Origin of the sequence: Streptomyces sp. NPDC057486 (assembly GCF_042802415.1) — a bacterium.
In the GTDB taxonomy this organism is placed as follows: Bacteria; Actinomycetota; Actinomycetes; order Streptomycetales; family Streptomycetaceae; genus Streptomyces; species Streptomyces yanii.
Genome location: NZ_JBHVEE010000007.1, coordinates 1 through 114,377 on the forward strand (window position 1 = coordinate 1; position 114,377 = coordinate 114,377).

At 70.3% G+C, this 114,377-nt stretch carries 101 protein-coding genes and 4 pseudogenes (1 of these 105 running past the window's edge); 69 read left to right on the forward strand and 36 right to left on the reverse strand.

Annotation, left to right across the window (positions count from 1 at the left end; all coding sequences use genetic code 11):
• Positions 1-54 precede the first annotated feature (54 nt).
• From ACFU6I_RS05520 to ACFU6I_RS05530, 3 genes are all read right to left on the reverse strand, one after another.
• Positions 55-1,269: a branched-chain amino acid ABC transporter substrate-binding protein gene (locus ACFU6I_RS05520; RefSeq protein ID WP_384362211.1), complete on the reverse strand. Its 1,215-nt coding sequence runs from the start codon at positions 1,267-1,269 to the stop codon at positions 55-57.
• Between the two features lie 634 nt (positions 1,270-1,903).
• The gene (locus ACFU6I_RS05525) at positions 1,904-2,374 is read right to left on the reverse strand and encodes a PaaI family thioesterase (RefSeq protein WP_384361930.1); all 471 of its coding nucleotides are present in this window, start codon (positions 2,372-2,374) and stop codon (positions 1,904-1,906) included.
• 177 nt (positions 2,375-2,551) lie between these two features.
• The gene (locus tag ACFU6I_RS05530; RefSeq protein ID WP_384361933.1) at positions 2,552-4,828 is read right to left on the reverse strand and encodes an FdhF/YdeP family oxidoreductase; all 2,277 of its coding nucleotides are present in this window, start codon (positions 4,826-4,828) and stop codon (positions 2,552-2,554) included.
• Positions 4,829-4,985: 157 nt separating this feature from the next.
• On the opposite strand from ACFU6I_RS05530, the gene polA reads away from it, so the two are divergent.
• Positions 4,986-7,697, forward strand: a complete 2,712-nt coding sequence (polA, locus tag ACFU6I_RS05535) for a DNA polymerase I (RefSeq protein ID WP_384361936.1) — start codon at positions 4,986-4,988, stop codon at positions 7,695-7,697.
• A 34-nt stretch (positions 7,698-7,731) separates the two neighbouring features.
• Here the strand turns inward: polA and ACFU6I_RS05540 are convergent, their stop codons facing one another.
• Positions 7,732-8,601: a DUF4184 family protein gene (locus ACFU6I_RS05540; RefSeq protein WP_384361939.1), complete on the reverse strand. Its 870-nt coding sequence runs from the start codon at positions 8,599-8,601 to the stop codon at positions 7,732-7,734.
• Positions 8,602-8,811: 210 nt separating this feature from the next.
• Between ACFU6I_RS05540 and ACFU6I_RS05545 the strand changes: the two genes are divergently transcribed.
• The 3 genes from ACFU6I_RS05545 to ACFU6I_RS05555 all read left to right on the forward strand — a co-directional run bounded on the left by ACFU6I_RS05545 (position 8,812) and on the right by ACFU6I_RS05555 (position 11,991).
• Positions 8,812-10,485 (forward strand): lytic murein transglycosylase, encoded by a 1,674-nt coding sequence (locus ACFU6I_RS05545; protein WP_384361942.1) that lies wholly within the window; start codon positions 8,812-8,814, stop codon positions 10,483-10,485.
• Positions 10,486-10,829: 344 nt separating this feature from the next.
• Positions 10,830-10,967 carry an SPW_0924 family protein gene (locus tag ACFU6I_RS05550; protein WP_266986840.1) on the forward strand — a complete coding sequence of 46 codons (138 nt, stop codon included), beginning with the start codon at positions 10,830-10,832 and terminating at the stop codon, positions 10,965-10,967.
• Positions 10,968-10,980: 13 nt separating this feature from the next.
• On the forward strand, positions 10,981-11,991 hold the full coding sequence (locus tag ACFU6I_RS05555; RefSeq protein ID WP_384361945.1) for a DUF3068 domain-containing protein: 1,011 nt from the start codon (positions 10,981-10,983) through the stop codon (positions 11,989-11,991).
• On the opposite strand, the gene hrpB is transcribed toward ACFU6I_RS05555, so the two are convergent.
• Positions 11,978-14,476, reverse strand: a complete 2,499-nt coding sequence (gene hrpB, locus ACFU6I_RS05560) for an ATP-dependent helicase HrpB (protein ID WP_384361948.1) — start codon at positions 14,474-14,476, stop codon at positions 11,978-11,980. The two genes, ACFU6I_RS05555 and hrpB, sit on opposite strands and share 14 nt — an antisense overlap.
• A 37-nt stretch (positions 14,477-14,513) precedes the next feature.
• Positions 14,514-15,326: a class I SAM-dependent methyltransferase gene (locus ACFU6I_RS05565; protein WP_384361951.1), complete on the reverse strand. Its 813-nt coding sequence runs from the start codon at positions 15,324-15,326 to the stop codon at positions 14,514-14,516.
• Positions 15,327-15,723: 397 nt separating this feature from the next.
• On the opposite strand from ACFU6I_RS05565, the gene rpsA reads away from it, so the two are divergent.
• The 5 genes from rpsA (at position 15,724) to ACFU6I_RS05590 (ending at position 21,552) form a co-directional block, all read left to right on the forward strand.
• A complete protein-coding gene (gene rpsA / locus ACFU6I_RS05570; RefSeq protein ID WP_030919647.1) occupies positions 15,724-17,235 on the forward strand; it encodes a 30S ribosomal protein S1 in 1,512 nt (503 codons plus the stop codon).
• 632 nt (positions 17,236-17,867) lie between these two features.
• Positions 17,868-19,391 (forward strand): flavin monoamine oxidase family protein, encoded by a 1,524-nt coding sequence (locus tag ACFU6I_RS05575; protein WP_384362214.1) that lies wholly within the window; start codon positions 17,868-17,870, stop codon positions 19,389-19,391.
• 83 nt (positions 19,392-19,474) lie between these two features.
• Entirely contained in the window at positions 19,475-20,413 is a 939-nt protein-coding gene (locus ACFU6I_RS05580) for a PAC2 family protein (RefSeq protein WP_266986850.1), read from the forward strand.
• 64 nt (positions 20,414-20,477) lie between these two features.
• Entirely contained in the window at positions 20,478-21,092 is a 615-nt protein-coding gene (gene coaE, locus ACFU6I_RS05585; RefSeq protein WP_384361954.1) for a dephospho-CoA kinase, read from the forward strand.
• Between the two features lie 91 nt (positions 21,093-21,183).
• A complete protein-coding gene (locus ACFU6I_RS05590; protein WP_266986854.1) occupies positions 21,184-21,552 on the forward strand; it encodes a tetratricopeptide repeat protein in 369 nt (122 codons plus the stop codon).
• Between the two features lie 195 nt (positions 21,553-21,747).
• On the opposite strand, the gene ACFU6I_RS05595 is transcribed toward ACFU6I_RS05590, so the two are convergent.
• Positions 21,748-22,026 (reverse strand): DUF6343 family protein, encoded by a 279-nt coding sequence (locus ACFU6I_RS05595; RefSeq protein WP_326792199.1) that lies wholly within the window; start codon positions 22,024-22,026, stop codon positions 21,748-21,750.
• Positions 22,027-22,105: 79 nt separating this feature from the next.
• Between ACFU6I_RS05595 and ACFU6I_RS05600 the strand changes: the two genes are divergently transcribed.
• From ACFU6I_RS05600 to ACFU6I_RS05610, 3 genes are all read left to right on the forward strand, one after another.
• Positions 22,106-23,224, forward strand: coding sequence for an ADP-ribosylglycohydrolase family protein (locus tag ACFU6I_RS05600; protein WP_384361957.1), 1,119 nt, complete (start codon positions 22,106-22,108; stop codon positions 23,222-23,224).
• Positions 23,225-23,306: 82 nt separating this feature from the next.
• A complete protein-coding gene (locus ACFU6I_RS05605) occupies positions 23,307-24,002 on the forward strand; it encodes a class I SAM-dependent methyltransferase (protein WP_384361960.1) in 696 nt (231 codons plus the stop codon).
• A 125-nt stretch (positions 24,003-24,127) separates the two neighbouring features.
• Positions 24,128-24,571 carry a DoxX family protein gene (locus ACFU6I_RS05610; protein ID WP_384361963.1) on the forward strand — a complete coding sequence of 148 codons (444 nt, stop codon included), beginning with the start codon at positions 24,128-24,130 and terminating at the stop codon, positions 24,569-24,571.
• A gap of 109 nt (positions 24,572-24,680) precedes the next feature.
• Here the strand turns inward: ACFU6I_RS05610 and ACFU6I_RS05615 are convergent, their stop codons facing one another.
• Positions 24,681-25,025, reverse strand: a complete 345-nt coding sequence (locus ACFU6I_RS05615) for a hypothetical protein (RefSeq protein WP_345514703.1) — start codon at positions 25,023-25,025, stop codon at positions 24,681-24,683.
• Between the two features lie 205 nt (positions 25,026-25,230).
• Between ACFU6I_RS05615 and ACFU6I_RS05620 the strand changes: the two genes are divergently transcribed.
• From ACFU6I_RS05620 to ACFU6I_RS05630, 3 genes are all read left to right on the forward strand, one after another.
• Positions 25,231-26,160 (forward strand): slipin family protein, encoded by a 930-nt coding sequence (locus ACFU6I_RS05620; RefSeq protein WP_384361966.1) that lies wholly within the window; start codon positions 25,231-25,233, stop codon positions 26,158-26,160.
• A 97-nt stretch (positions 26,161-26,257) separates the two neighbouring features.
• Positions 26,258-29,179, forward strand: a complete 2,922-nt coding sequence (locus ACFU6I_RS05625; protein ID WP_384361969.1) for a DEAD/DEAH box helicase — start codon at positions 26,258-26,260, stop codon at positions 29,177-29,179.
• Entirely contained in the window at positions 29,176-30,468 is a 1,293-nt protein-coding gene (locus tag ACFU6I_RS05630) for an SWIM zinc finger family protein (protein WP_384361972.1), read from the forward strand. The genes ACFU6I_RS05625 and ACFU6I_RS05630 overlap by 4 nt, the downstream gene beginning before the upstream one ends.
• Positions 30,469-30,691: 223 nt before the next feature.
• On the opposite strand, the gene ACFU6I_RS05635 is transcribed toward ACFU6I_RS05630, so the two are convergent.
• Complete coding sequence (locus ACFU6I_RS05635) at positions 30,692-31,150, reverse strand: DUF3574 domain-containing protein (RefSeq protein ID WP_384362217.1); 459 nt, start codon at positions 31,148-31,150, stop codon at positions 30,692-30,694.
• A gap of 305 nt (positions 31,151-31,455) precedes the next feature.
• Here ACFU6I_RS05635 and ACFU6I_RS05640 point away from each other — a divergent pair, with 305 nt between their 5' ends.
• Positions 31,456-32,187, forward strand: a complete 732-nt coding sequence (locus tag ACFU6I_RS05640; RefSeq protein ID WP_266986876.1) for a hypothetical protein — start codon at positions 31,456-31,458, stop codon at positions 32,185-32,187.
• 32 nt (positions 32,188-32,219) lie between these two features.
• A pseudogene (locus tag ACFU6I_RS05645) lies at positions 32,220-32,305 on the forward strand.
• Positions 32,306-32,585: 280 nt separating this feature from the next.
• Here the strand turns inward: ACFU6I_RS05645 and ACFU6I_RS05650 are convergent.
• Together ACFU6I_RS05650 and ACFU6I_RS05655 are read right to left on the reverse strand one after the other, a co-directional pair.
• A complete protein-coding gene (locus tag ACFU6I_RS05650) occupies positions 32,586-33,239 on the reverse strand; it encodes a peptidase (RefSeq protein ID WP_384361974.1) in 654 nt (217 codons plus the stop codon).
• Entirely contained in the window at positions 33,236-34,447 is a 1,212-nt protein-coding gene (locus ACFU6I_RS05655) for a pyridoxal phosphate-dependent aminotransferase (protein WP_384361976.1), read from the reverse strand. The genes ACFU6I_RS05650 and ACFU6I_RS05655 overlap by 4 nt, the downstream gene beginning before the upstream one ends.
• 85 nt (positions 34,448-34,532) lie before the next feature.
• On the opposite strand from ACFU6I_RS05655, the gene ACFU6I_RS05660 reads away from it, so the two are divergent.
• The 3 genes from ACFU6I_RS05660 to ACFU6I_RS05670 all read left to right on the forward strand — a co-directional run bounded on the left by ACFU6I_RS05660 (position 34,533) and on the right by ACFU6I_RS05670 (position 36,830).
• The gene (locus ACFU6I_RS05660; protein WP_384361979.1) at positions 34,533-35,210 is read left to right on the forward strand and encodes a winged helix-turn-helix transcriptional regulator; all 678 of its coding nucleotides are present in this window, start codon (positions 34,533-34,535) and stop codon (positions 35,208-35,210) included.
• Positions 35,211-35,346: 136 nt separating this feature from the next.
• Complete coding sequence (locus tag ACFU6I_RS05665) at positions 35,347-35,880, forward strand: cupin domain-containing protein (protein ID WP_384361981.1); 534 nt, start codon at positions 35,347-35,349, stop codon at positions 35,878-35,880.
• 302 nt (positions 35,881-36,182) lie between these two features.
• Positions 36,183-36,830, forward strand: a complete 648-nt coding sequence (locus ACFU6I_RS05670; RefSeq protein ID WP_384361983.1) for a uridine kinase — start codon at positions 36,183-36,185, stop codon at positions 36,828-36,830.
• A gap of 1 nt (position 36,831) precedes the next feature.
• Here ACFU6I_RS05670 and ACFU6I_RS05675 read toward each other — a convergent pair whose 3' ends face one another.
• Positions 36,832-37,728: a carbohydrate kinase family protein gene (locus ACFU6I_RS05675; protein WP_384361986.1), complete on the reverse strand. Its 897-nt coding sequence runs from the start codon at positions 37,726-37,728 to the stop codon at positions 36,832-36,834.
• Positions 37,725-38,705 carry a pseudouridine-5'-phosphate glycosidase gene (locus ACFU6I_RS05680; RefSeq protein WP_384361989.1) on the reverse strand — a complete coding sequence of 327 codons (981 nt, stop codon included), beginning with the start codon at positions 38,703-38,705 and terminating at the stop codon, positions 37,725-37,727. The genes ACFU6I_RS05675 and ACFU6I_RS05680 overlap by 4 nt, the downstream gene beginning before the upstream one ends.
• A 239-nt stretch (positions 38,706-38,944) precedes the next feature.
• Between ACFU6I_RS05680 and ACFU6I_RS05685 the strand changes: the two genes are divergently transcribed.
• Positions 38,945-39,307, forward strand: coding sequence for a cupin domain-containing protein (locus tag ACFU6I_RS05685; RefSeq protein ID WP_384361992.1), 363 nt, complete (start codon positions 38,945-38,947; stop codon positions 39,305-39,307).
• 63 nt (positions 39,308-39,370) lie between these two features.
• Here the strand turns inward: ACFU6I_RS05685 and ACFU6I_RS05690 are convergent, their stop codons facing one another.
• The 3 genes from ACFU6I_RS05690 to ACFU6I_RS05700 all read right to left on the reverse strand — a co-directional run bounded on the left by ACFU6I_RS05690 (position 39,371) and on the right by ACFU6I_RS05700 (position 42,318).
• The gene (locus ACFU6I_RS05690; RefSeq protein ID WP_384361995.1) at positions 39,371-40,678 is read right to left on the reverse strand and encodes an MFS transporter; all 1,308 of its coding nucleotides are present in this window, start codon (positions 40,676-40,678) and stop codon (positions 39,371-39,373) included.
• A gap of 69 nt (positions 40,679-40,747) precedes the next feature.
• Positions 40,748-41,317, reverse strand: coding sequence for a methylated-DNA--[protein]-cysteine S-methyltransferase (locus ACFU6I_RS05695; RefSeq protein WP_384361998.1), 570 nt, complete (start codon positions 41,315-41,317; stop codon positions 40,748-40,750).
• Between the two features lie 56 nt (positions 41,318-41,373).
• Positions 41,374-42,318: a glycerophosphodiester phosphodiesterase gene (locus ACFU6I_RS05700; RefSeq protein ID WP_384362000.1), complete on the reverse strand. Its 945-nt coding sequence runs from the start codon at positions 42,316-42,318 to the stop codon at positions 41,374-41,376.
• Positions 42,319-42,531: 213 nt separating this feature from the next.
• On the opposite strand from ACFU6I_RS05700, the gene ACFU6I_RS05705 reads away from it, so the two are divergent.
• From ACFU6I_RS05705 to ACFU6I_RS05725, 5 genes are all read left to right on the forward strand, one after another.
• The gene (locus tag ACFU6I_RS05705) at positions 42,532-43,419 is read left to right on the forward strand and encodes an MHYT domain-containing protein (protein WP_384362002.1); all 888 of its coding nucleotides are present in this window, start codon (positions 42,532-42,534) and stop codon (positions 43,417-43,419) included.
• A gap of 39 nt (positions 43,420-43,458) precedes the next feature.
• A complete protein-coding gene (uvrB, locus tag ACFU6I_RS05710) occupies positions 43,459-45,615 on the forward strand; it encodes an excinuclease ABC subunit UvrB (protein ID WP_384362004.1) in 2,157 nt (718 codons plus the stop codon).
• 128 nt (positions 45,616-45,743) lie between these two features.
• Positions 45,744-46,322, forward strand: a complete 579-nt coding sequence (locus tag ACFU6I_RS05715) for a TerD family protein (RefSeq protein WP_030919738.1) — start codon at positions 45,744-45,746, stop codon at positions 46,320-46,322.
• A 147-nt stretch (positions 46,323-46,469) separates the two neighbouring features.
• Positions 46,470-48,461 carry a TerD family protein gene (locus ACFU6I_RS05720; protein WP_384362007.1) on the forward strand — a complete coding sequence of 664 codons (1,992 nt, stop codon included), beginning with the start codon at positions 46,470-46,472 and terminating at the stop codon, positions 48,459-48,461.
• A gap of 244 nt (positions 48,462-48,705) precedes the next feature.
• A complete protein-coding gene (locus ACFU6I_RS05725; RefSeq protein ID WP_384362009.1) occupies positions 48,706-49,698 on the forward strand; it encodes a TerC family protein in 993 nt (330 codons plus the stop codon).
• Between the two features lie 47 nt (positions 49,699-49,745).
• Here ACFU6I_RS05725 and ACFU6I_RS05730 read toward each other — a convergent pair whose 3' ends face one another.
• Entirely contained in the window at positions 49,746-50,402 is a 657-nt protein-coding gene (locus ACFU6I_RS05730) for an MBL fold metallo-hydrolase (protein ID WP_384362012.1), read from the reverse strand.
• 10 nt (positions 50,403-50,412) lie between these two features.
• Positions 50,413-51,102 (reverse strand): maleylpyruvate isomerase family mycothiol-dependent enzyme, encoded by a 690-nt coding sequence (locus ACFU6I_RS05735; RefSeq protein ID WP_384362015.1) that lies wholly within the window; start codon positions 51,100-51,102, stop codon positions 50,413-50,415.
• A 176-nt stretch (positions 51,103-51,278) separates the two neighbouring features.
• On the opposite strand from ACFU6I_RS05735, the gene uvrA reads away from it, so the two are divergent.
• The gene (gene uvrA, locus ACFU6I_RS05740; protein WP_384362018.1) at positions 51,279-54,314 is read left to right on the forward strand and encodes an excinuclease ABC subunit UvrA; all 3,036 of its coding nucleotides are present in this window, start codon (positions 51,279-51,281) and stop codon (positions 54,312-54,314) included.
• A gap of 431 nt (positions 54,315-54,745) precedes the next feature.
• Complete coding sequence (locus tag ACFU6I_RS05745; protein ID WP_345514728.1) at positions 54,746-55,174, forward strand: Rieske (2Fe-2S) protein; 429 nt, start codon at positions 54,746-54,748, stop codon at positions 55,172-55,174.
• 45 nt (positions 55,175-55,219) lie between these two features.
• Here ACFU6I_RS05745 and ACFU6I_RS05750 read toward each other — a convergent pair.
• Positions 55,220-55,603, reverse strand: a pseudogene (locus ACFU6I_RS05750) (hypothetical protein); the annotation flags it as partial.
• A 735-nt stretch (positions 55,604-56,338) separates the two neighbouring features.
• Here ACFU6I_RS05750 and uvrC point away from each other — a divergent pair.
• The 12 genes from uvrC to ACFU6I_RS05810 all read left to right on the forward strand — a co-directional run bounded on the left by uvrC (position 56,339) and on the right by ACFU6I_RS05810 (position 69,455).
• Positions 56,339-58,369 (forward strand): excinuclease ABC subunit UvrC, encoded by a 2,031-nt coding sequence (uvrC, locus tag ACFU6I_RS05755; RefSeq protein WP_384362021.1) that lies wholly within the window; start codon positions 56,339-56,341, stop codon positions 58,367-58,369.
• Positions 58,366-59,361, forward strand: a complete 996-nt coding sequence (gene rapZ / locus ACFU6I_RS05760) for an RNase adapter RapZ (protein WP_384362025.1) — start codon at positions 58,366-58,368, stop codon at positions 59,359-59,361. The genes uvrC and rapZ overlap by 4 nt, the downstream gene beginning before the upstream one ends.
• Entirely contained in the window at positions 59,358-60,395 is a 1,038-nt protein-coding gene (yvcK, locus tag ACFU6I_RS05765) for a uridine diphosphate-N-acetylglucosamine-binding protein YvcK (RefSeq protein ID WP_345514731.1), read from the forward strand. The genes rapZ and yvcK overlap by 4 nt, the downstream gene beginning before the upstream one ends.
• Complete coding sequence (gene whiA / locus ACFU6I_RS05770) at positions 60,386-61,375, forward strand: DNA-binding protein WhiA (protein ID WP_030919772.1); 990 nt, start codon at positions 60,386-60,388, stop codon at positions 61,373-61,375. The genes yvcK and whiA overlap by 10 nt, the downstream gene beginning before the upstream one ends.
• Before the next feature lie 262 nt (positions 61,376-61,637).
• Positions 61,638-62,642: a type I glyceraldehyde-3-phosphate dehydrogenase gene (gene gap, locus ACFU6I_RS05775; RefSeq protein ID WP_384362028.1), complete on the forward strand. Its 1,005-nt coding sequence runs from the start codon at positions 61,638-61,640 to the stop codon at positions 62,640-62,642.
• Positions 62,643-62,750: 108 nt separating this feature from the next.
• Positions 62,751-63,962 (forward strand): phosphoglycerate kinase, encoded by a 1,212-nt coding sequence (locus ACFU6I_RS05780; protein ID WP_384362031.1) that lies wholly within the window; start codon positions 62,751-62,753, stop codon positions 63,960-63,962.
• A gap of 6 nt (positions 63,963-63,968) precedes the next feature.
• Positions 63,969-64,745, forward strand: coding sequence for a triose-phosphate isomerase (gene tpiA, locus ACFU6I_RS05785; RefSeq protein WP_345514734.1), 777 nt, complete (start codon positions 63,969-63,971; stop codon positions 64,743-64,745).
• 123 nt (positions 64,746-64,868) lie between these two features.
• The gene (gene secG, locus ACFU6I_RS05790; protein WP_345514735.1) at positions 64,869-65,105 is read left to right on the forward strand and encodes a preprotein translocase subunit SecG; all 237 of its coding nucleotides are present in this window, start codon (positions 64,869-64,871) and stop codon (positions 65,103-65,105) included.
• 109 nt (positions 65,106-65,214) lie between these two features.
• Positions 65,215-65,550: an RNA polymerase-binding protein RbpA gene (locus ACFU6I_RS05795; RefSeq protein WP_078839979.1), complete on the forward strand. Its 336-nt coding sequence runs from the start codon at positions 65,215-65,217 to the stop codon at positions 65,548-65,550.
• 155 nt (positions 65,551-65,705) lie between these two features.
• Positions 65,706-67,358, forward strand: coding sequence for a glucose-6-phosphate isomerase (gene pgi / locus ACFU6I_RS05800; RefSeq protein WP_384362034.1), 1,653 nt, complete (start codon positions 65,706-65,708; stop codon positions 67,356-67,358).
• Between the two features lie 4 nt (positions 67,359-67,362).
• On the forward strand, positions 67,363-67,866 hold the full coding sequence (locus ACFU6I_RS05805) for a PH domain-containing protein (protein ID WP_384362037.1): 504 nt from the start codon (positions 67,363-67,365) through the stop codon (positions 67,864-67,866).
• Positions 67,867-67,916: 50 nt separating this feature from the next.
• On the forward strand, positions 67,917-69,455 hold the full coding sequence (locus ACFU6I_RS05810) for a PH domain-containing protein (protein ID WP_384362220.1): 1,539 nt from the start codon (positions 67,917-67,919) through the stop codon (positions 69,453-69,455).
• 313 nt (positions 69,456-69,768) lie between these two features.
• Here ACFU6I_RS05810 and pgl read toward each other — a convergent pair whose 3' ends face one another.
• From pgl to tkt, 5 genes are read right to left on the reverse strand one after another with little or no spacing between them, the layout of a single operon-like run.
• On the reverse strand, positions 69,769-70,551 hold the full coding sequence (gene pgl, locus ACFU6I_RS05815) for a 6-phosphogluconolactonase (RefSeq protein WP_384362040.1): 783 nt from the start codon (positions 70,549-70,551) through the stop codon (positions 69,769-69,771).
• On the reverse strand, positions 70,548-71,570 hold the full coding sequence (gene opcA, locus ACFU6I_RS05820; RefSeq protein WP_384362043.1) for a glucose-6-phosphate dehydrogenase assembly protein OpcA: 1,023 nt from the start codon (positions 71,568-71,570) through the stop codon (positions 70,548-70,550). Before opcA ends, pgl begins: the two co-directional genes overlap by 4 nt.
• Complete coding sequence (zwf, locus tag ACFU6I_RS05825; protein WP_384362046.1) at positions 71,567-73,099, reverse strand: glucose-6-phosphate dehydrogenase; 1,533 nt, start codon at positions 73,097-73,099, stop codon at positions 71,567-71,569. Before zwf ends, opcA begins: the two co-directional genes overlap by 4 nt.
• Before the next feature lie 5 nt (positions 73,100-73,104).
• Entirely contained in the window at positions 73,105-74,223 is a 1,119-nt protein-coding gene (gene tal, locus ACFU6I_RS05830; RefSeq protein ID WP_384362049.1) for a transaldolase, read from the reverse strand.
• 34 nt (positions 74,224-74,257) lie between these two features.
• Complete coding sequence (gene tkt, locus ACFU6I_RS05835; protein ID WP_384362052.1) at positions 74,258-76,360, reverse strand: transketolase; 2,103 nt, start codon at positions 76,358-76,360, stop codon at positions 74,258-74,260.
• A gap of 344 nt (positions 76,361-76,704) precedes the next feature.
• Here tkt and ACFU6I_RS05840 point away from each other — a divergent pair, with 344 nt between their 5' ends.
• The 3 genes and pseudogenes from ACFU6I_RS05840 to ACFU6I_RS05850 all read left to right on the forward strand — a co-directional run.
• Positions 76,705-77,658 carry a heme o synthase gene (locus ACFU6I_RS05840; protein ID WP_384362055.1) on the forward strand — a complete coding sequence of 318 codons (954 nt, stop codon included), beginning with the start codon at positions 76,705-76,707 and terminating at the stop codon, positions 77,656-77,658.
• Positions 77,659-77,752: 94 nt separating this feature from the next.
• Entirely contained in the window at positions 77,753-78,112 is a 360-nt protein-coding gene (locus tag ACFU6I_RS05845; RefSeq protein ID WP_384362058.1) for a hypothetical protein, read from the forward strand.
• A gap of 15 nt (positions 78,113-78,127) precedes the next feature.
• A pseudogene (locus tag ACFU6I_RS05850) lies at positions 78,128-78,634 on the forward strand (amidohydrolase family protein); the annotation flags it as partial.
• A gap of 6 nt (positions 78,635-78,640) precedes the next feature.
• On the opposite strand, the gene ACFU6I_RS05855 reads toward ACFU6I_RS05850, so the two are convergent.
• The 3 genes from ACFU6I_RS05855 to ACFU6I_RS05865 form a co-directional block, all read right to left on the reverse strand.
• Positions 78,641-79,654 (reverse strand): heme A synthase, encoded by a 1,014-nt coding sequence (locus tag ACFU6I_RS05855; RefSeq protein WP_384362061.1) that lies wholly within the window; start codon positions 79,652-79,654, stop codon positions 78,641-78,643.
• 76 nt (positions 79,655-79,730) lie between these two features.
• The gene (locus tag ACFU6I_RS05860) at positions 79,731-80,498 is read right to left on the reverse strand and encodes an ABC transporter permease (protein WP_384362064.1); all 768 of its coding nucleotides are present in this window, start codon (positions 80,496-80,498) and stop codon (positions 79,731-79,733) included.
• A complete protein-coding gene (locus ACFU6I_RS05865; RefSeq protein WP_384362066.1) occupies positions 80,495-81,421 on the reverse strand; it encodes an ABC transporter ATP-binding protein in 927 nt (308 codons plus the stop codon). The genes ACFU6I_RS05860 and ACFU6I_RS05865 overlap by 4 nt, the downstream gene beginning before the upstream one ends.
• 136 nt (positions 81,422-81,557) lie before the next feature.
• Here ACFU6I_RS05865 and ACFU6I_RS05870 point away from each other — a divergent pair, with 136 nt between their 5' ends.
• The 10 genes and pseudogenes from ACFU6I_RS05870 to ACFU6I_RS05915 all read left to right on the forward strand — a co-directional run bounded on the left by ACFU6I_RS05870 (position 81,558) and on the right by ACFU6I_RS05915 (position 88,889).
• Positions 81,558-82,298 carry a helix-turn-helix transcriptional regulator gene (locus tag ACFU6I_RS05870; RefSeq protein WP_384362069.1) on the forward strand — a complete coding sequence of 247 codons (741 nt, stop codon included), beginning with the start codon at positions 81,558-81,560 and terminating at the stop codon, positions 82,296-82,298.
• Positions 82,295-83,716 (forward strand): Fe-S cluster assembly protein SufB, encoded by a 1,422-nt coding sequence (sufB, locus tag ACFU6I_RS05875; RefSeq protein WP_384362072.1) that lies wholly within the window; start codon positions 82,295-82,297, stop codon positions 83,714-83,716. The genes ACFU6I_RS05870 and sufB overlap by 4 nt, the downstream gene beginning before the upstream one ends.
• Before the next feature lie 58 nt (positions 83,717-83,774).
• Positions 83,775-84,956, forward strand: a complete 1,182-nt coding sequence (gene sufD / locus ACFU6I_RS05880) for a Fe-S cluster assembly protein SufD (protein ID WP_384362075.1) — start codon at positions 83,775-83,777, stop codon at positions 84,954-84,956.
• Positions 84,956-85,273 (forward strand): bifunctional 3-phenylpropionate/cinnamic acid dioxygenase ferredoxin subunit, encoded by a 318-nt coding sequence (locus ACFU6I_RS05885; RefSeq protein WP_030919832.1) that lies wholly within the window; start codon positions 84,956-84,958, stop codon positions 85,271-85,273. The genes sufD and ACFU6I_RS05885 overlap by 1 nt, the downstream gene beginning before the upstream one ends.
• Positions 85,274-85,280: 7 nt before the next feature.
• Complete coding sequence (gene sufC / locus ACFU6I_RS05890; protein ID WP_345514757.1) at positions 85,281-86,045, forward strand: Fe-S cluster assembly ATPase SufC; 765 nt, start codon at positions 85,281-85,283, stop codon at positions 86,043-86,045.
• Positions 86,042-87,298: a cysteine desulfurase gene (locus ACFU6I_RS05895; protein ID WP_345514758.1), complete on the forward strand. Its 1,257-nt coding sequence runs from the start codon at positions 86,042-86,044 to the stop codon at positions 87,296-87,298. The genes sufC and ACFU6I_RS05895 overlap by 4 nt, the downstream gene beginning before the upstream one ends.
• A 10-nt stretch (positions 87,299-87,308) precedes the next feature.
• A complete protein-coding gene (sufU, locus tag ACFU6I_RS05900; protein ID WP_323135909.1) occupies positions 87,309-87,764 on the forward strand; it encodes a Fe-S cluster assembly sulfur transfer protein SufU in 456 nt (151 codons plus the stop codon).
• Positions 87,761-88,099 carry a metal-sulfur cluster assembly factor gene (locus ACFU6I_RS05905; protein ID WP_266986967.1) on the forward strand — a complete coding sequence of 113 codons (339 nt, stop codon included), beginning with the start codon at positions 87,761-87,763 and terminating at the stop codon, positions 88,097-88,099. Before sufU ends, ACFU6I_RS05905 begins: the two co-directional genes overlap by 4 nt.
• A gap of 69 nt (positions 88,100-88,168) precedes the next feature.
• Positions 88,169-88,477, forward strand: a pseudogene (locus tag ACFU6I_RS05910) (hypothetical protein); the annotation flags it as partial.
• A 46-nt stretch (positions 88,478-88,523) separates the two neighbouring features.
• On the forward strand, positions 88,524-88,889 hold the full coding sequence (locus ACFU6I_RS05915) for a VOC family protein (RefSeq protein ID WP_384034112.1): 366 nt from the start codon (positions 88,524-88,526) through the stop codon (positions 88,887-88,889).
• A 16-nt stretch (positions 88,890-88,905) separates the two neighbouring features.
• On the opposite strand, the gene ACFU6I_RS05920 is transcribed toward ACFU6I_RS05915, so the two are convergent.
• Positions 88,906-89,928, reverse strand: a complete 1,023-nt coding sequence (locus ACFU6I_RS05920; protein WP_384362078.1) for a hypothetical protein — start codon at positions 89,926-89,928, stop codon at positions 88,906-88,908.
• Positions 89,929-90,155: 227 nt separating this feature from the next.
• On the opposite strand from ACFU6I_RS05920, the gene ACFU6I_RS05925 reads away from it, so the two are divergent.
• Entirely contained in the window at positions 90,156-90,476 is a 321-nt protein-coding gene (locus tag ACFU6I_RS05925) for a multidrug efflux SMR transporter (protein ID WP_345514763.1), read from the forward strand.
• Positions 90,476-91,012, forward strand: coding sequence for a TetR/AcrR family transcriptional regulator (locus ACFU6I_RS05930; RefSeq protein ID WP_384362081.1), 537 nt, complete (start codon positions 90,476-90,478; stop codon positions 91,010-91,012). The genes ACFU6I_RS05925 and ACFU6I_RS05930 overlap by 1 nt, the downstream gene beginning before the upstream one ends.
• A 65-nt stretch (positions 91,013-91,077) precedes the next feature.
• On the opposite strand, the gene ACFU6I_RS05935 is transcribed toward ACFU6I_RS05930, so the two are convergent.
• On the reverse strand, positions 91,078-91,947 hold the full coding sequence (locus ACFU6I_RS05935) for a winged helix-turn-helix transcriptional regulator (protein ID WP_384362084.1): 870 nt from the start codon (positions 91,945-91,947) through the stop codon (positions 91,078-91,080).
• Between the two features lie 118 nt (positions 91,948-92,065).
• Between ACFU6I_RS05935 and ACFU6I_RS05940 the strand changes: the two genes are divergently transcribed.
• Positions 92,066-93,301 carry an MFS transporter gene (locus ACFU6I_RS05940; protein WP_384362087.1) on the forward strand — a complete coding sequence of 412 codons (1,236 nt, stop codon included), beginning with the start codon at positions 92,066-92,068 and terminating at the stop codon, positions 93,299-93,301.
• Positions 93,302-93,390: 89 nt separating this feature from the next.
• Entirely contained in the window at positions 93,391-94,377 is a 987-nt protein-coding gene (gene dapD, locus ACFU6I_RS05945; RefSeq protein WP_384362089.1) for a 2,3,4,5-tetrahydropyridine-2,6-dicarboxylate N-succinyltransferase, read from the forward strand.
• A 216-nt stretch (positions 94,378-94,593) separates the two neighbouring features.
• Here dapD and dapA read toward each other — a convergent pair whose 3' ends face one another.
• Complete coding sequence (dapA, locus tag ACFU6I_RS05950) at positions 94,594-95,526, reverse strand: 4-hydroxy-tetrahydrodipicolinate synthase (protein ID WP_384362092.1); 933 nt, start codon at positions 95,524-95,526, stop codon at positions 94,594-94,596.
• 155 nt (positions 95,527-95,681) lie between these two features.
• Here dapA and ACFU6I_RS05955 point away from each other — a divergent pair, with 155 nt between their 5' ends.
• The gene (locus ACFU6I_RS05955; RefSeq protein WP_384362095.1) at positions 95,682-96,383 is read left to right on the forward strand and encodes a DUF4232 domain-containing protein; all 702 of its coding nucleotides are present in this window, start codon (positions 95,682-95,684) and stop codon (positions 96,381-96,383) included.
• A 15-nt stretch (positions 96,384-96,398) separates the two neighbouring features.
• Here ACFU6I_RS05955 and ACFU6I_RS05960 read toward each other — a convergent pair whose 3' ends face one another.
• Both ACFU6I_RS05960 and ACFU6I_RS05965 read right to left on the reverse strand, forming a co-directional pair.
• Positions 96,399-96,842 carry a GNAT family N-acetyltransferase gene (locus tag ACFU6I_RS05960; RefSeq protein ID WP_384362223.1) on the reverse strand — a complete coding sequence of 148 codons (444 nt, stop codon included), beginning with the start codon at positions 96,840-96,842 and terminating at the stop codon, positions 96,399-96,401.
• A gap of 188 nt (positions 96,843-97,030) precedes the next feature.
• Positions 97,031-97,450: a hypothetical protein gene (locus ACFU6I_RS05965; RefSeq protein ID WP_384362098.1), complete on the reverse strand. Its 420-nt coding sequence runs from the start codon at positions 97,448-97,450 to the stop codon at positions 97,031-97,033.
• 171 nt (positions 97,451-97,621) lie between these two features.
• Here ACFU6I_RS05965 and sigJ point away from each other — a divergent pair, with 171 nt between their 5' ends.
• From sigJ to ACFU6I_RS05990, 5 genes are all read left to right on the forward strand, one after another.
• On the forward strand, positions 97,622-98,575 hold the full coding sequence (gene sigJ, locus ACFU6I_RS05970) for an RNA polymerase sigma factor SigJ (RefSeq protein WP_384362101.1): 954 nt from the start codon (positions 97,622-97,624) through the stop codon (positions 98,573-98,575).
• 327 nt (positions 98,576-98,902) lie between these two features.
• A complete protein-coding gene (locus ACFU6I_RS05975; protein WP_384362104.1) occupies positions 98,903-100,360 on the forward strand; it encodes a hypothetical protein in 1,458 nt (485 codons plus the stop codon).
• 172 nt (positions 100,361-100,532) lie between these two features.
• On the forward strand, positions 100,533-101,987 hold the full coding sequence (locus ACFU6I_RS05980) for an alkaline phosphatase PhoX (protein ID WP_384362107.1): 1,455 nt from the start codon (positions 100,533-100,535) through the stop codon (positions 101,985-101,987).
• A 492-nt stretch (positions 101,988-102,479) separates the two neighbouring features.
• Positions 102,480-104,060, forward strand: a complete 1,581-nt coding sequence (locus ACFU6I_RS05985) for a TROVE domain-containing protein (RefSeq protein ID WP_384362110.1) — start codon at positions 102,480-102,482, stop codon at positions 104,058-104,060.
• 78 nt (positions 104,061-104,138) lie between these two features.
• The gene (locus ACFU6I_RS05990) at positions 104,139-104,369 is read left to right on the forward strand and encodes a hypothetical protein (RefSeq protein WP_384362113.1); all 231 of its coding nucleotides are present in this window, start codon (positions 104,139-104,141) and stop codon (positions 104,367-104,369) included.
• A 109-nt stretch (positions 104,370-104,478) separates the two neighbouring features.
• Here ACFU6I_RS05990 and ACFU6I_RS05995 read toward each other — a convergent pair whose 3' ends face one another.
• The 3 genes from ACFU6I_RS05995 to ACFU6I_RS06005 all read right to left on the reverse strand — a co-directional run bounded on the left by ACFU6I_RS05995 (position 104,479) and on the right by ACFU6I_RS06005 (position 106,960).
• Positions 104,479-105,684 (reverse strand): TerD family protein, encoded by a 1,206-nt coding sequence (locus ACFU6I_RS05995; RefSeq protein ID WP_384362116.1) that lies wholly within the window; start codon positions 105,682-105,684, stop codon positions 104,479-104,481.
• Between the two features lie 36 nt (positions 105,685-105,720).
• On the reverse strand, positions 105,721-105,951 hold the full coding sequence (locus ACFU6I_RS06000) for a hypothetical protein (protein ID WP_384362119.1): 231 nt from the start codon (positions 105,949-105,951) through the stop codon (positions 105,721-105,723).
• A 199-nt stretch (positions 105,952-106,150) separates the two neighbouring features.
• A complete protein-coding gene (locus tag ACFU6I_RS06005) occupies positions 106,151-106,960 on the reverse strand; it encodes an NAD-dependent epimerase/dehydratase family protein (protein WP_384362122.1) in 810 nt (269 codons plus the stop codon).
• Positions 106,961-107,224: 264 nt separating this feature from the next.
• Here ACFU6I_RS06005 and ACFU6I_RS06010 point away from each other — a divergent pair, with 264 nt between their 5' ends.
• Entirely contained in the window at positions 107,225-108,199 is a 975-nt protein-coding gene (locus ACFU6I_RS06010; RefSeq protein WP_384362125.1) for a 5-dehydro-4-deoxyglucarate dehydratase, read from the forward strand.
• Positions 108,196-109,374 carry a hypothetical protein gene (locus ACFU6I_RS06015; RefSeq protein WP_384362128.1) on the forward strand — a complete coding sequence of 393 codons (1,179 nt, stop codon included), beginning with the start codon at positions 108,196-108,198 and terminating at the stop codon, positions 109,372-109,374. Before ACFU6I_RS06010 ends, ACFU6I_RS06015 begins: the two co-directional genes overlap by 4 nt.
• A 44-nt stretch (positions 109,375-109,418) precedes the next feature.
• Here the strand turns inward: ACFU6I_RS06015 and ACFU6I_RS06020 are convergent, their stop codons facing one another.
• Positions 109,419-110,627: an MFS transporter gene (locus ACFU6I_RS06020; RefSeq protein ID WP_384362131.1), complete on the reverse strand. Its 1,209-nt coding sequence runs from the start codon at positions 110,625-110,627 to the stop codon at positions 109,419-109,421.
• A 220-nt stretch (positions 110,628-110,847) separates the two neighbouring features.
• On the opposite strand from ACFU6I_RS06020, the gene ACFU6I_RS06025 reads away from it, so the two are divergent.
• The 4 genes from ACFU6I_RS06025 to ACFU6I_RS06040 form a co-directional block, all read left to right on the forward strand.
• Positions 110,848-111,507, forward strand: a complete 660-nt coding sequence (locus ACFU6I_RS06025) for a GntR family transcriptional regulator (RefSeq protein ID WP_384362134.1) — start codon at positions 110,848-110,850, stop codon at positions 111,505-111,507.
• Between the two features lie 32 nt (positions 111,508-111,539).
• Entirely contained in the window at positions 111,540-112,442 is a 903-nt protein-coding gene (locus ACFU6I_RS06030) for a dihydrodipicolinate synthase family protein (protein WP_384362137.1), read from the forward strand.
• On the forward strand, positions 112,439-114,175 hold the full coding sequence (araD, locus tag ACFU6I_RS06035) for an L-arabinonate dehydratase (RefSeq protein WP_384362226.1): 1,737 nt from the start codon (positions 112,439-112,441) through the stop codon (positions 114,173-114,175). The genes ACFU6I_RS06030 and araD overlap by 4 nt, the downstream gene beginning before the upstream one ends.
• Positions 114,176-114,305: 130 nt before the next feature.
• Positions 114,306-114,377 carry the 5' end (the start) of a carbohydrate ABC transporter permease gene (locus ACFU6I_RS06040; RefSeq protein ID WP_384362140.1) on the forward strand. It continues 858 nt past the right edge of the window, so only the first 72 of its 930 coding nucleotides appear in the window; it begins with the start codon at positions 114,306-114,308; its stop codon lies beyond the right edge, outside the window.

The following is a 114,377-nucleotide window of genomic DNA, read 5'->3' on the forward strand; positions in this document are numbered from 1 at the left end:
CGCTGGTAGCGCTCCCGCGCGGTCTGGTTTTCTGTTCTGACCGGGAGGGCCTGGTCAGTCCTTCTTGTAGGCCTCGCTGAGCTTGGAGACCCACTTGCCGCCGTCGACCTGGTAGGCGGTCATCATGGTGTTGGTGGTGTCGCCGAACTCGTCGAAGGAGACGGGGCCGGTGACGCCGTCGAAGCTGACCTTGCCGACGGCCTCGAGGACCTTGGCGCGGGCGTCGTCGGGGAGCTTGCCGTCGTTGGCGGCGGCGACGGCCTTGACGGCCTCGATGATGGCCCAGGTGGCGTCGTAGGTGCCGCCGCCGTAGGCCTCGTAGGCGTCCTTGTAGCCGGCCGCCTTGTAGTCCTCGATGAACTTCTTGGCGGAGTCGAGTTCCTCGACGGGCTTGCCGACGGAGGTGGCGATGTCGCCCTGGGCCTTCTTGTTGAGCTTGATGAAGTCGGCGCTGTACATGCCGTCGCCGCCCATGAGGGGGATCTGGACGCTGTCCTTGAGCTGCTGGCTCAGGGGAGCGCCGGCGGGGTACTCACCGCCGTAGTAGACGGCCTTGGCGCCGGACTTCTTGACCTTGGTGACGACGGCGTTGAAGTCGCGGTCGTCGGGGTTGACGTGGTCGGAACCGGCGATCTTGCCGCCGAGTTCGGTGAACGTCGTCTTGAAGGAGGCTGCGAGACCGGCGCCGTAGGGCTTCTGGTCGTCGATCAGGTAGACCTGCTTGATCTTCGCGTTGTTGAAGAGGTACTTCGCCGCGAAGGCGCCCTGGATCTGGTCCGTGGTGGCGGTGCGGAAGTAGGTCTTGTAGGGGCGCTTCTTGTCGCCGGTCTTCCAGTTGTCGCCCTGGGTCAGCTCGGTGCCCGTGTTGGCGGGGGAGATCTGGGTGAGGCCGGCGTCGTTGAGCGGCTTCTGCATCGACTGGGAGACGCCGGAGTTCAGGGGGCCGACAACGCCGAGGACCTTCTTGTTGTCGATGAACTTCTGGGCGTTCTGCCCTCCGACGGAGGGCTGGGCCTGGTCGTCGAGCGGCTGGAGCTCGAACTTGACTCCGGGGACGGTCTTGTTCTTGTTCGCGAGGCTGACGGCGAGGTCGGCGGAGTTCTTGATGCCGAGGCCGAGGGCGGAGAGGTCCCCGGTCAGGGGGGCGTCCAGGCCGATGACGACGGTCTGGTTGTCGCCGCCGCCGCTGCTGTTCTTGCTGTCGTCGCGCGACCCGCAGGCGGTGAGCGTCAGTGCTCCGGTGGTGAGCACTGTGGTGAGGATGAGCAAAGAACGGTGTCGCACGAAAAGTCCTTTCCCTGGCGCGGCCTCCTCTGCTTGAGGTGCCGTGTCGTTCGCCGGGCCGTACTGGGTTGGTACAGGGCCGTGCTGCAGACGCGCCCGGCGGCGCGGTGACTGGCCGTGACTCTAGGCGCAGGTGGCGGAGTCGGGGATGGGTCGGCAGAGGATGTGACTGTCTTGTTATGCCGTTGAGGAAGGCTTGAGGTGGCTGTGGCGACATGTACGGCTTTTTGCTGGACGGTGAAGTGACCGCATTCTGAGAACGCGCAGCTCTGCTAAGGGGCTTGAAGCGATCTTGGTGCTGTCGCGCGATCGGGGGCATGAGGGCGCGACGGGGCGCCCGGTGTCTGCGGGGCCGGGTGCTGTGTACGGCCCGGTGGCGCTCCGGTATTGCGCGCTTGTTACGCAGTGTTACATCGAGGGGTGTGTGGTCCACGCCCTGTGGTGTCGGGGGGCTCTGCGTGGCTGCCGAGTGGGTCACACAAGGGGTTGCGGGGTCAAGGGTGTTGGGTGTGGAGGTTGTTCAACGGTCTTGTGTGGACGGGTTGTTGTGGGTGGATATGACTCTGCCCGGCCGGATTTGCGGTCCGGTCGGGCAGAGGTGTGTTCCGGTGTCGGCGTGTCAGGCGGTGGCTGCCTCGGGGGCGTCGCGGAGCAGACAGGTGAGGCGGGCGGTGCAGACCCTCTTGTCCTGTTCGTCGGTGATGACGATCTCGTAGGTGGCGGTGGAGCGGCCGCGGTGTACGGGGGTGGCGGTGCCGGTGACGAGTCCGCTCCGTACCCCTCGGTGATGGGTGCAGTTCAGGTCGACGCCGACGGCGAGCTTGGTGGCGCCGCCGTGGAGCATGGTGCCGACGGAGCCGAGGGTTTCGGCGAGGACGGCGGAGGCGCCGCCGTGCAGGAGTCCGTAGGGCTGGGTGTTGCCTTCGACGGGCATGGTGCCGACGACGCGGTCCGCGGATGCTTCGACGATCCGGATGCCCATGCGTTCGCCGAGGTGCCCGGCGGAGAAGAGTGCGGGCAGGTCGACGCCCAGGGCGGCGTACTCGTCGATGATCTCCTGGGGGAACTTGGGTGCGGTGTGCTCGCCCATGGGGTCCGGCTCCGATCGTCTGCGGTGGTTCGTCGTTCTCTCGCTGTGTGCATCGTTCTTATCAGACGACTGAGCGAACGCTTAGTGGGTTGGGTGTGCGGATTCTCTCGGGACGTTCTGCTCCCGGACGTCCCGCTCCCGGACGTCCCGCCCCCGGACGTCCCGCTCCCGGACGTTCTACCCCTTGACGTTCTCGAAGCGGACGACGACGGACTTGCTCGCAGGGGTGTTGCTGGTGTCGGCGGTGGAGTCGAGGGGGACCAGCACATTGGTCTCGGGGTAGTAGGCGGCGGCGCAGCCCCGGGCGGTGGGGTAGAGGACGATGCGGAAGCCGGCGGCGCGGCGCTCGACGCCGTCCTTCCATTCGCTGACGAGGTCGGTGTGGGCGCCGTCGGTGAGGCCGAGGGTGCGGGCGTCGTCGGGGTTGACCATGACGATGCGGCGGCCGCCCTTGATGCCGCGGTAGCGGTCGTCGAGGCCGTAGATCGTGGTGTTGTACTGGTCGTGGGAGCGCAGGGTCTGCAACAGCAGTCTGCCTTCGGGGAGTTCGGGGTACTCGACGGGTGCCGCGGTGAAGTTGGCCCTGCCGGTGGCGGTGGGGAAGCGGCGGGAGTCGCGCGGGGCGTGCGGGAGGGTGAATCCGCCGGGTCGGGCGACGCGGGCGTTGAAGTTCTCGAAGCCGGGGACGACGCGGGAGATGCGGTCGCGGATCGTCGCGTAGTCCTTCTCGAACTCTTCCCAGGGGGTGGTGGATCCGGGGCCGAGGACGGCGCGGGCGAGGCGGGCGACGATGGCGGGTTCGGAGAGCAGGTGGGGGCTTGCGGGGGCGAGGTTGCCGCGGGAGGCGTGGACCATGCTCATGGAGTCCTCGACGGTGACGAACTGCTTGCCGCTTGCCTGGACGTCCTTGTCGGTGCGGCCGAGGGTGGGCAGGATCAGGGCTCGGGTGCCGGTGACGGCGTGCGAACGGTTGAGCTTGGTCGATACGTGGACGGTGAGGCGGGCGCGGCGCATGGCGGCCTCGGTCACGGTGGTGTCGGGGGTGGCCGCGACGAAGTTGCCGCCCATGGCGAAGAAGATCTTGGCGTCGCCGTCGCGGAGGGCCTGGATGGAGCGGACGACGTCGTAGCCGTGGTGGCGTGGTGAGGTGATGCCGAATTCCTTGTCGAGGGCGTCGAGGAATTCGGGGGCGGGGCGTTCGAAGATCCCCATGGTGCGGTCGCCCTGGACGTTGGAGTGGCCGCGGACGGGGCAGACGCCGGCGCCGGGCCGCCCGATGTTGCCGCGGAGCAGGAGGAAGTTGACGACTTCGCGGATGGTGGGGACGGAGTGTTTGTGCTGGGTGAGGCCCATGGCCCAGCAGACGATGGTGCGCTTCGAGGCGAGGATCATGCTGAGGGCCTGCTCGATGGTGGCGCGGTCGAGCCCGGTGGCGGTGAGGGTCTCGTCCCAGTCGGCGGCGCGGGCGGCGGCGGCGAATTCCTCGTATCCATGGGTGTGTTCGCGTACGAAGGCGTCGTCGACGGCACCTTCGGTCTCCAGGATCATCTTGTTGAGGAGCCGGAAGAGGGCCTGGTCGCCGCCGATGCGGATCTGCAGGAAGAGGTCGTTGAGGGCGGTGCCCCTGATCATTCCCTGGGGTGTCTGCGGGTTCTTGAACCGTTCCAGGCCGGCTTCGGGCAGCGGGTTCACCGAGATGATCCTGGCGCCTGCGGATTTGGCCTTCTCCAGGGCGGAGAGCATCCGGGGATGGTTGGTGCCGGGGTTCTGTCCGGCGACGATGATCAGGTCGGCCTGGTGGAGGTCCTCGAGGAAGACGCTGCCCTTGCCGATGCCGATGGTCTCCGTGAGGGCGGAGCCGGAGGACTCGTGGCACATGTTGGAGCAGTCCGGCAGGTTGTTGGTGCCGAATTCGCGGGCGAACAGCTGCAGCAGGAACGCGGCTTCGTTGCTGGTGCGGCCCGAGGTGTAGAAGAGCGCCTCGTCGGGGGAGTCGAGGGCGCGCAGTTCCCCGGCGATGATCTCGAAGGCGTGCTCCCAGGTCACTTCCTCGTAACGGTCGGCGCCTTCGGGCAGGTACATCGGCTGGGTGATGCGGCCCTGCTGGCCGAGCCAGTAGCCGCTGCGGGTGGCCAGGTCGGCCACGGGGTGGGCGGCGAAGAAGTCGGGGGTGACGCGGCGCAGGGTGGCTTCTTCGGCGACGGCCTTGGCACCGTTCTCGCAGAACTCGGCGGTGTGCCGTTTGTCGCCCTCGGGCCAGGCGCAGCCGGGGCAGTCGAAGCCGTCCTTCTGGTTGACCTTGAGGAGGGTCCGGGCGGCGCGGCGGACGCCCATCTGTTGTTGGGCGATGCGCAGGCTGTGGGCGACGGCGGGCAGTCCGGCGGCGGCGTGCTGGGCCGGTTCGACGTGCGGTGCGTCCTGGACCGGGTCACCGGTGGGCGGCTTGGTGGCCATGTCTGCTCCCCTTTGAGCCGGCGGCGAACCTGCGCGGTGCCGCTGCATGCGTTCCTGTGGTTGTTCCTGCCGTCGATCGTGTCACGCGGCGCCGGGCGTGTGCCGGGCGAGTGGTCTGCGGTCCGGATTGTCGGTGGTCCGTGGCAGGATCGGGGACGTGGCTGAGACGGCATCGAAGAAGACGGCAGACAACCGACCGCGCCTGCTCCTGATGGACGGGCACTCCCTGGCGTACCGGGCGTTCTTTGCGCTGCCTGCGGAGAATTTCACGACGGGAGCGGGGCAGCCGACGAACGCGGTGTACGGCTTCGCGTCGATGCTGGCGAACACGCTGCGCGACGAGGCGCCCACGCATTTCGCGGTGGCCTTCGATGTCTCGCGCAAGACGTGGCGGTCGCAGGAGTTCCCGGAGTACAAGGCGACCCGTTCGAAGACGCCGGACGAGTTCAAGGGGCAGGTCGAGCTGATCGGCGAGCTGCTGGACGCGATGCGTGCCGATCGTTTCGCTGTCGACGGTTTCGAGGCGGACGATGTGATCGCCACGCTGGCGACGCAGGCCGAGGCGGCCGGCTTCGAGGTGCTGATCGTCACCGGTGACCGGGATTCGTTCCAGCTGATCACGGACAACGTCACGGTGCTGTACCCGACGAAGGGTGTCTCGGAGCTGACGCGGTTCACTCCGGAGAAGGTCGAGGAGAAGTACGGGCTGACGCCGCAGCAGTACCCGGACTTCGCGGCGCTGCGTGGGGACCCGTCGGACAATCTGCCGGGAATTCCGGGCGTCGGGGAGAAGACGGCGGCGAAGTGGATCAACCAGTTCGGTTCGTTCGACGACCTCGTCGCGCGCGCCGACGAGGTCAAGGGGAAGGCCGGGCAGAATTTCCGGGACCATCTGGAGTCGGTGAAGCTGAACCGCCGGCTGACCGAGATGGTCCGCGACGTGGAGCTGCCGAAGACTCCGCAGGACCTGGAGCGTGCGCCGTACGACCGCTCGGCGGTCACGGGTGTGCTCGATGTTCTGGAGATCCGTAACCCGAGCCTGCGCGAGCGGCTGCTCGCCGTGGACCCGGGGGCCGCGGAGGCCGAGGCCCCGGCGCCGGCCGCGGGTATCGAGCTGGACGGTGCGGTGCTGGGTGCGGGCGAGCTCGCGCCGTGGCTGGCCGAGCACGGCGGGCAGCCGCTCGGTGTCGCCACGGTCGACACCTGGGCGCTGGGCACCGGCAGTGTGACGGAGGTCGCACTGGCCGCCGGTGGCGGGGCGGCGGCGTGGTTCGACCCGGCGCGGCTCGACGAGGCGGACGAGCGGGCGTTCGCCGCGTGGATCGCGGACGCCGGGCAGCCGAAGGTCATGCACAACGCGAAGAGTGCGATGCGGGTCTTCCCCGAGCACGGCTGGCAGGTCGACGGCGTCGCGATGGACACGGCGCTGGCCGCGTATCTGGTCAAGCCCGGCCGCCGTTCCTTCGCGCTGGACGCCCTGTCGGTGGAGTATCTGGGCCGGGAGCTGACCCCCGCGGCGGCGTCCGACGGGCAGCTGGCGTTCGGTGCGGACGACCAGGCGGAGGCCGAGGCGCTGATGGCGCAGGCCCGTGCGGTCCTGGATCTGGGCGAGGCGTTCACCGTGCGGCTGCAGGAGGTCGGCGCCGCCGAGCTGCTGCATGACATGGAGCTGCCGACGTCCGCGCTGCTGGCCCGCCTGGAGCGGTACGGCATCGCAGCGGACCGGGAGCATCTGGAAGGCATGGAGCAGCAGTTCGCCGGCGCGGTGCAGCAGGCGGTGAAGGAGGCGCACGCCGCGGTGGGCCGGGAGTTCAACCTCGGGTCGCCCAAGCAGCTTCAGGAGGTTCTCTTCGGTGAGCTGGGGCTGCCGAAGACGAAGAAGACGAAGACGGGTTACACGACGGACGCGGATGCGCTGGCGTGGCTGGCGGTGCAGACGGAGCACGAGCTGCCGATCATCATGCTGCGCCATCGCGAGCAGGCGAAGCTGCGGGTCACGGTCGAGGGTCTGGTCAAGACGATCGCGGCGGACGGTCGTATCCACACCACGTTCAACCAGACGGTCGCGGCGACCGGCCGGCTGTCGTCGACCGACCCCAATCTGCAGAACATTCCGGTCCGGACGGACGAGGGCCGGGCGATCCGCCGTGGTTTCGTCGTCGGCGACGGGTTCGAGACGCTGATGACGGCCGACTACAGCCAGATCGAACTGCGCGTGATGGCCCACCTGTCGGAGGACGCGGGGCTGATCGAGGCGTTCACGTCCGGTGAGGACCTGCACACGACGGTCGCTTCGCAGGTCTTCGGTGTCGACAAGTCCGCGGTGGACGCGGAGATGCGCCGCAAGATCAAGGCGATGAGTTACGGGCTCGCGTACGGCCTGTCCGCGTTCGGTCTGTCGCAGCAGCTGAACATCGAGGCGGGCGAGGCGCGCGGTCTGATGGACACGTACTTCGAGCGGTTCGGCGGGGTACGTGACTATCTGCACCGGGTGGTGGAGGAGGCGCGGTCCACCGGTTACACGGAGACGGTGTTCGGGCGCCGCCGCTACCTCCCGGACCTGAACAGCGACAACCGGCAGCGCCGTGAGATGGCCGAGCGGATGGCGCTGAACGCACCGATCCAGGGCACGGCGGCGGACATCGTCAAGGTCGCCATGCTCCAGGTCGACCGGGCGCTGACGAAGGCGCGGCTGAAGTCCCGGATGCTGCTCCAGGTCCATGACGAAATCGTGCTGGAGATCGCCAAGGGCGAGCGGCAGCAGGTGGAGGAGATCCTGCGCCACGAGATGTCGACGGCGGTGCAGTTGCGTGCCCCGCTGGATGTGTCGGTCGGCGTGGGTGCGGACTGGGAGTCCGCCGCGCACTGACGTGGGCGGGGCGGTCCCGGCGGTGGTACGGGGCTCAGTCGCCGGGCGGTCTCGACACCAGGCCCGTCCGGCGGCCGGGCCTCCCGGTCCCGGTCGGCGGCCGGTCCTGCTTCCGTTCCCGGAGCCGTATCCACGCCGCGTACAGCACCAGTCCGACGGCGAGCCCTGCTCCGGCGCCGAAGCAGGCGGTGGGGATGATGTCCAGTGGTGTGTCGATGTGCCCGAAGTACGCGTACCAGCGGGCGCACCGGTGGACGATGCCGAGCAGCACGCAGAGGCTCAGCAGGGCGCCCGCGTACCACCGGTCCCGGCGGTCGAGAACGGGTACGGACCGCGGGGCGGGCCGGGTCCCGGCCCGCCGCAGCCCCGACACGGTGAACCAGCCGAGGACGGTCAGAGCCAGGGCCGAACTGCCGTACTGCACCAGCTGGAACACCGGGAATCCGCCGGCGCTCTCACTGAGTACCGGTATCAGCCGGGTGCCCCACCGGTCGTGATGGGTGAACGCGTCCCACACCACATGGCTGCCGGCCCCGAGGACCGCCGACAGGACGAACCAGGCACCTTCCCGCGCGTCCCGGGGCCCCTGCCGCTCTCCCCGTACGAAGGTGTGCACGCGCCCCTGCCAGGGCTGCGGGAGCAGTGCCACCAATGGTTCGCGCAGCAGCAGCCACAGCGCCACGAGCGCCGCCGTGATGAGCACGTCCACCGTGAACACACCCCACACGGCATGGGTGACCTCCCCGAACTCCATCGCACCGGGGATCGCCGTGTCCGCGTAGTACGTCATGTCGGGGGCGAACGAACCGGCGACCAGCGCCGAGGCGAGGAGCGGCCCGCGCCCGGTGCCGTTCCGGCGGATCACCGGGAGGACGGCGGCGGCATGGCTCAGGGTGAACGGCATGGCGGCAAGTATGCGCGAGTGCGCCGGACGAGGATCCGGTGCTTGTCCGATGCACAGTCGACGCCCCCTGTACAACTTCCGGTCTGCAACGTGAAATACCGGTGAGAAGCGGTCAGGTCCCTGTGTTCGAGCGGCACAAGTTGCCGTAGGGTCGCCTGAGTCCTCGCGCTGGGGAGCGCGGGCAGCCGTCGACGGGGAGGGACCAGACGTATGGCAGCGCAATTCGGCCGCCGACTGCGCCGAGGGGCGACCACCACTGCGGTGGCCGCAGTTGCTGTGGCGGCGCTCGCCGCCTCGCAGGGCCCCGGCGCAGTACTCGCATCGGACGGCGGCGGCGCCGGTGGTGACCAGTCGGCCGCCGGTTCCACACCGTCCGACGACTCCCCGGCCACCGGCAATTCGCCGTACTACACCGACCTGCCTCCGCTGGTCAGCCCCAACAAGCCCGGTACGTCGACGAATCTGCCGATCACCGGCAGCGCGCAATCGGGCATACCGGCTTCGGTTCTGGGCGCGTACAAGAAGGCCGAGCGGTCCCTGGCGGACACCGACGCGGCCTGTCGGCTGCCGTGGCAGCTCCTCGCCGCGATCGGGAAGGTCGAGTCCGGCCAGGCCCGCGGCGGCCGGGTCGACGCGAACGGCACCACGTTCTCCCCGATTCTCGGCCCGGTCCTCAACGGTCAGGGCTTCGCCATGATCAAGGACACCGACAACGGGGCGTACGACGGGGATTCGACGCACGACCGTGCGGTGGGCCCGATGCAGTTCATCCCGTCGACGTGGGCGACGTGGGGTCAGGACGGCAACGGCGACGGCCGCAAGGACCCCAACAACATCTACGACGCGGCGCTCGCCGCCGGGCACTATCTCTGCGCCGGCTCGCGCGACCTGACGGTGGCGGCCGACCTCGACCGGGCGGTCCTCAGCTACAACCACTCGAACGAATACCTCCGTACGGTCCGTTCCTGGTTCGACTACTACAAGCGCGGCACGCACGAGGTCCCCGACGGCAGCGGCGCCGTCCCGCCGCCCCTCGACGGTGGTACGGATCCGAGCAGGAACCCCGTCACCTCGCCGTCGCCGACCCCGCCGGCGAGTCCGAAGCCGAAGCCGGACCCGAAGCCGGACCCGAAGCCTTCGAAGCCGGGCGGCGGTTCGACGAGCCCCAAGCCGACTCCCGAGCCGACACCGGCACAGACTCTCGGCGCCGTGGAGAACGCGGGCACCGGCAAGCTGACCGCCACCGCGGGCGACGCGTTCGCAGAGCGGATCAAGGTGCGGGCGAAGAACAAATCGGGCGGCCCGCTCGCCAAGGTGTCCATCACCTTCACCATCGCCGGTGACACCGACACCCGCTTCGAGGGCGGGAAGAGCGCGGTCACCCTGGCCACCGGCGCCGACGGCACGGTGACGGCTCCGGTGCTGCAGGCGGGCGAGAAGACGGGCCGGTTCACGGTCCGGGCCATCGCCACCGGACGTTCGCTGCCGGCTGTCGCGTACACCGCGACCGTGACGGCCCGGCAGGCCGACGCGATCGCCAGGACCGACGACAAGGCACTGACCGCCGCCCCCGGCGCCGAGTTCGCCGACACCGTCGCGGTCAAGGCCACGTACCGGGGTGCGGTCGCGTCCGGTGTCGCCGTCACCGCGACGATGATCACCGACGGGGACGCGCCGGTGGAGAACGACAAGGGCCCGTACTTCAAGGACGCGGACGGCAACACCGTCCGCACCCTGACGGACCTGAAGACCGGCGCCGACGGCACGCTGACGCTCCCGAAGATCTACGCCGACGACACCACGGGCACGTACAGGCTCCGCCTGACCACCGAGGGCGGCGCCACCGTCGTCATCGAGCTCGACGTCGAGGCGCCCGCCGCCTGACGACGGCCCCGGAGCCGTACCGCGCCCTCAAGCAGCCCCTGTGCCACCACCCGGCACAGGGGCTGCTTCAGGCGTGCCGTCGGAAGTCCCGCCTGCCCCGCGACGCCTGGCACGCACGCTCGCTGCGTTGCCGGGCGTCGCGAGCCGGCGCCCATTTTGTGAGCTCCTCCAAGTATGTCCAGTACGAGGACGACCCTCCGCCCTGCGATGCACGCACCCCGGCCCCGCTCCCTCACCCACCCCCGATTGCCGGTCGGTTCTGCGTGTTCTCATCTCGCGTCTCCATTGCTACGGTGCCCCAACCCTGACGCCCAGTCAGATCTGCGCTCTCCGGGAGGCCGAGCATGCGTGCCGTCATCGCCGCCGCCATCGGGCTGGCCGCGGCCCTCGCTCTCGTGTTCACGGTCACCGCGATCGGCGCACCACCCGGCGAGACCTCACCCAAACCCCTGCTGACCACCGTCCCCGGACCCAAGAAGTAGGAGGGAGGACGCCATGCGCCGCCGAGCCGGACTCGTACTCCTGGCCTTCGCCGTCTTCTTCGCCGCTCTGTCGCCACTGCTGCGCTGGTACGCCTTCCCGAGGCTGGCGAAGGTCCCGCCGAGCCAGTACCAGGAGGTGGTTCTGGAGGCGAAGCCCGCCACGCTCCTCGACTACAACGACGGCATGAAGGTCAAGCAGGTCCCCAAGGTCACCATCGTGCAGACCCTCAAGGGCAATGTGGAGGAGTCCGAGAAGATCGAGCGCAGCGCCGGCCGCGACGTCGTCGTCTGGGACGCCCTCAGCTACGTGGTCGACCCGAACGGTGCGATGGTCTCGCAGATCCCCGAGCGCTACATCTTCGACGCGCACAGCCAGGCCCCCGTCCATGCCACCGGCGAGAGTGTCGACGGCGACCCCGTCGAGCGCGAGGGCATCGAGTTCAAATGGCCGTTCCTCACCGAGAGGCGCGACTACGAGTACTTCGACGCCCAGACCCGTACCAGTTCGCCGATCCACTACAGGGGCACCCGGACGTTCCGCGGCATGGACGTGTACTACTTCGAGCAGACGATCCCGTGGACCGAGGTCCCGATGCCGAAGAAGATGCCGATCGCGGGCGTGACCGCCGCGCAGGTCGCCAAGACGGGCATGACGCGCTGGTACACCACCAAGCGGATGTTCTGGGTCGACCCGGTCACCGGCGCGCCCGTCAACGGCGAGGAGATCCACAAGGAGGAGCTGCGCAACGCGAAGGCGATGGGCATGTCCGAGGACACGGTCACCGCGTTCGCCGGACACGTGAAGATGCGCGAGGACTACATCGAGTCCACCGTCGCGCTGGTCACGTCCCAGCGTGTGCTGATCCTGCTGCTCACCTCGTACCTGCCTCGGGGATTCCTGGTCCTTGCCGCCGGGCTGCTGGCGCTCGCGCTGTGGCTGGAGGCACGTTCCCGGCGGCCGGGCGGCCGGGAGCCGGAGGCGGCGACCGCACCCGCCCCGGATCCGGCGCCTACTCCCGCCTGAGCCGCGCCGAGGTGTACCGGGTCGCCGCGACCGTCGTCGGGTCCTCCGGCCACGGATGCTTCGGATAGCGGCCGCGCAGCTCCGCCCGCACCGCCCGGTATCCGTCCTGCCAGAACGACGCCAGATCGGCGGTGACCGCCGCCGGGCGGCCCGCGGGGGAGAGCAGGTGCACGAGAACCGGCACCCCGGCCACCTTCGGTGTCTCGGTGAGACCGAACAACTCCTGGAGCTTCACCGCGAGTACGGGCTGCGCCCCGCCGTACTCGACCCGGATCCGGGACCCGCTGGGCACCTCGATCCGCTCGGGTGCCAGCTCGTCCAGCCGGGCCGCCTCGCCCGTCGCCCACGGCAGGAGCCGCCGCAACGCCTGCCCGGCGTCGATGCGGGCCAGGTCGGAGCGGCGGCGGGCCCGTGACAACTCGGGCTCCAGCCATTCCTCGGTACGCGACAGCAGCGCATCGTCCGACACATCGGGCCACGGGAGCCCCAGCTCCCGGTGCAGGAAGGTGAGCCGCTCACGCAGCTGCCCGGTCTCCCGGGTCCAGCGCAGCAGACCGAGTCCCTCGCGCCGCAGCCCGTCGACGAGCGCTGCCCGCACCAGCGCGGGGTCCGGCTGCTTCAGCCCCCGCACGGACAGTTCGACAGCGCCGAGGCGTTCCACGGAGCGGGCCACCACGTCCTGGCCGTCCCACCGGACCTCCTCGCCGGCGAACCGCAGATGCCCGGCGGCCAGCCGCGCCGTGTCCTCGTCGATGACGGCTGCGAGCCGCACCCGTGCGGACGCCGCGTGCGCCGGCCGGTCAGCGACCGCGACGGCCAGCCAGGGTGCGCTGCGCAGCCGCGATCCGTCACGCAGCTCCGCGCCCGTCCCCGATGCCATCAGGAACGCTCCTTCGCCGCGGGCGCGAGCCACCCTCTCCGGGAACGCCAGCGCGGCCACCAGGCCGACGGCGGCATCATCCGTGCCGGAACCCTCGCGGGCGCCTTCCAGGGACGACGACAGCCGCCGTACCTCCTGCCGCCAGCGCGCCGCGTAGCTGTCGCCGCCCCGCCCGGCGGTACGCAGCGCCGCCGCCAGGTCGTCCCCGTACTCCCGGGGCGGCTCCTCGCTCAGCAGCGCCACCACCTCCGCCGCCCGGCGCCCGCCCACCTCGTCCGCGCCGTCCAGCAGCGCACGGGCGAGCCGGGGATGCAGGCCGAGCCGCGACATCCGTACGCCCCGGTCGGTCACCCGGCCGACCGCGTCCACCGCGCCGACGGCCGTCAGGACCTCGCGGGCCGCCCCCATCGCCCCGGCGGGCGGCGGGTCGAGCAGCGCCAGCCCCGACGCGTCCGGATCGCCCCAGCAGGCCGCCTGCAGGGCGAAAGCCGCCAGATCGGCCACCTTGATCTCCGGCGACGGGAACCGGGCGAGCCGCCCGTCCTCCGCCTGTTCCCAGCACCGGTACACCGCGCCCGGGGCCTCACGCCCCGCCCGGCCCGCCCGCTGTCTTCCGGTGGCCTGCGAGGCCCGCACGGTCGTCAGCGCACTCAGTCCGCGGGCATGATCGGTACGCGGCTCCCTGGCCAGGCCCGAGTCGACGACGATCCGCACCCCCGGCACCGTCAGCGACGACTCCGCGACGGAGGTCGCCAGCACCACCCGGCGCCCCTCGGACGAGCCCGCCAGCACGGCGTCCTGCACCGCCGCCGGTGCCCGCCCGTGCACCTGCAGCACCTCCGCGGGCACCCCCGCCAGCTGTCCCGCCACCCGGCCGATCTCACCGACGCCCGGGAGGAAGCAGAGCACGTCGCCGTCCCGCTCGGCGAGCGCCCGGCGCACCACCGAGGCGACATGCGTCAGCAGCGCCGGGTCGACCCGCATCCCGTGCGGCGGCCCGACCGGTCTCACCGGCGGTGCCCACACCACCTCCACCGGGTGCGACACGCCCTGCGCCTCGACCACCGGCGCATCGCCGAGCAGTCGCGCCCACCCCTCCGCGTCCGTCGTCGCCGACGCGGCGACCAGCCGCAGATCGGGCCGGATCGCCTCCCGTACGTCGAGGAGGAAGGCGGCGACCGTGTCCGCGTCCAGATGCCGCTCATGACACTCGTCGATGATCACCGCATCGACCCCGGCGAGCTCCTGGTCGCGCTGGAGCCGTTGCAGGAGCACACCGGTGGTCACCACCTCCACCACCGTGTCGCGCCCCACCACACGCTCCCCGCGGACCGTGAATCCCACACGCTCCCCGGTCCGCTCCCCGAGGAGCCATGCCATGCGCCGGGCCGCCGCGCGGGCCGCGATCCGGCGCGGTTCGGCGACCACCACACGGCGCGCGGGGCCGTCGCCGACCAGGCCGGCGAGGACCAGCGGGACCAGCGTCGTCTTGCCGGTGCCGGGCGGTGCGCAGAGCACCGCGACACCCCGGTCGTCGAGCGCCTGCCGGAGCGCGGGCACGGCGGTACGGACGGGCAGCCGGTCGAGGGCGTCGGTACGGATCACGCCCCCAGTGTCGTACTCCGGTCCTTCGGGCCCGCGCTCAGTCCCGCACGCAGACGAAGATCGCCGTGCCCGGGATCAGGTTTCCGCGCAGCGGGGACCAGCCGCCCCACTCCTGGTTGTTCCAGGCGGGCCACTCCGGCTCGACCAGGTCGACCAGGCGGAACCCGCCGGCCACCACGTCCCGCACCCGGTCGCCCACGGTCCGGTGGTGCTCGACGTACACGGCATTGCCCCGCTCGTCCTGCTCGACGTACGGGGTGCGGTCGAAGTAGGAGGCCGCGACGGACAGGCCCTCCGGCCCGGGCTCGTCCGGGAACGCCCAGCGGATCGGATGCGTCACCGAGAAGACCCAGCGGCCCCCCGGGCGCAGCACCCGGTGCACCTCCCGGAAGACCTGCACGGGGTCGGCGACGAACGGCACCGCGCCGTAGGCGGAGCAGGCCAGGTCGAAGGAGCCGTCCCGGAACGGCAGCACCCCGGCGTCCGCCTCCACCAGCGGGACCTCGTCGCCGATCCGCAGCGCGTGCTGGAGCTGGCGGTGGGAGAGGTCGAGGGCGACGGGACGGGCGCCCTGGGCGGCCAGCCAGCGCGAGCACTGTGCCGCGCCCGCACCGATCTCCAGGATGTCCAGACCGCTGAGCGACTCCGCGGGGCCGAGCAGGCCGGCCTCGGCCTCGTCGAGACCCTCCGGGCCCCAGACGAAACGGTCGTCGCCGAGAAACGCGCCGTGGTCGCTCTGGTACTCGTCTGCGTTCCGGTCCCACCAGCCGCGACTTGCCCGGCTGCTCTCCGCCTCCCCGGCGCTGCGGCGGGTCGCTTCCGGTTCGGTGGTGTAGATCTCTTGGCTCATCGTGTCCGTCGTTGTAGTTTGCCTTCACCCCACCGGACGCGGTACGTACCTAGGGGTACCTGTGAGTACGGAACCGTGGTCACGCAACACGGCCGGGACCGATGTGGCCTCGGAGAACATGAAGTGTGTCGGGTTTGGGCCCCTGTGTCCCTCGTGTGCGCCTTCGCGCATTGACCCTGCCCGGCTGCCCCCGTATGCTACAAGTTGCGCTGCGAGCCTGCGCGCCTCAGACCTAGCAGGCCGCGCTTGCGTCTGTTGTATGTCCCCTCGGTTCACGAGGCTCCTCCCGTTCCGCGGGTCGGGTGCCTCCCAGGCTGTCCGGCTTCTGCAGAGGCGATACGGGCTCTCGGCGTAGCAGTACCTACGACTCACTGTCCGTACCGGAGCCCTTTCCCACATGACGAGCAGCACCGAGACCACCGCCACCACTCCGCAGGTTGCGGTCAACGACATCGGCGACGCGGACGCGTTCCTCGCGGCGATCGACGAGACGATCAAGTACTTCAACGACGGCGACATCGTTGACGGTGTCATCGTCAAGGTTGACCGGGACGAGGTTCTCCTCGACATCGGTTACAAGACCGAAGGTGTCATCCCGAGCCGCGAGCTCTCGATCAAGCACGACGTCGACCCGAACGAGGTCGTCAAGGTCGGCGACGAGATCGAGGCCCTGGTTCTCCAGAAGGAGGACAAGGAAGGCCGCCTGATCCTCTCGAAGAAGCGCGCTCAGTACGAGCGTGCCTGGGGCACCATCGAGAAGATCAAGGAAGAGGACGGCATCGTCACCGGTACCGTCATCGAGGTCGTCAAGGGTGGTCTCATCCTCGACATCGGCCTCCGCGGCTTCCTCCCGGCGTCGCTCGTCGAGATGCGTCGTGTCCGCGACCTCCAGCCCTACGTGGGCAAGGAGCTCGAGGCCAAGATCATCGAGCTGGACAAGAACCGCAACAACGTGGTCCTGTCCCGCCGTGCCTGGCTCGAGCAGACCCAGAGCGAGGTCCGTCAGACCTTCCTCACGACCCTGCAGAAGGGTCAGGTCCGCTCCGGCGTCGTCTCCTCGATCGTCAACTTCGGTGCCTTCGTGGACCTCGGTGGCGTCGACGGTCTCGTGCACGTCTCCGAGCTGTCCTGGAAGCACATCGACCACCCGTCCGAGGTTGTCGAGGTCGGCCAGGAAGTCACCGTCGAGGTCCTCGACGTCGACATGGACCGCGAGCGCGTCTCGCTGTCGCTCAAGGCGACGCAGGAAGACCCGTGGCAGCAGTTCGCCCGTACGCACCAGATCGGGCAGGTCGTTCCCGGTAAGGTCACGAAGCTCGTTCCGTTCGGTGCGTTCGTGCGCGTCGACGAGGGCATCGAGGGTCTGGTCCACATCTCCGAGCTGGCCGAGCGCCACGTGGAGATCCCGGAGCAGGTCGTCCAGGTCAACGACGAGATCTTCGTCAAGGTCATCGACATCGACCTCGAGCGCCGTCGCATCAGCCTCTCGCTGAAGCAGGCCAACGAGTCCTTCGGTGCCGACCCGGCCTCGGTCGAGTTCGACCCGACCCTGTACGGCATGGCCGCGTCCTACGACGACCAGGGCAACTACATCTACCCCGAGGGCTTCGACCCCGAGACCAACGACTGGCTCGAGGGCTACGAGACCCAGCGCGAGGCGTGGGAGACGCAGTACGCCGAGGCGCAGCAGCGCTTCGAGCAGCACCAGGCCCAGGTCATCAAGTCCCGCGAGGCCGACGAGGCCGCTGCGGCCGAGGGCGCTGCTGCCCCGGCCGGCGGTGCCCCGGCTGCCTCCGGCGGTACCGGTGGCGGTTCGTACTCCTCGGAGTCCGCGGACAACTCCGGCGCCCTGGCGTCGGACGAGGCCCTGGCTGCCCTGCGCGAGAAGCTGGCGGGCGGCCAGAGCTGACGCTCTGACCTTCCGGTCGGTCATCGACTGCAGTAGCTGACAAGTGAGGCCCGCTCCCTTCGGGGGGCGGGCCTCACTTGCGTCCGGGGTCGGGTTCCAGGGGGTGACCGTGATGTCGGTCAGGCCCCTGACGCCGATGGCGGTGTTGCTGCGGTGGACGGTGGACGGCGGGCTTGCGCCGTAGTTGGTGACGCTGAACGCGATCTGCTTGTCGCCGGTGGAACCGGTCAGGTCCGAGACGCCCTCGCTCATGCCGCGGCCGTCGTGCCCGGTCTCCTGGATCCGCACGTTTCTGATGGCGCCGTTCGCATCGAAGGGTTCGAGTCGTTCTCGTAGGTGATTAATAGGTGCATACCTGAACGTGTCGCCTTGTGGCGGCAGGGGTGGAGCGTGCCCCGGTCAAGGTTTGGATCATTCATCTCCGGTGGTCGCGCTGCCGTGAACGGAGAGAAACGTGCGAGATACACGAGTAACTGACGGGCCGTAACACACGCTTGCCAGGATCCCGGCAACCTCAAGATCCGAAGGGGAGCAGGGGCATGATGCATACGTCGTACAACCCGCCCGTCGTCACGGGCGCGAGCCGCCGCAGCTTTCTCCGGCAGGTCGGGATCACCGGTGGGGCGGGCGCGATGTTCGCGACCATGGGGGCCCTCGGCCTCGCCCCCACCGCCCGGGCCGCACAGCGCGAACCGGCCTTCCGTGCCCCCAGCAAGGGCGACTTCACGCTGAAGGGGAAGGCCGCGGCCAAGGTCGTCGTCGTGGGAGGCGGCATCGCCGGACTCGCCGCCGCGTACGAACTGGGCAAGGCCGGCTACGACTGTACGGTCCTGGAGGCCCGGAGTCGTACCGGCGGCCGCAACTTCACCGTGCGCGGCGGCGATTCCACCACCGATGCCTACGGCAACACGCAGACCGCCCGGTTCACCGACGGGCAGTACATGAACGCGGGTCCCGCCCGGATCCCGCAGTGGATGGTCACCCTCGACTACTGCCGCGAACTCGGCGTCCCCATCGAGGTGTTCACCAATGTGAACGCCCATGCGTATATCTTCAACGAGAAGGCCGGCATGAAGGCCCCGGTGCGCTACCGCACCGCGAAGGCCGATGTGTACGGCTACGTCGCCGAACTCCTCGCCAAGGCCACCGACAAGGGCGCTCTCGACCGGCAGATCACCGCCGAGGACCAGGAACGACTCCTGGAATTCCTCAAGGACTTCGGCGACATCGGCGACACCCTCGACTACACCGGCAGCGCCCGGCGCGGCTACCGCATCGACCCCGCGGCCGCCGGAACCCCCGGCGAGGAACTCGGCTCCGTACCGTCCGCCTCCGAGGTCTTCGCCAGCGGCGTCGGACGCTACTTCTCCTTCGAGTTCGAGTACGACCAGGCGATGCTGATGTTCCAGCCGGTCGGCGGCATGGACCGGATACCCGCCGCGCTCACCCGGGTGATAGGCGAGCGCCGGATCCGTACCGGCGCCGTCGTCGGCGACATCACCGACACGGCCCACGGCGTCACCGTCACGTACACCCAGGGCGGGCGCACCCGCACCATCGATGCCGACTACTGCATCGCCGCCCTGCCGCCCAACATCCTCGCCAAGACCGCCCACAACCTCGGCCCCGCCGTCCAGGCCGCCCTGGAGGCGTGCAAGCCGTCCTCCGCCGGCAAGATCGGTCTGGAGTACCGCAGCCGCTGGTGGGAGACGGATCACCGGATCTACGGCGGCATCACCGAGACGGACATGGACCTCGCGCACATCTGGTACCCCTCGTACGGGCACCACGGGGAGCGCGGCACCCTCATCGGGTACTACAACTACGGCGCGCAGGCCGACGCGTACGCGGCGCTCACCCCGCGCGAGCGGGAGGCGCGCGCCGTCGCCCAGGGCGTGAAGATCCACGGCGAGAAGTACCGTACGGAACTCGCCTCGTCGTTCTCCCACCACTGGCGCCAGACCCCGCACCTCGAGGCCGCCTGGCACTCGCTGTCCGGCGGCCCCGACGCCCCCGCCTTCGCACCTCTCAACCAGGCTGCGGGCCGCGTCTACTTCGCCGGTGACTACCTCAGCCACACCGATGCCTGGCAGCACGGAGCGTTCACCTCCGCACGGAAGGCGGTCACCGCGCTGCACGCGCGTGTTCTGGCGTAACCACCCTGTGAAAGGGCACAGGCTGGGAATGCCTGTGCCCCGCCGGGCGTTCTCTCCCAGGAATACAAGGAGGAGCGGTAACCGTGCCTGATCCGCAGAGTTTGTACGAATGGGAGCCGAAGGGCCTGGCCGTCGTCGACATGGCGCTCGCCCAGGAGTCGGCCGGCCTGGTCATGCTCTACCACTTCGAGGGGTACATCGACGCGGGTGAGACCGGCGAGCAGATCGTGGACGGCCTCCTCGAGACTCTGCCGCACCAGGTCGTGGCCCGCTTCGACCACGACCGGCTCGTCGACTACCGCGCACGGCGCCCGCTGCTGACCTTCCGGCGTGACCGCTGGGCGGCGTACGAGACCCCGACGCTGGACGTCCGGGTGGTCCAGGACGCCACCGGGGCGCCCTTCCTGCTCCTGTCCGGGCCCGAGCCGGACGTGGAGTGGGAGAGGTTCGCCTCCGCCGTCGAGCAGATCGTCGAGCGGCTGGGGGTGCGTCTCGCCGTCAACTTCCACGGCATTCCGATGGGCGTCCCGCACACCCGGCCGGTCGGCATCACACCGCACGGCAACCGCACGGACCTGATGCCCGGCCACCGCAGCCCCTTCGACGAGGCACAGGTCCCCGGCTCCGCCGAGGCACTGGTGGAGTACCGGCTGATGGAGGCCGGGCACGACGTCCTCGGCGTCGCCGCCCATGTGCCGCACTACGTCGCCCGCTCCGCGTACCCGGATGCCGCGCTCACGGCACTGGAGGCGATCACGGCCGCGACCGGCCTGGTTCTGCCGGGCATCGCGCACTCCCTGCGCACGGAGGCCCACCGCACGCAGACGGAGATCGACCGCCAGATCGACCAGGGGGACGAGGAGCTCGTCTCGCTCGTCGAGGGGCTTGAGCACCAGTACGACGCGCTCGCGGGCTCCGAGACGCGAGGCAACCTGGTCGCGGAGCCGGTCGACCTGCCGTCCGCCGATGAGATCGGCCTCGAATTCGAACGATTCCTCGCCGAGCGGGAGGGCGACGGCTGACCGCCGGCGCGGACGGCGTGACCGGGCCATGACCGCGCCCGGGGGCGGGGCTAATCTCTCGACCATGCTGAAAGTGGGCCTGACCGGCGGAATCGGCGCCGGCAAGAGCGAAGTGTCACGACTGCTCGTCTCGTACGGAGCGGTACTGATCGACGCCGACCGGATCGCGCGCGAGGTCGTCGAGCCCGGGACCCCCGGGCTCGCGGCCGTCGTCGAGGCCTTCGGCGACGGCATCCTCACCGCCGACGGGACCCTGGACCGGCCGAAGCTCGGTTCCATCGTGTTCTCCGACGCCGACCGGCTCGCCACGCTCAACGCGATCGTGCACCCACTGGTCGGCGCACGCTCCGCCGAACTGGAGAGGGCGGCGGGACCCGACTCCGTCGTCGTCCACGACGTCCCCCTCCTCACCGAGAACGGACTCGCCCCCCTCTACGACCTGGTCGTTGTCGTGGACGCCGCCCCCGGGACCCAACTCGACCGGCTCGTACGGCTGCGCGGCATGACGGAGCCCGAGGCTCGCGCCCGGATGTCCGCGCAGGCCACCCGCGAGCAGCGACGGGCCGTCGCCGATCTGATCGTCGACAACGACGGACCGCTGGAGGCGCTGGAACCGCAGGTCCGCAAGGTCTGGGAGGAACTGGCGCAGCGGGCCGCTGCCGCCCCCGGGCGGGACTGACGCGGCGGGCCGCCGCGGGCCGGTCCACCGACCGGAATACCTGCACCCGGCCGGACGTTGGAAACGGGTTGACGAAGGGAAGGATGCGACCGTGCTCGAGAGGACCCCGGAAACCCATGTCATCGACTTCCGCGCGGCCGAACGCCTGCTGGCCGCGCGCGACCCGCGGGGCGCGGTCAAGCTGCTGGACTCGGTGATCGCCGCCCATCCGGAGAACACGGCTGCCCGTCTGCTGCGCGCACGCGCCTTCTTCGCCGCCGCCCAGCTGCGCCCGGCCGAGCTGGAATTCGAACTCGTCCTGGAGCGCGAACCGGACAACGCGTTCGCGCACTTCGCACTGGCCCGTACCTTCCAGCGGTCCGGCCGTTCGGAGCAGGCCGTGCGTCACTTCCGGCTGGCCGCCGCACTCGACCCGAACCCGGAGTATCTGCGGGCGGCCCGCTTCGACACGGACGGCTGACGCCACGGTCCGTTCATGAGGATCACGGCTCTCGGGACGGGCCCTCCGCGGATCCGACCGGGGTCGGACCCGGTCCTGCCGAGCGGTGATGCATGCCTGCCCGTAGGCCGGCCGGCTGTGCGGCGACGGCTTCCCCTACCGGTCCGGCCCTGATTCCTGTCCCTGATGACGGAGCCCAGCGTCGGGACCCGGAGGTCAGTGCCCGTACCGACCGCGACCACCGTGGTCCGGTTCGTACGGGGGGATGTTGCGGCCCGGCTGGTAGTGCGGGCCCTGGTGGATGTGGTGGACGATCACTGCCAGATCCACCAGCGTCAGCAGAAGCAGCAGGCCGCAGGCCGCGGCCCAGCCCGGACGGTCGACCAGGCTGAAGGCTGTCAGGCCGAAGAGTGCCCAGGCCATGCCCCATAGACTCAGGCACAGCCGCAGGCGCAGCGGGCTACGTGCGGTCATCGGTTCATTGCCGGTACGCATGGTGATCGCCTCTCCTCCCAGGATGGACCCGCGGTCGCGGTTTTGAGTAACGACGACGACAGAACGTGGGGGACCATCCGTGAACGGCACACCATGGGGGTACAGCGCCACCCGCCGGGCCCGGGTCCGCGGGTCGCTGCTCGGCGGTGCGATCGGGGACGCCCTGGGAAACCCGGTGGAATTCCTGTCGCTCTCCGGTATCCGCCGGACCTACGGGGAGCAGGGCGTCCGGGAGCCTGTCGCGGACGGGGACGGGGTCGTCGGCCGGGTCACCGACGACACGCAGATGACCTTGTTCACCGCGGAAGGGCTGATCAGGGCGCACTCCCGGGCCATGTCGAAGGGGATCGGCGGCGCCGAGACCGAGATTGTCCGCAATGGCTATCTGCGCTGGCTCGACACCCAGAACCATCCGGCACCGCCCGCCCGCGGCGGGGACGACCTCGTACGGACCGGGTGGCTGCGGCAGCAGCGCTTCCTGTATGCCCGGCGGGCCCCCGGCAATGCCTGCCTCACCGGACTCGCGGCCGGCCACATCCCCGACCCGACGGGACCGATCGGCCTGCCGGGCCCGGTCAACACCGGGTCCAAGGGGTGCGGCACGGTGATGCGGTCCGCGCCCTTCGGCCTGATCGGCGAGGGAGCTGCGACCGGCTTCGCGTTCGCCGCCCGCTGTGCCCAGATCACCCATGGGCATCCGACCGGTGCGGTCGCCGCCGGGGCTTTCGCCGCGATCATCGCCCATCTGCTGGAGGGCGACTCCATGGCGGGTGCCGTGCTGCGCGCCATGGAGCTGCTGGCCCGCCACCCGGGGCACGAGGAGACGACGGCGGTGCTGCGCGCGGCCGTCGATCTGGCCGCGCAGGGGGCGCCGACCGCCGAGAAGGTGGAGTCGCTGGGGGCGGGCTGGGTGGCCGAGGAGGCCCTCGCCATCGCCGTGTACTGCGCCCTGGTGCTGCCCGGCGCCGACGACGTGGCGGAGTCGCTGCTGCTCTCGGTCAACCACTCGGGCGACAGCGACTCCACCGGCTCGGTCTGCGGCAATCTGCTCGGCGCCCACCACGGTGACGTGCAACTTCCGCCCTCCTGGCTCGTGCTGACGGAGGGACGATCCGTGATCGCCGAGCTGGCGGATGATCTGTGCCTGGAGTTCGAGCAGGCCGTGGCATGGCCGCAGGAGCGCTATCCGGTGTGCTGACGGACGCCGGACGTCGAGGAGCCCGGCGCGGGAGGGCGTCGCGTGCGGGAACCGTGCCCAACAGCCGTCCGTTCGGATGCATATGAGCGGACGACGGGTGCGTGAGGGATATTCGGGTACGGGCCCCGGCTCGATCACTCCGGACGGTTGCGCGGTCGAGCTGTACAGACGGCTTTCCGTCGGCGACGAACCGGAGGTGATCGCGTCGGCGGTGCCCGCCGGTGCGAGCATTCTCGAACTCGGCTGCGGGGCGGGCCGCGTGACCCATGCGCTGGTCGAGCGCGGCTTCGAGGTCACGGCCGTGGACGAGTCGCCGCAGATGCTGGAACACGTACGGGGCGCGCGTACGGTGCAGAGCCCCATCGAGTCCCTCGATCTCGGTGACGAGACCTTCGACGTGGTGATGCTGGCGTCCTTTCTGGTGCATACGAGCGAACACCGGGTGCGCGACGGAATGCTGCGCGCCTGCCGACGGCACGTCGGGGAAGGCGGCGTCGTGCTGCTGCAGCGTGAGGGTCTCGACTACCACACCGATCTGCCGCGGGAGCGCGTCGACGCGTCAGGCTGCATCGTGCGGATCGTCTCGGCGGACCCCGTCGGCGACGAGGTGAACGCGGTGCGCGCGGAGTACGTCTTCGACGATGCGCGGTGGACCCAGACCTTCCTGTCGCGAGAGCTGACGAAGGAGCAGTTCGAGGGGCATCTGGAGGCGGCGGGACTGACCGTGGACCGGTATCTCACGGCTGACGGGGTGTGGGTGCGGGCCCGGCCCACCTGATGCTGCGACGGGGCAAACCTTTCCGGTCGCAGCACCAGGTGCTGGAGATGCGATGAGTTCCGGAGGGCGGCGGGGTCTACCCCTGTGTACGCGACACCACGCGACGCTTCTTCGAGGAGACCCCGATGTCCGAGATCACGACGGCGACGAACACGACGACCACCGACGCCACGAGGGAGAGCACGGCACGCAGCCGCGGGGCGGTCGCGCTGACCGTCGCCAGGGTCGTACTCGCCCTGTTCTTCGCCTTCAGCGCGTTCGCCAAGCTGATCGCCCATGAAACCGCGATCGAGACCTTCGACCGCATGGGCTGGAGCCATGGCGCGATGTATCTCATCGGCGCCCTGGAGATGGCAGGCGCCATCGCCCTGCTGGTGCCCCTGCTGTCGGGCGTCGCGGCGATGGCCTTCGCCGGGCTGCTGGCCGGCGCCTCCATCGTCCAACTGACGCTGCTCGACCCGGTGAACGCGATCATGCCCGCACTGCTCATCGGGCTGGTCGTCCTGATCGCCCGGGAGCGGCGGGACAGAACGGCACGGCTGGTCGCGCTCATCCGCAGGCGCGCGTAGGGCGAGCGGGTCACCGCGCGTCCACTGTACGTCCACTGCCGCAGCCCGGCACCGAACAGCGTCCCGCGGACGCGCCTCGGTACCGGGCTGCGGAAGCTCGTCGCCGCGGTCAGTGGACCGTGCTGAAGCTGCGCCAGGGAAGGGAGGTCGCTGCGTTCACATCGGTGAGCGTGGTGGCGACATATGTGGTCCCCGGGCCCGTGCAGTCCCGTGTCCGGTACAGGATGATGTCGATCAGGGTCCCGTTCTGCACTGCTTTGGCACCCGGAACGAGCCGGTGGCAGCCCTTCACCGAGGGGCTGTTCAACATGATCACGGCATCCCGCTCGGTGACGTAGGTGACCGGCCCGACCGCGGTGCGACCGAGGCCGGAACAGCCGGCGACGGTGAGGGTCAGGAGCGCGGTCCCGGCTGCGATGCCGAGACGGCGGCGTCGTTGATCGATCACGGGCATGGGCGGGTCCTCGTCTGTCTCGTCCGGCTCGTCCGTACATCAGGTGCTGACGATGGTCACCCTGCCCTCTCCCGGCAGTCCCGGCATCCGGTGCGGGGCCTGCCGGGTGATCATCCCGTGGGTCGGGGTTCGCCCGGTGTACTTAATGGGCATAACGTGGTAATAGCGGCGCGAATCAGGCATTTCCGGCTTTCAGGGGGCCGTCATGGTCGAACAACTGGTGGTCGCGATAGCGGCGGCGGCGTCCGTGGGTGTGGTCTACGCGGCGGCGGCTGCGCGGGTCGTGAAGCAGTACGAACGGGGCGTCGTGCTGCGGCTCGGCAGGCTGCGAAACGATGTGCGCGGCCCCGGATTCACCATGATCCTTCCCGGCGTCGATCGGCTGCGGAAGGTCAATATGCAGATCGTGACGATGCCCGTGCCCGCGCAGGACGGCATCACGAGGGACAACGTGACGGTGCGGGTGGATGCGGTCATCTACTTCAAGGTGGTCGATCCGGCGAGCGCGATCGTGGAGGTCGAGGACTACCGGTTCGCGGTGTTGCAGATGGCGCAGACATCCCTGCGGTCGATCATCGGCAAGAGCGACCTCGACGACCTGCTGTCGAACCGGGAGAAGCTGAACCAGGGCCTGGAGCTCATGATCGACAGCCCTGCGGTGGGCTGGGGCGTGCAGATCGACCGAGTGGAGATCAAGGACGTATCGCTGCCGGAGACGATGAAGCGCTCCATGGCGCGCCAGGCCGAGGCCGACCGCGAGCGGCGCGCGCGGGTCATCAACGCGGACGCGGAGCTGCAGGCATCGAAGAAGCTGGCGGAAGCGGCCGGCGAGATGTCCGCCCAGCCGGCCGCGTTGCAGCTGCGACTGCTGCAGACCGTGGTCGCGGTCGCGGCGGAGAAGAACTCCACACTGGTGCTGCCGTTCCCGGTGGAGCTGCTCCGCTTCCTTGAGCGGGCGCAGCAGCCCGCACCGATGCAGCAGGAACTGCAACAACCGCAGCCGGAGCCGCAGCCTCAGCCGCAACAGGCGCCGCCCGTGGCGCCCGCGGCGGCGCCTCCGCCTGCACCTGCCGGCGCGCCGGTGGTCTCCGGGCCCACGCGGGTCGCCCGCTCCAAGCCGCTCGCCAGGCACTGACCTGAGCCTGCCGGCCGGGGACCGGTTGTCAGACCCCCCGCCTAGACTCGCGTAGTCAGTGGGACGGGACGACCGAGCGCGGGACGGGAGGGGAGCGATGACCTCGGCAGGACGTGTGCAACAGGACGCGCAGGACGTGGCCACGGCTCGCTTCCTGCGGTGCGCTGCCGTCTTCCTGCCCGCGTCGCTGCCGAGGGACGGGCGAGTCGCCTTCTGGGACCCGGACGACGGTCCGCTTCCGGAGATCGAGCCGGCCGGTCCGGCCGAGGGCGCCGAGATCACTGTCGTGCGGCGTCACGGGCAGCAGGGTGAGGTGCGTGTTCGCGCCGTGCCCGCCGTCCTGCTGCCCGTGGCCGACGCTCTGCCGCTGCTGGTCCGCGCCCGGCACCGGCAGTCCGCTCATCCGGCCGCCCGCTGTTGGGGAGCGGCCGCGCTCCATGGGCTCAACCTGGTGGCACGCGGCCGACTGGTCCCCGGTCTGACGGCCGAGGACCACGACGCATGGCGGGCCGGTCCGCGCGACGCCGAGGACGTCGCCCATCTGCGCGCGATCGCCGCTGCCATGCCGCCCGAGGCACATGCCGTCCCGCTCCCCGACCGCTCACCGCTCCAGCTCCCGGACCCCGAGTCTCTGGTCGGTGCGTTCCTCGACGCGGTCGCCGACACCCTGCCCCGGACACCCGCGGCGGCGTACGCGATGGGGGCCCCCTTCGCGGCCCGCGAGGCCCAGCACCTGCCCGGTGCCCGTGACTGGGCCGCCGAGGTCGCTGCCGGTCTGGACGCGGGGGTACGGGTGTCGCTCCGGCTCGACCTGTCGGCGTACGAACTCTTCGACACCGCCGACACGTACGGCGGCCCCGGCGCCGACGACACCACCGAAGACACCGCGGACATCCACCGCGGCGCCGCGCGGCATGCCGCCGCGGCGATCACGCAGGTGCACAGCCTGGCCGACCCGACGTACGTCATCGACGCCGCCGCACTGTGGAACGGCGGTGGCGGGGAACCGTTCGGGCCGCGGGCCAGGATCGATGCCGTGCTCGCACTGCGCCGCGCCGCCCGCGTCTGGGCGCCGCTGGAACGGCTGCTGGACCTGCCGGTTCCCGACGTGCTCGCCCTCACCGAGGACGAGCTGTACGAGCTGCTGAGCGACGCCGGGGCGCGTCTGGCGGCGGCAGGCGTGAGCGTCCACTGGCCGCGGGAACTCGTCCGCTCCCTCACGGCGACCGCCGTCGTAAGGCCCGCGCCCGGCTCGGCCACCGACGGCACCTCGTTCTTCGACGCCGAGCAGCTCTTCTCCTTCAACTGGCAGCTGTCGCTGGGCGACGAGCGGCTCACCGAGCGGGAGATGGACATACTCGCGGAGGCCCACCGCCCGGTGGTGCGCCTGCGGGACCAGTGGGTCGTCGTCGACCCCGCGCTCGTACGCAAGGCACGCAAGCGTGAGCTCGGCCTGCTCGACCCGGTGGACGCCCTCGCCGTCGCGCTGACCGGCAGCGCGGAGGTGGACGGCGAACAGGTCGAGGCGGTGCCCGCCGGTGCCCTCGCCGAACTCCGCACCCGCATCCTCGCCGACGACGCCACCGTCGAGCCGCCGCCCGGGCTGGACGCCACGCTCCGCGACTACCAACTGCGCGGCCTGGCCTGGCTCGACCGGATGACATCACTCGGCCTCGGCGGCTGCCTCGCCGACGACATGGGACTCGGCAAGACCATCACCGTCATCGCGCTGCATCTGCGCCGCGCGCACCCCGCACCCACCCTGGTGATCTGCCCCGCCTCCCTCCTGGGCAACTGGCACCGGGAGATCAACCGCTTCGCCCCGGGTGTTCCCGTCCGCCGCTTCCACGGCACCGACCGCACGCTCGACGACCCGGACGACGGCTTCGTCCTCACCACGTACGGAACGATGCGGTCCAGCGCCGCCGAACTCGCGCAGCACAGCTGGGGACTTGTCGTCGCCGACGAGGCGCAGCACGTGAAGAATCCGCACTCGTCCACCGCGAAGGCGCTGCGCACCATCCCGGCCCCGGCCAGGATCGCCCTCACCGGCACCCCCGTGGAGAACAACCTCTCCGAGCTCTGGGCCCTGCTCGACTGGACCACCCCCGGGCTGCTCGGCCCCCTCAAGGCGTTCCGTGCGCGGCACGCCCGGATCGTCGAGAACACGGGCACCGCGGCAGGACTCGGGAACGAGGAAGCGGTCGAGCGCCTCTCCCGGCTGGTCAGGCCGTTCCTGCTGCGCCGCAAGAAGTCCGACCCGGGCATCGCCCCGGAGCTGCCGCCGAAGACGGAGACCGACCACCCCGTCTTCCTCACCCGTGAACAGGCCACGCTGTACGAGGCGGCGGTACGCGAGACGATGGCGTTCATCGAGGCCTCCGAAGGCATCGCCCGCCGCGGACTGATCATGAAGCTGCTGGCCTCGCTCAAGCAGATCTGCAACCACCCCGCGCAGTATCTGAAGGAGGAGCCGACCCGCCTCATCGGCCGTTCCGGCAAGCTCGCCCTGCTCGACGAACTCCTCGACACGATCCTCGCCGAGGACGGTTCCGTGCTGATCTTCACCCAGTACGTGACGATGGCCCGGATCCTCTCCGCCCATCTCGCCTCGCGCGCCGTCCCGTCCCAGCTCCTGCACGGCGGTACGCCGGTGGCCGAACGGGAACGGATGGTGGACCGCTTCCAGTCCGGCGAGGTACCCGTCTTCCTGCTCTCCCTCAAGGCGGCGGGCACCGGACTGAACCTCACCCGCGCCGCCCACGTCATCCACTACGACCGCTGGTGGAACCCGGCGGTCGAGGAGCAGGCCACCGACCGCGCGTACCGCATCGGCCAGACCCAGCCCGTCCAGGTGCACCGGCTGATCGCGGAAGGCACCGTCGAGGACCGCATCGGCGAGATGCTGGCGGCCAAGCAGGCCCTGGCCGACGCGGTGCTCGGCACCGGGGAGACCGCGCTGACCGAACTCAGCGACCGTGACCTCGCCGACCTCGTCTCGCTCCGGAGGCCGTCGTGAGCCCCCGCTCCCGGCCCGCGTCGTACGTCCGCGCCCGCCCCGGCCCCGACGACCTGAGGCGCACCTTCGACGCCGTGCCGCCCCGCACGTCCGACGCCGGCGAACCGTTCGCGGACAGCTGGTGGGGCCGGTCCTGGGTGGCGGCGCTGGAGTCCCTGTCGATGGACGAGGGGCGCCTCGCCCGCGGCCGTACGTATGCCGACAGTGGCCATGTTGCCGCGATCACCGTGACTCCCGGCCGCGTCGTCGCCTACGTCCAGGGCAGCCGCCCCCGCCCGTACCGGACCGAACTGCGGCTGCGGACCCTCACCGACACCGGCTGGGACACCTTCCTCGACGCCGTCGCCGAACGGCCCGGCCATCTCTCCGCGCTGCTCGCCAAGGAGATGCCGCACGGCCTGGTCGACACGGCGGCCGAGACCGGCATCGGACTGCTGCCCGCCGCGGACGACCTCGACCCGAGCTGCTCCTGCCCCGACCACGGCTGGCCCTGCAAGCACGTCGCCGCCCTCTGCTACCAGATGGCCCGTCTGCTCGACACCGACCCCTTCGTCCTCCTGCTGCTGCGCGGCCGGGGCGAGCGCGAACTCGTCGAGGAGCTGGGCCGGCGCAATGCCGCGCACTCCGCCCGGGAACGGCCCACGGCCGCCGCCACCCCCTCCGTGCCGGCGCGTGAGGCGTTCGCCGACCGATTCCTGCCCCCGTTGCCCTCCCCGCTCCCGGAACCCGCGCATCCCGGCCAGCCGCCCTCGTACCCGGAACTGCCCGGCGCCCGCGACCCGCTCGCCCTCGACCACCTCGCCACCGACGCGGCGGCCCGCGCGCTCACGCTCCTCACCACCGGACACGATCCGCTCGCCGGGCTCACCCCCTGGCAGGACGCCGTCCGGCTGGCCGCCGCCCGTCCCACCGCCGGGCTCACCGCCACCACCCGCGCCCTCTACCGCGAGCTCGCCTACGCCACCGGCCGCACCACCACCGACCTGGCCCGCGCCGTCGCCGCCTGGCGCCAGGGCGGCGCCGAAGGGCTGGACGTCCTGGAGAATCCCTGGGACCCCCCGGCCGGTCCCTTCGACCGGGCCCGCCCCGCCCTCGCGGCCGGCGACTTTCCCCGCTTCCAGCCCTGGCGCAACCACCTCACCCACCCCGAGGGCATACTCCAGCTCCGCTTCGGCCACGACGGCCGCTGGTACGGCTACGAATCGGACCGGGACAAGGACGACTGGTGGCCCCGCGCGATGCCGGACACCGACCCGGTGGGCGCACTCATGGCTCTGCTCGGCCGCTGACACCGGCTCCGCCCGGATTCCTTGTCTGTCCGCCGGCTCCGCAGGTGGACGAGGACAGCGATCAGCAACGCGACGGTGACCGGAAGAAGGATCGGTCGCGCTTTCCGGAACGACTCGTTCCCCTGCTGGGCCGGCCCGCGGTCGGCGCGGTGCGCCGACGCTGCGATCGGCCGCATGGCCGCAGTCGTCGCGGCGGCCGTGCGCCCCAGGGCGGGCGGTGTCGTCAGAAATCGGCGGTCGTACGCTCGTCCAGGCGGCCCACCGAGTTCTGGGCGTATGCGTTCTCGTACGCGTTGCGGATCCGTTCGATCTGCGAATCGCGCACGCGTGACTCGGTCGCCGGGTAGAGCAGGATCACCTCGTAACTGCGCTCCCGCGCGATCATCCCGCGGGAGTCGCGCCACTGGCCGCGGCCGTCCTGGATGGTGAGGCCCTTCGGGAAGCGTGGGGTGATCTCCTCGTCGACGAAGGCGAGGAACTGCTGGTCGGTCACCATGGGCCCGCCGTCCGGGCGTTCCGTACCGAAGAGCAGCCGGGTCTCCATGTAGGCCTTGCCGCGGGCTAGAGCGGTCGACGCAACGGGCTTCGAGGCCGCGGGCGGGCCGCTGCCGAGGGTGGCGTACGCGACAGGTTCGCCCACGGCCAGTACGGCGAAGGCGGCGGCTGCCACCGTGAGTGCGATGGGCCGCCTCGGGCCGTGCCGGCTGTCGTTGCTGAAGGTGTCCGGGCTCGGGTGGCCGGAGCGGCTGGTCGAGTGGGGGAGGAGCGACAAGGGGGTGGCCTTCGTTCGGAGGAGGGGGGTGGACGCGGACCGCGCGCGGCTCACTGTGACAAGGGGCTCGCACCGGAGAGCGGCGGGACATGGCGGCGCGGGGGAAATCACCCGTACCGGTGACGGGGCAGGCGTGGGAGACGGAGTAGCCGGAGAGCGGATCTTCGCCAAAAACCCTTCGTTCCCGTCGGGTTGGCGGTGCTAACTTCCCTCGCGTGGCGAAACTCAATCAGATCATCGCAGTGGAGAAAGGCGTCAAGTCCAAGGCTCACCAGGACCTGACGGCGGCACATCACGGCCTCCAGAAGGCCGGGCTGCTGGCCGGGATCTCCCGGACCTACCAGCCGAAGGACGAGGAGGGTGAGCAGCTTCCGCCCGAGTCGACGCTGGTGCAGATCAAGGCCGAGGACGTGCTGCGGAACACCGCGGCGACGCTGACCCGGCTTTTCGATGTGACCGCCACGAAGGACTGGGCGAACTGTGCGGCCCGCGCGGACGTGAAGGTCGACGGCCGCGTGCTCGTGGCCGAGGTGCCGGTGTCGTATCTGCTCTTCCTGGAGAAGCAGCTGACGGACATCAATACGTTCGTGCGCAAGCTGCCGGTGCTCGACGCCGCCGAGGCGTGGACCCAGGACCCGTCGACGGACTCCTGGAAGACCGAACCGGTCCGCACGCTCCGCACGAAGAAGGTGCCCCGCAACCACGTGAAGGCGGAGGCCACCGAGAAGCACCCGGCGCAGGTCGAGGTGTACTACGAGGACGTCCCGATCGGCTACTGGACGACCGTGAAGTTCTCCGGGGCACTTCCCGCGCGGCGCATCAACGAACTCCTGGACCGGGTGGAGAAGCTCCAGCAGGCCGTGAAGTTCGCCCGCGAGGAGGCCAACGGCGTGGACGTCACCGACCAGCGGGTGGGTGATGCGGTATTCGGCTACCTCTTCGGGTAGCCGACCATGGATTCCCCGGCCGCATTGTCACGGCCGGGGTGCGCGAGGAGCGCAAGCTGAAACTGAAGCTTGTCGTGACGGCGCGGTTCCAGTGGAGGTTCGAGTCCTCCCCCCGGCATTTGCGTACATCCCTGTACGCGGGCGGGCCGGGGTAGCCCAAATGGCAGAGGCAGACCGCGATCAATCTCAGACTCTTGCTCCAGACTCAGCATTCGCCGCCGATCGCCGGATCAAACGGGCTCGGGCCCATGCGCGTCGAGATGTTGGTTCGACTCCAACCCGCGGAGCTTCGATCTGCGGTCGTCTAAAGGAAGGACGCGGCGACATTACGACTGACCCGGGCTCTTAAAAGTGCCGGCGTGCCGAATGGGCGGCATCACTCAGGGCCCGGGGGCCGGCTACGCCCCCGGGTCCGCTCCCGTTTCCGGTCCCTGCCGCGTTCCGTCGGCGAGCGATACCCCGCGTCCGGCGAAGAACCGCTCGAAGTCGGGCAGGGACAGTTCCGCGGCCCGCGTCGTGGCCGTCGTGCCCGACGGGTTGTGGAAGTGGACCCCGTGGCCGTCCGGCGTACGGGACGTCAGCAACACCAGATGACCGCCCCGGCCCGGAGCCGGCCGCTCCGGATGCCGGATCCCGTAGTGCACCGACGCCATCACCGTCCGCCCCTCGTCCAGCAGGGCCACGATCTCGTCCGTCGACAGGTGGCGGTGGACGGTGGCATCGAGGCCGTGCACCTCCCGGACGTACTGTGCGAAGGGCGCGTAGACCAGACCCCGGATCGCCCCCTCGGCATCCTCCGTGTACGCGCCGTACTTGAGCGCTCCGTCACGCAGGGCGAACAGCGGAGGGGCGCCGGCGCCGAGCGCCATGCGCAGACAGGTCACACCGCACAGGTGACCTGCCCAGCGCGCGTACTCGGCGGGTGATTCCGCCCCCGAGTCCGCCCAGCCCGGGTCGGTGGCCGGATCGAGTCCGCCCTCGACGATCGAGCCCACGAGTTCGGGCGAGGCGAACTGCGTATGGACGGCGAACCGGCAGGTGGGGCAGGTCACTGGCGGTATCCGTTCAGGAAGCGGCCGATGCGGCTGATCGCCGCGTCGAGATCGTCGGCGTACGGGAGGGTCAGGATCCGGAAGTGGTCGGGACGCGGCCAGTTGAAGCCTGTGCCCTGAACCACCTGTATCTTCTCCCGCAGCAGCAGATCGAGGACGAACTTCTCGTCGTCGACGATGTTGTGCACCTTGGGATCGATGCGTGGGAACGCGTACAGCGCGCCCTTCGGCTTCACGCACGACACTCCGGGGATCTCGTTGAGCTTCTCCCAGGCCCGGTTGCGCTGCTCGTACAGCCTGCCGCCCGGAGCCACCAGTTCCCGGATGGACTGCCGGCCGCCGAGCGCGGCCTGGATGGCGTACTGCGCGGGGGCGTTCGGGCACAGCCGCATGGAGGCGAGCATCGTCAGGCCCTCCAGATAGTTGCGGGCGTGCTGCTGCGGGCCGGACACCACCATCCAGCCGGAGCGGAATCCCGCCACCCGGTACGTCTTCGACAGGCCGCTGAAGGTGAGACAGAGCAGGTCGGGGGCGAGGACTGCCACGCTGTGGTGCTCGGCGTCGTCGTACAGGATCTGGTCGTAGATCTCATCGGCGAGGACCAGCAGACCGTGCCTGCGCGCCAGGTCGAGGATGCCTTCCAGGATCTCGCGCGGATAGACGGCGCCGGTCGGGTTGTTCGGGTTGATGATCACGACGGCCTTGGTGCGGTCGGTGATCTTCGATGCCATGTCGGCGAGGTCCGGATTCCAGTCCGACGCCTCGTCGCAGGTGTAGTGCACGGCCTTGCCGCCCGCGAGGGTGACCACCGCGGTCCACAGCGGATAGTCGGGCGACGGGATCAGCACCTCGTCGCCGTCCTCCAGCAGCGCCTGTACGGACATGGAGATCAGCTCGGACACCCCGTTGCCGAGGAAGATGTCGTCCACCCCGACATCGGTCAGCCCCATCGCCTGGTAGCGCTGCGCCACCGCGCGGCGGGCGGAGAGGATGCCGCGCGAATCGCTGTAGCCGTGGGCCTGCGGGAGCATCCGGATCATGTCCTGGACGATCTCCTCGGGAGCCTCGAATCCGAAGAGTGCGGGGTTGCCCGTGTTGAGGCGGAGCACGCTGTGGCCCGCCTCCTCCAGGGCGTTGGCGTGCTCGATGACCGGGCCACGGATCTCGTAACAGACCTCGTTGAGCTTGCTGGACTGCCGGAATTCCATGTGGTGCCTCCCCGACCCGATTGCGATACTTGGTTTTACCAAGCCTGGGCTTGGAAAGTCCAACAACATGTCTAGACTGCGTCGCATGCCACGTCAGCAGCAGCCACCCGCACGCCCCGCGCGCCGCCGGAGTTACGACCAGTTCTGCGCCACCGCGCGGGCCCTCGACTCCGTGGGGGACCGCTGGACCCTGCTGATCGTCCGTGAACTGCTGGCGGGGCCGCGTCGCTACACCGATCTGCACGCCGACCTTCCCGGTGTCAGTACGGACGTCCTCGCGTCCCGGCTCAAGGACATGGAGCAGGGCGGACTGGCCACCCGTCGCAGGCTGCCGCCGCCCGCCGCCGCGGCGGTGTACGAACTGACCGAGCGCGGCCACGGGTTGCTGCCGGTCCTCGTCGCGCTCGCCGAGTGGGGCACGCCGGCGATCGGTGAGCGGCGGCCGACCGACGCGGTGCGGGCACACTGGTTCGCGCTGCCGCTGCTCCGTGCGCTGGACGGGCTGACCCACGCGGGAGTGGTCGAAGTCCGCCTCGATGAGGGGGAGTTCCACGTGCGCGTGGGCGGATCGAGTGGACCGGCCGACGGTACGGGGGTGTACGGGGACGGACCCGCCACTCACGCGGATGCCCGGATCGTGCTCGACGACGAGGTCTGTCTCGCGCTCGGGCGAGGCGAGTTCACGCTCGCCGAGGCCGTGAAGGACGGGCTGATCGAGGTCGCGGGCGAGGGAGCGCTGGCCGCTGAGCTGCGCGGCGCGTGACGCTTGCGGGGTCGTCGCGCCGGCCTCGGCGAGGACCTTCCCGAAGACCTCCGTGTCCGGGTGGTTCCGAGGTTCAACTCCCGGGTAGCGTCGGGGCATTTGGGATGCCCGGGACACCGAGGCGGAGGGGATTCGCGTGAGGTTCGGCAGACGGCAGGGGCAGCACGAACAGCAGGATCCGCAAGGGGCACCGGAACAGCAGGGGCCGCAGGGGCGAGTGGGTAAGGCCCTGGTCATCGGCGGCTGCGTGGCGGCGCTCGGCTTCGTGCCGTCGGCGGCACTCGCCACTCCCGGCAGCGGGGTGAGCGGCACGGTTGTCGCGAAGGGCACATCGGCCGGCAAGCTGAAGGTGAAGACGCCGAAGGGCCGTACGGACGTGACCTTCCGGACGATCACGGTGGAGCCGGGCGGCTCCACCGGCTGGCACACCCACAGCGGCCAACTGATCGCCGTGGTCAAGTCGGGGACGCTGACGCGCACTCTGGACGACTGCTCGGTCGAGGTGACGCCTGCGGGCACGTCGTTCATCGAACCGTCCGGGTCCAAGCACCGCCACATCGGACGGAATCTGGGCACCGAGCCGGTCGTGCTCTGGGTGACCTATCTGCTGCCCGAGGGAAGCGCGCTCTCCGACGACGCCGAAGCGGTGGACTGCGGCGCGCGGAAGTGACGTAGCGCGTGACGCTCGCCGGCCGCCGACGCCGACCGGCGGGCGTCTTCCCGCACGAGGACCGGAGCGAAGGGTGATGGACGGGGAGAATCCGGTGGCGGAGGACGGGGCGGGCACGCGCGGTCCCGTCCCGGCGCGCCGTCGGCCCTCGCGCAGGAACTGCCGCAGGCGCTCGGCACAGGACGCCCCGGCCTCCCCACCGGACGGGGGGATCGCATGCCGCCCCCGCCCGGCCATGACGAGGCGCCCTGCCGGTGGGACGGCCGACGCCGGCGCACCGATCCTGGGGCGATGATGGTCGGGTGCGATTCGAAGCGATCACCTGGGAACGGCTGGCCGAAACCTTTGCCGGGTACGCCGACGGGCTGAAGCCGTCGGACGGCGGGCCGTGGCTCAAGGTCGGCGTCGACGGCGCTCCGGCCGCCCGCACCGGGGAGCTGGCCGAGCGTGTCGCGCAGGAGCTGAGGATCCGTGGCCGCGCCGTGCTCGTCGTGTCCACCGAGGGGTTCCTGCGCCCGGCGAGCCTTCGCTACGAGTACGGCAAGCAGGACCCCGACTCGTACGTCGACGGCTGGTTCGACACGGGAGCCCTCTGGCGTGAGGTGCTCGGGCCGCTGGAGGCGGGCGGCAGTGGGCGGGTGCTGCCCGATCTGTGGGACCCGGTGACGGACCGGGCCACCCGCAGCCCGTATCAACACCTTCCTGAAGGCGGTGTGCTGGTGATGCACGGGCCGTTGCTGCTCGGGCACTGGTTCCCGTTCGACCTGAGTCTTCATCTGCGGCTCTCGCCGGGTGCGCTGCGACGGCGCACGGAGGAGAGCGAGCGGTGGACTCTGCCCGCTTTCGCGCGGTACGAGGAGGAGGTGGAGCCCGCCGGGCGTGCGGACGCGGTCGTCCGGGCCGACGATCCGCTCCACCCCGCCTGGACCGGGCTGCCCGGGGGCGGGTAGGTCACCCGCCGGGCCGGCCGCCGACCGTTGCGACCGCTTCGGCCCCCGACCGGCAGCCCGCCGCCGCGGCCGTGGCCTCGTCCGCCCCCGCCAGCCGCGCCGCGAGGAACCCTCCGGTGAACGCGTCGCCCGCCCCGGTGGAGTCCACCGCCGCGCGCACCGGGACGGCGGGAACACGTCCGGTCACCGTCCCTCCGGCGGCGAGCAGGGCACCCTCCTCGCCCAGGGTGACGACGACCCGAGGGAACATCAGGCTCAGCTTGGCGGCGGCGTCGGCCGGCTCGGGGAGTCCGGTGAGCAGCCGGGCCTCGTCCGCGTTCGGCAGCAGCAGCTCCGCTCCCTCCACGGCCGCCAGGAACGTGTCGACGCCGAGTGCGGCGAGGAAGCCCGCGGAGGCCGGATCCACGCTCGCCGGGATGTTCCGCCGCCGGGCCTCCCGCAGGGCGAGCAGGGCCGTCGCGCGGCTCGTCGCGGCGAAGAGGAGATAGCCGGACAGATGCAGATGCGCGATGCCGTCGAGCAGGGACGGCGACCAGTCGGCGGGGCTGAGGCGCAGCACGGCGCCGCTGTCGGTGAGGAAGGTGCGTTCGGCCGCGGAATCGACGAGCGCGACGACGGTGGCGGTCGGCGCTCCGTCGTCCACCACCAGCAGAGGACGCACCCCCGCCCGCCGCAGCACATCCTCGTGCCAGGCCGCGGAGTCCGTGCCCACCCGCGCCAGCAGTCGCACGTCCCGGCAGCCCGAACGCGCCGCCCAGCAGGCGGCATTGGCGCCGGCTCCGCCCGGCAGCGTGCTGATCCGGGCCGCCGTGTCCGTGCCGTGGACGAGTGGCGAGACATGCCGGGCCACCACGTCCGTGACCACGTCCCCGATGACGAGCAGGCTGCCGCCGGTCACCGGGGTCCTGCCGATTCCCGCTCCAGCGGTCCCTCCTGGACCCTGGCCCAGGCGATGGCGATCCGCGCCGCAAGCGATACGTTTCCGCGTACCGCCGCCACGTTGGCGTCCAGCGACGCCCCTCCGGTCTGCCGCATCAGATGGTCGAGCAGGAAGGGTGTGACGGCCTGGCCCGTGATGCCGCGCTCCCGGCACGCGTCCAGCGCCTCCGCCAGTACGCGGTCGTGCAGGGCAGGATCCAGCTGGTCCCTCTGCGGTACGGGGTTGGCGACGATCAGAGCCGCGGGGGGACCGCCGAGCGTGTCCCCGGCCCGCATCACCTCCGCGACATCCTCGGGCGTACGCACCGTCCAGTCCACCGGCTCCCCCGAACTGCTGAGATAGAAGCCGGGGAAGTGCTCCGTGCGGTAGCCGAGCACTCCGACCCCGAGTGTCTCCAGGCGCTGCAGTGTCGCGGGGACGTCCAGGATCGACTTCACGCCCGCGCACACCACGGTGATGTCGGTCCGTGCGAGCAGCCGGAGATCCGCGGACTCGTCCTGGGTCTCGGTCCACTCCCGGTGTACACCGCCGAGGCCGCCCGTCGCGAAGACGCGCAGCCCGGCGCGGGCCGCGAGGAACGCTGTCGCGGACACGGTCGTCGCCCCGCTCGCTTTTGCCGCCAGCGCCGGAGCGAGGTCCCGGTGTCCGAGCTTGCGCATCGTCGGATCCTCGGCGACCCGTTCCAACTCGGACTTGTCCAGGCCGACATGGGCCCTGCCGTTCAGTACGGCAATCGTCGCGGGGACCGCCCCCGCGGACCGTACGAGCTCTTCCAGCTCTTCCGCGACCCGTAGATTCCGGGGGCGCGGCAGACCGTGCGCGATGATCGTCGACTCCAGTGCCACGACGGGGCGGTGCGCGGCGAGAGCTTCCCGTACCTCGGTGGAGAGGGCCGGTGCGTACGGGTGGGCGCGGTGCGGCGCGTTCGGTGACATGTCCACATCCCTGTCGCGGGCGGTCCGACCTCAAACGTGTCCCGGGAGCCGAACAGCCACCGGCTGTGGGCCCTTCCCTTCCGCGACGTGTCGCCCGTCGCCGTCGTGCACGCCGAAAGCACCACGTCGACACCACCGCGGCAGCCGGACGGCGCACCCGCACGCGAAGGGCCGGCCGGCCTTCTTCCAGTCGGTCCTGGTGGCACGACGGTCCGGTGCGGCCGCTAGGGTGACCGACCATGACCACACTTGATCAAGCTCCCGCCTCCTTCTCCGTGCACATCCCGGACGCCGACCTCGAACCGGAACCGCTCGACCCGGCGCAGATCGTCTCGGGCGAGCCCGTGGTGACCGGAAAGGTGCTCTGGGAGTCGCCGGACGGCAAGCAGCTGCGGGGGATCTGGCAGATCACGCCCGGCGTGGTCACCGACACCGAGGCCAACGAGCTGTTCGTGGTCGTCAGCGGGCGTGCGACCGTCGCGGTCGAGGACGGCGAGACGCTGGAGATCGGCCCGGGGGACGCCTGCGTCCTGCGCGAGGGCGACCGTACGACGTGGACGGTGCACGAGACACTGCGCAAGGCCTACCACATCAGCCTCTGAGCGCCCGGCGCCCGCCAGGCGGGCGCCCGCGGTCCGGTGCCGCTGCCAGGTCCCGCGGCCCCGTCAGGTGGTGACGGGCCGGGACAGCGCCCGGCGGAGCGCCAGCACCGCCATCGGAAGCAACAGACAGGCGCCGGCCGCGTTCAGCCAGCCGTAACCCGCCTGGGAGACGATCACCCCGGCGACCGCGCCGCCGATGCCCGCAGCCGTGTTCATGGTCAGGTCCGACAGACCCTGCACGGCGGCGCGGGCGGGCTGCGGCACGGAGTCGGTGAGGAGTGCCGAACCGGCCACCAGACCCGCCGACCAGCCGAGCCCGAGTGCGAACAGGCCGACGGCCGTCCGGCCATGACTGGGACCGGCCGTGCCGGCCAGCAGCGCTGCGCAGGACAGCAGCCCGACGGCCAGACCGATCACGGCGAGCCGTCCGAAGCGGTCGGAGAGCCAGCCCATCACCGGTGAGAACGCGTACATGCCCGCGATGTGGCCGCTGATGACCAGGCCGATCAGCTGCAGGTCCGCGCCGTGGTGGCCCAGATCGACCGGGGTCATCACCATGATCGACACCATCGCGGTGTGCGATCCGGCCACCGTCACCAGCGCCAGCCGGGCCATCGGCGAGGCCCGCACCGCCGCGATGCCCGCCCGCAGCGAACGGCCGCCCGCGGAGCGGCTGTCCTGCGGGGCCAGCGCACGCGCGGTGAGCAGCGGATCGGGCCGCAGCAGCACCGCGACCACCACCGCGGCGAGCAGGAAGATCCCGGCAGCCCAGAGGAACGGTCCGGCCGTCTCGGGTATGGAGGTGGACCGGAAGACCCGGCCCGCCGGAGCCGCAATGTTGGGGCCGAGGACCGAACCGATCGTGGTGGCCCAGATGACGGTGGAGATCGCCCGGCCGCGACGGTCCGGCTCGGCCAGGTCGGCGGCGGCGAACCGCGCCTGCAGATTGGCCGACGAACCGGCACCGAACCCGGCCATGCCGAGCAGCAGCAACGGGAAACTGCCCACGACGGCGGCCACGACCACCATCCCCGCGCCCAGCGCACCGATCAGGTACGCGAGAACGAGGCCGGGACGTCGGCCCCGCGAGGTCATCAGTGCGGCCAGCGGCAACGACAGCAGCGCCGTGCCGGTCACCGACGCGGTCGGCGCGAGACCCGACAGCGCCTCGGATCCGCTCACCTGTGTTGCCAGCACGGGGGCCAGGGCGATACCGATCGGCACACCGAGGCCGCCGAGGATCTGAGAGACGATCAGCACTGCGGACGTCCTGCGCCGAAGAGCGGGCAGCTCCGCCGCCGTGACGGGTGCCGCCCCGGTGGGCCCGCCTGGTTCGCCGGGGGAGTCAGGTGCATCGAGGGTGTTGGTCACTGACGGAGTGTGCCAGCTCGCACGTGGGTACGAAAATGGGTTCCGGGTGTCGATCGGGGTTACGCGGGCTCAGAACAGCGGCTGCGGCAGAACTCCTTCCAGCGCCAGCAGCTGCCGCTTGGTCTCCAGCCCGCCGCCGAACCCGCCGAGTCCGCCGTCGCTCTCCACCACCCGGTGGCAGGGCACCACCACGGGCAGCGGGTTGGACCCCATGGCCGCCCCGACCGCCTGCGCGGCCCCCGGCTGCCCGACCCGCGCGGCGAGATCCCCGTACCCGACGACCGTTCCGTACGGCACGCCCGTCGCCAGCTCGCGGAGCACCTGGCGGTTGAAGCCCGAGGTCAGCGACCAGTCCAGGTCGAGCGAGAACTCCCGCAACGAACCGGCGAAGTACTCCACGAGCTGGCGTATCGGCTCGGCGAGGCGCCCGGCACCGGGCACCTCCACCGGCTCCGTCCCGAGACGGGTGCGCAACAGCCCGACCGCCCTGTCCCGCACGGCGGGTCCAGCGTGGAAGACCACGCTCACCAGCCCCGCGTCGGTCGCGGCGAGCAGCAGCGGCCCGATGTCACTCCCGACGACAGCCCACTCGACCCTGCCGTCGGCATCGCCTCCGTCGGCGCCCCCGTTGTTGTTCATGGAATCCACCGTACGACCGGCCACTGACAACGGGGGCGGGATGCTCCCTCCGGCCGTCAGCCGGTGGCCTTGCGCACCACGTCGGGGGTGTTGGTGATGATCCCGTCCACGCCGAGGAGGTCCACCTTCACGGCGGTCGCCGCATCGTTGACCGTCCAGGTGTTGACCCTCAGCTTCTTGCCGTGTGCGCCGTCCAGCGCGTGCACGGCGGCGACGTAGTCGGCGCCGATCGACGTGTACGACGGGTTGATCTGGTCGGTGAACGCCGCGTACGACGTCAGATCGGCGATCGCGGGGGTGCCGAGGAAGCCGGTGGTGATGTCCGGACGCTGCCGATGGACCTTCTTCAGACTGCCCGCGTCGAAGCTCTGGATCACGAGTCGGCTCCTGACATGATCGCGGTCGAGCCATCCGGCCCGGCGCAGCACCCGCAGGGTCTTCTTCTCGATGCCCGGATAGAGTTTCGGGCTCTTGATCTCCAGCAGCAGCTTCTGCCGGTTGCGCCCGATCCGGTCCAGGTACTGCCTGAGCGTGGGGACCCGGGTCCCCGTGTACCGCACACCGAACCAGCTGCCCGCGTCCAGCCGGGCGATCTCCGCGGACGTGAAGTCCTTGACCGCCCAAGGCGCACGATCGGGGAAGACGTCCTCGACGTCGGTGGTCCGCTTCAGATCGGTGTCGTGGATGACGACCGGCACACCGTCCCTGGTGAGCTGGACATCGTTCTCCACCCAGTCGAAGCCGAGACGATCGGCCCTGTCGACGGCGGCCAGGGTGTTCTCCGGCGCGTACGCCGAGGCGCCCCGGTGGGCGAAGACGACCGGGGCGGCGTCGGACCTCCCGCCGGCCTGCGCGCCGACCGTCCGGATGCCGGTCACCGTCTCCGTTCCCGTGGCCGAGCCGGTGTCCGTGGCCGGTGGGCGGGGGGTGGGAAGCAGCAGCGCGCCGACGCCCAGCAGGGCGGCGGCGGCGAGGGAGACGGTTGCGGTGCGTGTGTGCACGTGTACTCCTTGCGGCAGAGCGACGGACGGGCCGAGTGCGACAGCCGTCTCCCGACCAGGGGCGGGCGAAGGATGGCCATCACGTGAACGCGGCAGGCAGGACGGGGTCACGGGCCGGTTTCCGGGTCGATAAAATGCAGCTCTTCTGTTTGTCTGCCGGGACTTGCGCCTTAGGGTCACCCCGAACCCGGGCTTCTCGAAGGGCGTACGAGCATGCAGGGCACAATCGACGGTTTCAGCTATGGAGTGGTGACGCCCATCGCGGCGTTCCTCATGGCGTGCCTCGGCGCGGCCCTCGGGCTGCGCTGCACGACGCGGTCGCTGCGCACCGAGCGTTCCTTCAAGGCCGGCTGGCTCGCCCTCGGGGCCACTTCCATCGGCTCCGGCATTTGGACGATGCACTTCATCGCGATGATGGGCTTCAGCGTCGACGAGACGTCGATCGGCTACGACACCCCGATCACGTTCGCCAGCCTGGCCATCGCGATCGTCATGGTCGGTATCGGCATCTTCATCGTCGGCTATCGGGGCGCCACCCCCATGGCCCTGGTCACCGGCGGCACCATCACCGGACTCGGCGTGGCCACCATGCACTATCTCGGCATGGCCGGCATGCGCCTCGAGGGACAGCTCGAGTACGACACGCTCACCGTTTCGCTCTCCGTCGTCATCGCCGTCGTCGCCTCCACGACCGCACTGTGGTCGGCGGTCTCCATCCACGGCTTCCTGCCGAGCCTCGGCGCCAGCGTGGTGATGGGCGTGGCCGTGAGCGGGATGCACTACACGGGCATGGCCGCGCTCAGTGTCCATCTGCACCCCGCGGCCGTCGCGGAGTCCGTGACCGACAGCGGGCCGACCTCGGCCCTGATCCCGCTGATGATCGGCCCGGCCTGCTTCCTCCTGCTCGCCGCGGTGGTCGTCATGTTCGATCCCCTGGTGGTGCTGGGCTCCCCGGAGTGGGACGACCCCCGGAACGGAGTCGGCGCCGGTCGGCCCCCCGGCATCCCCGCCCAGCGCCAGGTCCCGCGCTTCGGTACCCACGCCGACCCGGCGTCGTTCCAGTCGCGGCACCGGGACTCTCCGCGGCCCCGGGACCGGTGATCGGGCCCGGTTGTCAGTGGGGGGTCGTACCGTGGTTCCATGCGGCCCGTTTCGAAGATCGAACGTTCGGTGGCGCCTTTCGAGGTCGTCAGTCCCTACCAGCCCAGCGGTGACCAGCCCACTGCCATCGCCGAGCTGGAGCGGCGTATCCGGGCAGGTGAGAAGGATGTCGTGCTGCTCGGCGCGACCGGCACCGGTAAGTCGGCGACCACCGCCTGGATGATCGAGAAGCTGCAGCGCCCCACCCTGGTGATGGCGCCGAACAAGACCCTCGCCGCCCAGCTGGCGAACGAGTTCCGCGAGCTGCTCCCCAACAACGCCGTCGAGTACTTCGTCTCGTACTACGACTACTACCAGCCCGAGGCGTACATCCCGCAGTCGGACACCTACATCGAGAAGGACTCGTCGATCAACGACGAGGTCGAACGACTGCGCCACTCCGCGACGAACTCGCTGCTCACCCGCCGCGACGTCGTCGTGGTCGCCTCGGTCTCCTGCATCTACGGCCTCGGTACGCCGCAGGAGTACGTGGACCGCATGGTCCCGCTCACGGTGGGGGAGGAGATCGACCGCGACCAGCTGCTGCGCCGCTTCGTAGAGATCCAGTACACGCGCAACGACGTCGCGTTCACCCGTGGCACCTTCCGGGTGCGCGGCGACACCATCGAGATCTTCCCGGTCTACGAGGAGCTCGCCGTCCGCATCGAGATGTTCGGCGACGAGATCGAGGCGCTCTCCACCCTCCATCCGCTCACCGGCGAGGTGATCAGCGAGGACCGCGAGCTCTACGTCTTCCCCGCCAGCCATTACGTGGCGGGCCCGGAGCGCATGGAGAAGGCGGTCAACGGCATCGAGCGGGAGCTGCAGGAGCGCCTCGACGAGCTGGAGAAGCAGGGCAAGCTGCTGGAGGCCCAGCGGCTGCGGATGCGCACCACGTACGACATCGAGATGATGCGTCAGATCGGCACCTGCTCCGGCATCGAGAACTACTCGATGCACATGGACGGCCGCGAGCCCGGCACCGCCCCCAACACCCTCCTCGACTACTTCCCCGAGGACTTCCTGCTCGTCATCGACGAGTCGCATGTCACCGTGCCGCAGATCGGGGCGATGTACGAGGGCGACGCCTCCCGCAAGCGCAGCCTCGTCGACCACGGCTTCCGGCTGCCGTCCGCCCTCGACAACCGCCCCCTGAGGTGGGAGGAGTTCACGGAGCGGATCGGCCAGACCGTCTATCTCTCCGCCACCCCGGGCAAGTACGAGCTGTCCCGCGGCGACGGGTTCGTGGAGCAGATCATCCGCCCCACCGGCCTCGTCGACCCGGAGGTCGTCGTCAAGCCCACCGAGGGCCAGATCGACGACCTGGTGCACGAGATCCGCAGGCGCACGGAGAAGGACGAGCGGGTCCTGGTCACCACCCTCACCAAGAAGATGTCCGAGGATCTCACGGACTACTTCCTGGAGCTGGGCATCCAGGTCCGTTATCTCCACAGCGACGTCGACACCCTCCGCCGCATCGAGCTGCTGCGCGAACTGCGCGCCGGGGAGTACGACGTCCTGGTCGGCATCAACCTCCTCCGCGAGGGCCTCGACCTGCCCGAGGTATCCCTGGTGGCCATCCTCGACGCCGACAAGGAGGGCTTCCTGCGCTCCGGGACGTCCCTCATCCAGACCATCGGTCGCGCGGCCCGCAATGTGTCCGGCCAGGTCCATATGTACGCGGACAAGATCACCCCGGCGATGGAGAAGGCCATCGAGGAGACCAACCGGCGCCGGGAGAAGCAGATCGCGTACAACACCGAGCGCGGGATCGATCCGCAGCCGCTGCGCAAGAAGATCAACGACATCGTGGCGACGATCGCCCGCGAGGAGATCGACACCGAGGAGCTGCTCGGCACCGGCTACCGCCAGGGGAAGGCCGTCAAGGCCCCCGTTCCCGCGCTCAGTGGCAAGGCGGGCAAGGCAGGCAAGGCGGGCAAGGCGGGCAAGGCGGGCAAGGCGGCCGGGGCCAAGAAGGCCGACGCGGTGGTCACGGACCGGCCCGCCACCGAACTCGCCGGGATCATCGAGGAGATGACCGACCGGATGCGGGCAGCCGCCGCGGACCTGCAGTTCGAAGTGGCCGCCCGACTGCGCGACGAGGTGGGCGAGTTGAAGAAGGAGTTGCGCCAGATGCGGGAGGCGGGCCTCGCCTGACCCACCGCAGCCGGTGTGTTGCAAGACCGACACAAAAATGCTCCGAGGCTGCTGAGCCTTCGGCGTGACTGCGTAGGGTGCTGGGCATCCGCACGGACCGGTGCGGGGCAGCGGAGAGGGGACAGCGCGTGACGGTCAACATGACCAAGGGCCAGGCCATCAGCCTGCAGAAGAGCGACGGGGGGACCCTGACCGCGGTACGGATGGGGCTCGGCTGGCAGGCGGCGCCCCGCCGCGGTCTGTTCGGCTCGCGCACACGGGAGATCGACCTGGACGCCTCGGCGGTGCTGTTCGCCGACAAGCAGCCGGTCGACGTGGTCTTCTTCCGTCACCTCGTCAGCGACGACGGCTCGGTGAAGCACACCGGCGACAACCTGGTCGGAGGCGCCGGTTCCGGTGGCGACGACGAGGCGATCCTCGTCGACCTGCAGCGGGTGCCGGTTCACATCGACCAGATCGTCTTCACGGTGAACTCCTTCACCGGCCAGACGTTCCAGGAGGTGCAGAACGCGTTCTGCCGCATCGTCGACGAGACCAACGGCCAGGAGCTCGCCCGCTACACGCTGGACGGCGGCGGCCAGTACACCGCCCAGATCATGGCCAAGGTGCACCGCGTGGGCGCCGGGTGGCAGATGACCGCTCTCGGCAACCCGGCCAACGGCCGCACCTTCCAGGACCTGATGCCGGCGATCCTGCCGCACCTGTAGGAACAGCCGGACCCCTCGGGTCCGTATCGGTAGGGGCAGCTCCCGGAGGCAACGGCCGCCGGGAGCTGCCCCGCATGGCGCCGCACCACGGCATCACGCCGACAGACAGCGCACCGCGCAGCATCAACTCGTCGAGGGGACAGGGCAATGACGGCCGAGCTGGTCCGGGGGCAGAACCACACCTTGCCCCAGACCCGTCTGGAGATCCGGGTATCGGCCGGTACGCCCGTCGTGGCCGGTGCCACGCTCGGCGACGAGCAGGGCACGGTGCACGGCATCGAGTGGATCGCCCACCCGGGCTCGCCCCAGCTGCCCGGACTCGAAGTGTCCAAGCAGGCCGCCGCCGCGCACCGGCTCGCCGTGGACCTCGACGCCCTGCCCGCCTCGGTGCACCGCGTCACCGTGCTGCTGGCGCTGCCCATGGGCGTCGGCGGCCCGGTCAGGTTCGGTGCGGTCGCCGCTCCCTTCGTCGCTGTCACGGGTCTCGAAGGCACCGAGATCGCCACCTTCACCCTCACCGGTCTCGACAGCGAGTCCGCGGTCGCCGCCCTGGAGCTCTACCGCCGCCAGGGTGCCTGGAAGGTCCGCGCGGTCGGCCAGGGCTATGCGGGCGGTCTCGCCGCGATGCTCGCCGACCAGGGGGTTTCCGGTGCGCAGGAGCTGGCCCGGTCGGTCCATGAGGCGGTCGCCCGGGGCTTGGCCCGCTCGGTGGCGCCGCCCCCTCCCCGCACCCCGGAAGGCGACCGGGTCCGCCACGCCGGCACGGCCTCCGGCCAGCAGCCGCCCGCGACACCTCCCGCCGCACCGATGGGCGACCCGGCCCCGGCAGCCACACCATTGCCCGGCCCCGCACAACCCCGACCGGCAGGCGACGCGGTCCCCACCGCGGGGCCCACCCCGGGCCCCGCCACGAGTGGCCCCATCAACTACGCACACCCGCGCCGCCAGTCCACGGCGCCCCCGCCGCCCCCGCCCACCGCACCGCCCGCCGAACCGGGCCGGCCCGCCCAGCCCGTCGCCGGGGACGCGACCGGCTGGTCCATGGAGGAGCGTCTCTACAACCAGGTCTGGGGCATGTTCGAGGATCTGGCCCGCACCACCGCCGCCTACCGCAGCGCCGTCGACTTCGCCGAGTCCCGCATGGACCAGGAGCTCGACCGGGCCCTGTCCGACCCGCGCAACCGGATCGGAGGAGCGGGCGACCGGGCCCGCGAGGAGGCCCGCGCCAAGCGCGACCAGCTGACCGACCGGGCCCGCGAGGCGCTCGACCGCGATCTCGCCCAGCTCGCCGCCGAGTCCGCGGTCGTCGAACCCGCACTCCCCGCCGCGTACGCGGGCTGGGACAACCCCGTCTGGCACGCCTACCGCGTCCCCATGGAGATCCCCATGGCCCTGCGGATCGGCGACCTCCATCTGCCCGAGAGAACCGACCTGCGCATCCCGCTGCTCGTACGGCTGCCGCTGGAGCGCGGAATCTGGGTCGACAGCGGGCGTACAGCCTCCGAGGCGGCGTCCCTGACCGGTCCGGACCAGCTCCGCCGCCTCGCCATGGAGAACGCAGTCGCGCACGCGGCCCGGCTGCTCGCCGTCTACCCGGCGGACGAGTTCACCGTCCATGTCATCGACCCCGCGGGCTCGGCCGCGGCGGCGCTCGCGCCCCTGGTCGACTCCGGGGTGCTTGCCGCGCCCCCCGGCGCCGGCGCCCAGGGAGTGGCCTCGGTCCTCGCCCACCTCACCCGGCGCGTCGACCTCGTGCAGATGGCGATCCGGGCCGGCGCCTCCGACGCGCTCCCGCCGGACCTGGACACCGCCGAGCAGTTGTTGATCGTCAACGACTTCCCGCACGGCTTCGACGACCGGGCCGTCACCCAGCTGCGCTACCTCGCGGACGAGGGCCCCTCGGTCGGCGTCCACCTGCTGATGGTTGCGGACCGGGAGGACGCGAGCGCGTACGGGCCGGTGCTCGACCCGCTCTGGCGCTCCCTGCTGCGGATCACCCCGGTCGCCGACGATCACTTGGCCGATCCCTGGGTCGGCCACGCCTGGACGTACGAGCCGCTGAGGACTCCGCCCGGCAGCCGGGTGCTGCAGAACGTGCTCGCCCAGGTGGCAGCCGCCCGTCGCGGCGGGCGGCCTTGACCCATCGGACCATTCCTGACCTGCACTTTTGAAAGATCTTTTTGCTGGCCTTTACCTTTTCTTGGTGTTCCCTGTACTGTTCTTCGAACGGAGGGGAGTACTCCCATACGCGACGCGCCCGTCAGTACGGACTGTGACCGGTCCCGGGGCGTCGGCCGTGGCGCGCATCCCGTGCGCCGGGGTGGAAGAGACCTCCGGCAGCGACGACGCTGATCAGTAGCCGTAGCGAACTGCCGGAGGCGCAGTGGACGTTTCATGGACCCTCTGGGCGCTGACCATTTTTGGTCTGTCAGCCCTTATCGCCGTCGACTTCTTCATCGGGCGCAAGCCTCATGACGTGACGACCAAGGAAGCCGGAATCTGGACGATCATCTGGATCGCGCTGGCCGTGCTCTTCGGGCTCGGCCTGCTCGTGTTCGGCGAGAGCCAGGCATCGGGTGAGTTCTTCGCCGGCTTCATCACCGAGAAGTCGCTCAGTGTGGACAACCTCTTCGTCTTCGTCCTGATCATGGCGAAGTTCTCGGTGCCGTCCCATCTCCAGCAGCGCGTGCTGCTGGTCGGCGTGCTGATCGCGCTGGTTCTGCGAGCGATCTTCATCGCCGCGGGCGCCGCGGTCATCGCCAACTTCTCGTGGGTCTTCTACATCTTCGGCGCGTTCCTGATCTACACCGCCTGGAAGCTCATCCAGGAGGCGCGGGCCGACGAGGAGGAGGACGATTTCGAGGAGAACCGCCTCCTCAAGTCGATCGAACGCCGCTTCGGTGTCGCCGACAGGTACCACGGCACCAAGCTCTTCATCAGGAACAACGGCAAGCGCGTCCTGACCCCGCTGATGGTCGTCATGCTCGCCATTGGCACCACCGATGTGCTGTTCGCGCTGGACTCCATCCCCGCGATCTTCGGGCTGACCCAGGACCCGTACATCGTCTTCACCGCCAACGCCTTCGCCCTGATGGGGCTGCGGCAGCTGTACTTCCTCATCGGCGGTCTGCTGAAGAAGCTGGTCCACCTCAGCTACGGGCTCTCGGTCATCCTCGGCTTCATCGGCGTCAAGCTGGTGCTGCACGCCCTGCACGAGTCCGGGGTGCATGTCCCCGAGATCTCGATCCCGGTCTCGCTCGGCGTCATCTGCGGCGTGCTGGTGATCACCACGATCACCAGCCTCATCGCCAACAAGAAGCAGGCCGCGGCCGAGGCCGACCGTGAGGCGGAGGAGAGTTCCCGCATCGAGGCCTGATGCGGCGGTGCGGGTGGGCGGTGCAACCGCTCACCCGCACTCTCGTGTCACCAGCCGCGTGCGCGCCACTCGGGCAGCTGCGGACGCTCGTCGCCGAGCGTCGTGTCGTGGCCGTGGCCCGGATAGACCCAGGTCTCGTCGGGCAGCACGTCGAAGAGCTTGGTCTCCACGTCGTGGAGCAGGCTCGCGAACGCTTCGGGGTCCTTGCGGGTATTGCCGACCCCGCCGGGGAAGAGGCAGTCCCCGGTGAACAGATGCGGGGCGCCGTGCGGGTCGTCGTAGGCCAGCGCGATGGAGCCCGGGGTGTGACCGACCAGATGGCGCGCGGTCAGGGTGACCTGCCCCACCCGGATCGTGTCGTCGTCGTCGACCAGCACATCGGTCGGGACCGGGATGCCCTCGGCGTCGTACCGCCCCGCATAGGTGCGCGCACCGGTGGCCGCCACCACCTCGCCCAGCGCCTGCCAGTGGTCGCCGTGCTGATGGGTGGTGACGACGGACGCGATGGAGTCGTCACCGATCAGCCGCAGCAGGGTGGGGGCCTCGGCGGCCGCGTCGATCAGGAGCTGCTCGCCGGTGGCCCGGCAGCGCAGCAGATAGGCGTTGTTGTTCATCGGGCCGACGGCGACCTTGGAGATCATCAGGTCCGTCAACTCGTGTACATCCGCAGGTCCGCCGACCTTGACCGTTCCGCTGTACGTCATACGTCTCAGCCTATAGCGGCGGCAGTACGGGAAGAGGGCCGCCGTCGACCTCCAGCGCCGAGCCGTCGCGGCGTCCGGCGAGCCAGCCGAGCAGCTCCGGCGCCGGGCCGCGGACCGCGACGGCCGGGCCCTCGGCGCCGCCACCCGTGGTCCAGAACCGGCCGTCGTCGGCGGCCAGACCCGTGGACGCGACCTCCGGGTGACGGTCGAACCGCTCCGCGAGGAAGTCGATCTCACGGGCCACGAATTCGTCCGGAAGGTCCTCGAGCTCGTAGCCGATCCCCAGGTCGACATGGTGAAGTTCGACCTCGACCCAGCGGCGGAAGGGGACCCGGGAGGCGGAGTCGGTCACGCCGTTGCGCATCGTGACGGTGCGGGACCAGTCGGCCGGCTCGGCGGCGGCGGCCAGGAAGCGGGCCGCGCTCTCGCGCAGGTCGGCCAGCTGCTCGGTGAGCGGCCGGTGTGCGTCGCGCTCGATGTCCCGATCGCGGGTTTCGCTGTCTGCGTACATGGGACGGCCCTGGAGAACATTTACGAGCGCGTCGGCGTTACGGGAAAGGTGTGCAAGGACATGGCCCCGGCTCCAGCCGGGCAGCCGTGACGGTTCGGCAGCGGCGACTTCGTCCAGTTTCACCGTCGCGCTGAGGAGTCGATCCGTCGCTTCACGTAGGGCTGCCAGGTCGTGCGCGTGATCAATCATGCGGCTGAGCCTAGCCTCGGCACTCGTTCGGGTGAAGGAGTCATTGACCGTCCGTAAATCGAATGCGCGTGCTATACGCTCGGAGTCGAAAAGCTTCGTACACCGCTGTGGCGCCCCCCATACCCTGGGACAGGGGCTCAGTTCCCCCATTTCTCTCTAGAAAGGTGCGGACCGGCGTGACCGACCGTCTCATCGTCCGTGGCGCTCGCGAGCACAACCTCAAGAACGTCTCGCTCGACCTTCCCCGCGACTCCCTCATCGTCTTCACCGGGCTTTCCGGGTCGGGCAAGTCGTCTCTCGCGTTCGACACGATCTTCGCCGAGGGCCAGCGCCGGTACGTGGAGTCCCTCTCCTCGTACGCCCGGCAGTTCCTCGGCCAGATGGACAAGCCGGACGTCGATTTCATCGAGGGCCTGTCGCCCGCCGTCTCCATCGATCAGAAGTCGACCTCGCGCAACCCGCGCTCGACGGTCGGCACGATCACCGAGGTGTACGACTACCTCCGGCTGCTCTTCGCCCGGATCGGCAAGCCGCACTGCCCCGAGTGCTCCCGCCCCATCTCCCGGCAGTCGCCGCAGGCCATCGTCGACAAGGTGCTCGGCCTGCCCGAGGGCAGCCGCTTCCAGGTGCTGTCGCCGCTGGTGCGCGAGCGCAAGGGCGAGTTCGTCGACCTCTTCGCCGATCTGCAGACCAAGGGCTACAGCAGGGCCCGGGTCGACGGCGAGACCATCCACCTCGCCGAGCCGCCCACGCTGAAGAAGCAGGAGAAGCACACCATCGAGGTGGTCATCGACCGCCTCACGGTGAAGGACAGCGCCAAGCGCCGGCTGACCGACTCGGTCGAGACCGCGCTCGGGCTCTCCGGCGGCATGGTCGTGCTCGACTTCGTCGACCTTCCGGAGGACGACCCCGAGCGTGAGCGGATGTATTCCGAGCACCTCTACTGCCCGTACGACGACCTGTCCTTCGAAGAGCTGGAGCCGCGCTCCTTCTCCTTCAACTCCCCCTTCGGCGCCTGTCCCGACTGCACGGGCATCGGTACGCGGATGGAGGTCGACCCGGAGCTGATCGTCCCCGACGAGGAGAAGTCCCTCGACGAGGGCGCGATCCACCCCTGGTCGCACGGCCACACCAAGGAGTACTTCGGGCGGCAGATCGACGCGCTCGCCGCAGCCCTCGGATTCCGTACGGACATCCCGTGGGCCGGGCTGCCGCAGCGGGCCAAGAAGGCCCTGCTCTTCGGCCACAAGATCCAGACCGAGGTCCGCTACCGCAACCGGTACGGGCGCGAGCGCGCGTACACCACCCCCGCCTTCGAGGGCGCGGTGCAGTTCGTCAAGCGGCGGCACTCCGACGCCGAGAGCGACTCCAGCAGGGAGCGCTTCGAGGGCTACATGCGCGAGGTGCCCTGCCCGACCTGTGAGGGCACCAGGCTGAAGCCGATCGTCCTCGCGGTCACGGTGATGGAGAAGTCCATCGCCCAGGTCGCCGCGATGTCCATCAGCGAGTGCGCCGAATTCCTCGGCCGGATGAAGCTCAACGCCCGCGACAAGAAGATCGCCGAGCGGGTGCTCAAGGAGGTCAACGAGCGGCTGAAGTTCCTCGTCGACGTCGGCCTCGACTACCTCTCGCTGAACCGCGCGGCGGGCACTCTGTCCGGCGGCGAGGCGCAACGCATCCGGCTCGCCACCCAGATCGGCTCCGGACTCGTAGGCGTGCTGTACGTGCTGGACGAGCCGTCCATCGGCCTGCACCAGCGCGACAACCACCGGCTGATCGAGACGCTGGTCCGGCTCCGCGACATGGGCAACACGCTCATCGTCGTCGAGCACGACGAGGACACCATCAAGGTCGCCGACTGGGTCGTCGACATCGGCCCCGGCGCCGGTGAGCACGGTGGCAAGGTGGTCCACTCCGGCTCGCTCAAGGAGCTGCTCGGCAACGACGAGTCGATCACCGGCCAGTATCTGGTCGGCAAGAAGGCCATCGCGATGCCCGACATCCGGCGCCCGGTCGACCCGGCGCGCAGGCTCACGGTGCACGGAGCCCGGGAGAACAACCTCCAGGACATCGACGTCTCCTTCCCGCTCGGGGTGCTCACGGCCGTCACCGGAGTCTCGGGGTCGGGGAAGTCGACGCTGGTCAACGACATCCTCTACACCCACCTGGCGCGCGAGCTGAACGGCGCCAAGTCGGTCCCCGGGCGGCACACCCGGGTCGACGGCGACGACCTGGTCGACAAGGTGGTGCATGTCGACCAGTCGCCGATCGGCCGTACACCCCGGTCCAACCCGGCGACGTACACCGGCGTCTTCGACCATGTCCGCAAGCTGTTCGCCGAGACGATGGAGGCGAAGGTGCGCGGCTATCTGCCGGGCCGCTTCTCCTTCAACGTCAAGGGCGGCCGCTGCGAGAACTGCTCCGGCGACGGCACGATCAAGATCGAGATGAACTTCCTGCCGGACGTGTACGTCCCGTGCGAGGTCTGCCACGGGGCGCGGTACAACCGGGAGACGCTGGAGGTCCACTACAAGGGCAAGTCGATCGCCGAGGTGCTGGACATGCCGATCGAGGAGGGCCTGGAGTTCTTCGAGGCCGTCCCGACGATCGCCCGCCATCTCCGTACGCTTCACGAGGTGGGCCTCGGATACGTCAGGCTCGGCCAGTCCGCGCCGACGCTCTCCGGCGGTGAGGCGCAGCGCGTGAAGCTCGCGAGTGAGCTGCAGAAGCGCTCCACCGGCCGCACGGTCTACGTCCTGGACGAGCCGACCACCGGACTGCACTTCGAGGACATCAGCAAGCTCATCAAGGTGCTGTCCGGACTGGTCGACAAGGGCAACTCGGTGATCGTCATCGAGCACAACCTCGATGTCATCAAGACCGCGGACTGGGTCATCGACATGGGGCCCGAGGGTGGCAACGGCGGGGGCATGGTGGTCGCCGAGGGTACGCCGGAGCTGGTCGCGACGGTCCCGGCGAGCCACACGGGCAAGTTCCTCCAGGGCATCCTGGACGCGGACCGGGTGAGCGAGGCGGCGGTGCCCGCGGCGCGGAAGCCCGTGCGGAGGACGGCCGCGAAGAAGGCCGTGGCCGCGAAGTCGTCCCCTGCGCGGAGGACGGCGACGGCCAAGACGGATATCGGCGGGAGCGCGGCGACCAAGTCGGCCAAGACGGCTGCGGCGAAGAAGACGACCCGCGCACGCAAGGCCTGACGCGCCGCGCGTCGAGGTGACGGCTCCCGGCCGCCGGGCGGGGAACCGTCACCTCGTGGGCGGCCCCGACCGGTCGAGTCCGGCCACGCTCGGCTGCCGGCGGGTGACGGCCGGGCGTGGGTGGCAGTGACCGGCGATGGTCCGCCACCGTCCTGCTGCCGCAAGGAGCGGGTGGCCGGGCCCGCCGCCGACCCGGCCCGCGTCGGCCGCTGCGGGCCGGTCATGGCTGCTCAGGCGTGGCCGCGACCGGTCCTGATCAGGCATGACCGTCCAGGACCGGCCCGGCCGCAGGGCCGCCCGTCTCCGCCGGTATCGTCGGTTCTGTCACTGATGCCGGTGGTGCCCCGAGTGCCTTCCGGTACCCCTGATGCACCCGGCGTCTCCCCCGACGCCCCCTCTTCGTCCCACCCCTCTCACCCCGTGGAGTCCGCATGTCCGGCCAGCCCACCGCCCGCCGCACCGTGCTGAAGGGTGCCGCTCTCGCCGGTGTCGCCGGGCTGGGAGTGGCCGCCTGTTCGACCGAATCGAAGCTCGGGCACGCCCAGACGCCGACCCCCACCGCCCCCGTCGAGCTCGGCTCCCCGGACGAGGTGCCGGTCGGCGGGTCCAAGCTCTACCGCGAGCAGCGGGTCGTCGTCAGCTGCCCGGCCAAGGGCGAGTTCAAGGCGTTCAGCGCCCAGTGCACCCACGCGGGCTGCCTGCTGGACAAGGTCGAGGACAACGAGGGGAACTGCCCCTGCCACGGCAGCCGCTTCGACACGACCACCGGCGAGGCGGTGCAGGGTCCGGCCACCGTGCCGCTGCCCTCCGTCCCGGTCAAGGTCGAGGGCGGAAAGCTGATCGCCGGTCCTGACGCCTGACCCCCGACGCCCCGGGCCGGGTCACTCCCGGTCCCGGTCGATGCGCCCGCCGGCAGGCGCGCCCAGCGCGTCGAGCAGCCGCTCCTCCGCCCCGGCCGCCTTCATCGGTCAGCGATGCGATCGCGCCGCCGGGCGCGCGGCGTCCGTGGGGGCGTCCCCGACCCGCAGGAGCCGCAGCAGTGAGTCGCCCGGCAGCCGCAGCACTTCCTCCAGTGCTTCCACCGCCCGCAGGGACTCGGCGCGCTGCGGGCGCCGGGCGCCCTGCTGCCGGTAACTGAGGCTGGTCACACCGACCTTCACCCCGTTGTGTGCGCGATGGTGCTGCACCCGCTGGAGGGGGAGTCCGCGGACCGACGGAGCGGTGCGCGGCGCCAGACGGAACGGGTCGGTGTGCAGCACCTGCGCCGGTTCGACCTCGGTGTGCTGCATGACGCGCCTCCGGTGAACGTTCACGATACGGGCGGCGGGACCGCGCCGGTGGGAGCGGGGCGGCAGGTCGCCGGGGGCGGACCGTTCACGCATCCGCCTCACCGCTCACACCGGGATGTTCCCCCGCATTGAAGCGTGTTGATCCGTCCCCGACAACGGTTGACGCTCCCTCGGCAGCGTCCGGACGTTCCGATTGCCCCGCCCCGCCCCGCCCCGCCCCGCCCTGTCCACCGTCGTCGCCCCGCCCCGGCGGCCGCTCACGACGCCGACACCGACCCTGGACGCCCCTGCCCCGGTCCTTCGCCCGGGAGGGGCACTGGCCTGCACGGCGGTCTCCTCGGACGGCCGGAAGGCGTCCCTTTGGGCCGCCCCCGGGGCGGGGACGGCCGGCGCCCGGCAGGTGGTGAACATCGCCGGCGGCGACGACGGGACGCGGTACGCCACCGAGAGGGCCCGCAAGCTCCCCGGGGGCACGGTCTTCTTCCGCGAGCCGCGGATCGGCGCCCGGTATGTCCGGAAAAGTGGGCGCATGCTCCCGCGGGACCAGGACGCGGCCCGGGTGGTCGGCGCCCGTGGCCCGACATCGGACGCCCACCGCCCCGGGCGCAGGAGGATGACCGGGAACAGGCTCCTCGGCTCCGGCTGTGCCCGCTCCGGCAGGGCGGGCGGCTGCGCGGCGGCCGGCATCCCCCGGACGTCACCGCACTGTCACTGCCCGCAAGTAGGGTGGGAGGCATGGCAGACCCCTCCAGCTACCGCCCCAAGCCGGGACAGATCCCCGACTCCCCGGGGGTCTACAGATTCCGTGACGAGCACCGCCGGGTGATCTACGTCGGGAAGGCGAAGAGCCTGCGCCAGCGCCTGGCCAACTACTTCCAGGACCTGGCCAATCTCCACCCGCGTACGCGCACGATGGTCACCACGGCCGCCTCCGTCGAGTGGACCGTCGTCGCCACCGAGGTCGAGGCGCTCCAGCTGGAGTACTCCTGGATCAAGGAGTACGACCCCCGGTTCAACGTCAAGTACCGGGACGACAAGAGCTATCCGTACCTCGCGGTCACGCTCAACGAGGAGTTCCCGCGCGTGCAGGTCATGCGCGGCGCCAAGAAGAAGGGTGTGCGCTACTTCGGTCCGTACGGGCACGCCTGGGCGATCCGCGAGACCGTCGACCTGATGCTCCGGGTCTTTCCCGTACGTACGTGCTCCGCCGGTGTGTTCAAGAACGCCGCGCGGACCGGCCGCCCCTGTCTCCTCGGCTACATCGGCAAGTGCTCGGCGCCCTGCGTCGGCCGGGTCACCCCCGAGGAACACCGCGAACTGGCGGACGATTTCTGCGACTTCATGGCCGGCCGCACGGGCACGTACATCCGCCGCCTGGAGAAGGACATGATGGCGGCGGCCGAGGAGATGGAGTACGAGCGGGCGGCCCGGCTCCGCGACGACGTGGAGGCCCTCAAGCGGGCCATGGAGAAGAGCGCCGTCGTCCTCGCCGACGCCACCGACGCCGACCTGATCGCGCTCGCCGAGGACGAGCTCGAGGCCGCCGTGCAGATCTTCCACGTCCGCGGCGGCCGGGTGCGCGGCCAGCGCGGCTGGGTCACCGACAAGGTCGAGGCGGTCGACACCTCGGACCTCGTCGAGCACGCCCTGCAGCAGCTGTACGGGGAGGAGACGGGCGACTCCGTCCCCAAGGAGGTCCTCGTCCCGGCCCTTCCGGAGGACCCGGAAGCGGTCTCCCAGTGGCTCGCCGACCGCCGGGGCTCCCAGGTCAGCCTGCGCATCCCGCAGCGCGGCGACAAGAAGGACCTGATGGTGACGGTCCAGCGCAACGCCCAGCAGGCCCTGGGGCTGCACAAGACCAAGCGCGCCTCCGATCTGACGACCCGCTCCCGCGCCCTGGAGGAGATCGCCGAGGCGCTCGGCCTCGATTCGGCTCCGCTGCGCATCGAGTGCTTCGACATCTCCCATCTCCAGGGCGACGACGTGGTCGCCTCCATGGTCGTCTTCGAGGACGGTCTGGCCCGCAAGAGCGAGTACCGCCGCTTCCAGATCAAGGGCTTCGAGGGCCAGGACGACGTCCGCTCGATGCACGAGGTGATCGGCCGCCGCTTCAAGCGGTATCTGCAGGAGAAGGAGCGGACGGGGGAGTGGGAGGAGACCCCTGCCCCCACCGGAGCCGTCCCGGCCCCGGAAGCCTCCGATGCCGACCCCTTCGAGGTCGGGTCCCGCGAGGACGACGGCCGTCCCAAGAGGTTCGCCTACCCGCCGCAGCTCGTGGTGGTCGACGGCGGCCAGCCGCAGGTCGCCGCGGCCATGCGGGCCCTCGACGAGCTGGGGATCGACGACATCGCCGTCTGCGGCCTCGCCAAGCGTCTCGAAGAGGTCTGGCTGCCCGAGGACGACGACCCCGTGGTCCTGCCCCGCTCCAGCGAGGGCCTCTACCTCCTGCAGCGCGTCCGCGACGAGGCCCACCGTTTCGCCATCACCTACCAGCGCGCCAAGCGGGCCAAGCGCATCCGCTCCAGCCCTCTCGACGCGGTCGCCGGACTCGGCGAGACCAGGAAGCAGGCGTTGATCAAGCATTTCGGCTCCGTGAAGAAGCTGAAGCAGGCGACAATCGACGAGATCTGCGAGGTTCCGGGAATAGGCCGCAGGACGGCGGAATCAGTGGCTGTCGCCCTCGCCTCGACCACCCCGGCCGCGCCCGCCGTGAACACGGCGACAGGAGAGATCATTGAAGAGGACGACGGGGGCAGCGCAACATGACTGAGCACGAGCAGGAACAAGAGCACAACCAGCAGCACGAGCACGAGCACGAGCACGATCGCACAGACCGAGCAGACGGAGCAGGACACGTGAGTACGGGCACCACGATCGAGACGGGCGACGCCGGTGCGGCCATCCCCGAGCTGGTGATCATCTCCGGTATGTCGGGTGCCGGGCGGTCCACCGCCGCCAAATGTCTGGAGGACCTCGGCTGGTTCGTCGTCGACAACCTGCCGCCCGCGCTGATCCCCACCATGGTGGAGCTGGGTGCCCGGTCGCAGGGCAATGTGGCCCGGATCGCCGTCGTCGTCGACGTGCGCGGCCGCCGCTTCTTCGACAACCTCCGGGAATCCCTCGCCGACCTCGAGGCCAAGCACGTCACCCGGCGGATCGTCTTCCTGGAGTCGTCCGACGACGCGCTGGTCCGCCGCTTCGAATCGGTCCGCCGCCCGCACCCCCTCCAGGGTGACGGCCGCATCGTCGACGGCATCGCGGCGGAGCGCGACCTGCTGCGCGAGCTGCGCGGTGACGCCGACCTGGTGATCGACACCTCCAGCCTCAACGTGCACGAGCTGCGCGCCAAGATGGACGCCCAGTTCGCCGGCGACGAGGAGCCGGAGCTGCGGGCCACGGTGATGTCGTTCGGTTTCAAGTACGGCCTGCCGGTCGACGCCGACCTGGTGGTGGACTGCCGCTTCCTGCCCAACCCGCACTGGGTCCCGGAGCTGCGCCCGTTCACCGGGCTCAACGAGGAGGTGTCGGCGTACGTCTTCGACCAGCCGGGCGCCAAGGAGTTCCTCAACCAGTACACCGAGCTGCTGCAGCTCGTCGCCGCGGGCTACCGCCGCGAGGGCAAGCGCTATGTGACGATCGCCGTCGGCTGCACGGGGGGCAAGCACCGCTCCGTCGCGATGTCGGAGAAGCTCGCCGCGCGGCTCGCCACCGAAGGGATCGAGACCGTCCTCGTCCACCGGGACATGGGGCGCGAGTGACCAGCCGTAATCTGCGCCTGCGGCGGCTGCGCAGAGCCACCTCCGCGCTCTCCGCCCGTAAGCGCGGCGCCCCGCATCCCAAGGTCGTCGCCCTCGGCGGCGGAATGGGTCTGTCCGCGTCGCTCGCGGCGCTGCGCCGGATCACCGGCGATCTCACCGCCGTGGTCACCGTCGCCGACGACGGCGGCTCCAGCGGCCGGCTCCGCGAGGAGCTCGGCGTCCTGCCGCCCGGCGACCTCCGGAAGGCGCTCGCCGCGCTCTGCGGCGACGACGACTGGGGCCAGACCTGGGCCCAGGTCATCCAGCACCGCTTCCAGTCCAAGGGCGATCTGCATGAGCACGCGGTCGGCAATCTGCTGATCGTCGCCCTGTGGGAGCAGCTCGGCGACCATGTGCAGGCCCTGGACCTGGTCGGCAAGCTCCTCGGCGCGCACGGCCGGGTGCTGCCCATGTCCGCCGTGCCGCTGGAGCTCCAGGCGCTCGTACGGGGCCACGACCCGGCCCGTCCGGACCAGGTGGACACGGTGCGCGGCCAGGCGACGGTGGCGCTCACCCCCGGCGAGGTGCAGTCCGTGCACCTCGTCCCGAACGACCCGCCGGCCGTCCCGGAGGCGGTCGAAGCGGTCCTGGACGCGGACTGGGTGGTGCTCGGCCCGGGATCGTGGTTCTCCTCCGTGATCCCGCATCTGCTCGTACCGGAACTGCTCGACGCACTCGTCGTGACGAAGGCCCGCAAGGTCCTCTCGCTCAACCTCGCACCGCAACCCGGTGAAACTGATGGCTTCTCTCCGCAGCGTCATTTGGAGGTTTTGGGACGACACGCCCCTAAACTCGCCCTGGACGTGGTGCTGGCCGACGAAGCCGCCGTGCCCGATCGCGAGTCCCTCGCCGATGCCGCCAAGCGGCTCGGTGCCGCGGTCGAGCTGGCGCCGGTGGCCTCACCCGACGGCGTTCCGATCCATGATCCGGAGCTGTTGGCCGCCGCGTACGACCGTATTTTTCGGATGCATGGAAGGATCGGCCCATGGCGATGACGCCGGCGGTGAAGGACGAAATCTCTCGGCTTCCCGTGACCCGGACCTGCTGCAGGAAGGCAGAGGTTTCGGCGATTCTTCGGTTCGCGGGCGGGCTGCACCTGGTGAGTGGCCGGATTGTGATCGAGGCGGAGCTGGACACCGCAATGGCGGCGCGCCGGCTGAAGCGGGACATTCTCGAGATCTTCGGGCACAGCTCGGAGCTGATCGTGATGGCCCCCGGCGGTCTGCGGCGCGGCTCCCGCTATGTCGTACGGGTGGTGGCGGGCGGCGACCAGCTGGCCCGCCAGACGGGTCTGGTGGACGGCCGCGGCCGTCCGATCCGGGGTCTGCCGCCGCAGGTGGTCTCGGGGGCCACCTGTGATGCCGAGGCCGCCTGGCGCGGGGCCTTCCTGGCCCACGGCTCGCTCACCGAGCCGGGCCGCTCCTCCTCGCTGGAGGTGACCTGTCCGGGCCCGGAGGCGGCGCTCGCGCTGGTCGGCGCGGCCCGCAGGCTCTCCATCGCGGCGAAGGCACGCGAGGTGCGCGGCGTCGACCGGGTCGTCGTCCGCGACGGCGACGCGATCGGTGCCCTGCTCACCCGGCTCGGCGCCCATGAGTCGGTGCTGGCCTGGGAGGAGCGGCGGATGCGCCGCGAGGTCCGCGCCACCGCCAACCGGCTGGCCAACTTCGACGACGCCAATCTGCGCCGCTCCGCGCGGGCCGCGGTGGCGGCGGGTGCCCGCGTGGGGCGTGCTCTGGAGATCCTGGGCGAAGAGGTGCCCGAGCATCTCGCGGCGGCCGGACGGCTGCGCATGGAGCACAAGCAGGCCTCCCTGGAGGAACTGGGCGCGCTCGCCGACCCGCCGCTGACGAAGGACGCGGTGGCCGGCCGGATCCGCCGGCTCCTGGCCATGGCCGACAAGCGGGCCCAGGACCTCGGTATCCCGGGGACGGAATCCACCCTGAGTGAGGAGCTCGCCGACGGCCTGGTGGGCTGAGCGGAAACGGCGGCGAAATTCGGCCGAAATCGGAACACGCTGCATACGCACAGGTGTTGACGGACAGTAATCATGGTTGCGTGTGCAGCTGAGTATCCGGAGGCCCGTACTCATACCGGGGAGTACGGGCCTCCGCGGCGCTTCCGACGCCGCTCGATGTCACTCACGGGCCCTTGGAGAGGTAGGGTCGGAGGCGGTCGGGGACATCCCTATACAACTCGCCGGCGTCGAAAACCGGCGTACCTAACGAGGAGATCGGTTCGTGACGATCCGCGTAGGCATCAACGGCTTTGGCCGCATCGGTCGTAACTACTTCCGCGCGCTGCTGGAGCAGGGTGCGGACATCGAGATCGTGGCTGTCAACGACCTGGGTGACACTGCGACCACGGCCCACCTTCTGAAGTACGACACCATTCTGGGTCGTCTGAAGGCCGAGGTCAGCCACACCGCCGACAGCATCACCGTCGACGGCCACACCATCAAGGTGCTCTCCGAGCGCAACCCGGCCGACATCCCCTGGGGCGAGCTGGGCGTCGACGTCGTCATCGAGTCGACCGGCATCTTCACGAAGAAGGCCGACGCCGAGAAGCACATCGCCGGTGGTGCCAAGAAGGTCCTCATCTCGGCTCCGGCCAAGGACGAGGACATCACCATCGTGATGGGCGTCAACGAGGACAAGTACGACGCGGCCAAGCACCACGTCATCTCCAACGCCTCCTGCACCACCAACTGTGTTGCGCCGATGGCCAAGGTTCTGGACGAGAACTTCGGCATCGTCAAGGGCCTCATGACGACGGTTCACGCGTACACGAACGACCAGCGCATCCTGGACTTCCCGCACTCCGACCTGCGTCGCGCCCGCGCCGCCGCGGAGAACATCATCCCGACCACGACCGGTGCCGCCAAGGCCACCGCTCTGGTGCTCCCTCAGCTCAAGGGCAAGCTCGACGGCATCGCGATGCGCGTTCCGGTCCCGACCGGCTCGGTCACCGACCTGGTCATCACGCTGGAGCGCGAGGTCACTCGCGACGAGGTCAACGCCGCCTTCCAGAAGGCCGCCGAGGGCCCCCTCAAGGGCAAGCTCGTCTACACCCAGGACCCGATCGTGTCCTCGGACATCGTCTCGGACCCGGCGTCCTGCACCTTCGACTCCCTGCTGACCATGGCAGAGGGTACGCAGGTCAAGGTCATCGGCTGGTACGACAACGAGTGGGGCTACTCCAACCGCCTCGTCGACCTGACCGTGTTCGTCGGCAGCCAGCTCTGACCGTCGAATCGGCAGGCACCTCGATGTGAGCACGGGGCTCGGACGGCGCAACGCAGCGCCGTTCGAGCCCCGTTGCATGCTTTTCCGCCCTCCAAGGAGTCCAGCAAGATGAAGACGATCGACGAACTTCTCACCGAAGGGGTCACCGGCAAGCGCGTATTCGTCCGCGCCGACCTCAACGTGCCGCTGAGCGGCACCACCATCACCGACGACGGCCGCATCCGCGCCGTTCAGCCGACCGTGGAGAAGCTCGCCGCGGCCGGTGCGAAGGTCATCGTCGCCTCGCACCTGGGCCGCCCCAAGGGCGCCCCGGACCCGGCCTTCTCCCTGGCCCCCGCCGCCGCCCGGCTCGGCGAGCTGATCGGCGCCGACGTCGCCTTCGCCACCGACACGGTCGGCGAGTCCGCCCGCGCCACGGTCGCGGCCCTCACCGACGGCCGGGTCGCCGTCATCGAGAACCTCCGCTTCAACCCCGGCGAGACGTCGAAGGACGACGCCGAGCGCGGCGCGTTCGCCGACCGGCTCGCCGAACTCGCCGATGTGTACGTGGGCGACGGCTTCGGAGCGGTCCACCGCAAGCACGCCTCGGTCTTCGACCTCCCGGCCCGGCTGCCGCACGCCGCGGGCGACCTGATCGCCACCGAGGTCGGCGTCCTGAAGAAGCTCACCGAGGACGTCGCGCGTCCCTACGCCGTCGTGCTCGGCGGCTCCAAGGTCTCCGACAAGCTCGGCGTCATCGACCACCTCCTGGAGCGGGCCGACCGCATCCTCATCGGCGGTGGCATGGCGTACACCTTCCTCAAGGCCCAGGGCCACGAGGTCGGCAGCTCCCTCCTGCAGGAGGACCAGATCCCGGCGGTGCTGGAGTACCTGAGGCGCGCCGAGGAGAAGGGCGTGGAGTTCGTGCTCCCCGTCGACGTCGTGGTCTCCGAGCAGTTCCCGGACCTCAAGACCAAGGCGCCGACCCAGCACAGCACCGTGCCCGCGCACGCCATCCCGGCCGGCGTGATGGGTCTGGACAACGGACCCGAGACCAACAAGCTGTACGCCTCGAAGCTCGCCGACGCCGTCACCGTCTTCTGGAACGGCCCGATGGGCGTCTTCGAGCACCCCGATTACGCCGAGGGCACCCGGGCCGTCGCCCAGGCCCTCGTCGACTCCTCGGGCTTCAGTGTCGTCGGCGGTGGCGACTCCGCCGCTGCCGTCCGCATCCTGGGCTTCGACGAGAACGCATTCGGCCACATCTCGACCGGTGGCGGCGCCAGCCTCGAATACCTCGAGGGCAAGACGCTTCCCGGCCTCGCCGCACTGGAGGACTGACCTTTCATGAGCACCCGTACCCCGCTGATGGCGGGCAACTGGAAGATGAACCTCAACCACCTCGAGGCCATCGCACACGTCCAGAAGCTCGCCTTCGCCCTGGCCGACAAGGACTACGACGCCGTCGAGGTCGCCGTCCTGCCGCCCTTCACCGATCTGCGCTCGGTGCAGACGCTGGTCGACGGCGACAAACTGAAGATCAAGTACGGCGCCCAGGACATCTCGGCGCACGACTCCGGCGCGTACACCGGTGAGATCTCCGGTCCCATGCTCGCCAAGCTGAAGTGCACCTTTGTGGCCATCGGTCACTCGGAGCGCCGCCAGTACCACCACGAGACCGACGAGATCGTCAACGCCAAGATCAAGGCCGCGTACAAGCACGGCCTCACCCCGATCCTGTGCGTCGGCGAGGAGGAGTCGGTCCGCGAGGAGGGCGGCCACGTCGCGCACACGCTCGCGCAGGTGGACGGGGCGCTCAAGGACATCCCGGCCGAGCAGGCCGAGACCATCGTGATCGCGTACGAGCCGGTCTGGGCCATCGGGACCGGTAAGGTCTGCGGCGCCGACGACGCACAGGAGGTCTGCGGGGCCATCCGCGGCCGGCTCGCCGAGTTGTACTCCCAGGAGCTGGCCGACGCGGTCCGTATTCAGTACGGCGGCTCGGTGAAGTCCGGGAATGTTGCCGAGATCATGGCAAAGCCCGACATCGACGGTGCGCTGATCGGTGGCGCCGCTCTCGACGCGGACGAATTCGTCAAGATCGTCCGCTTCCGCGACCAGTGAGTATGCGGTAGCGCCGATCCGTCGTACCCTTGCGGGGGCCGAGGAGGTGCGTCCTCCCGGCCCCCGTTGTCCGTCAGATCCGTTAGAGCAGTCCAAGGGAATTCCGGAAAGTAGGGACCAGCCGTGGTTATGGGGTTCTCGATCGCCCTGATCGTCTTCAGCCTGCTGCTGATGCTGCTGGTGCTGATGCACAAGGGAAAGGGCGGCGGCCTCTCCGACATGTTCGGTGGCGGTATGCAGTCGTCCGTCGGTGGCTCCTCGGTCGCCGAGCGAAACCTCGACCGGATCACCGTGGTGGTCGGTCTGGCTTGGTTCGCATGCATTGTTGTGCTTGGTCTGCTGATGAAGCTGGACAACTGACCCGGCGTCCGCGATTCCCGGTGAGGGTGTAACTCCTTTCACTGGACGCGCGTTGGGCCTTACGTAGACTGGGGCATCTTCGAGCACCATCACGCAGGGAGTTACGACCGTGGCAAGTGGCAACGCGATCCGGGGAAGCCGGGTCGGAGCGGGGCCGATGGGGGAGGCCGAGCGGGGCGAGTCCGCGCCGCGCCTCCGCATCTCCTTCTGGTGCTCGAACGGGCACGAGACGCAGCCGAGCTTCGCCAGTGACGCGCAGACACCGGACACTTGGGACTGCCCGCGCTGCGGCTTCCCGGCCGGTCAGGACCGGGACAACCCGCCGGACCCGCCGCGCACCGAACCGTACAAGACGCACCTTGCGTACGTACGTGAGCGGCGCAGCGATGCGGACGGCGAGGCCATTCTCGCCGAGGCCCTGGCCAAACTCCGGGGCGAAATCTAGTTCTTGTTCACCGGCCGGTCACCCCATGGGTGCCCGGCCGGAGTGCATTTGTCGGCGCCGCAGCTCTCCGTCACCTCGTCGACCCCTCTGATCAATTAAGTTGGAGGGGCAGCGGGGCATGGGCACGTACGAGAAGAAGTGGGCTGATATCCGGGATGAACGCACAAAGCCGAACCAAGCTGAATCAGACGCCCGAGTGGACCGCTCTCGGCAAGCACCGCGAGCAGTTCGGGCAGACGCATCTGCGGCAGCTGTTCGCCGACGATCCGGAGCGCGGGGCCGGATATACCCTCCGGGTCGGCGATCTGTATCTCGACTACTCCAAGCACCTGGTCACCGACGAGACGCTCCGACTGCTGCGCGAGCTCGCCGACGCCACCGGAGTCGCCGAGCTGCGTGACGCGATGTTCCGCGGCGAGAAGATCAATACCACCGAGGACCGCGCCGTCCTGCACACCGCGCTGCGCGCCCCGCGCGACGCCGTGATCGAGGTCGACGGCGAGAACGTGGTGCCTGCCGTGCACGCCGTGCTCGACAAGATGGCGGCCTTCGCCGACCGCATCAGGTCGGGGGAGTGGACCGGCCACACCGGCAAGCCGATCAAGAACATCGTCAACATCGGCATCGGCGGCTCCGACCTCGGCCCCGCCATGGCGTACGAGGTGCTGCGCTCCTTCACGGACCGCTCGCTCACCGTCCGCTTCGTGTCGAACGTCGACGGCGCCGACCTGCACGAGGCCGTTCGCGACCTCGACCCCGCCGAGACGCTGTTCATCGTCGCGTCGAAGACCTTCACCACGATCGAGACGATCACCAACGCCACCTCCGCCCGCAACTGGCTGCTGACCGGCCTTCGCGCCGAGCAGGACGCGGTCGCGAAGCACTTCGTGGCGCTCTCGACCAATGCCGAGAAGGTCGCGGACTTCGGCATCGACATCGCCAACATGTTCGAGTTCTGGGACTGGGTCGGCGGCCGCTACTCGTACGACTCGGCCATCGGCCTCTCGCTGATGATCGCCATCGGACCGGACCGGTTCCGCGAGATGCTCGACGGCTTCCACCTCGTCGACGAACACTTCCGCACCGCCCCGGCGGAGGCCAACGCCCCTCTGCTGCTCGGCCTGCTGGGCGTCTGGTACGGCGGATTCTTCGACGCCCAGTCGCATGCCGTACTGCCGTACAGCCACTATCTGTCCAAGTTCACCGCCTACTTGCAGCAGCTGGACATGGAGTCCAACGGCAAGTCCGTGGACCGGCACGGCAATCCGGTCGAGTGGCAGACCGGACCGGTCGTCTGGGGCACGCCCGGCACCAACGGACAGCACGCCTACTACCAGCTGATCCACCAGGGCACCAAGGTCATCCCGGCCGACTTCATCGGCTTCGCCGAGCCGGTCGCCGACCTGCTGCCCGGGCTCGTCGCCCAGCACGATCTGCTGATGGCCAACTACTTCGCCCAGACCCAGGCGCTGGCCTTCGGCAAGACGCCGGACGAGGTCCGCGCGGAGGGCGTCGCCGAGGAGCTGGTGCCGCACAAGACGTTCCGGGGCAACCACCCCACGACGACGATCCTCGCGGACAGCCTGACGCCGTCCGTGCTCGGCCAGCTCATCGCGCTGTACGAGCACAAGGTCTTCGTCCAGGGCGCCGTCTGGAACATCGACTCCTTCGACCAGTGGGGCGTCGAGCTCGGCAAGGTTCTCGCCAAGAAGATCGAGCCGGTGCTGACCGAGGGCACAGGGGGCGAGCAGCTGGACAGCTCGACCGCCGCCCTCGTCGCCGCGTACCGCACGCGGCGGGGCCGCTGATCCGATGACCACGGGGGAGAGGACGGTGCGGCTCCGGCCGCCGAACAACACGCTGGACCCGAGGGCCGTCGGCTGGTGGCGGACCCAGTGGCTGCTGCTGACCGCGGCGCCGGTGGCCGTCCTGGCTGTGCTGGCCGCGCTCATCGCGCCCGCCCGGTTCTGGCTGCTGCTGCCCGCCGTGGTCCTCGCGGTCCTCGGCGCGGCCTGCGCCGTCCTCTTCCCCCGCTGGTGGTACCGCACCCACCGCTGGGAGGTCACCGGCGAGGCGGTGTACGTCAGGACCGGCGTGATCCGACAGGAGTGGCGGATCGCGCCGATGTCCCGGATCCAGACCGTCGACACCGTGCGCGGCCCGCTGGAGCAGCTCTACAGGCTGGCCTCGGTCACCGTGACCACCGCCTCCTCCAAGGGGGCCCTGAAGATCGAGGGCCTCGACCACGAGCTCGCCGCCGAACTGGCCGAGCGGCTGACCCGGATCACCCAGGACACGCCCGGGGACGCCACGTGAGTGAGGTCGTGGACGGCACGGGCAGCGAGCGGCCCGCCCCACCGGCCGGCATATCGGACCGGGACCGTACGGACCCCGGGACGACCGCCGGAGCCGACTGGCGGCAGCTCGACCGGCGTACGGTCCTCGTCACCGCGCTCGTCTCGGCCGGCGTGGCGGCCGGTGCCGCGGTGCCCACCACGCTCGGCCTGGCCGGACGGCTCGGCCTCGCGGCCGCCGTCGCCTGGGTGCTGACCGGCGCGCTCGCACTGATCGGCTGCGGCGCGGGCGGCGACTACATACGCTGGCGCCGCACCCGCTATCGCATCGGCACGGAACGCATCGAGCTCCACACCGGGCTGCTGCTGGTCAAGAAGCGTTCACTGGCCCGCGAACGCATCCGCAGCGTCGACCTCACCGCCCACCCCCTGCTGCGGATCCTCGGCCTCGTCACCGTTCGGATCGGTACCGGTGAGCACACCGGCAACGAGGCCACTCTGGAGCTCGACCCGGTCCGCAGGAGCGAGGGCGAGCGGCTCCGCCACGAGCTGCTGACCCGCGCGGCCACCGATGTGCCCGGCACCCACCGCGAGGGCGAGCTCGCCGCACTCGACCCGCGCTGGATCCGCTACGCACCGGTCTCGTTCGTCACCCCCGCCCTCGGCGGTGCGGCGGCCGGGGCGGTGCTGCAGGTCAGCGACTGGTTCGGGGAACAGGGCCAGGTGCTCCACTGGATCGGCGACCGATTCCGGGACACCTCGCTGCTCACGATGGCCGTGGTCCTCGTCGCCACCGTGACGGTCGCCGGGGTCTTCGGCGCGCTCGGCCTCTGGGTCGAGATGTGGTGGAGCTACCGCCTGGAGCGCGAACCCGGCGGCACCCTGCGGATCCGGCGGGGGCTCCTCACCTCCCGGTCCGTCACCATCGAGGAGCGCCGACTGCGCGGCGTCGACATCGTCGAACCGCTCGGCATCCGGCTGTTCGGCGCCGCCCGGGTGGACGCGATCACCACCGGCCTCGCCAAGGACGACGAGGAGCAGCACGGCGACCACAACACCCTGCTGCCCGCAGCGCCCCGCAGCGTCGCCGACGCGGTGGCCGCCGACGCGCTGCGCGAGACCACGGCCCCCACCGGTGCCCCGCTGGTCCCGCACCCCCTTGCGGCCCGTGGCAGACGGTTGCGCCGGGCGGTCCTGGCCGTCCTGGCACCCGTGCTGATCCTCGGTGTCCTGGGCGTGCTGCTGACGCCCGTCCTGGTGTGGGTTGCCCTGGGCTGCGCCGTGGTGGGGCTGCCGGCCGGCGTGTTCCTGGCCCGTGATGCGTACCGCGGCCTGGGACACGCCCTCAGCGGTGACTATCTGGTGACCCGTTCCGGCACCGTACGGCGGTCCACCGCCGCACTGGAGCGGGCCGGAGTGATCGGCTGGACGGTCAGGCAGTCGTACTTCCAGCGGCGGGCGGGGCTGCTGAGCGTGACCGCCACGACGGCGGCCGGAGCGGGCGCCTACACGGTGTACGACGCCGGTACGAGCGAGGGCCTCGACTTCGCATCCGAGGCGGTCCCCGGCCTGCTGGAGCCCTTCCTGGAGCGCACGCCGCCGCACGCCTGACCCCGCTCCGGTGTCAGGCGGAACGGACGTCGTCCGCCCGCGGACCCTTCGGGCCGTCGACGACCGGGACTCGACGCGCCCGCCCTCGGCGACGGTCCGGCCGTCCCGGGTGTCGCGCCCTCGCCGTAGCACGTGACGTCGCCCTGAGCCGGGTTTGTCCCCGGGTGGGATCGAGTGCGCCGATGCGGCACCGCAGACGGCCGGTGGCACGGCCCCGGCTCGGCGGATCGCTCCCACGGGCGCCGGACAGCAGACAGGCCCGGTCCGCTCCTGGGAGCGAACCGGGCCTGCTGTCAGCCGTGCTGACGACCACTCAGGGAGAGGCCGGCGGATACAGCGCGCGCGGCAGCTGCGAGGCCGCCGCCGAGTCCAGCAGCCACAGCGTGCGGCTGCGTCCGTACGCGCCCGCCGCCGGGGCCTGGATCTCCCCGGCGCCCGACAGTGCGATGGCGGCGGCCTCCGCCTTGTCCTCGCCCGCCGCGAGCAGCCACACCTCGCGCGCGGCCCGGATCGCGGGCAGCGTCAACGAGATGCGGGTGGGCGGCGGCTTGGGAGCGCCGTGCACACCGACGACGGTGCGCTCGGTCTCCCGCACCGCGGGCAGCTCCGGGAAGAGCGACGCGACATGTGTGTCCGGGCCCACGCCCAGCATCAGCACGTCGAACGTCGGGACCGGGCCGTGGTCCTCCGGACGGGAGGCGGTGGCCAGTTCGGCGGCGTACGTGGCCGCGGCGGCGTCGGCGTCGTTGCCGCAGGGACCGTCCGAAGCGGGCATCGCATGGACCCGGGACGGGTCGAGCGGCACCGAGTCCAGCAGGGCCTCACGGGCCTGCGTGACATTGCGCTCCGGATCGCCGTCCGGCAGGAACCGCTCGTCGCCCCACCACAGGTCGAGCCGCAACCAGTCGATCGCGTCCCGGGCGGGTGCGGCGGCGAGCGCGGCCAGCAGGCCGTTGCCGTTGCGCCCACCGGTGAGGACCACCGAGGCGTAGCCGCGCGCGGCCTGGGCGTCCACGATCTTCGTGATCAGCCGGGCCGCGGCGGCCTGCGCCATCAGCTCCTTGTCGTGGTGCACGACAAGTTGAGGGGCACTCACTTCGCTGCCGCCCTCTTCGCCGCGGTCTTCTTCGCCGCGGTCGGGGTGTCGGCGGGCTCGGCGGCCTTCGGTGCGGCGGGCTCGGGCGCCGCCGCGTCGGCCAGATTCTCCACACCGAACTTCACCGCGGACTCGTAGGTGTTGTCCGGGTCCAGACGGCGCAGCTCCTCGGCGAGCAGCTCGGCGGTCTCCCGCCGCTTGAGCGCCACCGCACGGTTCGGCTGTCCCTCCATGGAGAGTGTGGCCAGCGAACCGTCCGGGCGGTCCAGGACGATGGTGCCGCCCTTGGTCTCCATCCGTACGGCCGTCAGGCCGGGACCGGCGGACTGCGTGCGCCGCACCGGTACCTTGAGCCGGTCCGCGAGCCACATGGCGAGCAGCTCGCAGCTGGGGTTCTCCGACTCGCCCTCGACCGTCGCCGACAGCACCTCGACGGGCTTCTGGTCGAGCGCGGCCGCCAGCATCGAACGCCACGGGGTGATGCGGGTCCAGGACAGATCCGTGTCGCCCGGGGTGTACGACTGGGCGCGCGCCGCGAGTTCGGCGCCCGGCGCCTCCGCCGAGTAGGCGTCCGTGATCCGGCGCTGGGCGAGCGCGCCCAGCGGGTCCTTCGCCGGGTCGGACGGTGCGTCCTCGGGCCACCACAGCACGACCGGGGCGTCCGGCAGCAGCAGTGGCAGGACCACCGACTGGGCGTGGTTGGCCAGTTCACCGTGGAGGCGCAGGACGATGGTCTCGCCGGAGCCCGAGTCGGAACCGACCCGTACCTCGGCGTCGAGCCGCGCGTCGCGCCGGCTGCGCGGCGAGCGGCTGACCCGCTTGATCACCGCGATGATCCGTGAGGGGTGCTCGCGGGAGGAGTCGCTCGCCGCCTTGAGGGCGTCGTACGCGTTCTCCTCGTCGGTGACGATGACCAGGGTCAGCACCATGCCGATGGCCGGCGTGCCGACGGCACGCCGAGCCGACACCAGCGCCTGGTTGATCTTGCTGGAGGTGGTTTCCGTGAGGTCGATCTTCATGGCCGACGCCAGCTCCGTCCGTCTCGTGCGAGCATCTCGTCCGCCTCTGCCGGACCCCAGGTGCCCGCCGGGTACTGCGCGGGCTTGCCGTGCTTGTCCCAGTACTCCTCGATCGGGTCGAGGATGTTCCAGGAGAGCTCGACCTCCTGGTGGCGGGGGAAGAGGTTGGCGTCGCCCAGCAGCACATCGAGGATGAGCCGCTCGTACGCCTCCGGGCTGGACTCGGTGAAGGACTCGCCGTAGGCGAAGTCCATCGTGACGTCCCGCACCTCCATGGAGGTGCCGGGCACCTTGGAGCCGAACCGCACGGTCACACCCTCGTCCGGCTGGACCCGGATGACCAGTGCGTTGCCGCCCAGCTCCTCCGTGGCCCCGGACTCGAACGGCAGGTACGGGGCGCGCTTGAAGACGACCGCGATCTCCGTGACCCGGCGGCCGAGCCGCTTTCCGGTACGGAGGTAGAACGGCACGCCCGCCCAGCGGCGGTTGTTGATCGTCAGCTTGATCGCGGCGAAGGTGTCGGTCTTCGACTTGGGGTCGATGCCGTCCTCCTCCAGATAGCCGAGGACCTCTTCGCCGCCCTGCCAGGCGTGCGCGTACTGGCCGCGCACGGTGTGCTTGCCCAGGTCCTCCGGCAGTTCGACCGCCGTGAGCACCTTGAGCTTCTCGGCGACCAGGGCCTTCGGATGGAAGGAGCCGGGCTCCTCCATCGCGGTCAGCGCCAGCAGCTGCAGCAGGTGGTTCTGGATGACGTCACGGGCGGCGCCGATGCCGTCGTAGTAGCCGGCCCGGCCGCCGATGCCGATGTCCTCGGCCATCGTGATCTGGACGTGGTCGACGTAGCTCCGGTTCCAGATCGGCTCGAACATCGTGTTGGCGAACCGCAGCGCCAGGATGTTCTGGACCGTCTCCTTGCCCAGGTAGTGGTCGATCCGGAAGACCTCGTTGGGCGGGAACACGTCGTGCACGAGCTGGTTGAGCTCCTGCGCACTGGTGAGGTCGTGACCGAACGGCTTCTCGATGACGGCGCGCCGCCAGGACCCCTCCGTCTGCTCGGCCAGCCCGTGCTTCTTCAGCTGCTGGACGACCTTCGGGAAGAACTTCGGCGGCACGGACAGGTAGAAGGCGAAGTTGCCGCCCGTGCCCTGTTCCTTGTCGAGCTCCTGGATGGTGGCCTTCAGGGTTTCGAAGGCCTCGTCGTCGTCGAAGTTGCCCTGGACGAAGCGCATCCCCTGGATGAGCTGCTGCCAGACCTCCTCGCGGAACGGCGTGCGTGCGTGCTGCTTGACGGCGTCGTGGACCTCTTGGGTGAAGTCCTCGTCCTGCCACTCGCGGCGCGCGAAGCCGATGAGCGAGAAGCCCGGTGGCAGCAGGCCGCGGTTGGCCAGGTCATAGACAGCGGGCATCAGCTTTTTACGGGACAAATCGCCCGTGACGCCAAAGATCACCAGGCCCGACGGCCCCGCGATACGCGGGAGCCGGCGGTCCTGGGCGTCACGGAGCGGGTTGGCTCCGGGAACACCAGACAAAGTGGTCAGCCCTCCGAAGGGGCGAGGCGCTTGAGCTCCGCCTCGGTGGAGTTGAGCAGGTCGATCCAGGACGCCTCGAACTTCTCGACGCCCTCGTCCTCGAGGAGCTGCACGACGTCGTCGTAGGAGATCCCGAGCTTCGCGACGGCTTCGAGCTCGGCCTTCGCCTGCTCGTAGGTGCCGGCGACGGTGTTGCCGGTGACCTGGCCGTGGTCGGCCGTGGCCTCCAGGGTTGCCTCGGGCATGGTGTTCACCGTGCCCGGGGCGACCAGGTCGACGACGTACAGCGTGTCCTTGTACGCGGGGTCCTTGACACCGGTGGAGGCCCACAGCGGACGCTGCTTGTTGGCCTGCGCCTTGTCCAGGGCCGCCCAGCGGTCGGAGGAGAAGACCTCCTCGTACGCCTGGTACGCCAGCCGGGCGTTGGCGAGCGCCGCCTTGCCCTTCAGCGCCTTGGCCTCGTCGGTGCCGATCGCGTCGAGGCGCTTGTCGATCTCCGAGTCCACACGGGACACGAAGAACGAAGCCACCGAGTGGATCCGGGAGATGTCCAGGCCCGCGGCCTGTGCCTTCTCCAGGCCCGCCAGGTAGGCGTCCATGACCTCGCGGTAGCGCTCCAGCGAGAAGATCAGGGTGACATTGACGCTGATGCCCTTGCCGATGACCTCGGTGATCGCGGGCAGACCGGCCTTCGTCGCCGGGATCTTGATGAGCGTGTTCGGCCGGTCGACCAGCCAGGCCAGCTGCTTGGCCTCGGCGATCGTGGCGTGGGTGTGGTGGGCCAGACGCGGGTCGACCTCGATGGAGACCCGGCCGTCCTGGCCGCCCGTGGCGTCGAAGACCGGGCGCAGGATGTCGGCGGCGTCGCGGACGTCCGCCGTCGTGATCATGCGGATGGCCTCGTCGACGGTGACCTTGCGGGTCGCCAGGTCGGTGAGCTGCTGCTCGTAGCCGTCTCCGTGCGAGATCGCCTTCTGGAAGATGGACGGGTTGGTGGTGACGCCCACGACGTGCTGCTGGTCGATCAGCTCGGCGAGGTTGCCGGAGGTGATCCGCTTGCGCGACAGGTCATCGAGCCAGATCGCCACGCCCTCGTCGGAAAGGCGCTTGAGTGCGTCTGTCATGAGAATTGCATCTCCTACTAGTCGTATAACGGCGTCAGCGCGCGGCGGCGGCGAGAGATTCCCGCGCGGCGGCGGCAACGTGCTCACCGGTGAAACCGAACTCGCGGAAGAGGACCTTGGCGTCGGCCGAGGCACCGAAGTGCTCCAGCGAGACGATCCGGCCGGCGTCTCCGACATACCGGTACCAGGTCAGGCCGATGCCCGCCTCGACGGCGACACGCGCCTTCACGGACGGCGGCAGAACACTGTCCTTGTACGCCTGGTTCTGCTCCTCGAACCACTCGACCGACGGCATCGAGACCACCCGGGTCGGGATGCCGGCCGCCTGCAGCTCCTCGCGCGCCTCGACGGCGAGGTGGACCTCGGAGCCCGTGCCGATCAGGAGGACCTGCGGCTCTGTGTTCTGGCCCTCGGGCCCTTCGGCCTCGAACAGCACGTAGCCGCCCTTGGCCGCATCCTCGTTCGCCTCGTACGTCGGCACGCCCTGACGGGTCAGCGCCAGACCGTGCGGGGCGCCCTTGCCGAACACCTTCGTGTAGCGGCGCAGGATCTCGCGCCAGGCGATGGAGGTCTCGTTGGCGTCGGCCGGGCGGACGATGTTCAGGCCCGGGATGGCGCGCAGCGAGGCCAGGTGCTCCACCGGCTGGTGGGTCGGGCCGTCCTCGCCGAGACCGATCGAGTCGTGCGTCCACACGTACGTCACCGGCAGGTGCATCAGCGCGGACAGTCGCACGGCGTTGCGCATGTAGTCGGAGAACACCAGGAAGGTGCCGCCGTAGATGCGGGTGTTGCCGTGCAGTGCGATGCCGTTCATGGCCGCGGCCATGGCGTGCTCGCGGATACCGAAGTGGATCGTGCGGCCGTACGGGTCCGCGCCCGGCAACGGGTTGCCCGCCGGGAGGAACGACGACGTCTTGTCGATCGTCGTGTTGTTCGAGCCCGCGAGGTCGGCGGATCCGCCCCACAGCTCGGGGATGATCTCGCCGAGCGCCTGCAGCACCTTGCCGGAGGCGGCGCGGGTGGCGACGCCCTTGCCCGGCTCGAAGACCGGAAGGCTGTCCTCCCAGCCCTCGGGCAGCTCGCCCGCGGAGATCCGGTCGAACTCGGCGGCGCGCTCCGGGTTGGCGGTGCGCCACGCGGCGAACGACTTCTCCCACTCGCCCTTGGCCTCACGGCCGCGGTCCAGCGCCTCACGGGTGTGCGCGATGACCTCGTCGGAGACCTCGAAGGTCTTCTCCGGGTCGAAGCCCAGGACCTTCTTGGTCGCCGCGACCTCGTCCTCACCGAGTGCCGAGCCGTGCGAGGCCTCGGTGTTCTGGGCGTGCGGGGCCGGCCAGGCGATGATCGAGCGGGCCGCGATGAACGACGGGCGCTCGGTCTCGGCCTTGGCCGCCTGCAGAGCCTTGTAGAGACCCGCGGGGTCCAGGTCGCCGTTCGGCAGCTGCTCGACGCGCTGGACGTGCCAGCCGTACGCCTCGTAGCGCTTCAGGGTGTCCTCGGAGATCGCGGTCTCCGTGTCGCCCTCGATGGAGATGTGGTTGTCGTCCCACAGCAGGACCAGGTTGCCGAGCTTCTGGTGCCCGGCCAGCGAGGAGGCCTCCGCGGAGATGCCCTCCTGGAGGCAGCCGTCGCCGGCGACGACCCAGACCATGTGGTCGAACGGGGAGGTGCCGGGGGCCGCCTCCGGGTCGAACAGGCCGCGCTCGTAGCGGGCGGCCATGGCCATGCCCACGGCATTGGCGACACCCTGGCCCAGCGGGCCCGTCGTCGTCTCGACACCGGTGGTGTGGCCGTACTCCGGGTGACCCGGGGTCTTCGAGCCCCAGGTGCGGAACGCCTTGAGGTCATCGAGCTCGAGGCCGTACCCGGCCAGGTAGAGCTGGATGTAGAGGGTCAGGCTCGTGTGACCCGCCGAGAGCACGAACCGGTCGCGACCGGTCCAGTCCGCGTCGGCGGGGTCGTGCCGCATCACCTTCTGGAAGAGCGTGTACGCGGCGGGAGCGAGGCTCATCGCCGTACCCGGGTGGCCGTTTCCGACCTTCTGTACGGCGTCAGCGGCAAGGACGCGGACAGTGTCCACGGCCCGCTGGTCCAATTCGGTCCACTGGAGGTCTGTGGTGGTCGGCTTGGTGCTCACCCTGAGTCAGGGCTCCTCTCCACTGTTGTAAACCGGTGACTGGTGACCGCACCGGGCATCGTCGAGCCTACCCCCGACGCAACACGCATTTTCCGGCTGCTTTCCAGGGTGCAGGCGACCCGCGGAGTTCGCCTCCCGTATGAGCGCAACGGCTCACTTCTGCGCTACTCCGATGAGCGCGACTCCTTACTTATGCGCTCATCGGGCACGTTGCTTCGGCGCGACTCCAACACGACCCCACCCCCGCGAAGAACGGCCTGTCCTCAACGTCTACAGTGGTCTGGTTCGCGCAAGTCTTTACTGGGCCTTCATGCCCGGAGCTTGCTGGGATTTCTCTGTCAGGGGTGTGCGTGACGGCCGTCGAGTCCCGACCCGCAGGGGTCGCCTTGACTCCGAGCCCAGGGGGCCATCGCCCGTTCGGGGCCCGTATCAAGGCATTCGTGGCGCTGACCAAGCCGCGGATCATCGAGCTGTTGCTGATCACCACTGTTCCGGTGATGTTCCTCGCCGCTCAGGGTGTGCCCGACCTGTGGCTCGTACTCGCTACCACCATCGGCGGATATCTCTCCGCGGGTGGTGCCAATGCGCTCAACATGTACATCGACCGCGACATCGACGCGTTGATGGACCGTACGTCGCAGCGCCCGCTGGTCACCGGCATGGTGAGCCCCCGCGAGTGCCTGGCCTTCGGTATCGCCCTCGCGGTGATCTCGACGGTCTGGTTCGGGCTGCTGGTCAACTGGCTGTCGGCGGCACTCTCGCTGGGCGCGCTGCTCTTCTACGTCGTCGTCTACACGATGCTGCTGAAGCGGCGCACCTCGCAGAACATCGTCTGGGGCGGCATCGCGGGCTGCATGCCGGTCCTCATCGGCTGGTCCGCCGTGACCAACTCGATGTCCTGGGCCGCGGTCATCCTCTTCGCCGTCATCTTCTTCTGGACGCCGCCGCACTACTGGCCGCTGTCGATGAAGGTCAAGGACGACTACGCCCGTGTCGGCGTACCGATGCTCCCGGTCATCGCGTCCAACCGCGTGGTGGCCCGCCAGATCGTCGTCTACAGCTGGGTGATGGTGGCGGCGTCGCTGCTGCTGACCCCGCTCGGCTACACCGGCTGGTTCTACACGGCCGTGGCGCTGCTGACCGGCGGGTTCTGGCTCTGGGAGGCGCACGGCCTGCAGAACCGGGCGAAGGCCGGGGTGTCCGGCGCCAAGCTCAAGGAAATGCGACTGTTCCACTGGTCGATCACCTACGTGTCGCTGCTGTTCGTCGCCGTCGCGGTCGACCCGTTCCTGCGCTGACACCGTTTCGCTCCTGCCGACGGGCGGGGTACGTGGCCCATGCCACGTGCCCCGCCCGTCGCCAGTTGATCTACCCATCGGTAGCATCCGTTGCATGGCAGACACGGCAGAGACCCAGCAGGTTGACGACAGCAAGCAGGCCGCCCGCGCGGAGCGCAGGGCAGCCAGGCTCGCCAAGCAGATCGGTGCCTTCGCCAAGGCGCACGGCGGCGCCGAGGGGCAGCTCGCCTACATGGGGCAGATGGGCACCCGCATCGTGCTGGTCGGCGAGGACGGTGGCTGGGGCGACCTGGTCGCACCCTCGTACGAGGTCGCCGAGAGCGCCACCGCGAAGGCCGGGATCACGATGCACGAGTCCTTCGACGGAGAGTTCGCCGCCAAGGTCCGCACCGGCCCGTACGAGTGGACGCGGATGGCCGGGATCCAGGTCGGCGGCCCCTCCAACAAGGGCTGAACCGCCGCCCGGGGAGGCGCGGCCCCCGACGACCCGGTGCTGCTGCGGCATCTGATGTGGACCGCGATCGCCTGCGGGCGGCCGCTGCAACTGCATCTGCGCTCCACCGACCCCCGGCGGACGGCGGGATTCGCCGCCGCGACGGCCGGGCTCGGCAGCGATCTCGTACTGCTGCACAGCTATCCGCACCACCGGCACGCCGCACAGCCGGCGAGCATCCATCCGCATGTGTACGCCGACGTGGGCGCCGCCCTGACCCGTACGGGAGCGCGCGCCGCGGCCGTCCTCGCGGAGGTCCTGGAGCTCGCCCCGTTCGGCAGACTGCTGTTCTCCAGCGGCGCTCAGGGACTGCCGGAACTGCATGTGGTGGGCCCGCAGCAGTTCAGTGAGGCGCTGGGCAGGGTGCTGGGCGACTGGGCGGCGGACGGCGCGTGGTCACGCATCGACGCCACGCGGGTGGCCGCGATGATCGCGTCCGGCAACGCGCGCCGGGTGTACGGGCCGGACCGGCGGCCCGCGTAGCAGGGCTCAGCCGGCGGCTGCGGGCTCCGGCGTCTCCGCAGCGGGGGCGGGCACCGGGGCGGACGCCCCCGGGCGCTCACGCAGCGAGAGCATCACCCGCACGACGGCGATCCACACCAGGCACGAACCGAGCATGTGCAGCCCGACCAGGATCTCCGGGGTATCGGTGAAGTACTGCACGTACCCGATCACGCCCTGCGCCATCAGCACCAGGAAGAGATCACGGGTGCGGCGCATCGGACCGACCGGCGCGTCGACGGCCTTCAGTACGAACCAGAGCGCGACCGTCAATGCCACAACGACCCAGGCCAGGTCGGCGTGGAGCTGCGCGATCATCTTCCAGTCGAGCGGGATGCGGTGGACGTCGCTGGAGTCGCCCGCATGCCGTCCGGCACCCGTCACCACCGTGCCGACGGCGATCAGCAGACCGGCCGCGACCGCCAGCAGCCAGGTCAGCTGCGAGACCGCCTTGCCGACCAGCGGACGCGGCTCGGCATCGCCCTCCCGTACCCGCTGCCAGGTCACGACGGCGACCGTGAGCAGCGCGGTGGAGAGCAGGAAGTGCGCCGCGACGGTGTACGGGTTGAGGCCGACCAGCACGACGATGCCGCCGAGCACGGCGTTGCCCATGACCACCCAGAACTGCGCCCAGCCGAGCCGGGTGACGCTGCGCCGCCACGGCTTCGCCGAGCGGGCGGCGATGATCGCCCAGCCGACCGCCGCGCACAGCACGTAGGTGAGCATCCGGTTGCCGAACTCGATGGCGCCGTGGAAGCCCATCGCGCTCGTCGCCGTCAGGGACTCGTCGGTGCACTTGGGCCAGGTGGGGCAGCCGAGACCGGAGCCGGTCAGCCGCACCGCACCGCCGGTGACCACGATGACGACGGCCATCACGACGGCCGACATCGCCGCGCGGCGGACCGTCCGGGGGGACGGGGTCCAGCGTTCGGCGATGAAGAGGAGCGGGTTCCGCGCGGCTTGAGCGACTTCGGCTCGGGTCAGCTTGGGCACGCGCACCATCGTAAGCGGCGGCTTGTGCAAGCTTTCACGAGGGGGACGAGTTACCTCGAAACGTCATGCCGCACGTCGTCGCGGGTCATTCCCAGCGGAAGAACTTTGCCGCCGCGCCCAGCCCGAGCACCGTCCAGACCGCGAGGATCCCGAGATCGCCCCATGGCATCCGGGCGCCGTGCTGGAGCACGTCCCGCAGCCCGTCGGACAGGGCCGCGATCGGCAGCAGCCCCAGTACGGACTGCGCCGCGTCCGGGAACTTGTCCAGCGGCACGACGACCCCGCCGCCGACCAGCAGCAGCAGAAAGACAAGGTTGGCGGCGGCGAGCGTCGCCTCCGCCTTCAGCGTCCCGGACATCAGCAGGCCGAGCCCGGAGAACGCGGCGGTGCCGAGCACGAGCAGCAGCAGGACGGCGAGCGGGTTGCCGTGCGGCGACCAGCCCAGCGCGAACGCGATCACCGTCAGCAGCACCACCTGCAGCACCTCGGTGACCAGTACCGCGAGGGTCTTCGCGGTCATCAGCCCCCAGCGGGGCAGTGGTGAGGCACCGAGGCGCTTGAGCACGCCGTACCGCCGCTCGAATCCCGTCGCGATGGCCTGGCCGGTGAAGGCGGTGGACATCACGGCGAGCGCGAGAATGCCCGGCGCCAGGAAGTCGACGGACCTGCCGGCGCCGGTGTCCACGATGTCGACGGCGCTGAACAGCACCAGCAGCAGCGTCGGAATGATCACCGTCAGGAGAAGCTGCTCGCCGTTGCGCAGCAGCATCCTCGTCTCCAGCGCGGTCTGCGCACCGATCATGCGGGGCAGCGGGGCGGCACCGGGCCGCGGGGCGTACGTACCGGCGCTCATGCGCGCAGCTCCTTGCCGGTCAGTTCCAGGAAGACGTCCTCCAGGGTGTGACGCTCGACGGAGATGCCATCGGGCATCACGCCGTGCTGCGCGCACCAGGAGGTGACGGTGGCCAGCAGCTGTGGGTCGACCTGGCCGGTGACGCGGTACGTACCGGAGGTGGGCTCGGCCACCTGCGAGCCGTCGGGCAGTGCCTTCAGCAGCGAGCCGAGGTCGAGACCGGGGCGGCCGGTGAAGCGCAGGGTGTTCTCCGCGCCGCTGCGGCACAGCAGTTCCGGGCTGCCCTGAGCGATGACCCGGCCCGCGTCGATGATGGCGACATCGTCGGCGAGCGCCTCGGCCTCGTCCATGAAGTGGGTGGTGAGGACGACCGACACGCCGTCGGCGCGCAGCTCCCGTACGAGATCCCAGGTGGAGCGGCGGGCCTGCGGGTCGAGGCCCGCGGTCGGCTCGTCCAGGAACACCAGCTCGGGACGGCCGACGACGGCCATCGCCAGGGCGAGGCGCTGCTGCTGGCCGCCGGAGAGCCGGCGGTACGTCGTCCGGCCGCAGCTGCCGAGGCCGAGACGCTCGATCAGCGCGTCGACGTCGAGCGGGTGGGCGTGCAGTTTCGCCATGTGGCGGAGCATCTCGTCGGCGCGCGCTCCGGAGTAGACGCCACCCGACTGCAGCATCACGCCGATCCGGGGGCGGAGCTCCGCGGCGTCGGCGACCGGGTCGAGGCCGAGGACGCGTACGGTCCCGGCGTCGGGGCGGCGGTAGCCCTCGCAGGTCTCGACGGTGGTGGTCTTGCCGGCGCCGTTGGGACCGAGGACGGCGGTGACCTCACCGGCGCGTATGTCCAGGTCGAGGCCGTCCACCGCGGTCTTGGCGCCGTACCGCTTCACCAGGCCACGGATCTGCACGACCGGCTCGTTCTTCATGGCCGGTAAGTCTAGGCAGCGACCGGGCGGGCGAGTCCCCCGGGGCCGGATTAGGTAACCCTTAGTGACGAACTCCACCGTTGATCGTTTCGGACCGTGGTTGTCAGGGCCGGAGGAATTACGCAACAATGGCGTTGTGAAATACCAGGGCGAGGCTCCGCAGGAGGAACTCGCGACCGGAGAGCGCTCGACGCGCAACCGGGTCGCGCGCTCCATCCTGGACCACGGCCCGTCCACCGTCGCCGACCTGGCGAAGCGCCTCGGGCTGACCCAGGCCGCCGTCCGCCGCCATCTCGACGCCCTCGTCTCCGACGGTGTCGTCGAGGCCCGCGAACAGCGGGTGTACGGGGCGCGGACCCGCGGCCGTCCGGCCAAGGTGTTCGCCCTGACCGACTGTGGCCGGGACGCCTTCGACCAGTCCTACGACAAGCTTGCCGCCGACGCTCTTCGCTGGATCGCCGAGACCGCGGGCGACGAAGCGGTCGTCGCCTTCGTCCGTGCCAGGGCCGCCGCGCAGTCGGTGGTCTATCGCGAGGCGATCGACGGGGCGGAGCCGGCGCAGCACACAGAGGCGCTGGCCAAGGCCTTGTCCGCCGACGGGTACGCTGCTACGGCGCGAAGCGCGCCAGGCCCGCAGCAGGGCGAGCAGCTGTGCCAGCACCACTGCCCGGTCGCCCATGTCGCCGAGCAGTTCCCGCAGCTGTGCGAGGCGGAGACGGAAATCTTCTCCAGCCTGCTCGGGACCCATGTGCAGCGTCTGGCCACCATCGCCCACGGCGACGGGGTGTGCACGACGTTCGTACCGCGCGGCGGACCCCCAACCGCACAGACCACCACATCAGCATCTGCAAGCACGGCCGGGAGGAACCCCGCATGACGCTCCCCACGGAGACTGCCCACCCTGAGCTCGAAGGTCTGGGTACGTACGAATTCGGCTGGGCCGACTCCGACGCGGCAGGCGCGGCGGCCAAGCGCGGCCTCTCCGAGGCTGTCGTACGTGACATCTCGGCGAAGAAGAACGAGCCCGAGTGGATGCTGAAGCTCCGCCTCAAGGGCCTGCGGCTGTTCGACAAGAAGCCCCTGCCGAACTGGGGCTCGGACCTGTCGGGCATCAACTTCGACAACATCAAGTACTTCGTGAGGTCCACCGAGAAGCAGGCGGAGTCCTGGGAGGACCTGCCCGAGGACATCAAGAACACGTACGACAAGCTCGGTATCCCGGAGGCGGAGAAGCAGCGCCTGGTCGCCGGTGTCGCCGCGCAGTACGAGTCCGAGGTCGTCTACCACCAGATCCGTGAGGACCTGGAGGAGCAGGGCGTCATCTTCCTCGACACGGACACCGCGCTGAAGGAGCACCCGGAGCTCTTCAAGGAGTACTTCGGCACCGTCATCCCGGTCGGCGACAACAAGTTCGCCTCGCTGAACTCGGCCGTGTGGTCCGGTGGCTCGTTCATCTACGTGCCGAAGGGTGTCCACGTCGACATCCCGCTGCAGGCCTACTTCCGTATCAACACGGAGAACATGGGCCAGTTCGAGCGGACGCTGATCATCGTCGACGAGGACGCCTACGTCCACTACGTCGAGGGCTGCACCGCGCCGATCTACTCCTCGGACTCGCTGCACTCCGCCGTCGTCGAGATCATCGTGAAGAAGGGCGGCCGCTGCCGCTACACGACGATCCAGAACTGGTCGAACAACGTCTACAACCTGGTCACCAAGCGCGCCGTGGCGTACGAGGGCGCGACCATGGAGTGGGTCGACGGCAACATCGGCTCCAAGGTCACCATGAAGTACCCGGCCGTCTACCTGATGGGCGAGCACGCCAAGGGCGAGACGCTCTCCATCGCCTTCGCGGGCGAGGGCCAGCACCAGGACGCCGGATCCAAGATGGTCCACATGGCGCCGAACACCTCCTCCAACATCGTCTCCAAGTCGGTGGCGCGAGGCGGCGGCCGTACCTCGTACCGCGGTCTGGTCGAGATTGGCGAGGGCGCCGCGGGCTCCAAGTCCAACGTGCTGTGCGACGCGCTCCTGGTCGACACGATCTCCCGCTCCGACACGTACCCGTACGTGGACGTCCGTGAGGACGACGTGTCCATGGGGCACGAGGCCACTGTCTCCAAGGTCTCCGAGGACCAGCTCTTCTACCTGATGAGCCGCGGTCTGACCGAGTTCGAGGCCATGGCCATGATCGTGCGCGGCTTCGTGGAGCCGATCGCACGCGAGCTGCCCATGGAGTACGCGCTTGAGCTCAACCGGCTGATCGAGCTGCAGATGGAGGGTTCGGTCGGCTAGCACAGCCTGATGACCGAATCCCCGACTTTTGACAGAGAAAGCGAGCACTACGACAGCCATGGCTGAGGCTCAGAACATTCCGGCGGGGTCCACCACCACCGGGTCCATCGCGGTGGCCGCCGAGTCGACCGTCGCCACGCGCATGAGCGCGCCCCCGTCCTTCGACGTCGCGGACTTCCCGGTCCCGCACGGCCGCGAGGAGGAGTGGCGGTTCACTCCGCTGGAGCGGCTGCGCGGGCTGCACGACGGCACGGCCGTCGCGACCGGTGGCGCCGTCAAGGTCGAGGTCGACGTCCCCGAGGGCGTCACCGTCGAGACCGTCGGTCGCGACGACGCGCGGCTCGGCAGGGCGGGCACCCCGGTGGACCGCATCGCCGCCCAGGCGTACTCGTCCTTCGAGGAGGCCTCGGTCATCACGGTCGCCAAGGAGGCCGTGCTCGCCGAGCCGATCCGGATCGCCGTGCACGGTGAGGGCGGTGTGGCCTACGCCCACCAGGTCATCGAGCTGGGAGCCTTCGCCGAGGCCGTGGTCGTCATCGACCACACCGGTGACGCGGTCGTCGCGGGCAACGTCGACTACGTCCTCGGTGACGGTGCGAAGCTGACCGTCGTCTCCGTCCAGGACTGGGACGACACCGCGGTCCACGCCGCTCAGCACAACGCGCTGATCGGCCGGGACGCCACCTTCAAGTCGATCGTCGTCACCTTCGGCGGCGACCTGGTCCGCCTCCACCCACGGGTCGCCTACGCGGGCACCGGCGGCGAGGCGGAGCTCTTCGGTCTGTACTTCACCGACAGGAGCCAGCACCAGGAGCACCGTCTCTTCGTCGACCACAACACCCCGCACTGCAAGTCCAACGCCGTCTACAAGGGCGCGCTCCAGGGCGACGGCGCGCACGCGGTGTGGATCGGTGACGTGCTCATCCAGGCCAAGGCCGAGGGCACCGACACCTACGAGATGAACCGCAACCTCGTCCTCACGGACGGCGCGCGGGTCGACTCGGTGCCGAACCTGGAGATCGAGACCGGCGAGATCGTCGGCGCCGGCCACGCCTCCGCGACCGGCCGCTTCGACGACGAGCAGCTCTTCTACCTGATGTCCCGCGGCATCCCGGCCGAGGAGGCCCGCCGGCTCGTCGTGCGCGGCTTCTTCGCCGAGCTGGTCCAGCAGATCGGTCTGCCGGACGTCGAAGCCCGTCTGCTCGACAAGATCGAGGCCGAGCTGAAGGCTTCCGTCTGATGGCCTTCGTCAAAGTCTGTGCGCTGAGCGAGCTGGAAGAGGACACCCCGAAGCGGGTGGAACTCGACGGAACGCCGGTCTCTCTCGTCCGTACCGAGGGCGAGGTGTTCGCGATCAACGACATCTGCTCGCACGCGAACGTCTCACTGTCCGAGGGAGAGGTCGAGGACTGCATGATCGAGTGCTGGCTGCACGGCTCCAGCTTCGACCTGCGCACCGGCAAGCCGTCCGGTCTTCCCGCGACGCGCCCCGTCCCCGTATACCCCGTCAAGATCGAAGGGGACGATGTGCTCGTCTCCGTCACCCAGGAGTCCTGAGTCACCCATGGCAACGCTTGAAATCCGCGACCTGCACGTCTCCGTCGAGGCCGACAACGCCACGAAGGAGATCCTCAAGGGCGTCGACCTGACCGTGAAGCAGGGCGAGACCCACGCCATCATGGGCCCCAACGGGTCCGGCAAGTCGACCCTCGCGTACTCGCTCGCAGGCCACCCCAAGTACACGATCACCAGCGGCACGGTGACCCTGGACGGCGAGGACGTCCTGGCGATGACCGTCGACGAGCGCGCTCGCGCCGGTCTCTTCCTGGCCATGCAGTACCCGGTCGAGGTCCCCGGTGTCTCGGTCTCCAACTTCCTGCGTACCTCCGCCACCGCCGTCCGCGGCGAGGCGCCCAAGCTGCGTACCTGGGTGAAGGAGGTCAAGGAGACGATGGCCGACCTCCAGATGGACCCCGCGTTCGCCGAGCGCAACGTCAACGAGGGCTTCTCCGGCGGTGAGAAGAAGCGCCACGAGATCCTTCAGCTGGAGCTCCTCAAGCCGAAGGTCGCGATCCTCGACGAGACCGACTCCGGCCTGGACGTCGACGCCCTGCGCGTCGTCTCCGAGGGCGTCAACCGGGTCCGCGAGACCGGCGAGGTCGGCACGCTGCTGATCACGCACTACACGCGGATCCTCCGTTACATCAAGCCCGACTTCGTGCACGTCTTCGCCAACGGCCGTATTGCCGAGTCCGGCGGCGCCGAGCTCGCCGACAAGCTGGAGAACGAGGGCTACGAGGCATATGTGAAGGGTGGCGCTTCCGCGTGACACAGCTGCCGGGCCTCCTCGACACCGAGGCGATCCGCAAGGACTTCCCCCTGCTGGATCGTACGGTCCACGACGGGAAGAAGATCGTCTACCTGGACAGTGCGGCGACTTCGCAGAAGCCGCGTCAGGTCCTCGACGCGCTCAGCGAGTACTACGAGCGGCACAACGCCAACGTCCACCGCGGCGTGTACACGATCGCCGAGGAGGCCACGGCGCTGTACGAAGGCGCCCGCGACAAGGTCGCCGCCTTCATCAACGCGCCGAGCCGCAACGAGGTGATCTTCACCAAGAACGCCTCGGAGTCGCTCAACCTCGTGGCCAACATGCTCGGCTGGGCCGACGAGCCCTACCGGGTGGACCACGAGACCGAGATCGTCACCACGGAGATGGAGCACCACTCCAACATCGTGCCGTGGCAGCTGCTCGCGCAGCGCACCGGTGCGAAGCTGAAGTGGTTCGGCATCACCGACGACGGCCGCCTCGACCTGTCCGACATAGATGAGATCATCACGGAGAAGACGAAGATCGTCTCCTTCACGCTGGTCTCCAACATCATGGGCACGATCAACCCGGTCGAGAAGATCATCCGCCGCGCCCAGCAGGTCGGCGCGCTGGTCTGTATCGACGCCTCGCAGGCCGCCCCGCACATGGTGCTCGACGTGCAGGCACTGCAGGCCGACTTCGTTGCCTTCACCGGCCACAAGATGGTCGGCCCGACCGGCATCGGCGTGCTCTGGGGACGGCAGGAGCTCCTGGAGGACCTGCCGCCGTTCCTCGGAGGCGGCGAGATGATCGAGACCGTGTCGATGCACTCGTCGACCTACGCCCCGGCGCCGCACAAGTTCGAGGCGGGTACGCCCCCGATCGCGCAGGCCGTCGGCCTCGGCGCGGCCGTGGACTACCTCTCGGCGATCGGCATGGACAAGATCTTCCAGCATGAGCACGCGATCACCGAGTACGCGGTGAAGCGCCTCCTGGAGGTCCCGGACCTGAGGATCATCGGCCCGTCCACCGCGGAGGATCGCGGCGCCACGATCTCCTTCACGCTCGGCGACATCCACCCGCACGACGTGGGCCAGGTCCTCGACGAGCAGGGCATCGCGGTCCGGGTCGGACACCACTGCGCACGGCCGGTCTGCCTGCGGTACGGAATTCCTGCGACGACGCGAGCGTCGTTCTATCTGTACTCCACGCCTGCCGAGGTCGACGCCCTGGTGGACGGTCTGGAGCACGTACGGAACTTCTTCGGCTGAGGGTTGACTGGTGAAGCTTGATTCGATGTACCAGGAAGTGATCCTGGACCACTACAAGCACCCCCACGGGCGCGGCCTGCGGGACGGCGACGCCGAGGTGCACCACGTCAACCCGACGTGCGGAGACGAGATCACGCTTCGGGTGAAGTACGACGGCGAGACCATCGCCGATGTGTCGTACGAGGGTCAGGGCTGTTCCATCAGCCAGGCCAGTGCCTCCGTGCTGAACGAGCTGCTGGTCGGCAAGGAGCTGGGCGAGGCTCAGAAGATCCAGGAGACCTTCCTGGAGCTGATGCAGTCGAAGGGTCAGCTCGAGCCGGACGACGCGATGGAGGAGGTGCTGGAGGACGCGGTCGCGTTCGCCGGTGTCTCGAAGTACCCGGCCCGGGTCAAGTGCGCGCTGCTGAGCTGGATGGCGTGGAAGGACGCGACGGCGAAAGCGCTGTCCGAAGGGAAGACGGCATGAGCGAGAACGAGACTCTTACCACCAAGCCGGCCTCCGAGGAGGAGGTCCGGGAGGCGCTGTACGACGTCGTCGACCCCGAGTTGGGCATCGACGTCGTCAACCTGGGCCTGATCTACGGCATCCACATCGACGACGCCAACATCGCCACCCTCGACATGACCCTGACGTCCGCGGCCTGCCCGCTGACCGATGTCATCGAGGACCAGGCGAAGTCCGCGACCGACGGCCTCGTCAACGAGCTGCGGATCAACTGGGTCTGGATGCCGCCGTGGGGCCCCGACAAGATCACGGACGACGGGCGCGAGCAGCTGCGCGCGCTCGGCTTCAACGTCTGATCCTCTGCGCTTCCGAACGGCCCCCGGCTCGAGCCGGGGGCCGTTCGGCGTTGTTCGTCCGCCGGTCGCACGCGCTGCCTCACCGGGTCCTCCGACGCCTCGGCCGCCGTCGAAGTCGGCGGCGGACGTGCACTGGTGGCCGACGACGAGTCCAACACGCTCCGGTTGTACAGCCGTTCGGCCGCGAGCACGGCGAGTGGTCAAGTGCCCGAGCGGATCGACGGGTTCAACTTCGAGGGACTGGAGTTCGCGCCCGGCTCGACCCCCACCGCGTACCTCGGCTTCCGGGCACCGCTCGTACCTCCGAGGGACGGCGGCAAGGCGCTGATCGTGCCCGTCACCGACTTCGGCACGGTGGCCGACAGCGGGGTGAAGGCCGTCATCGTGTGGCGAACGGCCATGACCGCCGGGCAGACTGGCGGGCATGGCCGTTTCCTTTTACTCCATCGTCGTCGACGCCCACGATCTGCCGTCGCAGGCCCGGTTCTGGTGCCGGGTGCTGGACTGGACGGTGCTTTTCGAGGCCGACGACGAAATCGTCATCGGCGCCGACAAGGACGCCGTGCCCGGCATCACCTTCGTCCCCGTACCCGAGGAGAAGGCGGTCAAGAACCGGCTGCACATCGATCTCGCCCCCGACGACCAGGCCGTGGAGGTCGCGCGCATCATCGGCCTCGGGGCCACCCGGCTGGACGTCGGCCAGGCGGCCGATGTGGGCTGGGTGGTGCTGGCGGACCCCGAGGGGAACGAGTTCTGCGTGCTGAGCCCGAAGAACTCGCTCATCGACTGAGCGGCGCGACCCGCGCTCACGGACCGAACTGCGGGGGCGCGGCGGCCGCTTCGGCGAGGACCGGGCCCAGGTTCTCGTTGCGCATCCGCCGGTCCACGTACAGCAGTCCGGTCACCAGCTGCGGGAACGTCGCCGAGACGAGCTGGCCGATCAGCTGGCCCAGCAGCATGGCCACCAGATAACCGCTCACGGCGACGATGACGGCCGCGACGCTCGGGTCGGAGTCCAGGTTCGCCGTGCTGGCCATGCCCGGGAACAGACCGAGGAACGAGAACGGTATCTGGATGATGTAGCTCCCCACGGCCGCCATGATCAGCGCCAGCAGCGAGATGCCGAAGATCCGCCACCAGTCGCCGCGTACCAGCTGCGAGGAGCGGCGCAGCGCCGAGATCGGGCTCTGTCCCTCGAAGACGACGGCGGAGGGGGCCAGGGAGAACTTCACCCAGAGCCAGGCCGCCAGCGGGAACGTCGCCAGGGCGCCGAGGAAGCCGAGCGAGATCAGCGCCGCGGCGCCGGACCCGGCATCCAGGCCGACGGCCGCGACGATGGCGGACACCATGGCGACCACCATGAAGACGAAGGGGATCAATGTGATCAGCCCGGTCAGGATCACCGTGCCGATGACCGCCGGTACGCGGGCCCAGGCCCGGCGCCAGATGATCCCGAACGTGGTCCGCCGCCCCAGGACAGCGTCCTGCAGGACCGCCGGTACGGTCGCGTACATCATGGCGGTGCCGATCATGAGCGATACGAGGGCGACCAGCCAGACGGCGCCGAAGGCGATCACCAGCGGGGCGATGTCCTCCGTGGGCGCGCTCTCCTCGGCGGAGAGCTCGACGACCCGGTGCAGATGGTCGCTGACCGCGGAGTACGCGATCGCGACCGCCGCGCCGACCACGACGACGGCCCCGCCGTACACGGCCGCGCCGATGCCGAAGAGCTGCTTCCAGTAGCGGCCCATCGTGGAGAACGCGCCGCCGAGGATGTCCCCGAGGCTCAGCGGCGCGAGCGGTATCACCCCTGGCTTCGGCGGCGGCATCCACCCGCCCCATCCCGGTGGTCCGGGGGGTCCTCCGTACGGCGCTCCTCCGTACGGCGGGCCCCCGGGTCCGCCGCCCCACCCTGCGTCCTGCGCCACTGCTGCTCCGTTGTGTCGGGGTCCATGTGCTGGTCGGGACACGGTAGCGCTCCTGGTGGGGCAGCGGATCCCTTCTGTGCGCCCGGGTATGTGTACGAGCGTACGCAACGATGCGTACACTCGTACACATGGGATACGGACTGCTGGCCGCGGCCATTGCGGCGGAGGTGGCCGGGACGACGGCCATGAAGTACAGCGAGGGCTTCACCCGGCTCTGGCCCTCGCTCATCACCGTCGTCGGCTATCTGCTCGCCTTCTCGCTGCTCGCGCAGACCCTGAAGACGCTGTCCATGGGTACCGCCTATGCCATCTGGGCCGGGATCGGCACGGCGGCGGTCGCCGCCATAGGGGTCCTCTTCATGGGCGAGTCCGGGAACCTGGTCAAGGTGGTGGGCATCGCGCTGATCATTGCCGGTGTGGTCGTGCTCAACCTGGGCGGAGCGCACTGATGGTCCGCCGGTACGACCCCGAGCGCCGCGGCCGCATCATCGATGCGGCGATCCGGGTGGTCGGCACCAAGGGCATCGCGGGGCTCAGTCACCGTTCCGTCGCCGCCGAGGCGGATGTGCCGCTCGGCTCGACGACGTATCACTTCGCCTCGCTCGACGAGCTCTTGGTCGCCGCGCTGCGCCGCTCGAACGAGAACTTCTCCCGGGCCGTGCGGGAGAGCGAGGCGCTCCTCGCCCCGGACGCGGATCTCGCCGAGGCGCTGGCCCGGCTGCTGGGGGAGTGGTTCTCCGGCGGGCGCGGGCGCCTGGAGCTGGAGTACGAGCTCTACCTGGCGGCGCTGCGCCGGCCCGTGCTGCAGCCGGTCGCCGCCGAGTGGACGGATGTCACCGCCGAGCTGTTGGCCGGGCGCACCGACCCGGCCACCGCGCGGGCACTGATCGCGCTGATGGACGGGATCTGTCTGCAGGTGCTGCTGACGGGCGGGACCTACGACGAGGCGTACGCGCGGGAGATGCTGGCGCGGATCATCGGCTGACAGTGTCGGCCGCCCCGGCGCCGACGGGTTCGGAGGTGGGGCGGCCCCGGGCGGGCGTCGGGATGTCAGCGGCGGACCGCCGCCAGGGCCGCCTGCACGCTCGCCGCGATGTCCGTGATCGGATACAGCGCCTCGCGGACTGTCCGGTCCCGGTCCACCACCAGGGTCAGCCGCTTCAGCCGGCTGACTCCCGCCGCCCGGAACGTCGGCAGTCGCAGCGCCGCCGCCAGTTCCATTTCCGCGTCGGACAGGAGCGGGAAGCGCAGCCCCTCCGCGTCCGCGAACGCCCGCTGCTCGTCGGGGCGTTGGGTGGAAACTCCGTGCACCGTCGCCCCCGCTGCGGTGAACTCGGCCAACTGGTCGCGGTACGTGCAGGATTCGAGGGTGCAGCCGCTCGCGCCCGGGATCTCGGCCCAGCCCGGCGGGTAGGCGTCCCGGCGGGCGTACGCGCCGGGGAAGCAGTACAGGACGGTGTGCGGGGTGTCGGCGACCGGGTCGCGCAACTCGCCGTCGTGGTCGAGGAGTTGAAGCTCCGGCAGGCGGGTGCCCACCAGGGCGTGGACCCGCGCCGCCTCCTTGGACGTCTCCGTGGCCGTCGCCATCGTCTCCCCGTCTCCCATCACCCAGGTGTCGCCCCAGTCCTGGAGCGCGATCAGTACCGGCAGCAGCGCGCGGCCGCGCGGGGTGAGCCGGTACTCGTACCGCACCGGGCGGTCCTGGTACGGATCCCGGGACAGTACGCCCGCGTCCACCAGCAGCCGCAGCCGCTCGGTGAGCACCTTGCGGGACATGCCCAGCTCGTGCTGGAGCGCGTCGAAGCGGTGCACCCCGCGCGCGGTGTCGCGCACGATCAGCAGGGTCCACCAGTCGCCGACGACATCGAGGGCCTGGGCGATCGCGCAGTCGGCGTCGGACAGGCTGGTGCGCTGCGGCATGACTTCGTCTTCTTCCGTTCTTGCCCGTGTCGAGGCCGCCCCTTACCGGATTGACCTGCCGACTGCATGCTGCCATAGTCCGTTCCCAAAAGGAACTCACTGGGGGAGGGTGCTGCCGATGAGGATCTTCGGGATGGTGCGGGACGTACCACGGACGGTACGGCTGCTGGCCTTGGGAGGCTTCCTCAACGGAGTCGTCAGCTTCACCTTCGTCTATCTCTTCGTCTACTTGACCGGACCGCGCGGACTCACCGTGCCGCAGGCCGGAGTGATCGCGGGCATCGGCGGCATCGGTCTGGTCGCCGGCAACTTCACCGGCGGCTGGTTCGGCGACCACTACGGTCACCGCCGGATGCTCCTGACGGGCGCGCTGGTGAGCGGCGCGGCGCTCGTCACCTTGCCGGTCCTGCCGGTCGCGGCGATGTACGGGGTTCTGCCGCTCGCCCAGTACGCGGCAGGCGTCGTACGTGCCGCCAACGCGGCCCTCGTCGCCGTCTCCGTCCCCGAGGGCGGCAGGCGCCAGAGCTTCGCCCTGATGCGCGCCGGGAGCAACGCCGCCTTCGCCGTCGGCCCACCGCTCGGCGCACTGATCGCCGCCCACTTCTCGTACGGCCCGCTGTTCGTCGCCGACGGTCTCGGGACACTGCTCTTCGCCGCGTACGCATCGAAGGTGCTCCCGGCCCGCGGCACCGTACACACCCGGCCGGCGTACGACCCCGGCGCACCAGGGCTCTGGCGGGAGCTGCGGGTCAGACCCGCGGTGCCGGTGCTGCTCGCCGCGATCCTCTGTGTCGATTTCGTCTACCGGCAGCAGTACTCCACCCTGCCCGTGTTCCTCGCCGATCACGGCCGCAGCGCCCAGTTCTACGGGTGGCTGCTCGCCATCAACGGCGGCGTCATCCTCTGCCTCGAACTCCCGGTGGCGCACGCGCTGCGCCGACGGGCCCCGCTGAGCATCGTGGGTGCCGGGCTGCTGCTGGTGGGGCTGGGATTCGCGGCACTGATCCCGGGGGCCGGTGTGCTGTTCGCCGTCACCATGATGGTGTCGCTGACCGCCGGCGAGGTCCTGTACAAGTCCACCGCCACGGCGTACGTCGCCGACCAGGCACCCAGCCATGTGCAGGGCCGCTTCCAGAGCCTGTACGCGGGGGCGTCCATCAGCGGCCAGGTGCTGGCCCCGCCGCTCGGCGGCGCACTCTACGCGGCCGCGCCCGATCTGCTCTGGCCGGTGTGCGCGGTCCTGGCCGGCTGTGCGGGGGCGGCGGTGCTGGCGGCGCGGCGGCTGCGGGGGCCGGTGCGAGAGGTGGCCCCGGCGCGGACCCCGGTGCCCGAGCGGCAGGCGCAGCCCGGCTGACCGGGTGGTCGGGGCGGGTGGGGCCCCGCCGCGACCATCCGGCGAGACCGGTTGGCTCCGGCGGGGCCCGGCCGGTTAGGTTTCGTGTCATGACCGACACGACTTCCCGCACCACCGGCGCCGTCGCCGCCGGCCTCGCCACCATCGCCGGCGACGGTTCCGTTCTCGACACCTGGTTCCCCGCACCCGAGCTCTCCGCCGAGCCCGGCCCGGCCGGAACCGAGCGGCTCGCCCCCGACCAGGCCGTGAACCTCCTCGGCGAGGGCGCGGCCAAGGCCGTCGGCGTGGACGCCCGCCGCGGTGTCGAGGTCGTCGCCGTGCGCACGGTCATCGCCTCGCTCGACGACAAGCCGCTCGACGCCCACGACGCGTACCTGCGCCTGCACCTCCTCTCGCACCGTCTCGTCCAGCCGCACGGCCAGAACCTGGACGGCGTCTTCGGCCTCCTGACCAACGTCGCCTGGACGTCGCTCGGTCCGGTCGCCGTCGACGACCTGGAGAAGGTGCGGCTGAACGCCCGCGCCGACGGCCTGCACCTCCAGGTCACCTCGGTCGACAAGTTCCCCCGGATGACGGACTACGTCGCCCCGAAGGGCGTCCGGATCGCTGACGCCGACCGGGTCAGGCTCGGGGCGCACCTCGCCGCCGGTACGACGGTCATGCACGAGGGCTTCGTCAACTTCAACGCCGGCACGCTCGGCACGTCGATGATCGAGGGCCGCATCTCCGCGGGCGTCGTCGTCGGCAACGGCTCCGACATCGGTGGCGGTGCCTCGACGATGGGCACCCTCTCCGGCGGCGGCAAGGAGCGCATCGTCATCGGTGAGCGCTGCCTGATCGGCGCCGAGGCGGGCGTCGGGATCGCGCTCGGCGACGAGTGTGTCGTCGAAGCGGGGCTGTACGTCACCGCGGGTACGCGCATCACCCTGCCGGACGGCCAGATCGTCAAGGCGCGGGAGCTCTCCGGCGCCTCGAACATCCTCTTCCGCCGCAACTCGGTCACCGGCGCCGTCGAGGCCCGCCCGAACAACGCGGTGTGGGGCGGCCTCAACGAGGTCCTGCACAGCCACAACTAGGGCGTGTGTCGGAAGTCCCGCCTGCCCCGCGACGCCCGGCACGGCACCTCGCTGCGTTGTCGCATCACCCGAGTACGTCCGGTACGAGGGCGATCCTCCGCCTTGCGATGCACCGCACCGGACGCCGCGAGCTTCCCGGCGAACCTTTCCGGTCGCAGCACCAGTGCCCCTCGCGACCGCGCCGGATATCGCTCCTCATGGGGCGGACATTGCCGGTCACGGCACTGAGAGGAGCTGGGCGGAGCTCACACTCGTAGCGGCGAGGAGTTCCTCGTACGCCTTCCGCAGCCCGTCGGCCGCCTCGCGCCCGGCGGGCTGCAGCGGTTCCCGGACCGGTCCGGCGCCGAGCAGTGCCTTGGCCGTCACGGTGCCGGGCAGCCCGGACGACATCATCAACTCGGCCAGCGGAATGGTCAGCCGGTTGAGCCGGGCCGCCCCGGCGGTGTCCCCGGCGTCGAAAGCGTCCAGGACCGCCCGCAGCTGCCGGGGCGCCACATTGGCGACCGTACTCACATAGCCTGCCGCGCCCACCGCGTACAGCGGCAGGTTGAGCTCCTCGCAGCCCGAGTAGTACGAGAGCGAGCCGGCCCCGATCACCTTTGTCGAGCCGAGCAGGTCGTACGCGCAGTCCTTCACTGCCACGATGCGCGGATGGTCCGCGAGCCGCAGCAGGGTCTCCGGCTCGATGCGGGTGCCGGTGCGGCCGGGGATGTCGTACAGCATCAGCGGAATGCCGGTCGCGTCGGCGACCCGCCGGAAGTGTGCCTCGACGGCGGGCTGCGGCGGTCTGCTGTAGTAGGGCGTCACGACCAACAGGCCGTCCGCGCCTGCCCGTTCGGCCTGTCGGGCCAGCTCGACGGTGTGCCGGGTGTCCGCACTGCCGACCCCGGCGACCAGCGGCACACCGTCGCCGACCGCCGCGCGGACCGTGCGCAGCAGCGCGGTCTTCTCGGCGTCGGTGGTGGTCGGGGATTCACCGGTGGTGCCGCTGAGTACCAGGCCGTCGCAGCCGTCGGCGACGAGACCGGCGGCGTGGGTGCCGGCGGCGTCCAGGTCCAGCTCGCCGTCGGAGGTGAACGGCGTGATCATGGCGCAGAGGGCGCGGCCGAACGGGGCTGCGGGGGTTGCAGGGGCTCCAGGGACTGTCATGTCCGAAGTGTGCGCCGCCCCGACCGTGAAGGTCCACTTAGTTCTGCTTGAGGTGATGGGGAAGCAATGCTCAACCGTCGGCGGGGGCCCGGGAGCGCGGTCTGGCATGATCGAACGCCTATGCGGCAGGCCGATGCGGGGGCGGGTGCACGAGTATGCGAGGACCGGCGGGCACGAGGACGGGCACCGGAGCACGGGGAGGGGTGGTGGCCGCCTGCCTCGCCGGGGCGCTGGCGCTGACCCTGTCGGGATGCGCCGGATTTCTCGTCCCGGCGGGCGAGGGCGAGCCGGAGCCGACTCCGAGCACCTCGTACACGCCGGATGTGCACGCGGACCAGCTGGATCCGTCCGACCTGGCCGTCGCCCCGTCCGCCGACCGGCCGCCCGCGGGGGACGTGTCCGGTTCCGCACCCACCCCGAGCGCCGTCGCCACCGGCGACTGCCCGTCCTCCGGCGTCGTCGTGGACATGGGTGAGGTGCAAGCGGCGCTGGGCCACCGGGCCGTGTCGCTCACCCTCACCAACTGTGGCAGCAAGCCGTTCCGGGTGGACGGCTACCCGTCCGTGCGGGCTCTCGACGACGAAGGTGATCCGCTGCCGGTTCCGGTGAACCCCGGCTCCTCGTACATGGGGACCGACCGCGGGCCGAAGGAGGTCATGCTGAAGCCGGGGAAGACGCTGAACGCGCTGCTCGCCTGGGTGTCCACCCCGACCGGCGGCGACCTCATCGAGGGCGACGCGCTGGAGATCGCACCGGCCCCGGGGCTGGAGGCGCGCACGTTCCCGCTGGAGGGGAGTGACGTACGGCTGCTCGACGAGCTGAACATGACCGCCTGGCGCGCCGTTTCGCCCCCGTAGTGCCCCGGGCGGGGATCAGAGGGCGAGCTTGAAGCCTTCGTGGCTGCGGGCGAAGCCCAGCGACTCGTAGAACCGGTGCGCGTCCGTGCGCCGCTTGTTGCTGGTCAGCTGCACCAGCCCGCACCCCCGCAGGCGGGCCCGGTCGACGGCCTGCTTCATCAGCTCCCGACCCAGCCCGCCGCCCCGCCGGTCCGCCCTGATCCTCACCGCCTCGACCAGCGCCCGCTCCTCGCCGTGCTTGCCGAGCCCCGGTATGTACGTCACCTGCAGGCAGCCGAGCACGGTGTCTCCGTCCACCAGCACCAGCATCTCGTTGCGCGGGTCGCTCTCGATGGCGGCGAAGGCGTTCTCGTACGCGTCGTCGACCACGACCGAGGCCGGGTCGACGACCTGCTCCTCGTCGGCGAGGAGCGCGAGGACGGCGGGCAGGTCGGGGCGGGTGGCGACGCGAAGGATCACGACCAGGAGTCTGGCACGTGCGCCGGAGAGGTCGGTGGCCGGATACCGGTGCGGCCGCCCGACCTTGCGCGAGGCCATCGATGTCCTCGCCGCTCTCGCGCCCACGCCGGAGCAGGTCATGAAGGCCACGCGGCAGAAGGTGTATCCGATCTGTGGATGGTCGGCGGTGGCGACGGTGGTTCGCGCTGCTACGACGACCGGGTGCCTGGGCGCTGCGACAAGCGGGCGAACAGCACCTGGCCCAGCGCCAGCACGCTCAGGCCGAACATCAGGACGCCCAGGGGGACATGGAGCGACGGCACGTGCGCGATGCCCAGCACCACCTGTACCGAAGCGAGCACGAGGAAGCCGGACGCGTACAGGATGGGGCGGGGCGTCCCGCCGCCCGGCCGCCACGCCAGGACCGCGGCGAGCACGTACAACATCGATGCGGCGTACATCACGCGCGCTCCGGCGCTGTGCAGTTCCTCGCCGTAGGACGAGGACAGCAGCAGCCCGGCGGTGACCGCCTGGAAGAAGACGGCCAAGGTCTGCAGGCCGATCGCGACCTGCAGGAACGTGAGGCTGCGCTGCTCCGCAGTCGTCTCTGCTGTCGTCCGGGTGGCCATGACGCGGTCCCCTTTTCTGCCTCGCGGCGGTGGATCGGTAGTGTCTCGACAGTCCGACGACGTGGGACCGCGAAATGTGAGGCGAAGGGCCGACCTCACCGTCGCGTGCGGTGTTCCGCCGAAGTGGCGAAAGCGGAAACGAACGAGAAGAACCAGGGAGCGGCCGCCACCATGAGCACCCCGTCCGAGCCAGGGAATGATCGGTCCGAGCCGGGCCCGAGCGCGATCGTCGGCGAGCGGCGCCAGCTGATCAATCTCGCCTACCGGCTGCTCGGTTCGCTGGCCGAGGCCGAGGACGCCGTGCAGGAGACCTACGCGCGCTGGTACGCGATGTCGCGGCAACAGCAGGAGGCCATCGAGTCGCCCGGCGCCTGGCTGACGACGGTGGCCGGCCGCATCTGCCTGGACCTGCTCGGCTCCGCGCGGGTCAGGCGCGAGCGCTACGTCGGCGAATGGATACCCGAGCCGCTGCCCGACCGTGCGGAGTGGATCAGCGGGCCGGCGGGCGGCGGCAGGGCCGAGCCGGCCGACCCCGCCGACCGGGTCACCCTGGACGAGTCGGTGAACATGGCCTTCCTCGTCGTACTGGAGTCGATGACGCCGGCCGAACGCGTGGCGTTCATCCTGCACGACGTCTTCCGGTACCCCTTCGCCGAGGTCGCCGAGATCGTCGGCCGGACGCCGGCTGCCTGTCGACAGCTGGCGTCCTCGGCCCGTCGACGCATTCGCGCCGCGCAGGCTCCGGCGGTTCCGACGGCCGGGCAGGCCGGTCTGGTGCGGCATTTCAAGGAGGCGTGGGAGGCCAGGGACATCGGAGCCCTCGTCGACCTCCTCGACCCGGACGCCACGATGATCGCCGACGGCGGCGGACTGGTCGGCGCCGCCCTCCGCCCGGTCGAGGGCAGCGAACGCATCGCCCAGTACTTGATCCACATCGCCGGCAAAGCCCCTGGGCTGACGCTCCTGGAGCGGACGGTCAACGGCCGGCCCGGCCTGGTCGCCCAGCACGCCGGCGTCTCCGTGACCGTGGCGGCGTTCGACCTCACCGCCGGCCGTATCACTCGCATCTGGGCGATCCGCAACCCGGAGAAGCTCCGTCTGTGGACCGAGAACCGGCAGAGCTGACCCGACGCCACGAATCCGATCACGCGGTACGCGCCGACAGAGGGCGAGAAGGACGCTCAGGGGCTGCTCACGACCATGAAGGGCGGTAGCCGGAGCGAAGCCGATTTCTGCGTCAATCTCCAGATCGTGCACGGGAGTTGTCAAGGGTTCCCGGGAGGCCGTTCGCCGTCCTTTGCATGAACCAGGCGGGATCGGGCGAAAAGCGTCTACGCTTGAGCGGCCTGAGTCCGACCGGCACATGAGGGATGGGAGAAGGCACGTCCCCCCATGACCCCGCCCCCCGTCACCGGCCGGACTGAAACCCGTACGCCCGAGGAGAACCACCTGATGTCCGCAGAGCGTCCCACCCTGCCGCCGGTACGACTGCACACCGAGGCGGAGCTGGCACGGGACGCGCTCGTCGCGCCGCTGCTCGCCCGCGCAGTCCGGCTCGCCCGCTGGGCGGGACCGGAGACCCGGGTCGGCGCCGGTGGCGAGCTCGTCGAAGCACAGCTGCCCGCGGCGGCCGAGCACCTCGGGCTGGCGGCCGACGAGGACGGCGCGGCCGACGCCAGTGAGGCGTGGCGGCTCGCGGTCGACACCGGGCTCCTCGACGTCCATGACCCGGAGGGCGAAGCGGAGGGGGACGACGCGGAGGGAACCGTTTCCGCGGGCGAGAACCTGGGGCTGCTGACCGGTGGCTCCCCGCAGGACGTCCTCGCGATCTGGCTCGACGGCCTGGAGGCCGTGCACGCCGATGCCACCGCGCCCTTCTTCGACGACCTCACCGATCTCGTCGACGAGGACGGCTCGATCGACTTCGACGCCCTGGACTGGGACCCGGAGGCGGAAGCCGAATTCCTCGACGGCGTGCTCGGCAACCTGTACCTGCTCACGGTCGGCGACGGCGGCGACAGCGAGGCACCCGTCCCGCTGCCCGCGCTCGCCGCGTCGATGATCGTGCCCGACGACATGGACGAGCCCACCGACGACATCCTGGAGCAGGTGTCGGAGGCGATGATGCGCCTCGACGACCAGTTCCGGCTCCTCGAGCCGATCGGGCTCGTCGCCTACCAGCCGGTGGACGAGGCGTTGCTCGTCGAGGAGGCCGACCGGGCGCAGCCGCCCGCCGACGACGAGGACATCAGCCGGTACGGCATGGTGAAGCTGACCCCCCTCGGTCTGTACGGCATCCGGGCCCGGATGCTGGAGGCCGGTGTCGATGCCCCCGCGATCGGCGATCTCGCCGACAAGGGCGCCGACGCGCTGCTCGGCGGCGTCGCGTACTACCCGGAGCCGGCGGCCCGCAGCGAGGTCGAGCAGTGGCTCGCCCGCCGCGGTGCGGACGGCGCCGCGGCCGAGCTGCTGGACGCGGCACGCGGCGCGGACCAGCAGGCCCCGCTCCGTCGGCTGCACTGCCAGCAGGCGCTCGCCCTGGTCGGCGCGGAGGCGGAGCCCGCGGTCCGCGCGGTGCTCGACGACGCGGAGCTGGGCGGCCTCGCCCGGGTCTGGCTCGCGGAGCGCGGTGCGGCGGACGTGCCTGCGCCGCCGGAGGCGATGATCTTCTGGCTGGCCATCGACACGATTGCCGCGCAGCTGGAAGCGGACGGCGACCTGGACGAGCTCCAAGGGCTGGTCGAAGGGCTGTCCAGCCAGCACAGCGGATTCTTCGACCAGGCGTGGCGGGTGGAGCACCCGGCAACGGCGGACGTCCTGGAGGCGATGGGGCGGCTGCACGGCGACAAGAAGATGGCGAAGGACGCCCGCAAGGCGGCGTTCAAGGCGCGGTCGCGGTCGGGCGGCTGAAGCGGGACACGGCGGCCGGGGCGGGCAGCTGCGGGAATGCCGGTGCCGGCGACTTCGTGAAGGTGCACGGGAAGCGTGCCGTTCGAAGTCGCCGTCAGTTCAACTTCCGTTAGCGCAGGGGCGGGAGTGTGAGCCCGCAACCAACCCGCCCCAGCTGCTCCAGGAGTACGTGATGCCCTTCACTCGCAGGGAATTCACCAAGCAGTCCGCCCTCACCGGCGCCGGAATCGCCCTGACGGGTACCGTCGCCGCGCTGGCCACCGCCCCGGGCGCCCTTGCCGCCGAGGAATCCGGGCAGGGCCACGACGGCGATTCCGGTCACGGTCACAGCGACGAGCCCGGCTACGGGCCGCTGGTCGCCGACCCGAAGGGCATACTCGCGCTTCCCGCCGGATTCTCGTACCGCATCATCACGCACAGCGGTGTCACCAAGCTGGATTCCGGCGAGTACACCCCCTCCAACCACGACGGCACGGCCACCTTCGAGGGCCCGCGCGGTGTCACCCTGCTGGTCAACAACCACGAGCTGAGCGGCACCCGGGCCGGCTGGGAGCACCCGGTCCCGCTCGCCGAGGGTCTCGTCTACGACCCGATCGCCGCCGGTGGCTGCACCGTCGTCGAGACCCGCCGCGACGGCCAGACGGCCGAGTGGGTCGGCATCGCCGGCACGTCCACCAACTGCGCCGGTGGGGCCACCCCGTGGGGCACCTGGCTCACCTGTGAGGAGACCGAGGACAAGGCCGGCAAGAACGGTCTGCTCAAGGACCACGGCTACGTCTTCGAGGTCGACCCGTACGACAAGCGCGCCAACCGCGACCCGCGTCCCATCAAGGCGTTCGGCCGGTACGCCCACGAGGCCGTCGTCATCGACCCCAAGAGCGGCCACGCCTACCTGACCGAGGACGCGGCCGGTCCCAACGGGCTGCTCTACCGCTGGGTTCCGCCGCACGGCTTCAAGCACGGCCGCGGCAAGCTGCGCACGCTCGCCGACGACGCCGGTGTCCTCCAGGCCACCAAGTGCTTCGACAGCAGCGGTCAGTTCGTCGACGACCTGTCCCGCGCCACGAAGATCGGCACCGTGTACGGCGTGGACTGGGTCGACGTCGTCGACCGTGACGCCAAGACCGTCTCCGTGCGCAAGCAGTTCGGCAACCAGGACGTCACCCGTGCCCGCAAGCTCGAAGGCATGTGGTGGGGCGACGGCGGCGCGTACATCGTCTCCTCGTTCGCCCGCGCGGAGAGCCCCGTCCAGCACGACGGCCAGGTCTGGTTCTACGACCCGAAGCGCCGCACGCTGACGCTGAAGGTGCTCCTCGGGGTGAACGCCGACCCGGCGAAGGACGGCGCGTTCGACGGCCCGGACAACATCACCGTCTCGCCGTACGGCGGTCTGGTCATCGCCGAGGACGGCGAGGGCATCCAGCACCTCTTCGGGGCGACCGAGAGCGGCCGTACGTACCCGATCGCGCGCAACGAGCTGAACGCGGGCACGGCTGAGAAGCCGGAGTACAGCGAGTTCACCGGGGTCACCTTCTCGCCCGACGGGAAGACGCTGTTCGCCAACATCCAGACGCCCGGCATCATGCTCGCCATCACGGGCCCGTGGAAGCGCCAGCCGAACCGGTAACGCCGCCCGGACCGCTCCGGGGCTCCGATGAAAAGCCTTGGTGCGTCCGGAGGTTGATCCTCTAGGGTGCTGTCCGTGTCCAGGTGCGAAGGCAGGACCTACTTCCAAGGGGGAGATCGCGGGTTCGAGTCCCGCCGCCGGTTTTCCGACCGGTGTGGTTCAGGGGTGGAACGCCCTCGTCGGTTCCGCCGAATCCGATCTCTGGGCACAGACAATTTCACGCATTGCATGCACCTCCCGGTGCGCAGGCCGCGGCTACTTCTTCGAAACGAGTTCCGCCGTCGCCGAATCCGATCTCGGGAGGCGCAGCGCCGGGGTGCCCGGTGCGCAGGCGACGGCTACTTCATGTGAACTGACGGTTGCGGGTTCAAGTCCCGTCCGGCCACGGCCGGTAGCTCAACTGGGTAGAGCATCAGAAATGCCGTCGCCGACTCCTCTTCTCGGGCACCGCACGCGCTGTTCCTCCTCCGAATGAATTCGGGGGAATTCATCATGACCCGCTTCAACACCCGTACCACCAGGCCTCGTGTCGCCTCGCCCGTGCAGTCCACCGGGCGCACCGCGTCCACCCATCAGGGCGGCCGCGGATATCTTCGCGACAACCGCTCCGAGCTCTTTCTGCTCGCGGTCGCCAATTTCGTTTCGCAGGAGACCTTTTACGAGAACGCCGAGCAGCGCGACAGCCGTTTCGTGGAGCTGGTGCGTATCCTCGCCGTCGGCGACCCCGAGTGGACCGCCGGTCTGCTGGGGTGGCTGCGCCGCGAGGGCGGGATGCGGACCGCGTCGATCGTCGGCGCCGCCGAATACGTGAAGGCGCGGCTCGACGCGGGTGCCGAGGACGGACCGTCCAACCGGCAGGTCGTCGACTCCGTCCTGCTGCGCGCCGACGAGCCCGGTGAGCTGCTCGGGTACTGGACCTCGCGGTACGGCCGCGCCGTGCCGAAGCCCGTCAAGCGCGGGATCGCCGATGCCGTACGCCGTCTCTACCACGCGACATCGCTGCTCAAGTACGACACCGCGTCCAAGGGCTACCGCTTCGGTGACATCCTGAACCTGGTGCACGCCGTGCCCGACCCGGAAAAGGCAGGGCAGGGCGAGCTGTTCCGTTACGCGCTCGATCGCAGGCACCACCCGGAGGCGGCGGTTCCGCCCGCCTCGAACCGCATCCTCACCGCCCACCGCGCGCTGATGGAGCTGCCGGTCGAGGAGCGGCGGGCCGTCGTGACCGCACCCGGCGGGGCCGATCGACTGGCCGCGGCAGGCATGACGTGGGAGGCACTCGCGGGGTGGCTGCAGGGGCCGATGGACGCCGCGGCCTGGGAGGCGGTCATCCCGTCGATGGGGGCGATGGCGCTCGTTCGCAATCTGCGGAACTTCGACGAGGCCGGTGTCTCGGACGAGGTCGCCGCCCAGGTGGCGGCGAAGATCTCCGACCCGGCCGTGGTCGCCGCATCGCGGCAGTTCCCGTTCCGCTATCTCGCGGCGTACCGGCACGCTCCGTCGCTGCGGTGGGCCTACCCGCTGGAGCAGGCGCTCGGCCATTCGCTGGCGCGTGTCCCCGCCCTGCGCGGGCGGACGCTGATCCTGGTCGACCGCTCGGGCTCGATGTGGTCGCCCCTCTCGGACCGCTCCCAGCTCAACCGGGCCGACGCCGCCGCGATCTTCGGTGCGGCGCTGGCGCTGCGGGCCGACGAGGCCGATCTGGTGCAGTTCGGCACGAACAGCGCATCAGTCGCGTACCGGAAGGGCGAGTCCGTCCTGAAGGTCCTGGAGCGCTTCGGTGACCTCGGCGGCACCAACACCGCGGAGGCGGTGCGTCGGCACTTCCGCAAGCACGACCGCGTACTGATCGTCACCGACGAGCAGGCGTCGTTCTCGTACGCCGCGGATGCCACCACGGCCGTGCCGTCCGACGTGCCCGTCTACACCTGGAACCTGGCCGGATACCGGGTCGGTCACGCCCCGTCGGGAAGCGCGAACCGCCACACCTTCGGGGGGCTTTCGGACGCGGCATTCCGCATGGTGCCCCTGCTCGAAGCGGGTAGGGACGCCGACTGGCCCTGGAATCGCTGATCACGAATCCGGCACCAGTGCGCCCCCGGGAGTGGTCGGGCATGGCGTCGGGCGTTCCCAGGGCGCATACTCGAGGTAATGAATCAGTCAGCCGGATCCCGGCGTTACCTGCCTTCCAGTCCCTTCAACCGCCCGGCCCAGGCGGCCCCACCGGTCGAATTGTTCGATGTGGGCGACAGGGTGTCGCACGACCAGTTCGGACTCGGCCGAGTCCTTGCTGTCGAGGGCGACAACGACGCAGTGCTCATTGACTTCTCGGGGCGACAGGGGAGGATCCTGAGCCCGTACTCCAAGCTGACCAAGCTCTGAGAGGGGCGGCGAGCGCGCGCAGGGTCCGCGTCCCCGTCACGCTCTCCGGCTTCAGGGGCACCTGCACCCGCAGGTGCCCCTGAAGGCGTGCCAGGGGCTTTTCGCAGCCCTACAGCGCCTGGGCGGCGGGCTTGACCATGCCGCGGACGGTGCGCGACTTCACGAAGTCACCCATCGCCGTCATTTCCCACTCGCCGGAGAACTGCTTGATCAGCTTCGCCATCATCACGCCGGTCTGCGGCTCGGCGCCGGTCAGGTCGAAGCGGACCAGCTCCTCATCGGTCGTCGCGTCGACCAGCCGGCAGTAGGCCTTGGCGACCTCGGTGAACTTCTGGCCGGTGAACGAATTGACCGTGAAGACCAGCCCGGTCGCCTCCGGGGGGATCCGGCCGAGGTCCACGACGATCACCTCGTCGTCGCCCGCGCCCTCACCCGTGAGGTTGTCACCGGAGTGCTTGATCGCGCCGTTCAGGATGGAGAGCTTGCCGAAGTAGCAGCTGTCCAGGTGGTTCCGGTTGGGGCCGTAGGCGATCACCGAGGCATCGAGGTCGATGTCCTTGCCGCGGAACGCGGGCTCCCATCCGAGCCCCATCTTGACCTGCGAGAGCAGCGGGCGGCCGCCCTTGACCAGGGAGACCGTCTGGTTCTTCTGGAGGCTGACCCGGCCCTTGTCGAGGTTGATCTTGCCGGATCCGGTGGGCGCCGGAGCGGCAGCCGGCGGCGCGGCCGGGACCGGAGGAGCGGCGATCCGCGGGTCCACGGGGGCGGCGGCGGGCACCGGGGGTGCGACCGGGGCGGGCGCGGCGGCCGGCTCCTCCTCGACCGAGACGCCGAAGTCCGTGGCGATGCCGGCCAGCCCGTTCGCATAGCCCTGGCCGACCGCGCGGGCCTTCCAGGCGCCGTTGCGGAGATAGACCTCGATGACCACGAGCGCTGTCTCGGCGCCCAGCCGGGGCGGGGTGAAGGTGGCGAGGACGCTGCCGTCGTCCGCATTGCGCACGGTGGCGGTGGGCTCGATGCCCTGGAAGGTCTGGCCCGCCGCGTCCGGGCTGGCCGTGACGACGATCTTCTCGATGCCGGGCGGCACCGCGGTGGTGTCCACCACGATCGCGTCCGGCGCCGTGCCGCCGCCTGAGCGGTAGGTCACGCCCGGGCCCGTGGGCTGGTTGTAGAAGATGAAGTCGTCGTCGGAACGCACCTTGCCGTCGACGGTGAGCAGCAGGCCCGAGACGTCGAGCCGCACAGGGGCGGTGACGTCCACCACCACACGGGCGGCGGAGAGAGGGATGTTCGAGCCAGGTGTCATAGCGGTCATGCACGGGGTAACGAACGACCCGGCTTTGCCGTTCCCTTACCTTCGACCGGGTTGGTTGCGGGGGTGGCTGCGGGCCGTCCGCTCGTTGCCGTGCTTGTACGCGCCGGTCCAGCGGGCCATCACCAGCTGGGCGTCCCCGGACGCCACCTCGGCCAGGAACTTCTCCGCCCGGCTGCCGCGCAGGGTTCCCGCGGGGCGGCCGTGATGAGTGAGGGTGACGCTCGCGTCGGCGTGCCGCTCGTACTGGAATCCGGATGGTTTCGGCATGAATCCGCATTCTGCCCGGTGCACGGGTGTGACGTCGCGCGAATATCGACGCCGCGCGTGGGCGAGCGCACCGCGTTCTGCGGACCGCGGCCGCGCAGAGCGGACAAGGAGCCGGGCCGCCGTCTCCTGTTCTTCGAGGAGCCCGGTCCGTATCCCGCAGGCGCGGCCGGAGCCCTTCGTTCTCGTTCCTCGGGTCGGGTCAGTACGGCCAGATCGGCGGGTCGGTGACGAAGTGTCCGCCGAGATGGGCATGGTCCGGGTTGTCCGGGTCGAGTTCGCCCTGTTCGGCGACGAGCTTCTCCGCGTACTGCTCCGAGTCGTCCTGCGGTTCGTATCCCAGCGACCGGGCCGTCGTCAGGTCCCACCACAGACGGGTGTTGTCGGAGGAGCCGTAGACGACGGTGTGGCCGACGTCCTCGGCGGTGAGCGCGGCGTGGAGGAGCCGGGCGCCGTCGCCGGGGCTCATCCAGACCGACAGCATCCGTACCGATGTCGGCTCCATGAAACATGAGCCGATGCGTACGGAAACGGTCTCCATGGCGTGCCTGTCCCAGTAGAGCTGGGCGAGGTCCTCGCCGAAGGACTTGGAGAGGCCGTAGAAGGTGTCGGGGCGGCGCGGTGTGTCGATCGTGATCAGCGGGTCGCCGGGGAGCGGGCGCGGGTGGTAGCCGATGGCGTGGTTGGAGGAGGCGAAAACGATGCGTCGGACGCCTTCCTCGCGCGCCGCCTCGTAGAGGTTGTACGTCCCCTCGATGTTGGCCCGCAGGATCTTGTCGAAGGAGGATTCCAGCGAGATGCCCGCGAGGTGGATGATCGCGTCGACGCCCCGCACGGCCTCCCGCAGCGCTTCCCTGTCGCCGAGGTCGGCCGTGATCGCGTCCGGCGCTCCCTCGATCGGGGCGACATCGAAGAGGCGGAGCTCGTAGCCGTACGCGGGCAGCAGTCCGCGCATCAGGGTGCCGAGGCCGCCGGCGGCGCCGGTGAGCAGGACGGTGCGGGGAGCGGGCATGCGCGGATCTCCTCGGTGCATACATATGTGCGACACATCAAATGCATGGCCAGTATTCACATGCATGGACACGCTAGGAAGTGCGGTCGCATCGCGTCAAGTGTCGCGCACCTCGCGCGCGGCGGAGAAGATCGGTGCGACTCCGGCTCCGTGGCGCGCGCTCCCTTCTTGACCTGCGCCGCGCGGCTGCCTTAGCGTGACCGTGTTCATGAATATGGACACCGATCAGAATTGTGCACGCTTGAACCTGCTCAGGGAGCGCACGTGACCTCAGCCCCCCTTGCCGCCCGACTCACCCATGTCGCCGGGCCGCTCTTCTTCCCCGTCACCGCCTACGGACCGGATGGCGCCGTGGACCTCGACGCCTTCCGCGCGCATGTGCGCAGCGGGATCGACGCAGGTGCGGCTGCCGTCTTCGCCTGCTGCGGCACGGGCGAGTTCCATGCGCTGGCGCCGGAGGAGTTCCGGCTCGTCGTCGCCGCGGCGGTCGAGGAGACCGCCGGGGAGGTGCCCGTCGTCGCCGGCGCCGGATACGGCACGGCCCTCGCGATCCAGTACGCGAAGCTCGCCGAGGAGGCGGGCGCGGACGGACTCCTCGCCATGCCCCCGTATCTGGTCTTCGCCGACCAGGAGGGGCTGCTCGGCCACTACGCGGCGCTGGCCGCCGCCACCGGTCTGGAGACGATCGTCTACCAGCGCGACAACGCCGTCTTCACCCCGGAGACCGTCGTCGCCCTGGCCCGGACGCCCGGCATCATCGGCCTCAAGGACGGCTACGGCGATCTCGACCTGATGCAGCGCATCGTCAGCGCCGTCCGTACCGAACTGCCCGGCCAGGACTTCCTGTACTTCAACGGGCTGCCCACCGCCGAGCTCACCGGCCTCGCCTACCGCGGCATCGGCGTCACGCTCTACTCCTCCGCCGTCTTCGCCTTCGCGCCCGACATCGCCCTCGCCTTCTACCGGGCGCTGGAATCCGGCGACGACGAGCTGGTCAACGCACTGCTCGACCACTTCTACCGGCCGCTCGTCGAACTGCGCGCCAAGGGCCGCGGCTATGCCGTCTCACTGGTGAAGGCTGCCGTCCGGCTGGAGGGCCTGGCGGTCGGCGACGTCCGCAGCCCGCTCACGGAGCCGCCCGCCGCCCACGTCGAGGAGCTGGCCGCGATCATCGAGCGCGGCCGCGCCCTGCTGGAGAAGTACGGGCAGGAAGAGGCTGCGTCCGGGGAGCGCGGATGAGGTCCTCCGCCTTCCTCTACCCCTGGGACGTCGTCGGGGACCCGGGCGCGGCAGCCCGGGTCGCAGACCTCGGCGTCCAGCAGGTGACACTCGCCGCCGCCTACCACTCCACCCGGGCGCTGACCCCGCGTCATCCCGGTCGCCGGATCGTCACCGCCGAGCACGCCGCGGTGCTGTACCCGCCGGACCCCGGGCGGTGGGCGGGGCGCGAGCTGCGCCCCCACGCGCAGTCCTGGGTGGCCTCGGACGATGCGTACGCCGAGGCCGCTCAGGCGCTGACGGACGCCGGTCTGGAGGTGCACAGCTGGGTGGTTCTCGCGCACAACTCCCGTCTGGGCGCGGAACATCCGGACACCTCGGTGGTCAACGCGTACGGTGACCGCTACCCCTGGGCGCCCTGCATCGCGCAGCCCGCGGTCCGCGCGTACCTCGTGGACCTGGCCGCGGAGGCGGCGGTGCGCGACGGCGCGCGCGGCACCGAACTGGAGTCCTGCGGCTGGTACGGCTTCGCGCATCTGCACGCCCACGACAAGATCGCGGGAGTCGGGCTCGGGGACGCGGCGCAGTACCTGATGTCGCTCTGCTTCTGTCCCGACTGCCGGACCGGCTACACCGAACACGGCTTGGACCCGGACGAGTTGAGCGGCGCCGTGCGTGCGGCCCTGGAGCCCGCCTGGGCCGGTTCCGGTTCCGCGGAGGCAGGCTGGTCGGGGGTCGAGAAGCTTCTCGGCGCCGATCTCGCCGCCGCCACTCTCCAGTGGCGCGGCCGGGTCGCCCGTACGCTCCAGGAGTCCGCGGTCGCCGCGGTGCGTGCGGCGGCCGGAGCGGGCTTCCAGGTGCTGCTGCACGCCGACCCCGCCCCGTACCGCTCCGGTGCGAACGTCGGTGTCGACCCGCAGCACATCATGGGCGTGGCGGACGGTGTGGTGCTGCCCTGCACGGGCGGTGACGCCCGGCGCGAGACGTATCTCGGCCCGTTCGCCGGACGTCAGGGGGTGGTGGCCGCCAACTTCACCGTGGTCACCGGCATGGGCGGCAGCCCCGCCACGCTGGAGCGTGACGCCGTTCACGCGGCCTCGCTCGGCGCGAACCAACTGCGCCTGTACCACGCCGGGTTGGCATCCGACCCGGACATCGGGGCCGTCGCCGAGGCGCTTTCACGCCTCGGTCGATGACGGACGCGGACCGGTGGGGGTGCCCGTCAGTCATCCCCGAACTCTCAACTCCGTTCGAGCAGGGGAGACCCCGCTCGCCGGTCCGTGACCAGCAGGACCGCCGTCAGCAGGCCCGCCGCACCGATGAGCGGCAGCAGCACCCGGATGTCCAGCACGGCGACCAGCCCCGCGCCGAGCGCCAGCGCCACCGCGTTCGGCACCATCATCAGTGAGTTGGCGGTCGCGCTGGTGCGGCCCAGGACCCGGTCCGGCGTCTCCCGCTGCACCGCCGTCATCGCGGCGATCAGTACACACGGCAGCCCCGCCCCGATCGCGGCGCTCGCGACCAGCGCCACCGCGTCGTACGGCAGCGCCCGCACCCCCACCGCCAGCGCGAACAGGGCGATCCCGGCCGCGGTGAACACCCGCTCCGGCAGGCGCCGCAGCAGTGGGCCGGCCAGCAGCCCGGCCGCGATCGACCCGCCGCCCTGCACCGCGTACAGCACGCCCGCGTACGTGGGGGAGTGCCCGAGCCCGTCGTCGACGACCGCGTAGAGCGCGGCCCCGTTGAGCCCGGCGCACAGCATCGTCGCCGCACCCGCAAGCACCAGCGGCCGCAGCACCGCTGACCCCCACACCTGTCGGATTCCCGCCGCCAGTTCACCCCGTCGGTCCGTGCGGGCGGGCCGGGCCGGCTCCCGTACCCGCAACAGTGCGTAGACCCCGGCGGCCAGGGCGAACGACGCCGCGTCGAGGAGCGCCACCGCGCCGCCGCCGAACCTCGCGTACAGCCCGGCGCCGGTCAGTGGTGCGAGGAGCTTCATGCCCTCGTTCGCGATCATCCGGAACCCGTTGAAGTCGCCGAGCAGCCGGGGATCGACGGTGTGCGCGACGAGCGCCGACTCGGCCGAGTCCATCAGCACACCGCTCACGCCGTACAGCACGAGCACCGCGAAGAGGATCCAGATCCGCTCCGCCGAATCGATCGCGAGCAGCGAGGTGAGCAGCCCCGCCATGGTGAGACTGGCCCCGATCAGCAAGGGTTTGCGGGGCAACCGGTCGGCGACCGCGCCGAGTGCGGGACCGGTCAGCACGGGAAGCCACATGGCGAACACGGCGAGCGCCGCCAGGCTGTCCGACCCGGTGAGGGACTTGACCCAGATCCCGCCGGTGAGCCACATCGCGGACGTCCCGAAGCCGGAGACCACCACCGCCGTCAGATACAGCCCGGCGTTGCGGTCCCGCAGCACCTTTCCTGCCGCCGCCCCTGCCATCGCGCCTCCCGTACGTCGTTGACCTGCGGTTCCGTCAGGAACTCATGCTGGCGACTAAGGACGGGCCGGGGCATCGGGCAGATGCCCTACACCGAGGTCGTCGAAAAGTTCTTCTGTCAGAAGCGTTGACGAAACATTCGGCCCACCTCTAGCTTCATCGCGTCGTACTTCGTACGTCATATATGAGACGCGATACGTGAGATGCGAGAGCCCTTCACCCATGACCTTTGCGCCCACCCCGATTCCGTCCCGCACCCAGTACGTGCTGGAGGCGATCAAGCACGCGATCCTCACGGCGCAGCTGAGACCAGGGCAGGCGCTCGTCGAGACCGAACTCGCCGCACAGTTCGGGGTCTCCAAGACCCCGGTGCGTGAGGCGCTGAAGACCCTCGCCGGTACCGGGCTCGTCGTCATGAGCCAGTACAAGGGCGTCACCGTGCGGCTTGTCGACGCGGAGATGGCCCGCGAGGTGTACGACGTACGGCTGCTCCTCGAGCCGGAGGCGCTGCGCCGCTCCATCACGCGCAGGGCCTCGCTCGACGCGGCCCAGGAAGCCCTGGAGCGGGCCGACTCCGCCGGTGACAAGGCCGACCGGTCGCTCGCCAACCGCGACTTCCACCGGGCGCTGTACCTGCCCTGCGGCAACCCACTGCTGGCCCGGATGCTCGACGAGGTCCGCGACCAGGCGGCGCTCGTGTCGACCGTGGCCTGGGCGACGACCCCGTCCTGGGAGCGGGAGGCGGCCGAGCACCGGGAGATCCTGCGGCTCGCGCTCGCCGACGACGCGGACGCCGCGGCCGCGGCCCTGCGCGATCACATCGCGTCGTTCGTCAGCCGCGCCTTCCCCGCCGGAGTGCAGACCGAGGGGGACGGGGCGTGAACCACCAGCACACCGACGAAAGGCCTGTCCGCATGGACCTCACACCGCTGAAGGCGGCCCTCGCAGATGTCGTGGCGATCCCGGTGACCCCGTTCGCCGCGGACGGAACCATCGACACGGCCGCCCACCGCGCCCTGCTGCGGCGGCTCCTCGACGGCGGTGTACGCATCCTCACCCCGAACGGCAACACCGGGGAGTTCTATGCGCTCACCCCCGAGGAGCGGCGCACCGTCACCGAGCTGACCATCGACGAGGTGGGCGGCCGTGCCACGATCCTGGTCGGGGTCGGGCACGACGTGCCGACCGCTGTGGCCGCGGCCGAGCACGCCCGCGACGCCGGCGCCGAAATGGTGATGGTCCATCAGCCCGTCCACCCGTACGTCTCGCAGGAAGGCTGGGTCGACTACCACCGGGCGATCGCCGAAGCCGTCCCCGGGCTCGGCGTCGTCCCGTACATCCGCAACCCGCAGCTCGGCGGGGAGGCACTCGCCGGGCTCGCCGACAGCTGCCCCAACGTCATCGGTGTGAAGTACGCCGTCCCGGACGTCACACGGTTCGCCGCCTTCGCCCGGGACGCGGGACTGGACCGGTTCGTCTGGATCGCCGGTCTCGCCGAGCTGTACGCGCCGGCCTACTTCTCCGCCGGCGCCACCGGCTTCACCTCCGGACTCGTCAATGTGGCTCCCGGGGTCTCGCTCGCCATGCTGGAGGCGCTGCGGGCCGGCGACCACGCGGCGGCGATGAAGGTCTGGGAGCGGATCCGCCGCTTCGAGGAACTGCGCGCCGACCGTCAGTCCGCCAACAATGTGACGGTCGTCAAGGAGGCCCTGGCCTCGCTCGGACTCTGCCGCCGCGATGTCCGCCCGCCCAGCCGGGAGCTGCCGCAGGCGCAGCGCGACGAGGTCGCCGACGAGGTCGCCGGGTGGTCGATATGACGGGCGAGGACGGAAGGATCGGGTCCGAGGAGCTGCGCAGCCACCAGTGGTACGGGACGGACGGGCTGCGTTCGTTCAGTCACCGGGCCCGCACCCGGCAGCTCGGCTACCTCCCCGAGGAGCATCTCGGCAAGCCGGTCATCGCGATCCTCAACACCTGGTCCGACATCAACCCCTGCCATGTCCATCTGCGCGACCGCGCGCAGGCGGTCAAGCGGGGCGTCTGGCAGGCGGGTGGATTCCCGCTCGAATTCCCGGTCTCCACCCTCTCGGAGACGTTCCAGAAGCCGACCCCGATGCTCTACCGCAACATGCTCGCGATGGAGACGGAGGAGCTGCTCCGCTCCTACCCCGTCGACGGCGCCGTGCTGATGGGCGGCTGCGACAAGTCGACGCCCGCGCTGCTGATGGGCGCCGCGTCCGTCGACCTGCCGACCGTCTTCGTGCCGGCCGGACCGATGCTGCCGGGGCACTGGCGCAACGAGGTCCTCGGCTCCGGCACCGACATGTGGAAGTACTGGGACGACAAGCGGGCCGGGCTCATCGGCGACTGCGAGATGGGCGAGCTGGAGAACGGACTTGCGCGTTCGCCCGGCCACTGCATGACGATGGGTACGGCGTCCACCCTGACGGCCGCCGCCGAAGCGCTCGGTGTCACGGTGCCGGGAGCCTCGTCGATCCCGGCGGTGGACTCCGGGCACGACCGGATGGCGGCGCAGTCCGGGCTCCGGATCGTCGAACTGGTGTGGCGGCAGCGGAAGCTGTCGTCGATCCTCACCGCGGAGGCGTACGAGGACGCGGTCGCCACCGTCCTCGCGCTCGGCGGCTCCACCAACGCCGTCATCCATCTGATCGCCATGGCGGGCCGCTCGGGAGTGAAGCTCACCCTCGACGACTTCGACCGGATCGCCCGCACGGTCCCCGTCCTCGCCAACCTCCGCCCCGGCGGGGCGTACCTGATGGAGGACTTCCACTTCGCCGGCGGGCTGCCCGGATTCCTGGCCCGGCTGACCGACGTACTCCACCTGGACCGGCCGACGGTCTCGTGCGACACGCTCCGCGAGCAGCTCGACGGGGCGCTCGTGCACAACTCCGATGTCATCCGGGAGCGGGACAACCCTCTCGCCGAGGAGGGCGGCGTGGCGGTGCTGCGCGGCAACCTCTGCCCCGACGGCGCGGTCATCAAGCACATCGCCGCCGAACCGGAACTGCTGCGGCACACCGGACCCGCGGTCGTCTTCGACGACTACAAGGAGATGCAGCGCACCATCAACGACCCGGCGCTCGCCCTCACCCCGGACCATGTCCTGGTGCTCCGCAACGCCGGACCCAAGGGCGGCCCCGGGATGCCCGAGTACGGCATGCTGCCGATCCCCGACTATCTGTTGAAGCAGGGCGTTCGGGACATGGTGCGGATCTCCGACGCCCGGATGAGCGGCACCAGTTACGGGGCGTGCGTGCTGCACATCGCCCCCGAGTCGTACGTCGGCGGGCCGCTCGCGCTCGTCCGCACCGGTGACCTGATCACCCTGGACGTCGAGGCGCGCCTGCTCCATCTCGACGTGCCGGACGAGGAGCTGGAGCGCCGGCGGGCCGCCTGGACGCCGCCGGCCACCCGGTACGAGCGCGGTTACGGCGCGCTCTACCACGACCAGATCACCCAGGCCGACACCGGCTGTGACTTCGCCTTCCTGGCCCGGCAGGGAGAAGTGCCCGACCCGTACGCGGGCTGACCGCCCCACCGAGAATTCCGGCGCACCACCTGTTCGACATACCGAACAGCATGCGGTAAGCGCTTGCGCACTCCACGCACCGCCGTCACCCGCACCACCACCCGCACCTCCCTCAGAACGGAGACGTGTCATGGCCCAAGCCACCGCCGTGGCCACACCGCCCAAGGTGCCCCGGCGCCGCTCCGCGAACCCCCGCCGACTG

Bases quoted from the DNA above. Each gene is read 5' to 3' on its own strand.
- ACFU6I_RS05660 (WP_384361979.1), top strand. From the start codon at position 34,533: ATGCCACGTCAGCAGCAGCCACCCGCACGCCCCGCGCGCCGCCGGAGT.
- ACFU6I_RS05940 (WP_384362087.1), top strand. From the start codon at position 92,066: ATGAGGATCTTCGGGATGGTGCGGGACGTACCACGGACGGTACGGCTG.
- sufD (WP_384362075.1), top strand. From the start codon at position 83,775: ATGGCTGAGGCTCAGAACATTCCGGCGGGGTCCACCACCACCGGGTCC.
- ACFU6I_RS05525 (WP_384361930.1), bottom strand. From the start codon at position 2,374: ATGGGCGAGCACACCGCACCCAAGTTCCCCCAGGAGATCATCGACGAG.
- rapZ (WP_384362025.1), top strand. From the start codon at position 58,366: ATGACTGAGCACGAGCAGGAACAAGAGCACAACCAGCAGCACGAGCAC.
- ACFU6I_RS05530 (WP_384361933.1), bottom strand. From the start codon at position 4,828: ATGGCCACCAAGCCGCCCACCGGTGACCCGGTCCAGGACGCACCGCAC.
- ACFU6I_RS05985 (WP_384362110.1), top strand. From the start codon at position 102,480: ATGACCCGCTTCAACACCCGTACCACCAGGCCTCGTGTCGCCTCGCCC.
- ACFU6I_RS05965 (WP_384362098.1), bottom strand. From the start codon at position 97,450: ATGGCCACCCGGACGACAGCAGAGACGACTGCGGAGCAGCGCAGCCTC.
- ACFU6I_RS05915 (WP_384034112.1), top strand. From the start codon at position 88,524: ATGGCCGTTTCCTTTTACTCCATCGTCGTCGACGCCCACGATCTGCCG.
- ACFU6I_RS05885 (WP_030919832.1), top strand. From the start codon at position 84,956: ATGGCCTTCGTCAAAGTCTGTGCGCTGAGCGAGCTGGAAGAGGACACC.
- ACFU6I_RS06000 (WP_384362119.1), bottom strand. From the start codon at position 105,951: ATGCCGAAACCATCCGGATTCCAGTACGAGCGGCACGCCGACGCGAGC.
- opcA (WP_384362043.1), bottom strand. From the start codon at position 71,570: ATGAAGATCGACCTCACGGAAACCACCTCCAGCAAGATCAACCAGGCG.
- ACFU6I_RS06015 (WP_384362128.1), top strand. From the start codon at position 108,196: ATGAGGTCCTCCGCCTTCCTCTACCCCTGGGACGTCGTCGGGGACCCG.
- sufC (WP_345514757.1), top strand. From the start codon at position 85,281: ATGGCAACGCTTGAAATCCGCGACCTGCACGTCTCCGTCGAGGCCGAC.
- ACFU6I_RS05855 (WP_384362061.1), bottom strand. From the start codon at position 79,654: ATGGTGCGCGTGCCCAAGCTGACCCGAGCCGAAGTCGCTCAAGCCGCG.
- ACFU6I_RS05925 (WP_345514763.1), top strand. From the start codon at position 90,156: ATGGGATACGGACTGCTGGCCGCGGCCATTGCGGCGGAGGTGGCCGGG.
- ACFU6I_RS05575 (WP_384362214.1), top strand. From the start codon at position 17,868: ATGTTCGCGACCATGGGGGCCCTCGGCCTCGCCCCCACCGCCCGGGCC.
- ACFU6I_RS05680 (WP_384361989.1), bottom strand. From the start codon at position 38,705: ATGTCACCGAACGCGCCGCACCGCGCCCACCCGTACGCACCGGCCCTC.
- rpsA (WP_030919647.1), top strand. From the start codon at position 15,724: ATGACGAGCAGCACCGAGACCACCGCCACCACTCCGCAGGTTGCGGTC.
- ACFU6I_RS05610 (WP_384361963.1), top strand. From the start codon at position 24,128: ATGTCCGAGATCACGACGGCGACGAACACGACGACCACCGACGCCACG.
- ACFU6I_RS05745 (WP_345514728.1), top strand. From the start codon at position 54,746: ATGTCCGGCCAGCCCACCGCCCGCCGCACCGTGCTGAAGGGTGCCGCT.
- ACFU6I_RS05955 (WP_384362095.1), top strand. From the start codon at position 95,682: ATGCGAGGACCGGCGGGCACGAGGACGGGCACCGGAGCACGGGGAGGG.
- pgi (WP_384362034.1), top strand. From the start codon at position 65,706: ATGAACGCACAAAGCCGAACCAAGCTGAATCAGACGCCCGAGTGGACC.
- ACFU6I_RS05730 (WP_384362012.1), bottom strand. From the start codon at position 50,402: ATGACGTACAGCGGAACGGTCAAGGTCGGCGGACCTGCGGATGTACAC.
- ACFU6I_RS06030 (WP_384362137.1), top strand. From the start codon at position 111,540: ATGGACCTCACACCGCTGAAGGCGGCCCTCGCAGATGTCGTGGCGATC.
- sufB (WP_384362072.1), top strand. From the start codon at position 82,295: ATGACGCTCCCCACGGAGACTGCCCACCCTGAGCTCGAAGGTCTGGGT.
- whiA (WP_030919772.1), top strand. From the start codon at position 60,386: ATGGCGATGACGCCGGCGGTGAAGGACGAAATCTCTCGGCTTCCCGTG.
- ACFU6I_RS05905 (WP_266986967.1), top strand. From the start codon at position 87,761: ATGAGCGAGAACGAGACTCTTACCACCAAGCCGGCCTCCGAGGAGGAG.
- ACFU6I_RS06020 (WP_384362131.1), bottom strand. From the start codon at position 110,627: ATGGCAGGGGCGGCGGCAGGAAAGGTGCTGCGGGACCGCAACGCCGGG.
- ACFU6I_RS05780 (WP_384362031.1), top strand. From the start codon at position 62,751: ATGAAGACGATCGACGAACTTCTCACCGAAGGGGTCACCGGCAAGCGC.
- ACFU6I_RS05995 (WP_384362116.1), bottom strand. From the start codon at position 105,684: ATGACCGCTATGACACCTGGCTCGAACATCCCTCTCTCCGCCGCCCGT.
- tal (WP_384362049.1), bottom strand. From the start codon at position 74,223: ATGACAGACGCACTCAAGCGCCTTTCCGACGAGGGCGTGGCGATCTGG.
- ACFU6I_RS05860 (WP_384362064.1), bottom strand. From the start codon at position 80,498: ATGAGCGCCGGTACGTACGCCCCGCGGCCCGGTGCCGCCCCGCTGCCC.
- ACFU6I_RS05705 (WP_384362002.1), top strand. From the start codon at position 42,532: ATGCAGGGCACAATCGACGGTTTCAGCTATGGAGTGGTGACGCCCATC.
- ACFU6I_RS05605 (WP_384361960.1), top strand. From the start codon at position 23,307: ATGAGCGGACGACGGGTGCGTGAGGGATATTCGGGTACGGGCCCCGGC.
- ACFU6I_RS05975 (WP_384362104.1), top strand. From the start codon at position 98,903: ATGTCCGCAGAGCGTCCCACCCTGCCGCCGGTACGACTGCACACCGAG.
- dapD (WP_384362089.1), top strand. From the start codon at position 93,391: ATGACCGACACGACTTCCCGCACCACCGGCGCCGTCGCCGCCGGCCTC.
- uvrB (WP_384362004.1), top strand. From the start codon at position 43,459: ATGCGGCCCGTTTCGAAGATCGAACGTTCGGTGGCGCCTTTCGAGGTC.
- ACFU6I_RS06005 (WP_384362122.1), bottom strand. From the start codon at position 106,960: ATGCCCGCTCCCCGCACCGTCCTGCTCACCGGCGCCGCCGGCGGCCTC.
- araD (WP_384362226.1), top strand. From the start codon at position 112,439: ATGACGGGCGAGGACGGAAGGATCGGGTCCGAGGAGCTGCGCAGCCAC.
- ACFU6I_RS05595 (WP_326792199.1), bottom strand. From the start codon at position 22,026: ATGCGTACCGGCAATGAACCGATGACCGCACGTAGCCCGCTGCGCCTG.
- ACFU6I_RS05735 (WP_384362015.1), bottom strand. From the start codon at position 51,102: ATGATTGATCACGCGCACGACCTGGCAGCCCTACGTGAAGCGACGGAT.
- ACFU6I_RS05545 (WP_384361942.1), top strand. From the start codon at position 8,812: ATGGCAGCGCAATTCGGCCGCCGACTGCGCCGAGGGGCGACCACCACT.
- ACFU6I_RS05805 (WP_384362037.1), top strand. From the start codon at position 67,363: ATGACCACGGGGGAGAGGACGGTGCGGCTCCGGCCGCCGAACAACACG.
- ACFU6I_RS05980 (WP_384362107.1), top strand. From the start codon at position 100,533: ATGCCCTTCACTCGCAGGGAATTCACCAAGCAGTCCGCCCTCACCGGC.
- ACFU6I_RS05930 (WP_384362081.1), top strand. From the start codon at position 90,476: ATGGTCCGCCGGTACGACCCCGAGCGCCGCGGCCGCATCATCGATGCG.
- dapA (WP_384362092.1), bottom strand. From the start codon at position 95,526: ATGACAGTCCCTGGAGCCCCTGCAACCCCCGCAGCCCCGTTCGGCCGC.
- ACFU6I_RS05845 (WP_384362058.1), top strand. From the start codon at position 77,753: ATGGCAGACACGGCAGAGACCCAGCAGGTTGACGACAGCAAGCAGGCC.
- ACFU6I_RS05935 (WP_384362084.1), bottom strand. From the start codon at position 91,947: ATGCCGCAGCGCACCAGCCTGTCCGACGCCGACTGCGCGATCGCCCAG.
- ACFU6I_RS05920 (WP_384362078.1), bottom strand. From the start codon at position 89,928: ATGCCGCCGCCGAAGCCAGGGGTGATACCGCTCGCGCCGCTGAGCCTC.
- tpiA (WP_345514734.1), top strand. From the start codon at position 63,969: ATGAGCACCCGTACCCCGCTGATGGCGGGCAACTGGAAGATGAACCTC.
- ACFU6I_RS05550 (WP_266986840.1), top strand. From the start codon at position 10,830: ATGCGTGCCGTCATCGCCGCCGCCATCGGGCTGGCCGCGGCCCTCGCT.
- ACFU6I_RS05695 (WP_384361998.1), bottom strand. From the start codon at position 41,317: ATGAACAACAACGGGGGCGCCGACGGAGGCGATGCCGACGGCAGGGTC.
- sigJ (WP_384362101.1), top strand. From the start codon at position 97,622: ATGAGCACCCCGTCCGAGCCAGGGAATGATCGGTCCGAGCCGGGCCCG.
- ACFU6I_RS05565 (WP_384361951.1), bottom strand. From the start codon at position 15,326: ATGAGCCAAGAGATCTACACCACCGAACCGGAAGCGACCCGCCGCAGC.
- uvrC (WP_384362021.1), top strand. From the start codon at position 56,339: ATGGCAGACCCCTCCAGCTACCGCCCCAAGCCGGGACAGATCCCCGAC.
- ACFU6I_RS06025 (WP_384362134.1), top strand. From the start codon at position 110,848: ATGACCTTTGCGCCCACCCCGATTCCGTCCCGCACCCAGTACGTGCTG.
- ACFU6I_RS05655 (WP_384361976.1), bottom strand. From the start codon at position 34,447: ATGGAATTCCGGCAGTCCAGCAAGCTCAACGAGGTCTGTTACGAGATC.
- ACFU6I_RS05720 (WP_384362007.1), top strand. From the start codon at position 46,470: ATGACGGCCGAGCTGGTCCGGGGGCAGAACCACACCTTGCCCCAGACC.
- ACFU6I_RS05540 (WP_384361939.1), bottom strand. From the start codon at position 8,601: ATGCCGTTCACCCTGAGCCATGCCGCCGCCGTCCTCCCGGTGATCCGC.
- ACFU6I_RS05555 (WP_384361945.1), top strand. From the start codon at position 10,981: ATGCGCCGCCGAGCCGGACTCGTACTCCTGGCCTTCGCCGTCTTCTTC.
- coaE (WP_384361954.1), top strand. From the start codon at position 20,478: ATGCTGAAAGTGGGCCTGACCGGCGGAATCGGCGCCGGCAAGAGCGAA.
- ACFU6I_RS05865 (WP_384362066.1), bottom strand. From the start codon at position 81,421: ATGAAGAACGAGCCGGTCGTGCAGATCCGTGGCCTGGTGAAGCGGTAC.
- ACFU6I_RS05620 (WP_384361966.1), top strand. From the start codon at position 25,231: ATGGTCGAACAACTGGTGGTCGCGATAGCGGCGGCGGCGTCCGTGGGT.
- ACFU6I_RS05685 (WP_384361992.1), top strand. From the start codon at position 38,945: ATGACCACACTTGATCAAGCTCCCGCCTCCTTCTCCGTGCACATCCCG.
- ACFU6I_RS05990 (WP_384362113.1), top strand. From the start codon at position 104,139: ATGAATCAGTCAGCCGGATCCCGGCGTTACCTGCCTTCCAGTCCCTTC.
- ACFU6I_RS05625 (WP_384361969.1), top strand. From the start codon at position 26,258: ATGACCTCGGCAGGACGTGTGCAACAGGACGCGCAGGACGTGGCCACG.
- ACFU6I_RS05615 (WP_345514703.1), bottom strand. From the start codon at position 25,025: ATGCCCGTGATCGATCAACGACGCCGCCGTCTCGGCATCGCAGCCGGG.